89 protein-coding genes and 2 pseudogenes (1 of these 91 running past the window's edge) are annotated in these 115,343 nt (G+C 41.6%); 47 read left to right on the top strand and 44 right to left on the bottom strand.

Annotated elements, in window-relative coordinates:
* The 4 genes from G561_RS0104620 to G561_RS0104605 form a co-directional block, all read left to right on the top strand.
* Positions 1–478, top strand: the end of a protein-coding gene (locus G561_RS0104620) for an ABC transporter substrate-binding protein (protein WP_028858506.1). It extends 662 nt beyond the left edge of the window; the window shows 478 of its 1,140 coding nt (coding positions 663–1,140); its start codon lies off the left edge, out of view; the stop codon is at positions 476–478.
* Between the two features lie 149 nt (positions 479–627).
* Entirely contained in the window at positions 628–1,752 is a 1,125-nt protein-coding gene (locus tag G561_RS0104615; protein ID WP_028858505.1) for an extracellular solute-binding protein, read from the top strand.
* 149 nt (positions 1,753–1,901) lie between these two features.
* Positions 1,902–3,500: an ABC transporter permease gene (locus G561_RS0104610; RefSeq protein ID WP_028858504.1), complete on the top strand. Its 1,599-nt coding sequence runs from the start codon at positions 1,902–1,904 to the stop codon at positions 3,498–3,500.
* 93 nt (positions 3,501–3,593) lie between these two features.
* Positions 3,594–4,781 carry an ABC transporter ATP-binding protein gene (locus G561_RS0104605; RefSeq protein WP_051584364.1) on the top strand — a complete coding sequence of 396 codons (1,188 nt, stop codon included), beginning with the start codon at positions 3,594–3,596 and terminating at the stop codon, positions 4,779–4,781.
* Here G561_RS0104605 and G561_RS0104600 read toward each other — a convergent pair.
* Positions 4,752–5,570: a methyltransferase domain-containing protein gene (locus G561_RS0104600; protein WP_028858502.1), complete on the bottom strand. Its 819-nt coding sequence runs from the start codon at positions 5,568–5,570 to the stop codon at positions 4,752–4,754. The genes G561_RS0104605 and G561_RS0104600 overlap by 30 nt on opposite strands.
* A 328-nt stretch (positions 5,571–5,898) precedes the next feature.
* Between G561_RS0104600 and gyrA the strand changes: the two genes are divergently transcribed.
* The 6 genes from gyrA to G561_RS0104565 all read left to right on the top strand — a co-directional run bounded on the left by gyrA (position 5,899) and on the right by G561_RS0104565 (position 16,261).
* A complete protein-coding gene (gyrA, locus tag G561_RS13950; RefSeq protein WP_037031653.1) occupies positions 5,899–8,610 on the top strand; it encodes a DNA gyrase subunit A in 2,712 nt (903 codons plus the stop codon).
* A gap of 223 nt (positions 8,611–8,833) precedes the next feature.
* Positions 8,834–9,538, top strand: coding sequence for a glutathione S-transferase (locus tag G561_RS0104585; protein WP_028858500.1), 705 nt, complete (start codon positions 8,834–8,836; stop codon positions 9,536–9,538).
* Positions 9,528–9,749 (top strand): hypothetical protein, encoded by a 222-nt coding sequence (locus tag G561_RS13945; protein WP_037031651.1) that lies wholly within the window; start codon positions 9,528–9,530, stop codon positions 9,747–9,749. Before G561_RS0104585 ends, G561_RS13945 begins: the two co-directional genes overlap by 11 nt.
* 362 nt (positions 9,750–10,111) lie before the next feature.
* Entirely contained in the window at positions 10,112–12,700 is a 2,589-nt protein-coding gene (gene clpB / locus G561_RS0104575; protein ID WP_028858499.1) for an ATP-dependent chaperone ClpB, read from the top strand.
* Between the two features lie 382 nt (positions 12,701–13,082).
* The gene (locus G561_RS0104570) at positions 13,083–14,351 is read left to right on the top strand and encodes a hypothetical protein (RefSeq protein ID WP_028858498.1); all 1,269 of its coding nucleotides are present in this window, start codon (positions 13,083–13,085) and stop codon (positions 14,349–14,351) included.
* A gap of 281 nt (positions 14,352–14,632) precedes the next feature.
* On the top strand, positions 14,633–16,261 hold the full coding sequence (locus tag G561_RS0104565; RefSeq protein ID WP_028858497.1) for a BCCT family transporter: 1,629 nt from the start codon (positions 14,633–14,635) through the stop codon (positions 16,259–16,261).
* Positions 16,262–16,387: 126 nt separating this feature from the next.
* Here the strand turns inward: G561_RS0104565 and G561_RS0104560 are convergent, their stop codons facing one another.
* The 6 genes from G561_RS0104560 to dnaQ all read right to left on the bottom strand — a co-directional run bounded on the left by G561_RS0104560 (position 16,388) and on the right by dnaQ (position 22,260).
* A complete protein-coding gene (locus tag G561_RS0104560) occupies positions 16,388–16,777 on the bottom strand; it encodes a hypothetical protein (RefSeq protein WP_051584363.1) in 390 nt (129 codons plus the stop codon).
* Positions 16,778–16,912: 135 nt separating this feature from the next.
* On the bottom strand, positions 16,913–17,248 hold the full coding sequence (locus G561_RS0104555) for a DUF3144 domain-containing protein (protein ID WP_028858495.1): 336 nt from the start codon (positions 17,246–17,248) through the stop codon (positions 16,913–16,915).
* 83 nt (positions 17,249–17,331) lie between these two features.
* Positions 17,332–18,498, bottom strand: a complete 1,167-nt coding sequence (gene metK / locus G561_RS0104550; RefSeq protein ID WP_028858494.1) for a methionine adenosyltransferase — start codon at positions 18,496–18,498, stop codon at positions 17,332–17,334.
* Between the two features lie 232 nt (positions 18,499–18,730).
* The gene (gene nth, locus G561_RS0104545) at positions 18,731–19,426 is read right to left on the bottom strand and encodes an endonuclease III (protein ID WP_028858493.1); all 696 of its coding nucleotides are present in this window, start codon (positions 19,424–19,426) and stop codon (positions 18,731–18,733) included.
* An 80-nt stretch (positions 19,427–19,506) separates the two neighbouring features.
* Positions 19,507–20,334 (bottom strand): RnfABCDGE type electron transport complex subunit B, encoded by an 828-nt coding sequence (locus G561_RS0104540; protein ID WP_028858492.1) that lies wholly within the window; start codon positions 20,332–20,334, stop codon positions 19,507–19,509.
* 177 nt (positions 20,335–20,511) lie between these two features.
* Complete coding sequence (dnaQ, locus tag G561_RS13940; protein WP_037031649.1) at positions 20,512–22,260, bottom strand: DNA polymerase III subunit epsilon; 1,749 nt, start codon at positions 22,258–22,260, stop codon at positions 20,512–20,514.
* 166 nt (positions 22,261–22,426) lie between these two features.
* Here dnaQ and G561_RS0104530 point away from each other — a divergent pair, with 166 nt between their 5' ends.
* Both G561_RS0104530 and G561_RS0104525 read left to right on the top strand, forming a co-directional pair.
* On the top strand, positions 22,427–23,023 hold the full coding sequence (locus G561_RS0104530; RefSeq protein ID WP_028858491.1) for a hypothetical protein: 597 nt from the start codon (positions 22,427–22,429) through the stop codon (positions 23,021–23,023).
* Positions 23,024–23,154: 131 nt separating this feature from the next.
* On the top strand, positions 23,155–23,460 hold the full coding sequence (locus tag G561_RS0104525; RefSeq protein WP_028858490.1) for a hypothetical protein: 306 nt from the start codon (positions 23,155–23,157) through the stop codon (positions 23,458–23,460).
* 106 nt (positions 23,461–23,566) lie between these two features.
* Here the strand turns inward: G561_RS0104525 and G561_RS13935 are convergent, their stop codons facing one another.
* From G561_RS13935 to G561_RS0104505, 4 genes are all read right to left on the bottom strand, one after another.
* Positions 23,567–25,294, bottom strand: a complete 1,728-nt coding sequence (locus G561_RS13935; RefSeq protein WP_227674027.1) for an efflux transporter outer membrane subunit — start codon at positions 25,292–25,294, stop codon at positions 23,567–23,569.
* Between the two features lie 56 nt (positions 25,295–25,350).
* Entirely contained in the window at positions 25,351–28,575 is a 3,225-nt protein-coding gene (locus tag G561_RS0104515; protein WP_028858488.1) for an efflux RND transporter permease subunit, read from the bottom strand.
* Between the two features lie 29 nt (positions 28,576–28,604).
* Complete coding sequence (locus tag G561_RS0104510; protein ID WP_028858487.1) at positions 28,605–29,999, bottom strand: efflux RND transporter periplasmic adaptor subunit; 1,395 nt, start codon at positions 29,997–29,999, stop codon at positions 28,605–28,607.
* A 550-nt stretch (positions 30,000–30,549) separates the two neighbouring features.
* A complete protein-coding gene (locus tag G561_RS0104505; protein ID WP_028858486.1) occupies positions 30,550–31,596 on the bottom strand; it encodes a polyprenyl synthetase family protein in 1,047 nt (348 codons plus the stop codon).
* Positions 31,597–32,218: 622 nt separating this feature from the next.
* Between G561_RS0104505 and rplU the strand changes: the two genes are divergently transcribed.
* The 4 genes from rplU (at position 32,219) to G561_RS0104485 (ending at position 35,074) form a co-directional block, all read left to right on the top strand.
* Complete coding sequence (gene rplU / locus G561_RS0104500; RefSeq protein ID WP_028858485.1) at positions 32,219–32,530, top strand: 50S ribosomal protein L21; 312 nt, start codon at positions 32,219–32,221, stop codon at positions 32,528–32,530.
* Between the two features lie 139 nt (positions 32,531–32,669).
* On the top strand, positions 32,670–32,927 hold the full coding sequence (gene rpmA / locus G561_RS0104495) for a 50S ribosomal protein L27 (protein ID WP_007393804.1): 258 nt from the start codon (positions 32,670–32,672) through the stop codon (positions 32,925–32,927).
* A gap of 488 nt (positions 32,928–33,415) precedes the next feature.
* Entirely contained in the window at positions 33,416–34,132 is a 717-nt protein-coding gene (gene lolA, locus G561_RS0104490) for an outer membrane lipoprotein periplasmic chaperone LolA (protein ID WP_028858484.1), read from the top strand.
* A gap of 288 nt (positions 34,133–34,420) precedes the next feature.
* A complete protein-coding gene (locus G561_RS0104485; protein ID WP_028858483.1) occupies positions 34,421–35,074 on the top strand; it encodes a TetR/AcrR family transcriptional regulator in 654 nt (217 codons plus the stop codon).
* 7 nt (positions 35,075–35,081) lie between these two features.
* Here G561_RS0104485 and G561_RS0104480 read toward each other — a convergent pair whose 3' ends face one another.
* The 7 genes from G561_RS0104480 to G561_RS0104450 all read right to left on the bottom strand — a co-directional run bounded on the left by G561_RS0104480 (position 35,082) and on the right by G561_RS0104450 (position 41,351).
* Entirely contained in the window at positions 35,082–36,248 is a 1,167-nt protein-coding gene (locus tag G561_RS0104480; RefSeq protein WP_028858482.1) for a multidrug resistance efflux transporter family protein, read from the bottom strand.
* Between the two features lie 42 nt (positions 36,249–36,290).
* Positions 36,291–37,019, bottom strand: a complete 729-nt coding sequence (queE, locus tag G561_RS0104475) for a 7-carboxy-7-deazaguanine synthase QueE (RefSeq protein ID WP_028858481.1) — start codon at positions 37,017–37,019, stop codon at positions 36,291–36,293.
* A 217-nt stretch (positions 37,020–37,236) separates the two neighbouring features.
* Positions 37,237–37,557, bottom strand: coding sequence for a hypothetical protein (locus tag G561_RS0104470; protein WP_028858480.1), 321 nt, complete (start codon positions 37,555–37,557; stop codon positions 37,237–37,239).
* Between the two features lie 42 nt (positions 37,558–37,599).
* Positions 37,600–38,421 carry a 2,3,4,5-tetrahydropyridine-2,6-dicarboxylate N-succinyltransferase gene (gene dapD, locus G561_RS0104465; protein WP_028858479.1) on the bottom strand — a complete coding sequence of 274 codons (822 nt, stop codon included), beginning with the start codon at positions 38,419–38,421 and terminating at the stop codon, positions 37,600–37,602.
* A gap of 135 nt (positions 38,422–38,556) precedes the next feature.
* Positions 38,557–39,477 carry an alpha/beta fold hydrolase gene (locus G561_RS0104460; RefSeq protein WP_028858478.1) on the bottom strand — a complete coding sequence of 307 codons (921 nt, stop codon included), beginning with the start codon at positions 39,475–39,477 and terminating at the stop codon, positions 38,557–38,559.
* Between the two features lie 264 nt (positions 39,478–39,741).
* Positions 39,742–40,794, bottom strand: a complete 1,053-nt coding sequence (lipA, locus tag G561_RS0104455; protein WP_037031647.1) for a lipoyl synthase — start codon at positions 40,792–40,794, stop codon at positions 39,742–39,744.
* Between the two features lie 146 nt (positions 40,795–40,940).
* The gene (locus G561_RS0104450) at positions 40,941–41,351 is read right to left on the bottom strand and encodes a carboxymuconolactone decarboxylase family protein (protein ID WP_028858476.1); all 411 of its coding nucleotides are present in this window, start codon (positions 41,349–41,351) and stop codon (positions 40,941–40,943) included.
* A gap of 444 nt (positions 41,352–41,795) precedes the next feature.
* Here G561_RS0104450 and acnB point away from each other — a divergent pair, with 444 nt between their 5' ends.
* From acnB to G561_RS0104435, 3 genes are all read left to right on the top strand, one after another.
* Positions 41,796–44,399 (top strand): bifunctional aconitate hydratase 2/2-methylisocitrate dehydratase, encoded by a 2,604-nt coding sequence (acnB, locus tag G561_RS0104445; protein ID WP_028858475.1) that lies wholly within the window; start codon positions 41,796–41,798, stop codon positions 44,397–44,399.
* 214 nt (positions 44,400–44,613) lie between these two features.
* Positions 44,614–45,813 (top strand): aminotransferase-like domain-containing protein, encoded by a 1,200-nt coding sequence (locus G561_RS0104440; protein WP_028858474.1) that lies wholly within the window; start codon positions 44,614–44,616, stop codon positions 45,811–45,813.
* Between the two features lie 227 nt (positions 45,814–46,040).
* Positions 46,041–46,478: a PACE efflux transporter gene (locus tag G561_RS0104435; RefSeq protein ID WP_081794370.1), complete on the top strand. Its 438-nt coding sequence runs from the start codon at positions 46,041–46,043 to the stop codon at positions 46,476–46,478.
* 100 nt (positions 46,479–46,578) lie between these two features.
* Here the strand turns inward: G561_RS0104435 and G561_RS0104430 are convergent, their stop codons facing one another.
* The 3 genes from G561_RS0104430 to dnaB form a co-directional block, all read right to left on the bottom strand.
* Positions 46,579–47,379, bottom strand: a complete 801-nt coding sequence (locus G561_RS0104430; RefSeq protein WP_028858472.1) for an enoyl-CoA hydratase/isomerase family protein — start codon at positions 47,377–47,379, stop codon at positions 46,579–46,581.
* A 117-nt stretch (positions 47,380–47,496) separates the two neighbouring features.
* Entirely contained in the window at positions 47,497–48,564 is a 1,068-nt protein-coding gene (locus G561_RS0104425) for a threonine aldolase family protein (RefSeq protein WP_028858471.1), read from the bottom strand.
* A 214-nt stretch (positions 48,565–48,778) separates the two neighbouring features.
* Entirely contained in the window at positions 48,779–50,218 is a 1,440-nt protein-coding gene (dnaB, locus tag G561_RS0104420) for a replicative DNA helicase (protein ID WP_028858470.1), read from the bottom strand.
* A 620-nt stretch (positions 50,219–50,838) separates the two neighbouring features.
* Here dnaB and pdxA point away from each other — a divergent pair.
* The 3 genes from pdxA (at position 50,839) to G561_RS0104405 (ending at position 53,968) form a co-directional block, all read left to right on the top strand.
* Complete coding sequence (gene pdxA, locus G561_RS0104415; protein ID WP_081794369.1) at positions 50,839–52,056, top strand: 4-hydroxythreonine-4-phosphate dehydrogenase PdxA; 1,218 nt, start codon at positions 50,839–50,841, stop codon at positions 52,054–52,056.
* Between the two features lie 83 nt (positions 52,057–52,139).
* The gene (rsmA, locus tag G561_RS0104410; RefSeq protein ID WP_028858468.1) at positions 52,140–53,045 is read left to right on the top strand and encodes a 16S rRNA (adenine(1518)-N(6)/adenine(1519)-N(6))-dimethyltransferase RsmA; all 906 of its coding nucleotides are present in this window, start codon (positions 52,140–52,142) and stop codon (positions 53,043–53,045) included.
* A gap of 86 nt (positions 53,046–53,131) precedes the next feature.
* Positions 53,132–53,968 (top strand): symmetrical bis(5'-nucleosyl)-tetraphosphatase, encoded by an 837-nt coding sequence (locus tag G561_RS0104405; protein WP_028858467.1) that lies wholly within the window; start codon positions 53,132–53,134, stop codon positions 53,966–53,968.
* 229 nt (positions 53,969–54,197) lie between these two features.
* On the opposite strand, the gene G561_RS0104400 is transcribed toward G561_RS0104405, so the two are convergent.
* The 7 genes from G561_RS0104400 to ahcY form a co-directional block, all read right to left on the bottom strand.
* The gene (locus tag G561_RS0104400) at positions 54,198–54,932 is read right to left on the bottom strand and encodes a glucose 1-dehydrogenase (RefSeq protein WP_028858466.1); all 735 of its coding nucleotides are present in this window, start codon (positions 54,930–54,932) and stop codon (positions 54,198–54,200) included.
* 140 nt (positions 54,933–55,072) lie between these two features.
* Positions 55,073–57,475 carry a site-specific recombinase gene (locus G561_RS0104395; RefSeq protein WP_028858465.1) on the bottom strand — a complete coding sequence of 801 codons (2,403 nt, stop codon included), beginning with the start codon at positions 57,473–57,475 and terminating at the stop codon, positions 55,073–55,075.
* A gap of 217 nt (positions 57,476–57,692) precedes the next feature.
* Entirely contained in the window at positions 57,693–59,477 is a 1,785-nt protein-coding gene (locus G561_RS0104390; RefSeq protein ID WP_028858464.1) for an acyl-CoA dehydrogenase C-terminal domain-containing protein, read from the bottom strand.
* A gap of 117 nt (positions 59,478–59,594) precedes the next feature.
* Positions 59,595–61,388: an acyl-CoA dehydrogenase C-terminal domain-containing protein gene (locus tag G561_RS0104385; protein ID WP_028858463.1), complete on the bottom strand. Its 1,794-nt coding sequence runs from the start codon at positions 61,386–61,388 to the stop codon at positions 59,595–59,597.
* A 591-nt stretch (positions 61,389–61,979) separates the two neighbouring features.
* Positions 61,980–62,873 carry a 16S rRNA (uracil(1498)-N(3))-methyltransferase gene (locus G561_RS0104380; RefSeq protein ID WP_028858462.1) on the bottom strand — a complete coding sequence of 298 codons (894 nt, stop codon included), beginning with the start codon at positions 62,871–62,873 and terminating at the stop codon, positions 61,980–61,982.
* Positions 62,874–62,877: 4 nt separating this feature from the next.
* On the bottom strand, positions 62,878–63,741 hold the full coding sequence (gene metF / locus G561_RS0104375; protein ID WP_028858461.1) for a methylenetetrahydrofolate reductase [NAD(P)H]: 864 nt from the start codon (positions 63,739–63,741) through the stop codon (positions 62,878–62,880).
* A 136-nt stretch (positions 63,742–63,877) separates the two neighbouring features.
* Positions 63,878–65,299 (bottom strand): adenosylhomocysteinase, encoded by a 1,422-nt coding sequence (gene ahcY / locus G561_RS0104370; RefSeq protein WP_028858460.1) that lies wholly within the window; start codon positions 65,297–65,299, stop codon positions 63,878–63,880.
* 762 nt (positions 65,300–66,061) lie between these two features.
* Between ahcY and G561_RS0104365 the strand changes: the two genes are divergently transcribed.
* From G561_RS0104365 to G561_RS0104355, 3 genes are all read left to right on the top strand, one after another.
* Positions 66,062–66,967: a hypothetical protein gene (locus G561_RS0104365; protein ID WP_028858459.1), complete on the top strand. Its 906-nt coding sequence runs from the start codon at positions 66,062–66,064 to the stop codon at positions 66,965–66,967.
* A gap of 83 nt (positions 66,968–67,050) precedes the next feature.
* Entirely contained in the window at positions 67,051–67,575 is a 525-nt protein-coding gene (locus G561_RS0104360; RefSeq protein WP_028858458.1) for a helix-turn-helix domain-containing protein, read from the top strand.
* A complete protein-coding gene (locus G561_RS0104355; RefSeq protein ID WP_115342969.1) occupies positions 67,473–68,402 on the top strand; it encodes an IS3 family transposase in 930 nt (309 codons plus the stop codon). Before G561_RS0104360 ends, G561_RS0104355 begins: the two co-directional genes overlap by 103 nt.
* 122 nt (positions 68,403–68,524) lie before the next feature.
* Here G561_RS0104355 and G561_RS0104350 read toward each other — a convergent pair whose 3' ends face one another.
* From G561_RS0104350 to G561_RS14945, 3 genes are all read right to left on the bottom strand, one after another.
* Entirely contained in the window at positions 68,525–69,331 is an 807-nt protein-coding gene (locus tag G561_RS0104350) for a 4'-phosphopantetheinyl transferase family protein (RefSeq protein WP_028858456.1), read from the bottom strand.
* Positions 69,332–69,417: 86 nt separating this feature from the next.
* Positions 69,418–69,930, bottom strand: a complete 513-nt coding sequence (gene pal, locus G561_RS0104345; protein WP_028858455.1) for a peptidoglycan-associated lipoprotein Pal — start codon at positions 69,928–69,930, stop codon at positions 69,418–69,420.
* A gap of 277 nt (positions 69,931–70,207) precedes the next feature.
* Complete coding sequence (locus G561_RS14945) at positions 70,208–70,801, bottom strand: DUF6231 family protein (protein ID WP_051584361.1); 594 nt, start codon at positions 70,799–70,801, stop codon at positions 70,208–70,210.
* Positions 70,802–70,970: 169 nt separating this feature from the next.
* Here G561_RS14945 and pepN point away from each other — a divergent pair, with 169 nt between their 5' ends.
* On the top strand, positions 70,971–73,661 hold the full coding sequence (gene pepN / locus G561_RS0104335; RefSeq protein WP_037031642.1) for an aminopeptidase N: 2,691 nt from the start codon (positions 70,971–70,973) through the stop codon (positions 73,659–73,661).
* Positions 73,662–73,834: 173 nt separating this feature from the next.
* On the opposite strand, the gene G561_RS0104330 is transcribed toward pepN, so the two are convergent.
* Positions 73,835–74,920 (bottom strand): 3-deoxy-7-phosphoheptulonate synthase, encoded by a 1,086-nt coding sequence (locus tag G561_RS0104330; protein WP_037031638.1) that lies wholly within the window; start codon positions 74,918–74,920, stop codon positions 73,835–73,837.
* A gap of 364 nt (positions 74,921–75,284) precedes the next feature.
* Here G561_RS0104330 and lpxB point away from each other — a divergent pair, with 364 nt between their 5' ends.
* Complete coding sequence (gene lpxB / locus G561_RS0104325) at positions 75,285–76,562, top strand: lipid-A-disaccharide synthase (protein WP_028858452.1); 1,278 nt, start codon at positions 75,285–75,287, stop codon at positions 76,560–76,562.
* Between the two features lie 74 nt (positions 76,563–76,636).
* Positions 76,637–77,548 (top strand): ribonuclease HII, encoded by a 912-nt coding sequence (locus G561_RS0104320; protein WP_028858451.1) that lies wholly within the window; start codon positions 76,637–76,639, stop codon positions 77,546–77,548.
* A 56-nt stretch (positions 77,549–77,604) separates the two neighbouring features.
* On the opposite strand, the gene G561_RS0104315 is transcribed toward G561_RS0104320, so the two are convergent.
* The 4 genes from G561_RS0104315 to G561_RS0104300 all read right to left on the bottom strand — a co-directional run bounded on the left by G561_RS0104315 (position 77,605) and on the right by G561_RS0104300 (position 83,849).
* Positions 77,605–80,154: an esterase/lipase family protein gene (locus G561_RS0104315; RefSeq protein ID WP_227674028.1), complete on the bottom strand. Its 2,550-nt coding sequence runs from the start codon at positions 80,152–80,154 to the stop codon at positions 77,605–77,607.
* 382 nt (positions 80,155–80,536) lie between these two features.
* Entirely contained in the window at positions 80,537–81,445 is a 909-nt protein-coding gene (locus G561_RS0104310; protein WP_037031633.1) for a tetratricopeptide repeat protein, read from the bottom strand.
* A 280-nt stretch (positions 81,446–81,725) separates the two neighbouring features.
* Positions 81,726–82,367, bottom strand: a complete 642-nt coding sequence (gene coq7, locus G561_RS0104305; protein WP_028858448.1) for a 2-polyprenyl-3-methyl-6-methoxy-1,4-benzoquinone monooxygenase — start codon at positions 82,365–82,367, stop codon at positions 81,726–81,728.
* Between the two features lie 165 nt (positions 82,368–82,532).
* Positions 82,533–83,849 carry a L,D-transpeptidase family protein gene (locus G561_RS0104300; RefSeq protein ID WP_172462156.1) on the bottom strand — a complete coding sequence of 439 codons (1,317 nt, stop codon included), beginning with the start codon at positions 83,847–83,849 and terminating at the stop codon, positions 82,533–82,535.
* Between the two features lie 443 nt (positions 83,850–84,292).
* Here G561_RS0104300 and prmB point away from each other — a divergent pair, with 443 nt between their 5' ends.
* From prmB to G561_RS0104250, 10 genes are all read left to right on the top strand, one after another.
* The gene (prmB, locus tag G561_RS13925; protein WP_037031631.1) at positions 84,293–85,483 is read left to right on the top strand and encodes a 50S ribosomal protein L3 N(5)-glutamine methyltransferase; all 1,191 of its coding nucleotides are present in this window, start codon (positions 84,293–84,295) and stop codon (positions 85,481–85,483) included.
* Positions 85,484–85,586: 103 nt separating this feature from the next.
* Complete coding sequence (gene aroC, locus G561_RS0104290; protein WP_028858446.1) at positions 85,587–86,690, top strand: chorismate synthase; 1,104 nt, start codon at positions 85,587–85,589, stop codon at positions 86,688–86,690.
* 412 nt (positions 86,691–87,102) lie between these two features.
* On the top strand, positions 87,103–87,771 hold the full coding sequence (locus G561_RS0104285; RefSeq protein WP_081794367.1) for a nitroreductase family protein: 669 nt from the start codon (positions 87,103–87,105) through the stop codon (positions 87,769–87,771).
* Between the two features lie 84 nt (positions 87,772–87,855).
* Positions 87,856–89,190, top strand: a complete 1,335-nt coding sequence (locus G561_RS0104280; RefSeq protein ID WP_172462155.1) for an NAD(P)H-dependent glycerol-3-phosphate dehydrogenase — start codon at positions 87,856–87,858, stop codon at positions 89,188–89,190.
* Positions 89,191–89,203: 13 nt separating this feature from the next.
* Entirely contained in the window at positions 89,204–89,662 is a 459-nt protein-coding gene (gene sixA, locus G561_RS0104275; protein ID WP_028858443.1) for a phosphohistidine phosphatase SixA, read from the top strand.
* A 154-nt stretch (positions 89,663–89,816) separates the two neighbouring features.
* Positions 89,817–90,356 (top strand): DUF4870 family protein, encoded by a 540-nt coding sequence (locus G561_RS0104270; protein WP_227674030.1) that lies wholly within the window; start codon positions 89,817–89,819, stop codon positions 90,354–90,356.
* A 184-nt stretch (positions 90,357–90,540) separates the two neighbouring features.
* Positions 90,541–91,569: a quinone-dependent dihydroorotate dehydrogenase gene (locus tag G561_RS0104265; protein WP_028858441.1), complete on the top strand. Its 1,029-nt coding sequence runs from the start codon at positions 90,541–90,543 to the stop codon at positions 91,567–91,569.
* 31 nt (positions 91,570–91,600) lie between these two features.
* On the top strand, positions 91,601–92,134 hold the full coding sequence (locus G561_RS0104260; RefSeq protein ID WP_028858440.1) for a CvpA family protein: 534 nt from the start codon (positions 91,601–91,603) through the stop codon (positions 92,132–92,134).
* Between the two features lie 121 nt (positions 92,135–92,255).
* A complete protein-coding gene (gene purF / locus G561_RS0104255; RefSeq protein WP_028858439.1) occupies positions 92,256–93,788 on the top strand; it encodes an amidophosphoribosyltransferase in 1,533 nt (510 codons plus the stop codon).
* Positions 93,789–93,944: 156 nt separating this feature from the next.
* Complete coding sequence (locus tag G561_RS0104250) at positions 93,945–94,451, top strand: RidA family protein (RefSeq protein WP_028858438.1); 507 nt, start codon at positions 93,945–93,947, stop codon at positions 94,449–94,451.
* Positions 94,452–94,643: 192 nt separating this feature from the next.
* Here G561_RS0104250 and G561_RS0104245 read toward each other — a convergent pair whose 3' ends face one another.
* The 5 genes from G561_RS0104245 to yajC all read right to left on the bottom strand — a co-directional run bounded on the left by G561_RS0104245 (position 94,644) and on the right by yajC (position 101,528).
* Entirely contained in the window at positions 94,644–96,122 is a 1,479-nt protein-coding gene (locus tag G561_RS0104245; RefSeq protein ID WP_028858437.1) for an anion permease, read from the bottom strand.
* Between the two features lie 88 nt (positions 96,123–96,210).
* On the bottom strand, positions 96,211–97,611 hold the full coding sequence (locus G561_RS0104240; protein WP_028858436.1) for an MATE family efflux transporter: 1,401 nt from the start codon (positions 97,609–97,611) through the stop codon (positions 96,211–96,213).
* Between the two features lie 136 nt (positions 97,612–97,747).
* Entirely contained in the window at positions 97,748–98,941 is a 1,194-nt protein-coding gene (gene secF, locus G561_RS0104235; RefSeq protein ID WP_227674031.1) for a protein translocase subunit SecF, read from the bottom strand.
* Positions 98,942–98,950: 9 nt separating this feature from the next.
* The gene (gene secD, locus G561_RS0104230) at positions 98,951–100,828 is read right to left on the bottom strand and encodes a protein translocase subunit SecD (protein WP_028858434.1); all 1,878 of its coding nucleotides are present in this window, start codon (positions 100,826–100,828) and stop codon (positions 98,951–98,953) included.
* A gap of 367 nt (positions 100,829–101,195) precedes the next feature.
* Positions 101,196–101,528: a preprotein translocase subunit YajC gene (yajC, locus tag G561_RS0104225; protein WP_028858433.1), complete on the bottom strand. Its 333-nt coding sequence runs from the start codon at positions 101,526–101,528 to the stop codon at positions 101,196–101,198.
* Between the two features lie 387 nt (positions 101,529–101,915).
* Between yajC and G561_RS0104220 the strand changes: the two genes are divergently transcribed.
* The 4 genes from G561_RS0104220 (at position 101,916) to G561_RS0104205 (ending at position 105,008) form a co-directional block, all read left to right on the top strand.
* Positions 101,916–102,290 carry a lipopolysaccharide assembly protein LapA domain-containing protein gene (locus G561_RS0104220; RefSeq protein ID WP_028858432.1) on the top strand — a complete coding sequence of 125 codons (375 nt, stop codon included), beginning with the start codon at positions 101,916–101,918 and terminating at the stop codon, positions 102,288–102,290.
* A gap of 228 nt (positions 102,291–102,518) precedes the next feature.
* Positions 102,519–103,241, top strand: a complete 723-nt coding sequence (pyrF, locus tag G561_RS0104215) for an orotidine-5'-phosphate decarboxylase (RefSeq protein WP_051584365.1) — start codon at positions 102,519–102,521, stop codon at positions 103,239–103,241.
* Positions 103,242–103,283: 42 nt separating this feature from the next.
* Complete coding sequence (locus tag G561_RS0104210) at positions 103,284–104,078, top strand: metallophosphoesterase (protein ID WP_028858430.1); 795 nt, start codon at positions 103,284–103,286, stop codon at positions 104,076–104,078.
* 249 nt (positions 104,079–104,327) lie between these two features.
* Positions 104,328–105,008: a histidine phosphatase family protein gene (locus G561_RS0104205; RefSeq protein ID WP_037031662.1), complete on the top strand. Its 681-nt coding sequence runs from the start codon at positions 104,328–104,330 to the stop codon at positions 105,006–105,008.
* Between the two features lie 112 nt (positions 105,009–105,120).
* Here G561_RS0104205 and rpsT read toward each other — a convergent pair whose 3' ends face one another.
* The 3 genes from rpsT to ppsA form a co-directional block, all read right to left on the bottom strand.
* Entirely contained in the window at positions 105,121–105,387 is a 267-nt protein-coding gene (gene rpsT / locus G561_RS0104200) for a 30S ribosomal protein S20 (RefSeq protein WP_028858428.1), read from the bottom strand.
* A gap of 507 nt (positions 105,388–105,894) precedes the next feature.
* Positions 105,895–106,752: an RDD family protein gene (locus tag G561_RS0104195; protein WP_028858427.1), complete on the bottom strand. Its 858-nt coding sequence runs from the start codon at positions 106,750–106,752 to the stop codon at positions 105,895–105,897.
* 185 nt (positions 106,753–106,937) lie between these two features.
* Positions 106,938–109,334, bottom strand: coding sequence for a phosphoenolpyruvate synthase (gene ppsA / locus G561_RS0104190; RefSeq protein WP_028858426.1), 2,397 nt, complete (start codon positions 109,332–109,334; stop codon positions 106,938–106,940).
* Between the two features lie 765 nt (positions 109,335–110,099).
* Between ppsA and ppsR the strand changes: the two genes are divergently transcribed.
* From ppsR to G561_RS15140, 5 genes and pseudogenes are all read left to right on the top strand, one after another.
* On the top strand, positions 110,100–110,984 hold the full coding sequence (gene ppsR / locus G561_RS0104185; protein ID WP_373277673.1) for a posphoenolpyruvate synthetase regulatory kinase/phosphorylase PpsR: 885 nt from the start codon (positions 110,100–110,102) through the stop codon (positions 110,982–110,984).
* 107 nt (positions 110,985–111,091) lie between these two features.
* Positions 111,092–112,729 carry a Si-specific NAD(P)(+) transhydrogenase gene (gene sthA, locus G561_RS0104180; protein ID WP_227674032.1) on the top strand — a complete coding sequence of 546 codons (1,638 nt, stop codon included), beginning with the start codon at positions 111,092–111,094 and terminating at the stop codon, positions 112,727–112,729.
* A gap of 267 nt (positions 112,730–112,996) precedes the next feature.
* Complete coding sequence (locus tag G561_RS0104175; protein WP_028858423.1) at positions 112,997–113,428, top strand: HIT family protein; 432 nt, start codon at positions 112,997–112,999, stop codon at positions 113,426–113,428.
* 303 nt (positions 113,429–113,731) lie between these two features.
* A pseudogene (locus tag G561_RS13920) lies at positions 113,732–115,063 on the top strand (BCCT family transporter); the annotation flags it as partial.
* Positions 115,023–115,343 (top strand): annotated as a pseudogene (locus tag G561_RS15140) (hypothetical protein); the annotation flags it as partial. The pseudogenes G561_RS13920 and G561_RS15140, both read left to right, overlap by 41 nt.

Raw genomic sequence — 115,343 nt, 5'->3', positions numbered from 1 at the left:
GACCAATATGGGCAGCCCCTTAGCCAATAATGCTGAGATCCTTAATCGAATGGAGCAGGGTGGCTGTGATGTGGGAATAGTAGACAGCGATGCTTTTTGGGGTTATGCCAAAACTCAGCCCAATACTCAGCTGCGGCTAATGTGGCCCAATCAAATTAATCGAGGGGCGATCACCAACGCTATTAGCATAGGCATGGCCGACAGTGGAGAAGAGGTGGGTCAAGCTTTAAGGTTTATGGAGTGGTTGGTTAGCGACCGCGGGCAGGCCTTACTCGCTTTTTATACCAGTACTTTCCCGGTGATAGAAATTAAAGATGAGACAGTAAATATGGAGGCCATTCGACCTGAGTGGACCCAGTTTGAGCCTGATGCAACGCCCTTGATCGATATTATCAAAGATCATCGCAAGATTGAGCCATTAAAAAAAGAACCCGAGGTGCCAGAAGAAGAGACAAATAAGGCCGAAACTATAGAGTAAAGTATTGGATTGATAATCAGTCGCTGATTGTTATTGATAATTATTACCATTTGAATTAAAATACTTCCGATGCTTTAACTAGATAGTAACTTTATCTAAATAAATATCACTATAAAATCAACGCTTAATTCTTTATAAAAGAGGCAAAAATGGGAACATCACTAGAAGCAACATCCGTAGTCAAAGCCAGCACCAAGTACACTATATTAAGTGCTGCCGTTCTTGGAGCATTGGCATTGGCAGGCTGTAATCAGTCTACTGAAGAGGCTACAAAGACTGCAGATACTGAACAAAATACTGAAGTGCAAGCTACCGATAAAGCTTCAGGTGATACAGTTACTATTTATTCATCACGTAACGAGCAATTGATTCAGCCTTTATTGGATGAATTCACAAAAGAGACAGGGGTTCCTGTTGAACTGGTTACCGATGACAGTGGTCCTCTAATTGCGCGTCTACAAGCTGAAAGTACCAATACTCCTGCGGATGTTTTACTTACCGTAGATGCTGGTAACTTATGGCAAGCAGGTCAACAAGGCCTATTACAGCCTATTAACTCTGAAGTGGTTAATAGTAATGTTCCTGAAAAATACCGTTCAGTAGATGATTTATGGACTGGTCTGTCTTTGCGTGCTCGTACTATCTTCTATGATCCTGCGAAAGTACAGCCTACTGATTTATCAACCTATGCTGACCTTGCTGATCCTAAGTGGAAAGGTAAGCTTTGTTTACGTACTTCCAAAAAAGTATATAATCAGTCGTTAGTTGCTAGTATGATTGAGCACTATGGTCCTGAAAAAACAGAAGAAATTGTGAAAGGTTGGGTAGCCAACTTAGCAGCGCCAGTATTTAGTAATGACACTAAGCTACTAGAAGCAATCGCCTCAGGTCAGTGTGAAGTAGGTATTGCTAATAGTTACTACTATGGTCGCATCTTAGAAGAAAACCCAGACTTCCCAGTGAAAATCTTCTGGGCCAACCAAGGTGAAGGCGCTGAAGCAACAGGCACTCACGTAAACGTATCAGGCGCCGGTATCATCAAGAACTCTGATAACGTAGAAGGTGCTCGTAAGCTAATTGAATGGTTGTCTTCAGACACTGCTCAAGGTAAGTATGCTAGTGGCGATAAAGAGTTCCCAGTAAAAGAAGGGGTGGATGAGTCTGATATGCTTCGCTCATGGGGCAGCTTCAACCAAGATAATATTAATGTTAGTATCTTCGGTCAGCGCCAAGCTGAAGCAGTCCAACTGATGGACCGCGCCGGTTACGAATAAGTAACTGCTTACTGAACTGTAATAAATGAACAGTAATAAAAAGTTATATATATCAAGGTAATTTAATGCTATATAACAAAACCATAAATAACTGCTGAAAGTAGAGGGCTCCTATAATAGGTAGCCCTTATACTTTGCAATAGGGTTTTATGAAAGCGAATATTTCAAAAGGGTCAGTATTAGCGAAATCAGTGTTGGCACTGGTTTCGCTATTTATGTTAATCCCAGTGATCATTGTCATGCGTTCGTGGTTTGAGCCTATGGCAGATGTTTGGTCACATTTGGCTGAGTTTGTACTACCTCAGGTCATAAAAAACACAATCCTAATCTTAGCACTGGTAACACTATTAGCGGGCAGTCTGGGCACTTATTTGGCTTGGCTGACCAGTATGTATCGCTTCACAGGGCAGAAGTTTTTTGTCTGGGCGCTGATGCTACCTTTTGCCATTCCAGCTTATGTATTGGCATTTGTCAGCGTAGGAATTCTGGATTACAGTGGCTTTATTCAGACCTCACTTAGAGACATGGGGCTTAGCTGGTCGATACCGAACATTCGCAGTGTTTGGGGTGCCGGCATTATTCTCTCCTTAGTCTTCTATCCTTACGTTTATCTTTTAGCCAGACAAGCCTTTCTATCACAAGGTCAACGCGCTCTAGAAGCCGGTCAAATGCTGGGTCTAACTCGTAATCAATCTTTTTTTAAAGTGGCTTTACCTCAAGCCATGCCTTGGGTTGTGGGCGGTCTATTATTAACATGGATGGAAACTTTAGCTGATTTTGGGGCAGTATCCGTCTTTAATTTAGACACCTTTACTACGGCCATTTATAAATCTTGGTTTGGCTTCTTTAGTTTAACCACAGCAGCACAATTGGCGGCTTTGCTGATCATAACTGTGTTTATCATCTTGCTTTTAGAGCGTTATTGGCAAAAGAGACGCAGTTATCTCCCCAGTGCAGGTAATCGGCAACGTGAGAAGCTGACTGGTCTTCGTAATCTCTGGGCAATGCTATTCTGTGGTTTTATTTTTATCATGGCCTTTGGGCTACCCATGACACAGTTGTTAATTTGGGTAGTAAAAAACTATCACATTGATTTAGACGCTCGTTATTGGGACTTTGTCAAAAATACCGTATTAATTGCTGGGACCACTGCCACCCTCATAGCCTCAGTGGCTTTATTGGTTGCGTGGTTATTGCGCCAGTATCCTAGTCGCAGCAATCAACTGCTGGTTTCTATGTCCAACTTAGGATATGCAGTGCCTGGTACCGTGCTGGCAGTTGGGGTGTTTATCCCTATTGCTTGGCTAGATAATTTATTCATTGCCCAAAACATTACCAGTGCTCAGGTACTTAGTGGTAGTGTGATTGTGATGTTATTGGCATTAACCACTCGGTTTATGACTGTGGGCTTTCAACCTATTGATAGACAATTAAATAGATTAACCCCAAGCCAAGAACAGGCGGCACAGCTGCTGACCACAAACCGCTGGCAACGTTGGCGTAAAGTTTATCTACCGGTAATTAGTCCTGGGGTGTTTACCGCTTTAATCATGGTGTTCGTTGAAGTGACCAAAGAGATGCCTATTACCTTAATGACACGTCGTCAAGGCTGGGATACTTTAGCAGTACGGGTGTTTGAGATGACCTCTGAGGGGATGTATGAACGGGCAGCATTGCCCAGCTTAACCATTGTTTTGGTAGGTTTGATCCCTGTTATTTTATTAATTACTCAATCAGATAAAAGCTAGGCTTAGCTAAGTTTAGTTTTATAGTTTTGTGCCTCAAAGCGGTGTTAATACTTCTTATTTTATAATAGCCTAAGCAAAAAAACGGTGAATTCGATGCAGTCAACCTCAGCTCAACAGTCTCAGTTAAATTCACATTATTTGACGTTAGATAACCTTATTGTCAGCTTCGGTGAAACTGAAGTGGTAAAGTCATTATCTATGCAGCTTGAGCAGGGAGAGATTGGCTGTTTGCTTGGGTTTAGTGGCTGCGGTAAGACCACTGCGCTGCGGGCTATTGCCGGTCTTGAAACTCCTCAAAATGGTAAGGTTATCCTCAACGGTAAGACTTTGACTGACATCAATCAAGGCAAAATTAAAGTTCAAGTGGTGCCTGCTAAGCGCGATATGGGCATGGTGTTTCAGGACTATGCTTTGTTTAGTCATTTGACGGTCAGCGAAAATATTGGCTTTGGCTTACACCGCTGGAACAAAGCAGATAAGGTTGCCCGTATTAAAGAGATGTTGGAGCTGGTTGAGCTTACCGGACATGCCGATAAGCGTATTAATCAGTTGTCGGGGGGACAGCAGCAGCGTATTGCTTTGGCGCGGGCTTTAGCGCCTAAACCGGATTTGTTATTGCTTGATGAGCCATTTTCAAACTTAGATATGATGCTAAGGGAGTCATTGGCTGCCAAGGTGCGTGATATTCTAAAGCGGACCAATACTACGGCTATTTTGGTCACCCACGATCAGCATGAAGCCTTTGCCATAGCCGATAAAGTAGGGGTTATGCATAAAGGTAAGCTGGCTCAATGGGCAACCCCAGATGAATTGTATCACGAGCCTAATAGTCCATTTATTGCTGAGTTCATCGGGGAGGGGGCGATGATTGATGGCGTTATTGAGCAGGGCGTTATTAAGACTGCTTTGGGCGACATTAAGCGTTATCCTGAGCCCATTCACTCTCATTATTATGAAATGGATTATGAAACTTACTTCGCGCAAGGGGAAGTGTGTGAATATGATTACCCTAATGGCACCAAGATTAAGGTATTAATTCGCCCCGATGACATTGTTCATGATGATCACAGTCCACAACTGGCGATGGTGGTTGAGCGGGTATTTCGTGGGGCAAACTTCTTGTACCGTTTACGCTTAGAGAACGGAGAAGAGGTGTTATCGCTTATTTCAAGTCACCATGATCACCCTGTCGGCTCTATGATAGGTTTTCGTCCCTTAATGGCTCATGTGGTGCTATTTCAAGGCAGCGATTTAGATGTCACCACTTGGCAGCGTATTTAACGCAAGCACATGGATATAACGACCGAGCCATTTATAAGGGGCTTGGTCTGAATAACGCAGCTCCATTTCAATGACCGCTTCTGGATTGCTGTGTCCTCCTCGTTTTAGAGGGGCATAATCATGAAACACTCTTAAGCCACTGACTTTATCGATATAAAAGTCTTGCTCTGTAAGCCAGCTCTCTACTTCTTCGTAGCTGACTGGGTTATTTGGAGTAAGGCTTTTTTTATTGTCTGATTTAAAGTTGGGGTTATTTAATAAATTAAAATTGCCCATGATTAAATTGCGATACACGAAGCTGGCTGGGTTGTAAAAACATAAGGACAACACCCCGTTAGGAGCCAACCACCTCTTAAAAAAGGGCATAATCTGCTTAGGATCACCAAGCCATTCCAGCAAGGCGTGACACAATATCAAATCAAAGCCTGCGATAGACTCAGCTGAGAGCTTAGCTTCTAGATCTTGGTACGGGCACACCAGCCATTGAATATCATCAATGATCCCTAACTGCTTGGCATGAGCTTTGGCTTCAGTAAGCATGTTATCTGAGATGTCATTGATAGTTACATTGTGGCCTTGTGTCGCCAACTCAATGGACAGCTGTGCTAATCCGGCTCCCACATCCAATACTTTTAAGGGGCGATTGAGTTGACGTGATAAATCACTGACAACAGCGCTAAGATCACGTTTTAATACCGCAAGTCTGATGTCGCCCTTTAAGCCTCCATATACTTTTTTGACAAAATGCTCAGTAATGGGGTCAAAGTTACGATCTTCTGCTGTGCTCATGTAAGGTTACCTAAGGGAGTCAATTAAGATAATTAGGGGCTAAAAAAAGCTTTGATTGTAACCAACCTATTTGATTTTACCAAGTAATATTCTGCTAACTGAGAAAATGGAAATTTGGTTGGGATTTTAATCAATAACAAAACGCTAATATCATTGCCGAATTGCGAGTTAATGTCAGTAAAACCGCCCGTTCGAGCGTAATTTATGCTAAAATACGGCTGGTTATTATTGGTATAAAAAATTAAAAAATAGTTTGCAGTTTCTTTTCCTTGAGGGGCCATTAAAAACCTTCACCAAAAAAGTCAGCTGCCAACATGGAGAGGTATGTATGAGTGATTCGGTCAGTCCTATTGCTATCGTAGATGAGATGAAACAATCTTATCTCGATTATGCAATGAGTGTTATTGTGTCTAGAGCTTTACCTGATGTACGAGATGGTCTAAAACCTGTGCATCGCCGTATCATGTATGCCATGCATCAGCTCTCTAATGATTACAATAAACCTTACAAAAAATCTGCCCGTGTGGTCGGTGACGTAATCGGTAAATACCACCCTCATGGTGATACTGCTGTCTATGATGCCATTGTGCGTATGGCGCAGGACTTTAGTTTGCGTTATCCCATGGTCGATGGTCAAGGTAACTTTGGTTCAATTGATGATGACCCTGCCGCTGCGATGCGTTATACCGAAGTGCGTATGACCAAGCTGACCCACCAGATGCTTGCTGACCTCGAAAAGGACACAGTTGACTGGGAAGATAACTACGATGGATCTGAGCGTATGCCCAGTGTCCTGCCTGCTCGTATCCCCAACTTATTGGTAAACGGCGCAACAGGTATTGCGGTAGGTATGGCGACCAATATGGCACCGCACAACCTAACCGAAGTACTAAATGCTTGCTTGGCTTATGCTGATAACCCCAATATTTCAAGTGAAGAGTTAACTAATTACATCTCAGGTCCCGATTTCCCTACCGGCGGTATTATCTATGGCCGTGCAGGGATTGTAGATGCGTATCGTACCGGTAAAGGCCGGTTGCATATCCGTGGTCGCTATCATATTGAGCCGATGAGTGACACTGGGGTTAACCGTGATCGTGAACGTATCGTCTTCACCGAAATTCCTTATCAGTCCAATAAAGCCAAGCTAATTGAGCGTATTGCAGAGCTTGTGCGCGACAAAAAGATTGAAGGTATTTCAGAGATTCGTGATGAATCTGACAAAGACGGTATGCGTATCGCCATTGATCTGCGCCGAGGAGAGGTGGCTGAAGTTATTGTCAATAACTTGTTCTTGCAGACCCCACTAGAATCAAGCTTTAGTATCAACATGGTTGCGCTTGATAATGGCCAACCAAAGCTGATGACTTTGCGTCAGTTAATTGCCGCTTTCGTACGTCACCGTCAAGAAGTGGTGACCCGCCGTACAATTTTTGAATTAAATAAAGCCAAAGCTCGTGGTCACTTATTAGAAGGGTTGACAGTTGCCCTAGCCAACATCGATGATATTATTGCCACCATTAAAGAGTCAGCCAACCGTGGTGAAGCCCGTGAGAAGCTGTTAGCGCAAATTTGGGACTCAGGCACTGTGGTAGCGATGCTACAAGCAGCCGGCCGTGGTACGTTAGAAGCGGGCGACTTACGCTCGGTTCGTCCTGAATACATCGAAGGCGAAGATTTAAAAAATCCATTTGGCTTAATTGATAACGGCAATAATTACCGCTTATCACTAGAGCAAGTTAACGCCATCTTAGAGATGCAGCTACATCGCCTTACTGGTCTGGAGCACGAGAAGTTAACTGAAGAATATCAAGATTTATTGCGTCAAATCGCCGAGTTTGAGTCTATTTTGGCGGACTTTGATAAGCTGATGATGGTTATCAAAAATGAGATGCATGAGATTTTAGAGAACTTTGGTGATGAGCGTCGCACAGATATCGTTGACTCTCGTACTGACTTTAGCCGTGAAGATCTAATCCCTGAGCAAACGGTTGTGTTAACTGTGTCGCGTACCGGTTATGCAAAAACTCAGCCAATAAGTGATTATGTTGCCCAAAAACGTGGTGGTAGAGGTAAGTCTGCCACAGCGATGAAAGAAGATGATGTGATTGATCATCTGGTAGTGACTTCAACCCATGCCACAGTATTGTGCTTTACTGACAACGGCCGTGTGTTTAGCCTACGAGGCTTTGAAGTCCCTATTGCCAGCCGTGGTTCTCGAGGCCGTCCGCTAGTGAATATCATAGGACTTGAGCCAGATGAAGCTGTAACGACCATCTTGCCTATCCCTAATTTGTCAGAAGAGATTGACAGTCGTTTTGTATTCTTCGCAACCGCCAATGGTACGGTTAAGCGTGTTGAGTTATCACAGTTTGCCAATATCCGTTCAAATGGTTTAATTGCCATTGGCCTAGAAGAAGGTGACAAGCTAGTTTCTGCTCGTATCACTAATGGTGAACAGGAAGTGATGTTATTTGCTTCAAGTGGTAAAGCGATTCGTTTTGATGAAAATGATGCCCGTGTGATGGGACGTACCGCCAAAGGTGTCCGTGGTATGCGTATCGCCAAAGATGAGTCAATTAAATCATTAGTTGTCATTGAAGAAGATGTTAAAGAGATCTTAATTGCCTGTGAGAACGGGTATGGTAAACGTACACCAGTAGAAGAATTTAATGCTCAAAACCGTGGTGGTGGTGGTGTAATCGCCATTAAGACCAGTGAGCGTAATGGGGCGTTAGTACGTGCCACAAAAGTTCACCCTGAAGACGATATTATCTTAATTTCAAACAAAGGTACTTTGGTTCGTACGCCAGTTGCTCAAGTAGCCACTTCAGGTCGTAATACCCAAGGGGTAACCTTAATTCGCTTGGCTAAAGATGAAGCTTTAGTGGCGATGGCCCGAGTCGAAGACAGTGGAGAAGAAGATGAGATCGTTGAAGCCATGAAGGATGAAGGTTTGTTGACTGACGAAGCTACGGAAGGCTCGGAGGATCAACCAGATCTAGATGAGGCGGAAGATAGCTTAGAGGATGATCAGTAGTTTAATAACTATTGATTTGATAAGCACTAACTGGATAAGGGCCCAATTGATAGGAGCTAAGTGCTAATTAAATAAGTACTAAGTAAATAAGTGCTAAGCCTCTTATCTAAGCTGCCACCCAGTATGGTTTAACAAATAAACCCTATTAGCTGTCGTTGATAATCTATAAAATGCCAACATAGTATGTTGGCGTTTTTTTTGCGCACAAAAATAAGGAAACTTTATGTCTGACTTGCATTTGCATCATTTAGAAAACTCGCGCTCATTTCGTATTCTTTGGTTATTAGAAGAGCTGGGGGTGGAGTATCAATTAACTAGATATGAGCGCACCCAGTCTTATTTGGCCCCAAAAATTTTGGAGCGAGTCCATCCTTCTGGTAAGTCTCCAGTGTTAGAGGTTACCGGTCTTAATCCAAAAGACCCAGAACAAAAGACCAGCTTAATAGAGTCTGGCCATATTATTGATTATTTAATGGCCAAGTACGATACAGAGTATAAGCTACACCCTAAGGTGGATGCCGAGAGTCAGGTCTGGCGTGATTATGACTTTTGGATGCATTATGCAGAAGCTTCAGCTATGCCGGCTTTGGTGATGCGTCTGGTATTTAATAAGGTGGTTGAGCGTTCTCCAACCTTAATTAAGCCAATTGCCAAAGGCATTCGGAAGCAAGTCGAAGCTTCAATGATCAGTAAGAATATTACAACAGCGCTGGATCTGATCGAAGAGAAGCTGTCAAATGATAAGTGGTTTGCAGGCAGTGAATTTAGTGCAGCAGATGTGCAAATGGGCTTTTTTATTGAAGCTGCCAATTCAGGTCCTGGGCTTGATGAAGTTCGCTATAATAGTACATTAAACTGGTTAAAGCGCTGCCAGGGCAGAGAGGCCTACAAGACTGCTGTGGAAAAAGGAGGTAAGCTTGAGTTCTAGTCCTTTTACTGAGGAGAATCAAAAAGTGGAAGCGCAGAAACCTGAGATTCTAAAAAACTGGAAAACAAAGTTATTTATATTATTACTTTGTGTGGTAAGTTTTTATGCAGGTTGGCAGGCCAGCCGCTCGCACTTGGTGAAAGAGTGTCAGTTAGCAGGGGCTCAAGTTACGGTAGAGGACGGTTTGGTTATTTGCCAAATGCCACAATAAATCCATTTTAGTGTTTTTATGCTCTTTTTTGCTTAAGTGGTTATAGCTCGATTGCTTAAGTTTTTTTTAAAGACAGTCTGCAATAAAGCCCGTATTGACGAATTCACGTTGGTACGGGTTTTTTATTTATAGATTATCGATGTAAGTTTATCCATATAGAATTACTTATCAGTCATGCAATCCTATTGACAGTAAAAAATATTATGAATTATTACTTGAATTAAATCGCTTAGGTAGCATATAGATATCAGAAACAAGCAAAACAAGAGTGCCAGGCTAGGGTGGTTTTTTAGCTAACAGTACTTGAAAGTTGCTTCAGAGAAACAGATATAAAAAGTATAAATTATTATAAGGATAACTCAATGAGATTCGAAAAATTCACCCAAAAGTTACAGGCTGCTTTACAGCAAGCCCAAAGTCTGGCTATTGGTCGAGACCATACCAGTATTAGTCCTATTCATATCATGGCTGCACTGTTAGAAGATGAGTCTAATATTTCAGTGTGCCAACAGGCAGGGGCTAGCGTTCCGGCTCTTAAGAATGGGGTTGCTAAAGCCTTAGATAACGAAGCAGTCATCGCCAACCCAACTGGAGAGGTTAATTTAAATACAGACTCGGTTCGTATTTTAAACTTAGCGGATCGTCAAGCTCAAAAAGCAGGAGATGAGTACATTGCCACTGAGTGGGTAATGCTGATTTTGGCAGAACAGGGCAATACTAAGAAGATTTTTAAAGAAGCTGGGGTTACTGCAGAGAAATTAAAAGCCGTTATTGAACAACTTCGGGGAGAACAAACCGTGGACAGTCAAAACGCTGAAGACCAACGTGATGCATTAAACAAATATACTGTAAACCTTACAGAACAGGCTGAGATGGGTAAACTCGACCCAGTGATTGGCCGTGATGAAGAGATCCGTAGAACCATTCAGGTATTATCACGCCGCACCAAAAATAACCCAGTATTAATTGGTGAGCCAGGTGTGGGTAAAACTGCCATTGTTGAAGGTTTAGCACAGAAGATTGTTAATGGCGATGTGCCAGAAGGCTTACGTCACAAAGAAGTATTGTCACTAGATCTAGGAGCGTTGATTGCCGGCGCTAAATATCGTGGTGAATTTGAAGAGCGTTTAAAAAACGTTCTAAATGACTTAGCGAAGCAAGAAGGTAATGTCATCTTATTCATCGACGAGCTACACACTATGGTCGGAGCGGGTAAAACCGACGGAGCTATGGATGCCGGTAACATGTTAAAGCCAGCTCTAGCTCGTGGTGAACTGCACTGTGTGGGGGCAACCACCCTTGATGAGTACCGTCAGTATATTGAAAAAGACGCTGCTCTTGAACGCCGTTTCCAAAAAGTAATGGTGGATGAGCCAACCGTTGAAGATACTATTGCAATCTTACGTGGTCTAAAAGAGCGCTATGAGTTACACCACGGTGTCGACATTCAAGACAGTGCCATTATTGCCGCTGCCCGCATGAGTCATCGTTATATCACCGATCGTAAGCTGCCAGATAAAGCCATCGACTTAGTTGATGAGGCAGCAAGCCGTCTGCGTATGGAGATGGACAGTAAGCCTGAAGCTTTAGGTAAGCTTGATAGCCGTCTGATTCAATTAAAAATGCAACGTGAAGTGCTAAAAAATGAAGAAGATGCTGGGGCGCAAGCAGAACGCAGAGTGCTTGATGAGCAAATCGAAGAGCTTGAAAAAGAATACGCCGATCTTAACGAAATCTGGCAAGCTGAAAAGGCTTTGGTTAAAGGCAGTCAACAGTTAAAAGACGAGCTGGACAAAGCACGTATTGCTTATGACAAAGCTAGCCGTGAAGGCGATTATGAAACCATGAGTAAGCTGCAGTATGAGACCATTCCGCAGTTAGAAAAACGCATCACAGAGTCTGATTTGGCTGAACGCAAGCAGCAGTCTGGTGAAGGTGATGAGATTAAGCTGTTACGTAATAAAGTAACAGATAACGAGATCGCTGAAGTTGTGGCTGCGGCGACAGGTATTCCGGTCAATAGAATGCTACAAGGTGAGCGTGAAAAAATGTTGACCATGGAGGAGCGTCTACATGAGCGCGTGGTAGGTCAAGATGAAGCGGTGCAGTCAGTAGCTAACGCGGTTCGTCGTAGCCGTGCCGGTCTATCTGATCCAAACCGTCCTTCAGGCTCATTCTTATTCCTAGGTCCAACAGGGGTAGGTAAGACTGAGTTGACTAAATCTTTGGCCAACTTCTTGTTTGATAGCGAAGATGCCATGGTGCGTATTGACATGAGTGAGTACATGGAGAAGCACAGTGTGAGTCGTTTGGTAGGTGCACCTCCAGGTTATGTTGGCTATGAAGAAGGTGGGGTATTAACAGAAGCGGTTCGCCGTAAGCCGTATAGCGTCATCTTGTTTGATGAAGTTGAAAAAGCACACCCAGATGTCTTCAACATTCTATTACAAGTATTGGATGATGGCCGCTTAACCGACTCACAAGGTCGTGTGGTTGACTTCAAAAACACAGTTATCATCATGACCAGTAACTTAGGATCACACAAGATCCAAGAGATGGCTGGAGATGACTATGAAGAGATTAAATCAGCGGTGATGGAATCTGTGGGTCAGCATTTCCGCCCTGAGTTCGTCAACCGTATTGACGAGATTGTGGTATTCCACCCACTGGGTATGTCACAGATGGCCGGTATTGCTGAAATTCAGTTAGACCGTCTGCGTGATCGCCTCAAAGAGCGTGAAATGGATATCAAGTTGTCACCAGATGCTATGCACATGCTAGTAGCGGTGGGCTATGATCCGGTATATGGGGCACGTCCTCTTAAACGTGCTATCCAGCAGCAGATTGAGAACCCATTGTCACTGAAACTTCTATCAGGAGACTTCGTGGCAGGTGATACCATTGTTGTTGATGTGGATGAAGAAGATAACTTAGTTTTTTCTAAAGAGTAAAAGCGTAGATAAGTGACAGCGAAGTAGCTGAAATTATCCTTGTTACTGGACTACTTATCTTTATCTACCAACCAAACCTTTATCTAAAAATTAAACCCTTATCTACAGCAGTAGGTAAGGGTTTTTTGTTTTGCAGCATATGTTATGGAATTGTGTTTTATGAAGCCATATTTTGTGGGGTTATATTTTATAGAATTTTGTTTTATAGAATAAAACAAAATGCCCTTGTATTATTAGGGATATTGCTTAGACAGTGCGCTTTGTTTATCATGTCATGTTACAATTTATGATTGTAAGTAAAAAGAGATTCACTAGCCTATCTATAGGCTTTCTAACTATAGGCTTTCTAAAAAACCACTGCCCAATCTGTAAGGAATATATAATGACTTTAGGCATCCCCTTTAACAAGACCAAACTGAGTATGGTATTACTAGCTACTGTCTTTGCTGCATCCGCTTGTAGCACCCTTCCTGCAGAAACCTCCAATATAAATAGTAAACCTGCTATTGAGACGGAGACTAACAAAGCGCAGGCGACAACAGCAGCCAGTCGCTTAGATACAACGAATTGGGCAGAAAGTATTCAGGCTTGTAGCAATGATTATAAAAAACTAATCGAACCTGAAATCAACAAGTTCTCTAGCCAAGCGTTAGCTTATGAGCAGTTGTTTAATAAAAACACTGGCCGCATAGATTTGGCCAATCAGCTTCCACAAACTGAATCAGTGCAATGCAAGCAACAAGCTTTATCAATAGTTGAGCAAATGAATCAGGCAAAAGTTGAAGCAGCTCAAAATGAATTAAATAAGACTAACTTGTCTGAAGCTGATAAAAGAGAGGCATTATCTAATTTACTTTATGCCCAGCAAGCCTTGTTCTTTAGTTACGTTCGTCATGGTTTGATTAGCAATGATGGGCAAGATGTGCAGCTGTGGCTACAAGCTAATGATATTTGGACTAAGTGGTTAAATGAGCCTATCGCATTTTCTGATGGGGATGCGATGGTGAATACCTTAATGATTAATAGAGCCTTAATCTCGACTGTGGGTCAATTAACTGATTATTTACAGAATTATTCTACTGAATTAAAGCAGCAACCAAAGAAAAAAGAACTGTTATTAAATCAAACCCTAATTTTCTTAGCGCAAGCTGAAGCTAATAATAGAAAAGTTAGCCAGTCACTTGATAAAGCAGTGGAATCTCTACCGTGGTTAAAAGCAGTGACTACGCAGTTGAGCGATGAAACTAAAACTAATAAGAACTCTGCACAAAAGCTTAGCGTGAATGAAACCGAGGAAGCCTTGCTTAAGGTGCTGCAGCGAGATGAAAGCGAGTATTTTACTAAGTTATTAAAGTTGACTGCACTTAGATATCAAGACATTAATGAAGAAAAGTTGCTTGAAAGTGCTAAAACTTTCTTAACTGAGGAAGTAGAGGATTTAGCTTTAAGTGAGCTGTTAACGGCTATGGACTATGCCAAAATAGGCGATCAAGAGTCTAGTAAACGTTGGTTAGACAAAGCATTTACTCATAATGATATTGTTAATGACATTTGTCAGTTGCCTGACCTAAACCCTGCTAGCTTAAACCCATTCTTTAATGAGAAAAATGGTAAATGGTTATTGGCTGAGATTAATAAGCAATGCAGCTAATTGACTAACCTAGTTTAATAAAAAGAAAAGGCTCAGTATTTATAACTGGGCCTTTTTTTATTACTGAATTTTGTACATTGCATATAGATTCATGTTAATTAACAAAACATATTTTAGCTTTATTTAATAATTTATAAAATTTAGAGGAAGATGCTTTTTTCATAAAAAAACCAATTATGCAATTAACATTTGTTAACTTATTGATGTAAAGCTGTGACTTAAATTGCTATAACCGCTTAGCATTGTTACAGTGACCTCTTTTTTAATAGGTAAAAACACAAATGAGTGATTTAAAAACTGGGCGTCTAGGACCTTTTCCAAAGGTTAATAAGCCTGTATTTATAGCCTCAGTTGTATTGATTGTTGGTTTTATTATATTTGGGGCCTTGTTTCAGCAAATGGCGAATACGTTATTTACTGAGATGCAAAGCTTTATTACCCACAGATTTGGGTGGTTCTTTATCCTGGTGATGAATGCTGCTGTAGTGATCTGTCTGTATTTAATATTTAGTAAATATGGAGATATTAGGCTTGGACATCAGACTGAAGCACCACAGTATAGCTTACCCTCATGGATAGGCATGTTATTCTCCGCAGGTATTGGTATCGGTATTATGTACTGGGGTACCGCCGAGCCTGTTTATCACTTCATGGCACCGCCTTTAGGAGAAAAAGAGACGGTTGAAGCGGCTAAGCAAGCTATGAATATCTCTTTTTTACATTACGGGATACATGCTTGGGCAATTTATGCTTTTGTAGCCCTGTCTTTGGCTTATTTCCATTTCCGTCGTGGTTTGCCTTTGGCAATACGTTCCGCTTTATATCCTATTTTGGGTAAAAGAATTAATGGCGGTTGGGGACATACCGTAGATACCTTAGCAGTATTCGGTACTATGTTTGGGGTAGTTACCACTTTGGGCTTGGGAGTACTACAGATCAACTCAGGTCTGGAGGGTCTTTTTGCGCTACCCAATAATATTACAGTACAAATCATCCTAATCGCTATGATTACCTTACTGGCCTGTGGCTCATTGATGCTGGGTCTGGATAAAGGGATTAAGCGCTTAAGTGATATTAATATCTTACTCACCTTGGTGTTATTAACTTTTGCTTTTGTATTGGGGCCTACTCAATATATTATCGATAGCTTTGTAGAAAATATTGGTAACTATATCCAAAATATTGTACAGCTGGCATTTTGGAATGAAGCTTATTCTAAGACAGATTGGCAGTCAGCTTGGACTATTTTCTACTGGGCATGGTGGGTTAGTTGGTCGCCATTTGTAGGGGTGTTTATCGCTCGTATTAGCCGTGGTCGTACTATCCGTGAGTTCTTACTTGGGGTACTATTTGTGCCCATGGCTATCTTGTTTTTCTGGTTCACAACCTTCGGTGGTGTGGCGGTTAATATGGAGCTGATGGGCAATCCAGGCTTTATCGAAGTGGTACAAAACGATTATGGTAATGCCATTTTTAAACTAATGGAGTTTTACCCATTCACCCAAGCGACCACTATGCTGATTATCATTATGATTGTACTGTGGTTCGTTACGTCATCGGACTCAGCAAGCTTCGTTATTGATATGTTAACTTCAGGTGGGGAGACGAATCCACCTAAGATACAGCGTTTATTTTGGGCAGGGACTCAAGGTTTGGTAGCCGCTATATTGTTGGCCGCTGGTGGGCTAGGGGCGCTACAAGCTGCAGCTATTGTTGCAGGTTTCCCATTTGCGGTGGTAATAGTGGTGATGATGTATTCCTTAATGCGTGGCTTGAGCCGTGATAGACTTATCTTATATCGTGCCCAGCAAAGATTTATTACAGAGGAATCAGCTGAGCATAATACGGCCGATGAATTCGTTGATGAAGAGTTATTAAAAGGACCACCGAAGATTGTGTCTGGCGATTAACTCCAAATCATAGAATTAGTATCCGTTAATTTATATATATTACAAAAGGCCAATTCCATCGAATTGGCCTTTTTTAGTACTGATAAAGTAAATTAGCTTTGCAGTTTGACAAGCCATTTAGTCAGTCTATCTGGTTGGCAGTCCTGTACCACATTCGCCTGGAGTATAACTAATAGCGGTTGCAGTAGTACAGGCCATACAGGCGTTGCCAGCAGTCTTATAGCTGATTTGACCATTAGCCGCTTTGTGTTTGACACATACTGGGTCATATTGCATGGTACACATGGTTTGTTCTTTATCAGGAGTAAAAGGGCCACACTGTGATGCTTTAGTGCTGTTGTCGGAGTGATGAGAATCAGGAGCACTAATGGAGGCAGGCGTCTGGCTATGAGGGGCTGAGTTAGAATCTTCTGCAGTCACACAGCCTGTAACTAGTAAACCTGTGGTAATAGATAAAGCCATAATTTTCGAAAAATCGAATAGCTTATGGCGTCTTTTTTGAGTGAATGCCGTCATAGTGATACCTCATCCTAATTGAGTCTCGAGTTATTTTAAGCTTCTATCTTAGCAAAAAAAATAGCCTACCTAAGGTAAGCTATTTATATATCTTGTATTCAAAATATTGCTTTTATTTAAATTAGATAAAAGCGTCTATTTTTGTTCTGCACCAGTTTGCACATACTTATCAAAGTTATCTGCATAATCGTCTAAGTTATCACTCAACATTTGACGATACTGCTTGGTATAAAACTCAATGATTTCATTTTTTTCTGCTGCCAAATCACTGCCTTTGACGAAGCCAATAGAAGCCACTGAGGCACTATAACGAGCGGCAGCATACAATAATGAAGCACCCACTTGGCCTGAGTGCGCTTCTGGGCCCAACTGACTGTTGGCAAGCCCAATAATGGCATCAGCACGTTTGTAGAAAGCTTCAATATCTTTTGATAGCTTAGGAGCTTCGTTGTTGTTAGGGGTATCGGTCATAATGATCAACTTTAACTTTATTAATTAAATGGATTAAATACAGCACCCAAGCTTGCGACTATGGGTGCTTTATTTATATATCTTTAGATATTAGCGTCTGCTCTTAATAAATCTGCTTTGTCTGTTTTTTCCCAAGTGAAGGCCGTTTCGCTACCTTCGCGACCAAAGTGGCCATAAGTAGCGGTTTGCTGATACATAGGCTGTAGCAGATTTAGCATATGAGTAATGCCATAAGGACGTAGGTCAAAATGAGTGCGGATTAGCTCAATAATAACTTCGCGGCTCACTTTAGCAGTACCAAAAGTGTTCACTGCAATGGAGGTCGGTTCAGCAACCCCAATGGCGTAACTGATCTGAACTTCACAGCGCTCAGCAAGACCGGCTGCAACGATATTCTTTGCCACATAACGACCTGCATAAGCGGCACTGCGGTCAACTTTTGAGGGGTCTTTACCACTGAATGCGCCGCCACCATGACGGGCCATACCACCGTAAGTATCGACAATAATTTTACGGCCAGTTAAGCCGGCATCACCCACAGGACCACCGATAACAAATTTACCGGTTGGGTTGATGTGATAGCGAGTATCTTTGTGCAGTAGCTCAGCTGGGATAACTTGCTTGATAATGCTCTCCATCACCGCTTCATGCAAATCAGCTTGAGATACATCTGGATCATGTTGGGTAGATAGCACTACCGCATCAATGGCTGAAGGGATGCCATTGGCATATTTTAGAGTAACTTGAGCTTTGGCATCAGGGCGTAACCAAGGTAGCTCCCCAGAACGACGTAACATAGACTGACGTTCCATTAAGCGGTGCGCATATTCAATAGGTGCGGGCATCAATACTTCGGTTTCATTGCTAGCATAACCAAACATTAGACCTTGGTCGCCAGCACCTTGGTCTTCTGGGTTTTGACGGTCAACCCCTTGAGCGATTTCGGGAGATTGTTTACCAATCATATTGATAACCGCACAGGTATTGCCATCGAAACCTAAATCTGAATGGTTATACCCAATTTCATTAACTGTCTCACGAACAATGCGTTCGATGTCGATATTGGCAGTGGTTGAGATTTCACCAGCTAAAACTACTGCCCCTGTTTTAACTAAGGTTTCACAGGCCACCCGGGCGTGTAAGTCTTCACGCATAATTGCATCAAGCAAAGCATCTGAAATTTGATCTGCCATTTTATCAGGATGGCCTTCACTTACAGATTCTGAGGTAAAAAGTTGATAGTCATGCATAGTAGGAGAGTCACTTATATTCAGGATTCAGGAGCTTGGATTCAGGAATTGAGATTTTAGCACGGCAATGACGTTTTAAAAGTCATTACGGTATGATGGTAAAATCAAACAAGATAATCATAAAAATTTAAATAGCCTATTTTACCCTTAACTCACTGAAAACTCTAGTGACTTGACGCCATTGTAAGGGTAATCTGCTATATAACAGCTATTTAAGGGAAGGTGATGCTTATTATAATTCGGCGAAAGCCTGTTTGTCTTTAAACATGCACTCTTCATAGACCGGACAGGCCCCACATTTTGGAGTGCGCGCTTGACAGGTATAGCGCCCATGCAAAATAAGATAGTGGTGGGCATCGAGAAGATAATCTTCAGGAACCCGCTCCAATAATTTTTGTTCTACAGCAAGCACAGTTTTGCCAGTGGCCAAGCCAGTACGGTTGCTAACACGAAATATATGGGTGTCTACGGCCATGGTCGGATGACCAAAAGCTGTATTTAGGACTACATTCGCTGTTTTTCGGCCCACACCTGCCAGCGCCTCTAAGTCTTTACGGTTATCTGGCACTTGGCTGTCATGCTTCTCAATTAAGTCTTTACAAGCTTTAATGACGTTTTTGGCTTTTGAATTAAACAGACCTATGGTCTTGATATACTCTTTTAATCCCTCTTCTCCTAAGGCATAAATAGCTTCAGGGGTATTGGCTACTGCATAAAGCTTACGGGTAGCTAGGTTGACGCTGACGTCTGTGGCTTGGGCCGATAAGATAACCGCTATGAGCAGCTCAAAGTTGCTGCTATATTCAAGCTCAGTTACCGGCTCATCAATGGCTGCCGCTAACTTCTCAAAAAAGGGGCGTACGTTACGGTTAGGCAGACGTCTTGAGGGAGGGGTATGGGCTGTTTTATGTTTAACAACTTTACTCATATTGATTTAATGTCTCGTCAAATTAACCTATCTATTCTATCTATTGAAAATAGAAAAAAGCACAATTGATTGCTTAACCCTTATTTACTAAGCTCGGCCAACTGCTGCTTTAAGTCGTCCAATTCTGCTTGTTTGCTTGGATTAGGACGTACGTTTAGCTGCTTCTCTAGTTTTTTGATTTTGGTGCGTAGCTTGGCTCCAGCAATGGTGGCTTTGGCTTTAGAGGCATCGATATTTAAGCTTTGGTGTGAAGCATTGCCTATCATGGTCTCAATGACACTGGTCACTGGCTTAGCATGGGTTTTATCTGCCATTTGCTCTGCTACGCGATTGAGATGATTGTGATAGCGATATCTTAGGTGAGCCTGTTCTTTTTGTCTAAATTCAGCCGTTTCAGTAGCAGGGTCACGAGGCACTTCAACAAGGTCAATACAGTCTACAGGGCAGGGGGGTAGACACAGCTCACAGCCAGTGCATAAGTCACTGATGATGGTGTGCATGTGTTTGCCAGTGCCAATAATGGCATCAACCGGGCAGGCAGGGATGCACTTCGTACAACCAATGCAATCATCCTCTCGTATCACTGCCCGCACTTCAGTAGGACGACTGGTATTAGGATCTACCGGCCAAGCAGACTCACGAACCTGTAAAGTCTCTCTGTCTAGTATTTCAGCAATAGTGTCACTAACCGGCTGACCGCCAGGCACACATTTATTGTGCGGCTCATTATCTACCACCATAGCAATGGCATAGGGTAAGCAGCCCTCAGGGTGGTCGCATAGCCCACATTGGGTTTGAGGCAAAGTCGCATCAACCGTGGCAATTTTTTGACGTTGAGTCTGTGTCAGGCGCTCAAGCCCAAAGCGATTAAATAGGATAGGTAGGGCGTCTAATCGGTCAGTGCTCACGAGTACCTCATAATAAATAGCAATTGAATAACTTCAAAGTCAGTCCGAGTGGCACTGACTAAATAAGTATTGTAATACCTTACCAGCCATTAGTTAATGGTCGACTGCTTATGCTCAGCTGGGAGTGGGCGGTATAAATGATTTATTTAATGCTTTAACGCTTAGATATCCCGCAAACTAGGATCCAATAAATAAATTATTGGCCAAGATAGGGTCTACGTTTAGGCGACTGGCTTGTAGCTGTTGGTCTATTATGGATTTTTGAAACAGCAGGTTTTTCGCTTTTGTGGCGTCATCGAGGCTATAAAAGCAGCCCACACCTTGGGTTTCAGCAAGCTTTGGGTGCTTCTTAAGTAGTTTGGCAACCCAGCTTACATGATCGCTGATCTGGGTTTTTGCCGTTAATATCTGTGCAGCTAGGTGGCTAAAGTCAGCGTGTGAACCTTCACCTTCAGCCTGGGTATCTTCATCGATAGCTAGGGCTACCTGACCCCCTGTCATTGCCAGATAAACTTCAGCCAGAATTTCCGAGTCTAGTAAAGCCCCGTGGAAGGTACGGTCCATTTTACCCACGTTAAGACGACGTACTAAAGCGTCTAGAGTGTTCTTTTGCCCCGGATACTGCTGTTTGGCCATTACCAAGGAGTCAGTAACGGTAATCTTCTCAGCAAAGTCTGTTAGTCCAACTTTGTCAAACTCCATTGATAAGAAACTGATATCAAATGGTGCGTTATGAGCAATAACTTCCGCCCCAAGCATAAATTCATAAAGAGGCTTGGCCACTTCTTTAAATTTAGGTTTGTCTGCTAAGAAGGCCTCTGAGATACCGTGAACTCTTATAACCTCTTCATCCATACCACGCTCAGGGTTGATATAGACGTGCAGCTTCTCACCAGTAAATTTGCGGTTTACCAGCTCGATGATACCCACCTCAATGATTCTGTCGCCTTTTAGAGCGTCTAGACCTGTGGTCTCGGTATCCATAATCAACTGACGGCCACTTTGTCCTCTATTAACAGGCTCAGGCAATAGCGGCTTGAAGTGAGGGTTGGCACGACTGGTGTCGCCATCAAACTCAACTTCTTGTGCCTCACTTGGCTGTTCATGAGAGGCTTGTGCTGTCTCACCAATATTCTGTAAGTCTGCTGCTGAGTCATGCGGCAAAGACTCTGCTGCAGGCGAGTGGGCTTGAGGATTACCAAACTGCGCTGCTAGAGCCGCCTCTTCTTCAGGAGACATTTCATCAAAACCTAGGGGATCATCTTTAATCCAGTCATTGTTGTTTTGAAAGTCGTTATTTTCTGAGTTAATCATATTACTTGGGGATCTCGTGGTGATATTTGGATGATCATTTTGCTCATCAAAAAGGGGAGAGGTTGGTGTTTGCGCCTCAGGAGCAACTAAGCTTTGTGAATTATTCAGTTTTTTTTTAAGCTCATCGCTGTCATTAGGATTAGAGGTAATGGAATTAGAGGAAGATAAAATGCCACGGTTGGCCAATTCATCTGCCTTTTCGTTGCCTTCATGACCGGCATGGCCTTTCACCCAGTGCCAGCTAACATCACGGCTGGCTTGTAGAGCATCTAGACGTTGCCACAGCTCTTGGTTTTTTACTGGTTTATTACCAGAGGTCTTCCAGCCCTTATTTTTCCAACCTTGAATCCAAGAGGTAATGCCATTTTTTACGTAGCTTGAGTCGGTCCAAATCTCTAGGTGCTGATCATGAGGGCTATTTTCTAAAGCCATAATCGCTCCCATCAACTCCATTTGGTTGTTGGTGGTATGAGCTTCACCGCCAAAATATTCAATTTGACGGCCATCACTAAGCACTAATAGCGCCCCCCAACCTCCAGGACCAGGGTTTCCTTTACAGGCACCATCAGTGAAAGCAATAGTGGTATTGGGCTTCGGATTAAGAACGGACATAGCGACTCGCATTGGCTAAAACAGGACATAAATAGTTAGCCCCTAGTATAGCAAATATGACCTACTTATTTGAGTTTGCCTCTTTAATATATTTGCCAATAGTCACAACAGTGACAGCAAGTTTGCTAAAATACCGATAATTATATTGAGCTACCGGAACTTTGCTTTGAAACCATTAAATCTATCAAAAATTTATTCGACCATACTCCTATCAGGGGTAGCCTTATTAGTAACGGCTTGTGATAAGTCTGAGACAGCCGACTCTGAAGTGAGTGCTGAAACCTCCGCTGAGACTTTAAACTCTGAACTAAGCATTAAGCACCATGCTGACATGTTTTCAGGCTGCTATACCGTAAGTAAAGATGAGCCACCACAGATTAAAGTCAGTCAGCAGGCACAAGGCTTAGTGATGCAGATGAAAGAGCCAAAATCTGCCAATAGAGTGTGGGATGACCCAGAGCCTTTAGAGCCTATCGCTATTGATAAAGTATCAAAATACTTTTCAATTGATAAAAAAAATGTTGAAGGGGTAATCGGTCGACCAGATCGAGTATTCGTTGTTGCTCAAGTTAAGCAAGCTTATGTCAACATTGATCCTACGTTAGACAGCCCATATCTTGGCTATATCTTACAAGGGTCCAATACCATTTATAAAGTTGAATGCGATGACACCCCAGCCGATGTGCTATTAGACAATCCGCATCAAAGTCAGGACGGTGTGGGTAATATCGTGATTAAGCCTGCAGGCAAGGTTAACAGTTAAACTGCTTTTGCTTTAGGGCAAAGTAGAGACCTTTATAGCAAAGTAGAGATTTGCTTAAAGTACAAGCAACATTAAACCATTACCAGCATAGAAATTTAGTCTTTAGGTACTAGGCAATTAGGAATAAAAAAATGGGTTTTTTGAATTATTTATTAATGGGGGCCTTAGCTTATGCAGCAGGCTGGGCAGTTCGTCTGTATGTGTTAGAAAAAGGACCAAAGCCTGAGCAGCCTTATAGCCTGTCACATCCTAAAATTAAAATTTATTTGGCAATATTTTTTGGGATTATGCTGGTGATATCTGCTTTATTAGGTAAGTTTGTGCTAGGGCATGAAGGGTTAGATGTGGCTTTCGTTATTGTTAACAGCTTGGTAGCTACCTTTGTGTTCTCTTTTGGTTTAAGTCCAGATCATATCCGGCACGACTTACCTGATTGATCACTTTAGCTAAGTTAACTAGCGCTACCTAACTTCAGTGTCATAAAATAAACCCCATAAGGTAACTTATGGGGTTTATTTAATTGTGAACAGATAACTCTTAAACTTAAGGCTGAACCACCTTAGCGCCGTCTTTGGTGTCTACAACTTTAGAGCCAGCAGGGTGGGTCGAGGTCTCAACAACAGAGATGTAAGCATCTGCGTTGTTGTTATTATTGATATCAACTGGAGTCAGCTCTTTTTGTTTCACTACTTTAACAGGCTTAGTAGCCTCAATCGCATAAGCTTGTTCAGGAGTTACGATAGCGGGTCCGCGGCTAGACTCAATAGCTTGTACTGCTTTTTGCTTATCGGATTGATTGTCAAAGACGTTCACTAAGTTGCGATACTTTGAGGTAGGAACAGCAACAGGACCTAAATTCGCCCCGCCGCCCAACACTTGGTACAGCTCAATTTGGTTATTGAGACGCTCTTGTTCTAGATTCAGGATAGACTGCTGAGTTGAGAACAGTGAGCGCTGGGCATCAAGCACTGCAAGATAATCATCAACCTGAGCTTTAAAGCGCGCTTCAGAGATATCAAATAGACCTTGATAGTTCTCTTGTAGGCGGTATTCAGCCTGAGTTCTTTGATCTAGTGTTGCTCGATCAGCCAGCACATCATTCACCTCTTTAAAGGCAGCTTCAACGGTGCTTTCGTAATTAGCGACAGCTTGATCACGCTCAATTTGAGCCACTTCATAGTTGGCATCACGTTGACCGGCATCAAATAAAGGTAAATTGATAGAGGGTCCAAATGACCAACTAGCAGCACCGCTCTTGAACAAATCAGATAGGTCATTACTTCTATAACCTAGATTACCCGTCAAGCTAATTGATGGGTAATAAGCCGCACGAGCTACTTCAATGTTGGCACCTGCTGCTTTTAAGTTGTATTCAGCTTGAAGTACATCAGGACGGTAGCGTAATAGATCACTAGGCAAGCCGGCACTTAATACTTGATTTGAAGCGATATTAGGTACCGCAGGATCTGGCAACATATCATCTGTGATGGGAGCACCAACCAGATATTTAAGAGCGTTTTTAGCTCTCAACACCCCACTTTGAGCATTTAGTGCAGCAATGCGAGCGGTTTCAGCAGAAGCCGCTGCTTGTAGGGAAGGTGCTTTGGAGTCAATACCTGCTTCTAAGCGAGCTTTGGTAATACGTAGCGACTCTTCACGAGTTTGTAGCGTACTTATCGCAAGCTCTAGCTGCTTTTGCTGATAGCTTAGGTTGACATAACTCTTAGCAATATTAGCAATCAAGCTGACTTGAGCGGTATCTCGAGCTGCTGTGGTGCTTAGATAGTTTTGTAGCGCTTGCTCTTTTAAGTTAGCAATCTTGCCCCAGAAATCAAGCTCATAGGCAGCCATACCAAGACCAACACTATAGTTGTCACTAGGGTTACGGTCGACAGCATTATTTGCACCACGAGAGTACTCACCGTTTAGACCAACGTTAGGCGCATTATTACTATCAGTAATGCGGTATTGAGCTTGAGCTTTTTGGATGGCTAAAACCGCTTGCTTAACGTCTTTATTGTTATCCAGACCCATTTGAATAAGCGCTTTTAGCTTAGGATCGGTATAAAAACTTTGCCAACGTACGGCGGCAAGACTTGACGGTACTTGGTTATTTCCATAAAGCTCGTAATTCTCTCCTGGTAAAAGAGGAATATTAGGACGAGCAACCACCGGACTTGTATCGGCAGTTGGCACTGTCTGACAGGCGCTAATAGCGACTGTCAAAGCAGATAAACCAAATAACCGTGTCCACTTATTAGATGTATTCATAGCAAATGCACTCACAGCTCGACTTTTAAGAATTATATTTGATTTTACAGATGTCGTCATTGAGTGTTGTCTCCAAAATTGGCTGGGGTAGAGGTAGTGCTGGTGTCAGTAGTCGCTAATGCAGGATTAGACTGAGTTTGAACACCATTACCAGAACCATTATTGGTACCATCCCCTTTGTACTTAAATATAGTACGTACCCATACATAGAACATAGGGATAAAGAAAATACCTAAGAAAGTTGCGGTAACCACACCACCTACAACACTGGTACCAATGGCGTTCTGACTTCCTGCGCCTGGACCAGTTGCTAGGTACAGTGGTAATACCCCTAAACCAAATGCCAATGAAGTCATGATAATTGGACGCAGACGCTGACGAGCAGCAATCATAACCGAATCCTTCAAGGACATTCCAGATTCTTGGTGTTCTTTAGCGAACTCAATAATCAAAATAGCGTTCTTAGCTGACAGACCTACGATGGTTAATAGACCCACTTGCAAATAAATATCGTTTGCAAAGTCTCGTAACCAGGTAAATAAGACAGCCCCTAACACTCCTAATGGTATCACTAAAATAACCGAAAAGGGCACAGACCAGCTTTCATATAACGCAGCTAGACATAAGAAGACTACTAAGATGGATAGGGCATATAACATTGGCGCTTGTGCCCCTGATTTTTTCTCTTCTAGAGACATACCTGTCCACTCATAGCCAACACCTTCTGGAAGCTGCTCTATCATTTGTTCCATAGCGGTCATAGCTTCACCGGTACTTAGTCCGGGAGCAGCGTTACCCTGAATGTTCATCGAGGGGAAACTGTTATAACGAGTTAAACGAGGTGAACCGTGTTGCCATTCGCTATCTGAGAAAGCATCGAATGAAATCATGTCACCCTGATCGTTACGAACATACCATTTATTGATGTCTTCAGGGTTGGTGCGGCTATCAGCCTCACCTTGTACGAACACACGCTTAATACGACCTCTGTCCACGAAGTCATTTACGTAAGCTGAACCCCAAGCAGTAGAGATTACACTGTTGATGGAAGACAAAGGTAGGCCATAAGCCGCTGCTTGTTCTTGATTGATATTAACTTTCAATTGAGGAGCATCTTCTTGGCCGTTAGGACGAACCCCAGTAACTTGGTCGCTTTGGCTAGCCATACCCAATAATTGGTTACGAGCGGCGGTTAGCCCGTCATGTCCGATATTGCCTACATCCTGCAGCATTAGGTCGAAACCACTGGCGTTACCTAGCTCAGTAATAGCAGGCGGAACGATGGCATAAACTTGTGCTTCATTGATCTGGGTAGCGAAATAGCCCATGGCTCGTGCAGCTACTGCTTGCGCTGTATTCTCTTCACCTACCCGGCCATCCCAGTCAGACAAGCGAATGAATGCCAGACCCATGTTCTGTCCAGGACCTGCGAAACTGAAGCCAGCAATAGTAAATACCGACTCTATGTTATCTGTTTCTTCAGAATCATAATAATTGGATACTTTATCTAGTACAGCCTGAGTATCATCTAAAGATGCCCCTGAAGGCAATTGAACTAGAGTCACCATAATACCCTGGTCTTCTTCTGGTAAGAAAGATCCTGGGATACGCATAAATATTACCGCCATAAGGCCGACAATTGCTGCATAGCCTAAAGCATATAACAATTTATGGTTAACACTCTTACCAATGATACCTTCATAAGAACGGCTAACTTTTTCAAAAGTACGGTTAAACCAACCGAAGAAGCCTTTTTTCTCTTCACCATGATTCTTTTGGCGTTTAAGTAAGGTCACACATAGTGCTGGTGTAAAAATCAAAGCAACTATCGCAGACAGTACCATACTGGTAATTAGGGTGATCGAGAACTGACGGTAAATAACCCCTGTTGATCCACCAAAGAAGGCCATAGGTACGAATACCGCTGATAAAATCAAGGCAATACCAATAACCACCTTACTAATTTCGCCCATTGACTGAATGGTAGCGTCTTTAATAGAGATGTGCGGATCTTCTTCTAAGATACGCTCGACGTTTTCGACAACAACAATGGCGTCGTCCACCAGTAGACCAATGGACAGTACCATGGCGAACATCGTCAGTACGTTAACACTAAAGCCAGCGACATATAGCACCGCAAAGGTTCCTAACAGAACTACTGGTACGGCTAGTGTTGGAATAACCGTTGCACGCCAATTCTGCAAGAATAAGAACATCACCAAGAATACTAAGATAATGGCTTCGACTAGAGTCTTAACAACTTGCTTAATAGATAGCTTAACGAATGGAGTAGTATCGTAAGGAACTACAGAGACTAGCCCTGGAGGGAAGTTAGCTTCAAGCTCAGCCATACGCTCTTCAACCAACTGTCTGGTTTCTAGCGCGTTTGAACCTGGTGCTAATGAAATACCAATACCTGATGACGGCTTGCCATTATAAAGAGCTCTAATACTGTAGTTTTCACGACCAATTTCAACGTCAGCCACATCTTCTATACGAACTTGAGCCCCAGTGCTATCGGTTTTTAACAGAATATTTCTGAATTCTTCAGGCGTTTGTAAATAAGATTGTACGGTTACTGTAGCATTGATGACCTGTCTGTCTTCAGCAGCAGGAGCTTGTCCTAATTGTCCTGCTGAGACTTGTGCGTTTTGGGCACGAATAGCATTGACAACATCGCCTGGAACTAAGTTAAAGCTGCGTAAACGGGCAGGGTCTAACCACACTCGCATCGCATAAGATGAACCGAATAACTGTACTTCACCAACCCCTTCGACACGGCTAATCTGGTCAACAATATTAGAAGCCACATAGTCCGAAATATCTATACTGTCCATAGAGTTGTCTTCTGAGATGAAGCCTTGAACCATCAAGAAGCTACTTGAAGACTTAGTAACGTCAACCCCTTGACGCTGTACAGGCTCAGGTAACGAACTCATTGCTGACTGCAATTTGTTTTGAACTTGAACTTGTGCAGTATCAGGATCAGTACCGTTTTCAAAAGTTAGTTTTACCGAACCGCTACCAGTTGAGGAGCTTGTTGATGACATGTACATTAAGCCATCAAGACCTTTCATGCGCTGTTCAATAACCTGAACAACAGTGTCCTCAACAGTTTGCGCGTTAGCACCTGGATAAGAAGCACTAACACTAACTGTTGGGGGTGCAATACGAGGGTACTGCTCAATTGGTAAGTTAATGACCGCGATTATGCCCAGTAGCATGATTAAAATTGATATTACCCATGCAAAAATAGGGCGGTTAATAAAAAATCTCGACATGATATTTTCCTAGTCTGCCTATTTTTGAATTATTTTGCAGCGTTTGTCTCAGCCGTTTGTTGCTTCTGAGGCGCTACTGGGCCTTTTGGAGCCCCAGATTTATTGGCTACAGGACCTTGTGTTTGGGCTGCACCTTGTTTTGGAGTAGTGCCTTCTGCTTGATAAGGCTTACTAACCACCTCTTGCTCTGGGCTCACTTTAGAGCCACCTACCACAACGATGTTCTCACCTGCTTGCAGGCCGTCAGTGACAACCCAGTTGCCGTTATAAGTACCGTTTACGGTCACATCACGAACCTGGATTTTGTTGTTTTGGTCAACGATATAAACTTGAGTTTCACCTTTAGGCGTACGAATTAATGCACTTTGAGGCAATAAAACAGCATTATTAATTAAGCCTTGAACCAGACGCGCTTTAACATACATGCCTGGCAGTAACATATAGTTATCATTTTTGAAAATAGCTCGTAGAGTCACCGCGCCAGTATCTTGATCAACTTTAGCCTCTGCTAAAGACATCTGACCTTTGACAGGGTAGGTGCTACCATCTTCTAATACCAACTCAACAGTATTGTTGCCTGCTTGAAGCGCACCACTGGCTTGTTGCTGTTTTAATTTTAATAACTCAGAAGAAGATTGGCTGATATCTACATAAATAGGGTTAATTCTAGAGATAGTAACCATTGGATTGGCTTGGTTAGCATTGACTAATGCACCGGCAGTTACGTTAGAGCGCTCTGAAATACCAGAGATTGGGGCTCTTACGATGGTACGATTAAGATCTAACTGAGTACCTGATAGTTGAGCTTTGGCAGTATTTACAGCGGCTTGTGAACTGGCAATATTTGCTTGGGCTTGCTGCGCTGCTGCCTGAGCACTGTTAAGACCTGCTTGAGCAGTCTTTAGTTGGGTAACTGCTTGTTCGTATTGCTGTGCAGAGATAGCTTGCTGAGCCACTAACGGCTTAAGACGCTGTACATCTGCTTGAGCTTGTTCAAGTAGCGCTTTTTGTGATTCTATATTAGCAACAGCATTGTTGTAGCTTGCTTTAGCGGTTTGAACATTTGCTTCTGCTTGCTGTACTGCAGCTACGTTTGCGCCTTGGCTAGATTGATAGTTTTCAGGGCTGATTCTATAAAGAGGCTGACCTTTTTGAACCATGCGACCTTGTGGATAAAGGATTTCGTCCACAACGCCTGTCACCTGAGGTCTGATATCAGCTACCTCATAGGCGGCTGTGCGACCAGAAAACTCGTGAACCAAAGGCACAGTTTGGAATTGGACGGGCATAACATTCACAACTGCAGGTGGCATCTGTTGCTGAGCAGCTGCAGCGTTTGCTTCGTCGTCTTTTTTATCACAGCCTGCAATAAACAGCCCGGATACAGCTAAACTAATAGCGAGGAAAAGGTGCGAGTGTTTCATGTAAAAAACCTTAGATAGTGGGTAATCACAAGCAAATTTTTGCTAGCTTGCACGCAAGAGAATGGTGTTTGTTTACAAATTACACGTACTTTAGCAATGAAAAGCTAGATGCTTGTTTTAAATTTGTAAATATCGTAGTGACTATGCTTTCGTCTATCTAGTTTATTAATCAATAGGGTGCTAATAAAGCTATTTAAGCAATAATAGCAACTATAATAACGATGACTGCCCATCAAAAATAACAAACTATTTATTTACCCTAAAGTTAGTTAGTGATTGATGGGGCAGCACTTTGCGAGCATGTCACTACTTTTTTGTGATTAAAAACAACGTTATTTTTATAAATAAAAACAACATTATATATTACAAGTGTAATGTATAACAAATATTAAACTACAAATATTATTATTTATTTGACTGTTTACAGCCACAAATAATGCCTAGAGCTAAAAAAATAAGCTCAGAAGATTGATGCATCTTCTGAGCCTATGGTGCTTTTATTATGTCCTTAGACAATACAAGTCATAATGTAGCAAAGAGTAGAGATTTGTTAGGCCAAACGAGAGCTCGCAAGTTCGGTTAATTGCCATAGACCGTTACGATATTGATTGTCAGGAAGCTGACTTAAAGCTTGTTGCGCCAAACGGGTTTCTTCCAAAGCACGATCACGACAGTAATCTAGTGCACCTGACTCTTGAACCAATTTAATTAGGCCTTGAGCATCGTCGACTTTACCTGTTTGGACCGCAATACGTAATTTATTGTATTTAGCTTCATCGCTTTGCTTTAATATACGCAGAGCAATTATAGTCGGTAGGGTAGGCTTGCCTTCGGCTAAATCATCCCCTAAGTTTTTACCCATCAATTCACTATCGCCACTATAATCAAGCACATCATCAATAATTTGGAAAGCATTACCAAAGTGCTGACCAAAGTCACTAAAGGGCTGCATAAACTCAGGCTTATCTTGTAGTATGGCTACTCCAGTGGTCGCCATCATAAACAAACGTGAGGTCTTACCATCAATGATACGCATATAATCATCTTCAGTGGCCTCAGGATTGTGTTGGTGTTGTAACTGCAAAACCTCACCTTCTGCAATATCACAAGTCCCATCTGAGAAAAGCTTTAATAAAGGTAGGCTTTGAAAGCCAACCAGCAGGTTAAAAGCGCGCGCAATAAGGTAGTCTCCTACTAATACGGCCGTAGGATTGTCCCAAGTGGCATTAGCAGTAGGACGACCACGGCGCATTCCAGACTCATCAATGACATCATCATGAACTAAAGTGGCGGTGTGCAGCATCTCGGTAATGGCGGCTAAATGCATGGCATCTTCCGACTGCTCATCTTTGCATAGTCTTGAGCACAATAAAGTGATAAGAGGGCGCATACGTTTGCCACCCGCATTGATCACATGTTGGGAGACGTTCATTACCAGTTGAACTTTAGAGTTTAAGTTTCCAAAGACTTGCTTATCCATGATAGCAAAATCATCAGCAATAATTTGTTGGATGTCAGCATAATCCACAATTGGGCTTTCATTAATTAAAGGAGCTGAGGTTGTAGCAGCTGATGATGCGGTATTTGATGTGGTCATATTTACGGTCAACTAAAATTAGAATAATGAAAAGTTATTATATAGTGATTCAAATCTACAACGGGGCAACTGATATAGCAGTTAACTGACAGAAGATTAGTTCAGACACCCAAAGTTTGATAAATTAACCACTAAGCGTCTATATAAGTATCTATTATAGTCTATAGCATTACTTATCATATAAAAAATGATTAGAAGGTAACTATTAACTTTTTTTAAGTAACTTGTTTTTAGCCATTAAGTTTTAAGCTTATAAGTTGCCATTTTAATATAGTTTTCTTTACTTAAGAGCGATATATCGTTTTAGCATTGTTAACAAAGTTGAGTTACTCAACAGCTATTAATGGCGCAATGCATAATAACATAGGCCTAATTTGCATTCATCTATTGCAATTTGGCCCATAAGTGCGTAAAATTCCGTCTTCATATTCAAAGCTTATGGCAATAACGCAGCACTAACAAAAAGGTTAACCTTATTTGTTGGCTGGCCGGAATTGTTTTAAAGCTATTTTTCTGTAACTTTCCCTGTCGTGTACGTAGATCAGGCAAAAGCTGAAGCGTTATTTTGAATACTTCAAAGTATTTGAGTAACCACGGCACACGGGTTAAACGGAGTCATAAGATGTACGCAGTTATCAAAAGTGGTGGTAAACAGCATCGTGTAAGCGTTGATGAACTACTAAAAGTTGAGCTACTAAAAGCTGAAAAAGGCGAAACCATTAAAATTGAAGACGTATTAATGGTTGTTGATGGCGATGATTATAAAATTGGTCAGCCAGTTGTTGAAGGCGCAAGCGTTGAAGCTGAAGTAGTAGAACACGGTCGCGGTAAAAAAATCCGTATCGTTAAGCACAAGCGTCGTAAGCATTATCATAAAGAGCAAGGCCACCGTCAGTGGTACACGCTTCTTAAAATCAAAGCGATTAATGCTTAATAACTGGTTATTTCCCTTTACAAGTATGTAGATAGCTGACGTTACATTAAATAATTTACAGTATTGATTTGATGTCCTAATATTAGTTATCTATATAGTATAAAGTTTTTATAAATTAGTCTCAGTAAGGAGATTTCTCATGGCACATAAAAAAGCCGCAGGTTCAACTCGTAACGGTCGTGACTCTAACCCAAAAATGCTTGGCGTAAAAGTATTTGGTGGTCAAGATGTTGTGGCTGGTAACATCATCGTACGTCAACGTGGTACTGAATTCCACGCAGGCGAAGGCGTAGGCATGGGTCGTGACCATACTCTATTTGCTCTAACTGATGGTGTTGTTAAGTTCGATACTAAAGGTAAATTCAACCGTCGTTACGTTTCTGTTCAAGAAGCTTAATTTACGGTCAATTAGCTTCTTACAATTTAGTGAGAAGTTAATTGCATGAATTCTGGTAGGATTACCATCCAACCTAAAGAGGCCCTGATATAATATCAGGGCTTTTTTTATGGTTGCTAATCAATATTTATCACCATAGTAATAAACACCTAGTGTTAAAAGTTATTACAGAAATAGAGCATATGTCACAATTAGGCGTTTAAAGCTATTCAAGTCATAACTGCGTAACAAGCCAGAAGTTATTTTTGCAATTATCTTCTAGTCAGGTAATAAAAGAAATGGCACACTACCCAACAAGCTATAAGTAAGACGGTTAATATAATATTAATTGCTACCAACTGCTTATATTTTTGATCGACTTAATTTAGTACGATTTGTGCTATTGCTTACCAATAAGAAGTTAAAATAAAAGAAATTGTATTTTACTTTTAAATTTACTTTTTAAGTTGTGGCAGTATTGCACTTAACCATTGAAGGAAAATGAAATTATGAATATTGAAATAAACGATAATAACAAGACAAAAACTATGATGAAAAAAGTAATGGGCACAGCACTATCAGGGGCTTTAGTCTTTGGCATGCCAGTTATGGCAGTATCACAAGCGGCGCAAGCAGCAACAGCTGCGGATAATTTAACAGCAGCTAAGCGTTTAAATACTCTATTAAGTAATACCAAAAGTATGACCGCTAATTTCACTCAAACCACCAAAGGGGCAAATGGTAGTAAAAGTGGTCTAAGCGCTAAAAATGGTACTTTTTCAGGTAATGTCAGCTTACAGCGTCCTAATAACTTCCGCTGGAATATCACTTCGCCCTCCGAACAGCTTATTGTTACTGATGGTAGCGCGCTTTGGGTATATGATAAGGATTTAGAGCAAGTTACTCGTCAAAATGCTGACCAACAGCTAGGTAATACTCCAGCTTTATTACTATCTGGCGATCCCAATAAAATCTCCCAAAACTTCAAGATTACTCAGCCAAATGCTAAGAAAAACTATTATGTGTTATACCCGAAAGCTAGTGGCAGTAACTTTAATAGCTTAGCAGTAAGCTTTAATGGCGGTAAGCCAGTAATGATGGTACTAAACGACTCACTGGGTCAGGTAACGTCAATTAAATTTAGTAATGTGAAATTAAATACCAGTATTCCAAGCAGCCAATTTAAATTTACGCCACCAAAAGGTGTGGATGTTATTAATCAATAGTCTATTTATTAGTAAAACCTATTAATTAGCTTCAATTTCTATGAGTTTTATAATTAAAGGCTTATAATAATAAACGAGCTGATTAATATAGAAAATCAAAAGGACTCAAGCTTACGCTTGAGTCCTTTTCAGTTATAAAGCTGTGTTAAAACTTTGCTCTTCAAAAGATATGTTAAACTCATTAAATGCTACACAGGTTTAAGCTCTTTTTATTACTAGTCTATAGTAGCGATAGAGGATGAATTATCAAGAGTTTGAATCTAATAATAAATGATACTTGAGGATGAAATGAAGCCTACAACAGTAAAGTCACACCCCAAACGTTCAGAACAAAAACGCGCGCGTGAGACGAAGTGTAAGATACTTAATGCTGCTTTGAAGGAATTCTCTGCTGCAGGCTTTGAGGGCGTGTCAACACGTGCTATTGCCAGCACAGCCGGGGTAAACCATACCCTTATCACTCATCATTTTGGCACCAAAGAAGATCTGTGGAAGGCGGCAGCTGAGGCCATATTTGATACTTATACCGAGCAATCAGAAAAATATATTGCAAGCCTTGGCGACTTAGAACAACCGCAAAGAGTACGAGAATTGTTAAAGCACTATATTAATTTTAGTGCAGAGTTTCCAGACTTTCATCGCTTTATGATTCAGGCCAATCGTGGAGATTCAGAGCTACTCAATTGGTTTACTGATCAGTATATTAAGCCGTATTCAGACTCTGAGCTAGATCTGTTAAAACAGGCACAGAAGCTAGGGTTAATGCCTAGGGGCGATAGCTTACATGTGCGCTATTTATTTATGGGCGCCGTTACTTCGATATTTACCTTTGCTCCACAGTTTAAACGCTTATCAGGCACAGATCCTTTTTCAAAAGACATTGTTGAAAAGCATATAGACTATATTTTTACAATTTTTGCTGAAAAAGATCATCAAGCTTAAAATAGAGTTAGCCATTTTTTGCAAATAAAATTAAGCCAATCATAATAATAGCAATACCTGCTATTCCTAAGGCTGAGGGCATGGGGTTATTCAAAAACACCATGCCACCCACTAAGGCAAATATCACTTCACTAGCTTGTGTAGCATCGACACCGGCTACCTCACTTGAAGTCTCGGCTCGTTCTCGAGCAAATAAAAAGATGCTAGTAGCAATAACGCCAGATAAAAAAGCCACCAATAGAGTATTGGTTACTTGGCTAAAGTCGGGTAGGTTGGGCTGAATAAAAAGCCCTAAAATCAACCAAAATGGCAAGCTGCCCATGGTCATTAGCCATACTTTATTGAATGAATTACTAAGTAGATTAGTAGGTATAGTTGGTATTTTGGCCACTAAAGTTTCTAATTTCGATTTAGGCAGTGGTTCTACTTTCGGAGTTGGGCTATCAGTATCAATGTAGTCATCCATTTCAAGCGATATAATTCTAGGAGAAATGGTAGTCAAAGCTTCAAAGGCATCAAAGCCTTCATTGTCCCAGTAGATTTGGTCTTTAGAGCGTCTGGCGCTTTTTTCCTTTGTAATTTCTGTGATATTTAATTGTCGTGAATTATAAGATGCCTGCCAGACTAGCTGACTGCCGATAGGATAACTGAATGAGGCTATGATACAGGGTAGAGCGCCATAAATTAGAACCGTTGTTAATGGGATATCCATTATTGCACTGGTGGGCATGGACAAGGCTTCACTAACGTTGACCAGAATAACTCCTATTAATACCAATAAGGCATATAGGATGAGCTTTTTTTCAAACTTATGACCAAAAGCCATTAACACAAATAAGCTGGCTACTACAGTAAACATGAAGGTAGCCGCTACCACCCAACCACTGACATGATCAGCGGCATAACAAAGACCCGCATAAAAAATACCGAAACCAATACTACCGGTAAGGGTCCAAAAGACCCAGTGATCTTTGAAAATTACCCACAACTGCCTCACACGTGAAAGTCCATGTTGCAGACCAATCATCACCGTTAATATGATTAACATGAATAAGTAGCGCAGGCTTGATGACCAAAACCAGTGTCCACCGGAGTTACTCATCAATTCGTTTAAGATATAGGTTGAACTAAAAAAAGCACTGGCGATTAAGGTAATCAATATCAGCCTGACCATAAGTGGCTCCTTGTAGTTCGGCTGTTGTGGATTTAGGGGTTTTTATTTACCTTTAGCATCTGCCCATATTATTTTATGAAGCTGTAGCTGCAGTCTCACGGGAATGGCGTCCTCTAAAATCCATTCTGCCAACTCTCGAGCTAAGTTAGGCACATCTACTGCTGCCACATCGCCTTCAGCGTCCTGGTGGACATTGAACATGGGAGAGAACCACACTGTGCCCACCTTCTTATCAAGCTGATACTCTTCTACTTTTTGTTTTGACCACTCATAATCATCACGGTTCATAATGACAAACTTTAGTTGATCATTCTGGGTGAGATACTGTAGATTTGACCACAAGTTCTTATCTGATTCGCCGCTACTTGGGGTTTTTATATCCATCACCTTACTTACCGCATTGGGCACTTCGGCTACTGATAGAGCCCCCGCGGTTTCTAACGAAACCTCATAGCCCTCATCGAGTAGTCTTTTAATTAGAGCAATACAGTTGGGTTGGGCTAAGGGTTCACCGCCCGTCACACACACCCTTTTACAAGGATATTGGCCGATATCTGCCATAATTTCATCTAAGGAGAAGCGCTCACCGCCGCTAAAAGAGTAGGTGGTATCACAATACACGCAGCGTAGAGGGCAGCCAGTCAGACGAACAAACACTGTAGGTAGGCCTGACGTGAGTGCCTCACCTTGCAAAGAGTAAAAAATCTCGGTCAGACGTAACCCAGCTTCAGGGTCAGTAACAGGAATGGTGGTGGTTCTTAAATTTGACATAAAGTTGACTATTGATACTTTAAAGATAGAAGTTGTGATTATTTCAAATAGAGACGCGGCCTAGATAGAGCAATAAAAAAGTGAAGGTAAGGATTAGTTTAACCCTTACCTTCTAATATTCAGTGATGTTTGGTGACCGTAAAATGCTAACAGCTAAATTACCTATACGTAAACCCTCTAACTTGCCAGAAAAAATAAATGAGACTATAAATCTGATTTATTTCATTGTAGTCAGTGCGCACATAGCTGGCGCATTGCCATAGCAGTTATGAGCATTATAAGGTTTTGTACTAATGGTATAGCCTTTATTCTTCATACACTGAGTTTGTTTTTCAAATTTAGTTTTGTTGATTTGGCTGACATTATCAATATAATTGCACGATTGAAGGTCTGCACGTAGGGTTTCAAGCGTAGCCCCTGATTTTTTCCAAGCTTGATCTGCACTTGGTGGTGGCTGATGATAAGAGGGAGCCATCACGACACACCCTGATAGTATTAAGCTAGTAATAGCTGTAAGACTAACCAATACTTTTTTCACGGAGTGTGTCCTTCAACAATTAAATGAAATAGTGTCGCTAGATTAAGCTAAGCGTAATAGCTCATTGATGCTAGTCTTTGAACGAGTTTTTGCATCGACCTTTTTGACGATAACTGCACAGTATAAGCTATGTGAACCATCTTTTGAAGGCAGACTGCCAGAAACTACCACAGAGCCTGCCGGTACACGGCCATAGTGGATTTCACCTGTTTCGCGGTCATAAATCTTAGTAGATTGACCGATATAAACGCCCATAGAAATAACAGAGCCTTCCTCAACGATGACGCCTTCAACAATCTCTGAGCGTGCACCGATAAAGCAGTTGTCCTCAATGATTGTTGGATTGGCTTGTAGTGGCTCTAACACACCGCCGATACCAACACCACCGGATAAGTGGACATTTTTACCAATTTGGGCACATGAGCCTACGGTTGCCCAAGTATCAATCATAGCTCCTTCATCAACATAGGCACCAATGTTGGTGTAGCTTGGCATTAATACCACGCCTTTAGCGATAAATGAGCCACGACGTGCAACGGCAGGCGGAACAACTCGCACACCAGCTTCAGCGAACTGGGCTTCTGTCCAGTTGGCAAACTTAGTAGGAACTTTGTCATAAAACTGGAGATGTTCACCCGTTTGCATCGGGTAATTATCGTTCAAGCGAAAAGATAAGAGTACTGCTTTTTTTACCCACTGGTTAACTATCCATTCATCGTCCTTTTTTTCAGCAACACGCAAACTACCGTTGTCTAGCTGCTCAAGGACGTCGTTAACCGCCTCTTTTACGTCTTGTGGCATGGTGCTGGGGCTGTATTCAGCAAGATTCTCAAAAGCTTGTTCGATAATTTTCTCTAATGACATATATTTTCCAAATAGAAGGGTTTAAGTCCAAAGCGCCCTGCTATGCAGTAGGCGACGCTTTAGATATTGTCGCTAATTTTTTTCCGTTTAGCAAACTATAATACTTAAGAGTGAAGTATTGGATTTAAGATTATCTTATGTAGCATGCTGGTCTAGCCAGTTGTACAGGTCTTGATAAACTCGTTGGTTGTCCTCTTCATGCAGCGGTTCATGACGCATTAATGGATAAAGCTGTTGAGTTACATTAGTAAATCCTTGTTTTTTCATGCGCTTCGTCAGCTTGCGTATGCCTTTGCCCATATTGCCGACAGGATCGTTTTCACCACTAATAAATAGCATAGGGAAGTTAGAGTCGATGGTCTCGGCCCAATCCTTAGTAAGCCCAGTATCCATCAGATTAAATAAAGTCCAAAATCCATTGTTGGTAAAGTCAAAACCACAGAGAGGATCGCTTTCATATTCAGCGACTGCTTCTTGATTCAGTGATAACCAAGCAAAATCTGATTTAGAAGACTTATCTTTTAACTGAGCATTAAATAGTTTGCTCATTAAGTTAGCAAAGACAGGGTTAGGGCGTTTAGGTTGTACCTGATTGAGCACCTTGGTTATAGGTAAAGCTGCTTTAACTAAAGGGTTATAGTCACTGCTACCCATAATAATGGCACCGGCAAAATCATTGCTATGCACTTGTAGTACGTTACGCACCACAAATGAGCCCATAGAATGTCCCATAATAAAGTGGGGCACATCGGGATACTGGCGTTTTAGAGTATCAGCCATAATAATCGTATCTTTTAGTAGAGTTTGCACGGGGTATGATTTAGCAAAATAACCTAATTCATCTGCATTATTGATACTGCGACCATGTCCTAACTGATCATAGGTTAATACAGCAATACCCTGATCTGCCAAGTAATTCGCAAACTTCTCATAGCGGCCACTGTGCTCAGTCATACCATGAACAATTAATAAAGTGGCTTTTGCGGTATTCTTTGGGACATACAAAGTGTGATGTAGGGAATGAACTTGATCGGAGGACATTATTGTCTTGGCCATGGGGAAATCCTTTAAGTCATTAGAATAAAAAGGGAAGTCAGTAATAAAGCTTGATAGGAAAAGTATTTATATTATTTACATCTGTGCTTTTTATATCTATATCAAGCTTTGTTTATAGGTTAATCTAAAGCTTAGTATCAGAAAGTCGAGGATTAAAAGGGTGTTAAAATAATGATTTTAACACCCTAAATATTTTTTAAAATATAAGGCATGCTGTTTAGTAAAAACTGTAGATTGACAAATGTTTAACCGAAAGCTCGTCGATTAACAGCCCAGCTTCTTACCTTCCGCTTCAGCAGCTAAAGCTTTTTTGCTGCGAACTGGGGCAGGACAATCTTCACCATAGTATTGACGATCAGCAAAGTAGCTTGAGCGAACCATAGGGCCGGCCCAAATACTAAAGAAGCCAATCTTCTTACCATAATCCATATAACGCTGGAATTCATCTGGATGGACATAGCGATCTACAGGTGCATGGTTTTTACTAGGCTGCAAGTACTGACCAATAGTAATCATGTCCACGTCATGGGCTTTTAGATCATCAAGTAAGGCATAAACCTCTTCTTCAGTCTCACCCAAGCCGACCATAAAGCCACATTTGGTGGCGATGTCTGGACGGCGTGCTTTGTATTGCTTAAGCAAATCTAGCGAGTGTTGGTAGTCAGAGCCTGGACGGAAGGCTTTATACAGACGGGGCACAGTTTCAATATTGTGGTTAAACACATCTGGAGCTGTTTCCGTCAATAGGTCTAATGCTACCTCCATACGACCCCGGAAGTCAGGCACTAGAATTTCAATTAAGCAATTTGGGCTTAGTGCTTTGGATTCGTTAATCACGTCCACAAAGTGCTGAGCGCCACCATCTTTTAGATCATCACGGTCAACTGAGGTAATAACCGCATACTTAAGACCCAAACCTTGAATGGTTTCTGCCGTATGACGAGGTTCATCTTTGTCTAGCTCATTGGGGCGGCCATGAGCTACATCACAAAATGGGCAGCGGCGGGTACAAATGTCACCCATAATCATAAAGGTGGCGGTACCATCACCGAAGCACTGTGGCAGGTTAGGGCAGGCCGCTTCTTCACAAACTGTATAAAGCTTTTGTTTACGCAAGGTTTTTTTGATGCGATCCACCTCAGCGGGTGAAGACATCTTAACCCGAATCCAATCAGGCTTCTTTGGTGCTTCTACCGTAGGAATTACTTTAATTGGAATACGAGCTACCTTATCATAGCCACGAAGTTTTTCCCCTTTAACCGCTTTTTTTGGTTTCGGTGCGGCTGCGGGCACGAAAGTTTGTACTGTAGTTGTCATAATCAGCTTCGGTCCTAACCCTTGATAGTATTAGGGTTTATTAGTAATTCAAAATAAAAAATCAGTGGTCTTATTATATCAGATATTAGGCTAAGCGCGGGGAATTCAAGCCGATGACAGTAGCAAAGTGAGCTGAACTAGACTGATTATAGCGAGTCATCATTCAAGTCAATGCCCAGTTCGGTTAAGGCTTCTATGGCAGCTCGAAATGCTTCTTGAGCCGCTGGAGCGCCGCAATAAGGCAGGCTGTGCATTAACACTTCACGGATTTCAGCGACAGTTGCCCCATTATTAATAGCACCTCGAACGTGGCCTTTTAATTCATTAGGGCTTTTTTGAGCAATTAAGAAAGCCATGGTAATTAATGAGCGGTATTTATGAGGTAATACTGCCTCTTCTTGCCAGGTGCTGCCCCAAGCGTGCTCGATAATCCAGTCTTGAAGAGGCTGAGTAAAAGCAGTTGCTGAATTTAAAGAGCGCTGCACATGCGACTCTCCCATAACTTTAGTACGTACTTTAAGTCCATTTTGATAATTATCACTTTTATTGTCTGTCATAACAGTATTCCTTTTTATAAACGAAAGGTAAGTTAATGATGGGTAGGGGGGAATAACAGGCCAATAAGACCCAATAACGTTTAAGAAAGTAGGTCAATGATGGTCTTAATTATTTTAATTAGCTTATAAAATTAAACCATAGATATTTTTTAAAAGTGCTTCTCATTGTTACTAATTAGCATAACAAATTAATGCTATGGGGCGTTGAATTATAGTAGGTATTTATAAAATAAATGTTCGATATGGCCTTAAAATGCATAGGGTTTACAGTTTGGTGATTAACTTTTTGGGCGTTTTAGGCTATATTAGTGCCGAGAGATAAACCCACCTGCAAGGTACTGGCAGCCCCCCACAAAATTCTACTGTTAATATTGACTGATGACAGTAACCCAATCCAGTGGCAGCTACCTAACCTGCGTAAAATAATGAAAGAGGACGCTTATTGTGTTAGACGCATATCGTAAACATGTCGAAGAACGTGCCCAACTTGGTACAGTGCCATTACCACTAACTGAGCACCAGACTGCCGATTTAGTTGAACTATTAAAAAATCCACCAGCGGGTGAAGAAGAGTTCTTGATGGACTTACTGGTTAACCGTGTACCAGCAGGTGTTGACCAAGCAGCTTACGTTAAAGCGGCTTTCTTGGCAGCTATCGTAAAAGGTGAGGCAACTTCACCTCTAATCGATAAGAAAAAAGCGGTTGATATCTTAGGCACTATGCAAGGTGGTTATAACGTATTACCTTTAGTAGAAGCATTAGATGATGCTGAAGTAGCTGAAAACGCAGCTACAGCGCTGAAGAGAACCCTATTGGTATTCGACGCATTCAATGACGTTACCGAAAAAGCAGAAGCAGGTAACGAGAAGGCTAAAGAAGTTATTCAGTCTTGGGCAGATGCTGAATGGTTCTTAAACCGTCCAGAAGTACCTCAAAAAACAACTTATACTGCGTTCAAAGTAACCGGTGAAACCAACACAGACGATCTATCTCCAGCGCAAGACGCATGGAGCCGTCCAGACATCCCACTACACGCACTAGCTATGCACAAAAACTCTCGTGACGGCATTCAAGCTGACGAAGAGGGTGTACGTGGTCCAATGAAGCTTATTGATGAGCTAAAAGAAAAAGGCCATCCATTAGCTTATGTTGGTGACGTAGTAGGTACCGGTTCTAGCCGTAAATCAGCTACTAACTCGGTACTTTGGTTAATGGGCGATGATATCCCTAACGTACCAAACAAACGTGCTGGTGGCCTAGTATTAGGTGGCAAAATTGCTCCTATCTTCTTTAACACTATGGAAGACTCAGGCGCTCTACCTATTGAAAACGTTCAAGTTGATAACATCAACATGGGTGATGTATTTGACATCTATCCACACGAAGGCAAAATCACTAAGCATGATTCTGACGAAGTATTATCTACTTTTGAATTAAACTCAAACACGCTTCTTGATGAAGTTCGTGCCGGTGGTCGTATTCCATTAATCGTAGGTCGTGCTTTAACTAACCGTGCCCGTGATTACTTAGGTCTAGAGCATTCAGACGTATTTGCTAAGCCAGAGCAACCAGAAGCTTCAGACAAAGGTTACACTTTAGCTCAGAAGATGGTTGGTAAAGCTTGTGGTATGGAAGGCGTACGTCCAGGTATGTACTGTGAGCCTAAGATGACTACTGTTGGTTCGCAAGATACTACTGGTCCTATGACTCGTGACGAACTAAAAGACTTAGCTTGTTTAGGTTTCCAAGCAGACTTAGTAATGCAGTCTTTCTGTCACACAGCTGCTTATCCAAAGCCAGTTGACGTTGAAACTCAGCACACACTACCTGACTTCATCATGAACCGTGGCGGTGTAAGCTTACGTCCAGGTGACGGTATTATTCACTCATGGTTAAACCGTATGCTTCTTCCAGATACAGTAGGTACTGGTGGTGACTCGCATACTCGTTTCCCAATGGGTATCTCATTCCCAGCAGGTTCTGGTCTAGTAGCTTTCGCAGCAGCGACTGGTGTTATGCCACTAGATATGCCTGAGTCTGTTCGTGTTCGTTTCGTTGGTGAGCGCCAGCCTGGTATCACACTACGTGACCTAGTACACGCTATCCCATTACAAGCGATCAAAGAAGGTTACTTAACCGTTGATAAGAAAGGTAAAATCAACGAATTTAACGGCCGTATCTTAGAGATTGAAGGTCTAGAAGACTTAACTGTAGAGCAAGCTTTCGAACTATCAGACGCCTCAGCTGAGCGTAGTGCTGCTGGTTGTACTATCACCTTATCTGAAGAGTCGGTAACTGAGTACTTAAACTCAAACATCACTCTACTTAAGTGGATGATCGCTGAAGGTTATGGTGATGCTCGTACCCTAAGCCGTCGTATCGAAGCTATGCAAGAGTGGTTGAAGAACCCAAGCTTAATGCGTGCTGACGAAGACGCTGAATACGCCATCGATATGACCATCGATATGAGCCAAATCAAAGAGCCAGTACTGTGCTGCCCGAACGATCCAGATGATGCAAAAACTCTATCTGATGTAGCGGGTGATAAGATTGATGAAGTATTCATCGGTTCTTGTATGACTAACATCGGTCACTTCCGTGCCGCAGGTAAACTACTACAAGAAGTACCTGCAGGTAGCTTGAAGACCCGTCTATGGATTGCACCACCCACTAAGGTGGATGCTCGCCAGTTGATGGAAGAGGGTTACTACAACGTATACGCACAAGCAGGCGCACGTACTGAAATGCCAGGTTGTTCACTATGTATGGGTAACCAAGCACGTATTGCTCCAAACTCTACAGCAGTATCAACCTCGACTCGTAACTTCCCTAACCGTCTAGGTCAAGGTGCTAACGTATACCTAGCTTCAGCAGAGCTAGCAGCAGTTGCAGCCGTACTTGGTAAGCTACCAACTAACGAAGAATATCAGCAATACGCTGGCATGCTAAACAGCATGGGTGACGAAGTATATCGTTACATGAACTTCGATCAAATGGAATCTTACTCAGAAGAAGCTGATAAAATTAACGTGGCTCAACTGTCATAAGTTGATGTGTTAATTGATTAGTTTTAGCTAAAAAAAGACCCCGTATCCTAAGATACGGGGTCTTTGTTTTAAAGGCTTTAGAGCCGTAGTTACAATTGGTGCTAGACGTATTAATAGCCGGTTCTATATACTGGTAACTATAATAATTATATTAAATGCTGGCTGGCATTATAAAAATACTAACCCACCCAATAATGTTATGAAAGAGAGCGATATGCAGTATCAATTTTCAGAGGTGATCAACGAACTAAAACCCTCATTTATCCGTGAAATATTAAAACTAACCGTTAAGCCAGAAATTATTTCATTTGCTGGTGGTTTACCAGATCCTAGCCTATTTCCGCACCAAAGCATTAAAGAGGCCAGCAATGCCATGTTTGATCGTAATGATCGCAGTATCTTTCAGTATACAACGACTGAAGGTCATGCTGGTCTACGAGAATGGATTGCGAAGCGCTTCTCAGACACTCACAATGTCGAGGTGTCCTCAGACCAAGTAATGATTGTTTCTGGATCGCAGCAAGCTTTAGATCTATTTGGCAAAATATATATTGACCCGCAAGATGCTGTGGTTATGGAAGCGCCTACTTATCTGGGGGCAATTCAAGCTTTTCGTATGTATCAACCTAAGTTTAAAGAGGTTGAGCTGCAAGAAGATGGTTTAGATACTGATCAGTTCCTTGCTACCATGCAAGAAGAGGATAGTAAGTTCTTCTATGGTATTCCCAACTTCCAAAACCCAACTGGCCTAACTTACTCTACCCAAAAACGTCAGCAAGTTGCAGATATCTTACAACAGACCGGTAAGATTATGTTGGAAGATGACCCTTACGGTGCTTTGTTATTTGAAGAGGAAGGCCAATCCTCGCCAGACACTCGGCCTATTTATGCCTTAGCGCCTGACAATGTGGTTTATATGGGCTCATTCTCTAAAGTATTCGTTCCAGGCTTCCGTTTGGGCTGGGTAATTGCGCCTAAGCCTGCCTTAGCTAAGATGATTATTGCCAAGCAAGCAGCAGATTTACACACCAACTCATTTGTTCAAGAGCTACTATACGAATATGTGACCACTCACGATCTAGATGCCCATATTGATTTGATTCGCCAAACTTATGCTACCAAAAAGGCGTGTATGGTACAGGCGATCAACACTTATCTAGGTGACGAAGTTGAGTTGTTCCCAACGTCAGGGGGGATGTTCATTTGGGTGCGTGTGCCTGGTGTGGCGATTATGGATTTGCTTACAGTTGCTATTGAGAAAAATGTGGCCTTTGTACCAGGTGAAGCTTTTTCCTTAACCGGGGGTTATACCGATCACATGCGCTTAAATTTCACCAGTTTAGAAGAAGATCAAATTGTGGAAGGGGTTAAGCGTTTGAAAGCTGCATTAGACGCTTATCGCGCAAATCAGTAAGTTAAAGCTTACCTTGTTGAGAGGTTAGGGTTAAGCAGGTAGCCAGATTGACTAAAGTTAACAGCCCTTGTTATTTTATAGCAAGGGTTTTTATATAAAATTAGGTTAGCGATCATTGTGCTAGGGAAGATACGGGCGGAAACCGTGGCTCTGTATTTGAATTGTTTTTTGTTGTGTCGGGGCGGGCCGATTCTTTCAAGGTGCAGTATTTTTGTACTTAGGAGTGGATGTTGATTACCTTGTCGCCTCTAAAGCGCCGCATAGTGTATGTGACTGTTTTTGAGATTATTGCCATCATCTCTTCTACTTATGTGTTGATGTGGTTAAGTGATAGTGATGCCTCAGAGTCGTTACCTGTCGCTGTTATGGTGTCGTTGGTAGCCGTTGTCTGGAACTTTATATTTAATACGCTATTTGAAGCTTGGGAGCGCCGGAACAAAGTCCAAGAGCGAACTGTGCTAATCCGCAGTGTCCATGCTATAGGCTTTGAGGGTGGGCTAGTGTTAATTTGCTTGCCATTATATATGCTTTGGTATGACGTAGGGGTTTATAAAGCATTTACTATGGAATTGGCTTTATTACTATTCTTCTTGGTATATACCTTTATATTTACCTTAATTTTTGACAAGATTTTTACTTTGCCTCAGCATTATAAATCCAAATAACAAAAGGACTACCATCAGGTAGCCCTTGTAAATTTTCTCAAAATAATTTTTGTCTAATTTCTGTCTAAAAGAAAAAACCGTCGTTTTATTAACGGTAGAATTACTGATTATAAACCGGTTTGCGTTTTTCAATAAAAGCGGTAATACCTTCGATAAAGTCATCAGTTTTGGCCAGTCTTGCCTGCTGATGTACTTCCATATCTAAAGCTTCATTTAATCCCATATAAGCATGAGTGTTAATTAGATGCTTCATAGTAGTAAGAGCTGTAGCAGGAAGCTGGGTTAAACGATTGGCCAGCTTTAACACAGCTGCATCAAGCTCATCGCTGCTCACTACTTGATTCACTAAGTTTAAATCTGCCATGTCTTGAGCACTAATTTTATCGCCTAGCATTACCAGCTCAGTAGTCTTAGCGGGACCAATAAGCTCATTTAATAAGTAGATACCTCCAGCATCAGGTACCAGACCGATATGAACAAAAGCTTGCACAAACTTAGCATTATCGGCAGTAATGCGGAAGTCACAAGTCAAGGCTAAGTTCATGCCAGCCCCAGCGACTGCGCCTTCAAGTTTGGCAATAATAGGCTTATGAATTTTACGCAGTAGTAAGCTGACTTCGCCAGCTCCAGTGACCATGGTTTTTAGCTTTTCTGAAAGTGCTTCTTTTTCTAGGCCATCTGACAACATCTCTTTGATATCGCCGCCACTTGAGAAGTTACCACCTGCCCCTTGCAAAATAATGACACGCACGTCGGCATCGGCTTCAGCTTTTTGTAAGGCCGACACTACCGCAGATTTCATCGGGGTGCTAAAAGCATTTAAGCTTTTTGGATCATTAAGAGTAATTGTCGCGATATGGTTTTCGACACTATAAATTACAACATCTTGAGACTGGGTCATAATAGATATCCTAATGCATTGAAGCAAAAATATTGAGAGGGTAGAAGTATCACCTGTTAGTTATACACTTTTATTGCTAGCGATACAAAAAACAATTCTCTTGGTATCAAAAAAGCTTTAGTTATTAGAGGTATTAGCCTCTAACGTATTGGTTTCTAGCATAGCAATAAAACGCTCTACCTGATTTTCAGGTGTAGCCCAAGAGGTGACAAAACGGCAGATGGTACAGCCATTATCCAGTTGCTCCCACTCATAAAAATCAAACTCAGTTTTTAAGATAGCAATAAGATCAGAAGGCAATAGCGCAAAAACCTGATTACTTTGAGTAGGTACGAACAGTTCAATACCACAGTGCTGTAATCCATCAGAAAGCTTTTTAGCCATAGCATTGGCATGAAGGCAAAGCTGTAAATACTTATCGTCTTGTAATAAAACCTCAAACTGTAAGCCTAGCAAATATCCCTTAGCCATTAAACCACCGTGGCGCTTTAGATAGATATTAAAGTCAGTGGCAATATCTTTATTTGGAATGATTAATATTTCACCGAACATGGCGCCCATTTTCGTACCACCAAACCAAAATATATCGGTTAACTCAGCCAGATCTGCTAAGGTCAAGGTACGCTCATTAGGATTGCTATGGGTATAAGCAATAGCAGCGCCTAATCTTGCCCCATCCATAAACAAATACATGTTATTGCTACGGCAATAATCTGATAAAGCTTTTAGCTCTTCATAGGTATAGACGGTACCAAGCTCAGTAGTGTTAGAGATATACACCGCTTTGGCTCTAACAACGTGTGGCGTAAAGCTATGCCGGACTCGCACCTTTTCCAAAGCTTCAATGGTCAGCTTACCTTGCTTTGATTCTGCCAAAATAACCTTGTGACCTGTGGCCTCAATAGCGCCTGCTTCATTCACAGCGATATGGCCAGTGTCACAGGCCACGATACCATCGATAGGCGATAGCATAGCGTCGATACAAACCAAGTTTGCTTGAGTGCCAGTAATCCCAAAGTGGACAGCAATGTCTTTATTATCTAATTGCGACTTTATTAGATCTCGTACTCGATCTGAGTACTCATCGAAGCCGTAGCCTTTATGTTGTTGTAGGTGGGCGTCTTGCATGGCTTTAATGATGTCAGGGTGGGCACTTTCGCTGTAGTCGTTTAAAAAATGAAACATAACTTGGTTTTAAACTCTCTTTTATGGATAACGAAGGTTAGGCCGAAGCCGGTTGGGTAGAATAAAAGGAAACAAAAGGAGCCACTAAACCTTTTAACTATGAGGTAAGTAGCTCAGGTAATATAATTTAATAATTTAATAGTTTAATAGTTTAATAGTTTAATAGTTTACGGCTGATATAAAGTGTCAATATGTAGGAATTTACTTAAGAAAATTATTCATCGTTCTCAAAACTAGCGTCCGCCATATAATGATCAGGCGTTAAGTTAATGAAGCGGGTGTATTGACCTTCGAATGCCAAACGCACGGTTCCAATAGGTCCGTTACGCTGCTTACCAATGATGATTTCAGCCACGCCTTTTAGGTCAGAGTTTTCGTTATAAACTTCATCACGATAAATAAAGGTAATTAAGTCGGCATCCTGCTCAATGGCTCCTGATTCACGTAAGTCGGACATGATAGGGCGCTTATTCGGACGGTTCTCAAGGCTTCGGTTAAGCTGAGATAGGGCAATAACAGGGCAGTTTAACTCACGTGCCAAGGCTTTTAAGCTGCGTGAAATCTCCGAAATCTCTTCCACACGGTTACCACTTAAGCTAGGTACTTTCATCAGCTGTAGGTAATCGACTATCACCATGCCTACTTTACCGTCGTGGTTTTTGGCAATACGGCGACAGCGTGATCGTACCTCTGAGGGAGGAAGGGCAGTACTGTCATCAATGTACAGGTGTTTGTCTTGCAAATGCGAGATGGCATTCATCATACGCGCCCATTCATCCTCATTCATCTGAGCAGAACGTAGGCTAGTTTGGTTAATCTGCCCCCAAGAGGACAGCAGACGCATAACGATAGATTCTGCTGGCATCTCCATAGAAAACACGATTACTGGCAAGTTTTCGTGAAATAATACCCCCTCAGCTAAGTTCATGGCGAAGGTGGTCTTACCCATAGAAGGACGAGCGGCAACAATGATTAAATCACCAGGTTGCAGTCCCTGCGTTTTATTATTGAGCTCAGTAAAGGGAGTCTTTAAGCCAATCATGCCATCTGGATTGTTCTTCAGCTCATCCATTTGCTCAATAACGTTCACTAGCACTGAGCTTACATCGACAGGCCCTCTTTGCTGAGCACGTTTGTTATGTTGCTCATTAATCGCAAATATTTTGGACTCAACTGTGTCTAAAATGTCACTGACACCGCGCTCTCTGGGATCATAAGCGAGTGCAAGCATTTCATTGCCAGCTGTAATAAGTTGGCGTAAAGTCGACAGCTCACGCACCCGCTCTGCATAGGAGACGATGTTAAACATGGTGCTGGGGCTTTGGGTCACAATATCGGCCAAGTAGCTTTCGCCACCAGCCTGTTTCAGTAGTTTTTGTGAATTAAGCCAGTCATGCACCATAACCGTATCATACGGTTCACCTACCATAGCAAGATGAGAGATTGCGGCAAAAATATGTTGATGACGACCTGCATAGAAGTCATCTTTTGTAACGATATCAGATATCTTGTCAAAAGATTCGTCAATACTCATCAAAGTAGCCAATAAAGCTTTTTCGATGTCTACGTTATGGGGAGGCTGCTGACTCAATAAATCGGTTAAACCAACGTCATTGTTGTCACTTTTTTCACTTCTTTTTTTACTTTCGGCCATAGTTCTATTGTCATTATCAAGATACAGTGGTGATATAGGCTCAGCGAAACTAACTTGCTGAAAAATAAGGGTATTGCTGTTTATTAGTGTATTACTTGCTTTGGGTGTTACTTGCTTTAGGTATTACTAATTATGATGTTGCTTACTTAAGATGCTACTAAATAGCAGGGTAACTAAACTGTTACGGCAAGTTTTTTATAGATTTAGTTAAATTGTTTTGTCAATTTAGCGCAATTGTTTTATGAGTTTAGATAGTTACAGAAGGTTTATTCCCCAAATATTGAAACCAATGGTATTTAGGGTTAAGGTTAGGTATTGCCAATACAGCTTTTCGTTAAATGTGTCTGAAGAACTGCTCATAAAGCGATAAATAAAGTCGTATAGCGATAAATCAAGTTTGTGATTTGAGCGATAAAGTTTAACACATTGCCACTGCTTATAGATTAAAAAACCCATGACTTTATGTTTGCAGCTTGCGTTTTATCATGAAAAATCTGTCATTCACTATTTGCATAATTGGGACTAAATGATGGCTAATCAAGGGCTAGGTAACTGATAAATCCAATAAGGCTTAACCCCAACTAATTATTCACAAGCTAATTATTAACAAGGTGAAATTAATGACCATACACTCAACTGATTTAGACCGCACTGATCGAAATATAAAGGACGCTCAGCAGTCATCTAGCCTACCTCCTTTAATCTTAACCACAGGTGAGCCTGCTGGTATTGGAATGGATATCGTGTTGCAGTTAGCACTAGCAGGGGACTTTACCAGCCTAGACTACCCAGTGGTGGTATTGGCTGATGAGCAGGCGTTACAGCAGAGATTTGAGCAAGTCTATGGCAGACAAATTCAAAGCTTAGATACTCCGCTGTGGCAGCGTATCGCTGAGGCCAGTGAAGTGACAAATACCGTAGAGAGCTCACAGCACTTTCTCACTGAGAAAATTTTGCAAGCTAAGTCTACCGGCTTTGAAGCTGAGAGCTCTCCCAAGTTTTATTTGATCCATGTTGGCTGTAACCAACCGGTTATTGCGGGGCAATTAAATGTAGACAATGCAGTCATGGTGATCACCCAGTTACAGATAGCTCATAAGCTTGCTCAATCTGGAGCGGCCAGTGCCATTGTGACCGGGCCTTTACAAAAGTCAGTGCTGATTGAGGCGGGTATCACATTGGAAGATGGGTCGATGTTTACTGGTCACACTGAGTTTTTTATGCAAAAAAGCGGCTGTGATAAAGTAGTAATGATGTTGGCAAATAATGCCATGAAAGTGGCGCTGGTCACTATACATATGCCACTCAAAGAGGTAGCAGCAGCGATTACTCCAGATAATGTGCGTCAAACGGTACAGATTTTATTAAATGATTTACAACAAAAATTTGGACTCAAAGATCCGAGGGTATTGGTTTGTGGTTTAAATCCTCATGCAGGAGAGGATGGTCATCTAGGCACGGAGGAGATTGAAGTTATTAACCCAGTGTTAAAACAATTTCAGGACCAAGGGGTAAATATATCTTCCGCTATGCCCGCAGATACTTTATTTACCCAAAGACACCTCAAGCATTGTGATGCAGTCATTGCTATGTATCATGATCAAGGCTTGCCGGTACTGAAGTCGCATGGCTTTGGCGATACGGTGAATTTAACGTTGGGCTTGCCTTATATTCGTACTTCAGTGGATCATGGTACCGCATTAGATTTGGCTGGTAAGCGCAAACATGAGGGCGCTGAAGCCAGCGATGCTGAAAGCGGGCAGGCTAGTAGTAGCAGTCTATGGCAAGCCTTGACCATGGCCAATGATATGGTCAAATCAACCCTGGGCCTGAGGTGAGTGAATTTTCAAGATCGGATAGGTAAGTAATCCTTTGAAATATGCTAAACTAAACCCCTTTACTAACTGATATCTATCAACTTATGACACATTCAGACGCATCAAAACATCCCTTACATGGCACCTTACAAAGGGCTGCTAAACATCAGCCTAGAAAAAGATTTGGTCAAAACTTTTTGCATGATGAAAGTATTATCAGCCAAATTGTGGATTCTATTGGTCTAAACCGAGACGATAATCTGGTTGAGATCGGGCCAGGTATGGGCGCATTAACAGAGCCTTTACTAGAGCAAGTTGATGCCATGACGGTGATTGAACTGGACCGTGATTTGGCCAGCAGCCTGCGTATTCGTATTGGCGCTAATAGCCATCCTAACTTCCACATCGTCAATACTAATGCCATGCAGTTCGATTACTCAACTCTGTATGATAAAGAGGCTGAGGGAGTCAAATCGAACAAGCTTCGTGTCGTGGGTAACTTGCCCTATAATATTTCTACTCCACTTTTATTTACCTTACTGGAGTACTCAGATATTATTGAAGACATGCATTTTATGCTACAAAAAGAGGTCGTAGAGCGTATTACTGCTGATGTGGGCAGTAAAATATACGGTCGTTTATCAGTTATTATGCAGTACTATTGTGAAACTGAATATCTGCTCACGGTACCTAGAGGGGCTTTTAACCCTCCTCCAAAAGTAACCAGTGCTGTATTCCGTTTGCGTCCACATCTCACCAAGCCGGTGCAAGCAGAAGATGAAAAACTCTTTGCTTTAGTGGTGCGTGAGACCTTTAACCATCGCCGTAAAACCTTGCGTGCCATATTTAAGCAGTCTTCATTAATGGCGACATTGAGCGATGAAGATTTTGCTTCTATTGGTATCGAAGGCAATGCACGTCCTGAAACCTTGGATGTCAAAGACTTCGTGGCACTAAGTAACCTAGTAAATAGTAAGCAACAAAGTCAGCTTGAAAATAGCGATGATTGAGCGGTAAGGCTGGGACTCTTGGGCAAGAATGGTCTAAATTAAATTCAATAAAAGAGTAAATACCACCAATAAAACTGAGTGACTATATGAAATATCGTTCCGAGTATGTTATCGGAGATTTACAAGGATGTTATGCTGCCTATCTAGATCTTCTAAAAAAAATAAACTTTGATCCTGCACAAGATAAGTTATGGTTTGTGGGGGATTTAGTAGCTAGAGGTGAAGATTCTTTATCTACTTTACGACATGTCAAGGACCTGTGTGAGCAGGGCGCTGCCGCTACTGTATTGGGCAATCATGATATTAATTTAATCGCGGTATGGCGCGGCTTTGCACCTTTAAAGAATAAAGATCAAACCGAAGCCATCCTCAAGGCACCCGATTGCAATGAGCTACTTAATTGGCTTCGCCGCCAACCGTTAATTGCTTTTCCTAACGAGCAAACGGTATTGGTCCATGCTGGTATTCCCCCGCACTGGAGAATAAGCGAGGCAGAGCGTTATGCGCGTGAAGTACAAGTGCAGCTTTCGAGTAGTTTTTTTCAACTTGATAGGGTGCTGCCACATTTGTATAGCGGGGAAGCAGATGTTTGGTCGGAGCAGCTCAATGGCTTTACGCGAATCAGAGCCATTACCAACTATCTCACTAGGATGCGGCTGTGTAAACAAGATGGCTCTCTTGAGTTTAGCTTTAAATCAAGCCTGAGCGATGAAATGCCAGAATCATTCCGTCCTTGGTTTGAGTGGGAAGTGCCCCGTGATCGCAAGATTCTATTCGGGCACTGGGCTGCCTTAAAGGCTGAGATTGACTTGCCTACCGCTAGAGCCTTAGATGGGGGCTGTGTGTGGGGCAACTGCCTGGTGGCATATCGTTTGGAAGATGGCAAGATTTTTACCTCTTCAGATAAATGCCCAAAATCCTAAGGCTTAATCAATTGCCACAGATAAAAGGTATTAGTTGGTAAGTAGGATTAGTTGGTAAGTAAAATCAGTTAGTAAGTAAGATCAGTTAGTAAGTAGAACTAATTGGGCTGATAGAAGTCATATTTCAACAAAAAAAGCACAAGTCAACAATGACTTGTGCTTTTTGTATTTTATCCACTAAATTATAGGACAAAGGAGCTACAAGTAAGGCTAGTGTAGCCCTGAGAGCCTATTGAGCGGTCATGCCGCCATCGACCACAAACTCTGAGCCTGTTGAGTAGCTAGAGTCATCTGACGCCAAAAATAGAATCAGATTGCTCACTTCCTCAGGTTGTGCCACCCGTTGTAGAGGAATGCTTTTAGCAATTTTCTCGACTGCGTCTTTGGTATCACCCTGCATAATCATAGGAGTTGCAATAACGCCAGGATGTACAGAGTTAACTCGGATACCAGAGCCTGCCAGCTCTAAAGCTGCGGCTTTAGTCATACCGCGTACCGCAAATTTAGAGTCTGTATAGCCAATAGCACCACCGACTAAACCATTAATAGAGGAGATATTGATGATTGAGCCATTGTCGGCTTTTTTCATTGAAGGAACAACCGACTTCATGCCTAAGAATACAGAAACTTGGTTGATATCAAGGATACGACGATAATCTTCCAACGACATATCCAATAAAGATTTTGCCATAGTAATGCCGGCATTATTTACCAGAACGTTAATTGGACCAAATTTATCTTCAGTGGTTTTGACAACGTTTAACCAATCTTCTTCGCTGGTAACATCATGTTTGATAAATAGTGCATTTTCTCCCAGAGAGGCTGCTAACGCTTGTCCTTTTTCTTCATTGATATCGGTTAACACAACCTTTGCACCCTGCTCGAAGCATTTGCGAGCATGAGTCTCACCCATACCTTGTGCTGCTCCAGTAACAATAACGACCTTATCTTGTAAACGTCCCATAATATTCTCCTTATTATTTTATAATGATAGGTATTAATAATGATAAGTTCAGCTGGTTAATATAAGGCTATAACCAGCTGCGTACCTCAATTATTATACCTAATAATATATAATTGAATATTGTCTATCCGTTACAACGTCTATTCGGGCAGCTTGGGTGGATTCTTGGGTTTGGGTAAAGGAGTTTTGGCATTTTTCGTTTTATCATTGCTAGAGGCAGCTTCTGAGTTTGTGTCGACCATGCCTGTTTCGAGTAGCTCAGGATTCACCAGCTCAAACTCTTGATCATCCAAGTTAACTATTTTTTTCTCAGTAGTAACCGGTGGCTGATCACTCGTGAGCTTATCTTGGAATTCTTTTTTCTCAATCATCTCATCAATACGTTTGCTATCGATAGCGACCCCTTCAGGCACCACCCGTACGCTTGAGAGTCTACGCACAGCAAAGTGTTTTGGAAACAGTTTATGCTTTTGCGCTTTACCCGCTTCTTCATAAATCATATAACCTTGGCTATCAATCTTGGCATAAGTCATCGGCTCTGGACGGGGTAAGAAGAAGTCTCTAGGCTGAGTCATTAGGTGAGTGTACATTAATCTACCGATGGTCTTCCATTCAACCACCTCAACCCCTTTAGAGCGTAGTGCTACAATTATGGCTAACGAGAAGCTTACCAATAGGTTGACCATACCGATAAGGGCCACACCGAGTAGAGAGATCAAAACAATACCAAGACTAAAGTCATCTGCTGCCATATTAAATATGCCGTGCGAGAAGTTAGCAGAAGCAAAAGCAATATGGCGAATATCTAATGGCATGCCGAATATAAAGCCCACAGTGGCGGTACTACCTAGGAACACACCAAATAGGAAGTTACCCATAATGGCGCCTAAGTTGTTTTCCACAAAAGTTCCTAGTCGCTGTAGCCAAGACTCTGAGACAAAGCGCAATAACAGCTTGTGACGAGCAATACGCTCACCAATATTATTAAATAAGGCCAAGTTATCGTAATAACCGGCAATCAAACCAGATAAGAATAAGAACACACCGGCAATGGCCGCATGGAATATCGCTAAAGAGTGGAAGGGATCTAAGTCATGCAATAGGTGTTCAGCTTGATCGATGCCAATCATCGGGGTGCCTTTCACCTGTAACCACACTATAGATATGATGAGTGCTAAAGGCATAGCAATCAGCACGTTACCCATGATAGCGACGAACTGGGTACGGATGATATCTACCATCAGCTCTGAAAGCTTGGCAAGCTGATGCGACTTTTTGCCTGAGCTATCAGAAATGGTAGAAGCAATAGCCGCTGCAGTCATAGCCGGCTGTTTAGTAGCCACGGTTCCGTGGATAATATGGATAAATACGAAGCCTAAGCCATAAATCATACTGTTAACAAAAGCCCGACTCATTGGCGCCAAATCTAAGTCGTAAGATAAAATTTTGATAGTGGCCATAAAGGCAATCATAAAACCACCGACCGCCGCCATTTTAAACATTTTCTTATAGCCGGCCTTATCGGTACTAATGTAATGCTCACCAACACGCCCTGAGTTTTCGGTAATTTTTCGAGACAATAGCTTGGTATTGTTATCAATTAAGTAGCTGATACTATAGCGGCGTTTTACACTGACAATAATGGCTTGTGTTAGCTCAATAATGGCTCTATCACGTTTCTTATCATCATTAGTTAGTAGCTCACTCAAGATCTGCATACGCTTTAAGCTTTGCTCAAGGCGCAGTAACATATTGGTGGAACGAATTGAAATACCCGTCTTGTAGATACGCTTACGTACCGTGTTGACAATATTGTCACACTGCTCAATCATTACCAATAAAGGACCTGGGTCAATTTCACGACCAGGAACGGCATCTTCATAGTTATCTAATTGGTGTATCTCTCGATATTCGTTAGCAAAAAGGACGGCTTCTTGGTTCTGAGCCACAAAAGCCGCTGAGTAATCGAGCATTTGCGGATAAGCTTTCATCAAATCAGGATGCAAGCCGATACCACTAACGCGGTAAGACAAAATAACTAACGCATTAAGAATGTTATTTTTAGCAGTCGCCACAAGGTTAGAGTGGGCATCATCCACCATGATGAGATCTACCATCTCATCCCATAGCTCATCATTAATAGACGCCAACCAGCGCTCATCATCTTTGCCATCAAATAAATAAGCAACCAGTTCTACAATAGAATCATCTTCAGGTAATAGAGGTACAAAGCGATGCCCAATTAAGCGCATTAAGCTATTGGAGAAGGTTTGGTCTGATAAGATGCCTGTGTCGGTGTATAACGACATTCTATGGTAATTATTGAGTAAAGTAAGAACAAAGACGGCCAGACCATTGGCATACTCAGGGTACTTTCTTAATAGTGCATTTAGCTCCTTAATTCTTTCATTAGGAAGCTCGGGATTATTCTTATATTCAGCTTCTGATACCCGTAAAGTATCAATTAATCTTTTGAGCACATAAGGCTCAGGGCTATCGCACAGTGCATTTATTTTATGCAAAATATCTTTTAATTCTGCCACTTAATTACCCTTATTCGATCAGATATTGAGAAGGTATCGCAAAGTTCTATTAATTTCAATTAGTTTAATAGCATATTTAATTAAAACGAAGATAGATTCCTATAATTAGCGGAAGGTTAGACAGTAATATAACGACAAAAAAGACAGCCACGAGAGCTGTCTTCTTGTAAAGTTATGAGGAATTATAAACTATTCCGAGATTTAAATCGGCTTTTAATTAGCTAATATTTTGTTCAAAATATTGTAAATCAAAGTCCATAATTGGATCGCTACCGGTCTTAACCATTTCAGCGTGGGCTTTGATGCGAGGTAGGATACGACCTACGAAATAAGTAGCCAGCTTTAACTTATTGGCGTAGAACTCACCTTCCTTGTCATGGGCAGCTTCTACCATCATGGCGAACATAAATGCGTAGCATAGGTAGCCCATCGCATGTAGATAATCTACCGCACAGCCATTGATTTCGCTCTTACGATTGCTGATGTTAGTCAATACAGTCGTCGTTAATTCTTCAATGGTGCTTGCTGCATCTAAAGTGGCTTGTTTGATTTCATGATCGGCTTTCATGTTAGCGACGAAATCACGGATTTCAGCTAAGAAGCTCTCTAAGTATTTGCCATTGTTACGAGAAATCTTACGGCCTAGTAAGTCTAAGGCTTGAATGCCGTTAGCACCTTCATAAATCTGAGCAATACGCGTATCGCGAACGATTTGCTCCATACCCCATTCACGGATATAGCCATGACCACCGAATACTTGCTGACAATCTATAGTTGCCTCTAACGCTTTATCGGTTAAGAAAGCTTTAGCGATAGGGGTTAATAGGGCAACACGAGCGGCAGCTGCTTTGGCGTTATCAGGGTCAACACTGAACTTAGACTCATCTAATTGCTTGGCCACATACATAGCGAAGCAACGAGAAGCTTCAGCGTTAGCGCGAGCGTTTAATAGCATACGGCGCACGTCAGCGTGGTGAATGATTTGGTCAGCAGGCTTCTCTGGGCTTTGGATTTGAGTATCGCTACGACCTTGTGCACGGTCTAGGGCATAAGCCGCTGCATTTTGATAAGCAAGCTCAGTACCACCTAGGCCTTGTAAGCCCATAGTCACACGCTCATAGTTCATCATAACGAACATAGACGCTAGACCGGTGTTTTCTTCACCAACCATCCAGCCTTTAGCGCCATCAAAGTTCATAACACAGGTTGCTGAACCTTTGATACCCATTTTGTGTTCGATAGAACCGGCTGCTAATGAGTTACGCTCACCTAAGCTACCATCTTCATTCACTATGAATTTAGGCACTACGAATAAAGAAATACCTTTCGAACCTTCTGGAGCATTTGGTGTTTTGGCCAATACTAAATGGATAATGTTTTCAGTAAGGTCGTGCTCACCACCGGTGATGAAGATTTTAGTACCAGAAATGCTGTAGCTGCCATCATCGTTAGGGGTAGCTTTGGTTTTGATGATACCTAAGTCAGTACCGGCATGAGGCTCAGTTAAGCACATAGTGCCTGACCATTGGCCTGTATACATTTTTTCAAGGTAAAGCTGTTTTTGTTCTTCAGAAGCAGAAGCCAATAAACAAAGCGTCGCACCAACAGATAAGTTAGGGTATAGGGCGAAAGCTTGGTTCGTAGTGAAAACCATTTCTTCACTAAGCATGGTCACCATTTTAGGGAAACCTTGTCCGCCGTACTCAGGATCACCGCCTAGGCCGATCCAACCTGCTTCAGCATACTGTTTGAAAGCATCTTTAAAGCCAGCTGGTGTGGTTACAACGCCGTCACCTTGATAAGTCGCGCCTTCTTCATCACCTGTGCGGTTAAGAGGAAGCAGTACGTTTTTTGACAGCTTAGCCATCTCTTCAAGCACCATGTTGACGGTATCCATATCAACGTGAGCTAGCTTTTCGTTGGCTTGCCAAAATTTTTCAACGTCAAAAACGTCGTTTAGCATGAAGCGCATTTCATCTAAAGGTGGATTATAAATAGCCATAAAAAGTCCTTTAATATATTTAGAATTGATTTATTGATTTGTTAGTTTAAATGGATTAGTGCCACCTATAAATGATAGCACTAATCCAAATCACTAAGTAGTAGTAAACCGTAGTACTTAGAATGCAAATTGGTCAACATCCATGCTCATGTAAGGCTCTGCACCGGTATCAATGCGAGCAACATAAGTGCGCGTACGAGGTAGCAACTTGCTGAAGTAGAACTGAGCAGTTTTGATCTTCGCATCATAGAAGCCCGTTTCAGTTGTACCGTTTGCAAGGGTTTGTTTAGCAACAGCAACCATTCGTGCCCATAGGTAGGCTAGAGTTACATAACCACTGAAGTACATGTAATCTACGGCAGCTGCCCCTACTGAATCTGGGTTTTCAGCGGCTTGTTTGGCAATACGACCTGTCAAATCAGTCCACTCAGCATTCAAGTCAGCCAGAGGACGGATAAATTCAGCCATGCCTTCATCAGCTTCATGCTCTTTACAGAAGTCAGCGATTACTTTGGTGAAGTTCGCTAGCATCTTGCCTTTTGAGCCTAGTACTTTACGGCCTAGAAGGTCTAATGATTGGATTTCAGTAGTGCCCTCATATAAGCAGGCAATGCGGGTGTCACGTACGTTCTGTTCCATGCCCCACTCGGAGATAAAGCCATGACCACCGTATACTTGAACGCCGTGGTTGGCTGCTTCATAGCCAGTCTCTGTTAAGAATGCTTTAGCGATTGGAGTCAATAGTGACAACATTTGGTCAGCGTATTCTTGTTCTTCGCCAGTGCCTTTTACCACAATATCGGCGAAGAATGATAGGTAATAGGCTAGGGCGCGGCCACCTTCAGCGAATGCTTTTTCTGTTAATAGCATGTTGCGAACCGCTGGGTGAACGATGATTGGGTCTGCCACTTTATCTGGCGCTTTTACCCCTGACATTGAACGCATCGCTAGACGGTCTTTGGCATACTCAAGTGAGCCTTGGAAAGCAATTTCAGAGGCAGTTAAACCTTGAACTGCAGTCAGGATGCGTGCAATGTTCATAAAGGTAAACATACAGTTTAGACCACGGTTCTCTGGGCCAACTAAGAAGCCTTTAGCACCATCGAAGTTCATTACACAGGTAGCAGAGGCTTTGATACCCATTTTGTGCTCGATAGAACCACAAGTAACTTGGTTAGGTTCTGCTAGGCTACCATCTGCGTTGACGTTTATTTTAGGTACGATAAATAGTGAAATACCTTTGGTACCAGCTGGAGCACCTGGTAGGCGGGCTAGAACGATATGAACGATGTTTTCCGTCATATCGTGTTCACCGGCTGAGATGAAGATTTTTTGGCCAGTGATGCTGTAAGAGCCGTCGTCATTAGGCTCAGCTTTAGTGCGAATGATACCTAAGTCAGAACCGGCATGTGCCTCTGTCAAGCACATAGTGCCTGACCATTCGCCAGTGACCATTTTTTCTAAATAAATTGCTTTTTGCTCATCTGTGCCATGATGCTCAAGAGTTTGAATCGCACCATGAGATAGGCCGGGATACATTGAGAATGACCAGTTGGCCGAGCCCATAATTTCATTAACTACGGTACTTAATGAAAAAGGCATGTTTTGGCCACCGAACTCTTCGTCAGCCGCAAGCGCTGAAAACCCTAGTTCGCAGTATTGTTTATAAGCTTCTTTAAAGCCTTTTGGTGTGGTCACTTTACCATTTTCGAAGGTACAACCTTCTTCGTCACCACTACGATTTAGAGGGGCAATTTCATTTTCAGCAAAGCTAGCAGCAGCTTCAATGTAGCTGTCAATGATGTCTTTTTCAACTTCTTGGTATTCAGGAATACTTTTATAATGAGAGGTACTGTCTAAAAGCTCATGTAGAACAAATTGCATATCACGAAGAGGCGCTTTGTATTGCATGTTGTTATCCTTTTTATAAGAATGGTTTGGTTGACAACTTTGGGTTTTAGACTGCACAAATTATTTTATTAGTTACAAGGCTCCCTGTTGTAAGGTCTTGTATTAATGCTGATAAATAATTTGACAGTAAATTGAATAAAGAAAATTAGGGAAAATTGATAGTTATCTATTTTTATAAGGCGATGAGAAGTTTTGATAGTAAATAAAGCCATAGTTAATAATGACTTGCATTAAATATAGCTATCGCAAATAAAAATTTATAGATGAAAAGATAGAGGCTAAACCGTTACTTTACAAGCACTTGCAAAGACTTACGGGTCACAAAAAATAATTTTAATTGTGAAAATTTCGTTTTTTATAGTTTTTTTATCGTTTTTAAAAAGCCAAATAAAAGCTAAGACTATGGTTTTATAAAATAAAAAATAGGTTTCTCTAAAAGTAAAAAACCGGCACCAACGGATTGGTTGCCGGCTAATTATGAGTAAACGAAAGTTAAATAAAAAATAATAAAAAATAAGAAAAATCAGAGTTAGTACCGATAATTTAAGACCATATCATTGCTTAATAAATTACCGCTTAATAAATCACTACTTAGACAGTGTCGCCAATATGCATCAAAGTGGCTAAGGCAACTACCGGCGCCGTCTCTGTCCGCAATACTCGATTGCCCAATTGCCAAGGCAGATAATTGCTGTCACGCGCCTGCAGATATTCAGACTCTGATAGTCCGCCTTCTGCACCGATTAAAATGTCAAACCTGGGCTTAGATTGGGTCTGTACTGCTTGAGTGAAGTGCTGCTTAATCGAAGCATTGATATCTAATTGCTGTTTTTCTTGTTGATTGGGTACAGCCAAAACTAAGGGTAGGGTAGGCTGATTAAAATATTGTTGATAATAAGCGTCATTTACCAAATAGCTAACGTCATTATGCGGTTCACCACCTTGTTGTTGTAGCCATTGTTCAATAGACACCGGTGACATTACTAAAGGCGGACGATTAAGCCCACATTGTTCGCATGCAGATAGGGCCACCTGTTGCCAATGATTGAGCTTTTTGTCGACTTGATTGGCTTTTAATCTTACCTCACCGTGCTGACTGGTAAGTAACTGAATAGTAGTAGCGCCCAATTCGGTAGATTTTTGGATTGCATAATCCATCCTATCACCGCGACTCATGACGATGGCAATGGTGCTATGAAAGTTACTTCTATTATCAATAGTATCGTGCGAAATGATACGGGCTTGAGCCGACTTTTTGTCAATAGACTCAAGCTCTATGATGCTTTGGCCGCCCAAGCCATCGAAGACTAGACTTTGTTCACCAACTTTGGCCCGTAACACACGGCACCAATGATGATAAATATCATCTGTTAAATTAAGCAAACTGCCAATAGCAAGTTGGCTTAAACGGGTTAAAGTAGGGTTGGAATTAGAGGAGTCCGAACTTAGCTGTGCTAAATTCGGATTAAAGAAAAAACGGCGCATGCGATTAAGCCTGTGTGCTTGATGGGGTCAAGCCTAATGATTGTACTAGGCGTTTGTTGGGTTCAACACGGTTCATGGTATAGAAGTGAAGGGCAGGTACGCCTTCAGCTATGAGCACTTCACATAAGCGGTGTACCACTTCAAAACCAAATTCACGAATGGCTTTGCGGTCATCACCGTAGTCAGCCAACTGCTTACGAATGAAGCGAGGAATGTCTGCGCCGCAGCTGTCCGCAAAGCGAATTAAATTACTTGAATTGATGATGGGCATAATGCCGGCAACCAGTTTATGCTTATCAGTATCAATACCGCGCTTTTCTAAAGCGTCACGTAGATATAAATAACTTTCAGCATTATAGAAGAACTGGGTAATAGCAGAGTTAGCACCTGCTTCAAACTTATTGATTAAGTTTTGAATGTCTTGCTCAAAGCTTATGGCTTGGGGGTGCATTTCAGGATAAGCAGCGACTTCAATTTGGAAGTGATCACCTGAATGTTCACGGATGAAACGAACCAAATCCACAGCGAAGGGCAATTCACCCATACCTACTTGACCTGAAGGTAAATCACCGCGTAAAGCTACCATGCGGCTAATACCAATGGATTTGTAGAAATCTAAAAGTTCTGCAATTTGGCTTTTGTCATCACCAATACAGGAGATATGGGGAGCAATAGGGGTGCTAGCACGATTTTTTAGCGCTTCGACAATCCCTAATGTACGTTCGCGAGTGGTACCACCGGCACCATAGGTTACTGAAAAATAGCTTGGCGCCAACTCATTTAAAGTATCAAAAGTCTGATATAGCTTGGTGATGCCTTCATCTGTTTTGGTTGGAAAAAACTCAAAAGAAAATTGTGGCTTGCTCATGTCCTGTCCTTGATGAAAAATATATACCGCCCTAATAATAGGCTGAGAAATTAATCTAATTTCTCAGCCTTTAAAATAAACAACTGTTAATGTAATAAGTTTAACTGCAAATGTTAAATACTAAAAAGTATTAACATTAGTACTTATAGTCATCAGGCTTGAATGGACCTTCAACAGGAACCCCTAAATAATCTGCTTGTTCAGGTGTCAACTGGGTCATGACACCGTTGAAGCCTGCGACCATAGCTGCGGCAACTTCTTCATCCAGTTTCTTCGGTAATACTTTGACATATAAGCCGTTGGCACGTTCATCTGCTGGTAATTCAGAGAATTTCTCTTCGTGTAAGTACATTTGAGCCAGTACTTGGTTTGCAAATGAGCCGTCCATGACGCGTGATGGGTGACCAGTAGCATTACCTAGGTTTACTAAGCGACCTTCTGCTAACAAGATTAGATAATCGTTTTTGTCTTCTGAGCGATAAACTTGGTGAACTTGAGGCTTGATTTCTACCCAGTTCCAAGTATCACGCATAAATTGAGTATCGATTTCAGTGTCGAAGTGACCAATGTTACAAACTACAGCGCCTGGCTTTAACGCAGCCAGCATGTGTTTATCACATACGTGGTAGTTACCAGTAGTAGTAACAATTAAGTCCGTATCTTGTAATAGACGAGTATTGATGCCTTCTGCTGAATTGGTATTTTTACCATCGATGTAAGGAGATACTAGCTCATAGCCATCCATACAGGCTTGCATGGCACAAATAGGGTCAACTTCTGAAACACGAACGATCATACCTTCTTGGCGTAAGCTCTGTGCTGAGCCTTTACCCACATCACCATAGCCGATAACCAAAGCGCGGCGGCCGGCAAGTAACATGTCTGTGGCACGTTTGATAGCATCGTTTAAGCTGTGACGGCAGCCATACTTGTTATCGTTTTTAGACTTGGTAACCGCATCGTTTACGTTGATAGCTGGTACTTTTAGCGTCCCTTTATTAAGCATATCAATTAGACGGTGTACCCCAGTGGTGGTCTCTTCAGAGATACCATTGATGGTGTCTAGCATTTGTGGATAGTCATTATGGATTAAAGCAGTTAAATCACCGCCGTCATCTAGGATAAGGTTAGCATCCCAAAGCTGACCATTCTCTTCACCGCCCACAAATAACTGTTGACGTAAGCACCACTCGTATTCTTCTTCCGTTTCGCCTTTCCAAGCAAAGACAGGAATACCACTTGCAGCAATTGCCGCAGCCGCATGATCTTGGGTTGAGAAGATATTACATGAAGTCCAACGTACTTCAGCACCTAGCTCAACTAGGGTCTCAATAAGTACTGCGGTTTGGATGGTCATATGGATACAACCTAGAATTTTGGCACCGGCTAAAGGCTGGGCTTCTTTATAGCGTTTACGTAAGCCCATTAACGCTGGCATTTCAGCTTCTGCTAATGAAATCTCACGACGGCCATAATCTGCTAGGCTGATATCAGCTACTTTATAGTCGCTGAAGTTTTCTAAATTGGTTTTTGAATCGATGTTAGACACTGCGTCCATCTCGAGCTCCTTGGTATTGATAAAAATTAAGGTGAAAGAAACGCAGGTGTCGTTGTTTGCCCATTAGCTACCCATCAGTATAAATACAGTTAATTCAACTTATTAGATTGTTTGAGCAACAAATTAATGTTACAGCTAACAACCCGTAAATTAGACCAATTTAAATGAAATTTCAGAAGTAAAACTCTGAAAAATTGATGTAGCTATAAGTAAGCTATATAAGAATATAGCTATATAAAGGCGAACCGAGCCTGACAGTGACCTTTATCTAATTTAACTAAACATTAGCTAATTTAACTAAAAGAGTTTCAAATGCTATAATAGCGACTCTAGTGGTTAGTAAATTTCACTGGCGCAACACCTCTCGGCAGCTGCATATTGTAATAGATGTGCCAGCTAATGTCATCTGATGTGTTTTGGTTTTTTATCCTTAAATGACTTAGGGGTTCATAAATAAAGTATTAGGCTTCTGTGCAATCACAGGGTATAATGCAACCCAACTTACAAATTGTAAGCAAAAATTACAGAATCCCTATTAAAAGGTAACTTTTAGGGGATGACTTTAATTGTAAAAAAGTGTTTAATACAAACATGGATACGGGAAACCTCTATGGTGTCTCATGGATGAGCAATTCGAGTGGCCTTTATATAGCTGTGTACTATTATTACTAAGTACATGATAACTATAATACCCTTGAATTGCTTTTTTGTTATTAGGCACTTATTAACGGTTCAATTAAGTTATATATCTTTGGAGATATTATGAAACTATTTAAATTAACAGCAGTTGCAGCAGCAGTATTAGGCTCATCAGTTGCAATGGCTCAAGATGTAGTGGTAGTTGATGCACAACCAGCTAACGAAGTAGTTGTAGTTGACGCACAACCTGTTGCTTATCAAGCACAACCAGTTGCTTATCAATATGACCAAAACGCTGGTGTTATTGCTAACACTACTGGCGCGGTAGTTGGTACTGGCAAAACTCTTTTCAACACAGTAACTCATCCAGCTGCAGTAAGCGCTGAGATCGGTACTTTAGGTTATGGTGCTAACATCGCTTGGGGTGTTAACGAAACTACCGAACTAACTGCAGGTTGGAACGGTTTCAGCGACGACGGTACTAAAGACTTAGACGCTAGCGATTCTTGGATCAACTGGGGTAAAGCTCTAGGTGACGGTTGGGGTAACTTCCAAGGCGATATGAAATATGATGCTGATTTCAGCAACCCATACCTTGGTGTTAACTTACGTCCATGGGCTAACAACTTCACTATTGGTACTGGTGTTCTAGTTCCAAATAATGAGTTGGAGGCTACTTTAACACCTAAATCTCCAGATGCTAATGTTAGAATCAATGGTACAAGATATTACATTACTGAAGGAACTACTGTTAAAGCAAATGTAGAAAACAGAAACAAACTGGCTCCTTATTTAACTATAGGCTACCGCCCAAACATCAACCAAAACTGGGGTGTATTCGGTGAAATCGGTGCAGCTTATATGGGTAAAATGGATGCCGACGTTAAAGTAACAGAAGGTAATGTAAAAGCAGAAGGTAGCATCAACGTTAACGATAACAAACAATTCGAAGATGCCGCTAGAAATGACATTCAAAAAGACGACGTTTGGTATCCAATGGTTAAAGCTGGTTTAACTTACCGCTTCTAATTATTGGCTAAGCTAAAGTTATAAAAAAGCATCCCTTCGTGAACTGAACCCCATAAGTTGGACACAACTTGTGGGGTATTTTTATGCGTTATAATCTAGACTTCAAGATGAAGGTCATAGCATACTATGAGCAAGGACATACCAAAAATGCCACAGCAGAGACATTTAATGTAAATCGAAACTTTGTACTTAAATGGGTAGAGCAATATCAAAGCGGTGGTATCGATGCTATAAAGCCAAGGACAACTAAAGCCAAATACAGTAGTGAGTTTAAACTTAAGGTGTTAACTACTATGCTTGAACAAGGTTTAAGTCAATCTGAGGTAGCACTGAAATTCAATATCAGCTCACCGGCATTAATCAGTCACTGGCATAAAGTGTATCGAGAGCATGGTCTGTCTGGACTAATATCCAAACCTAAAGGTAGAGCTACTATGAGCAAACCATTTATCACAGACAAACCAGATGATGAAAAGACACCAGCAGAGCTTAGACGAGAGCTGGAATATCTACGTGCGGAGAATGCCTACCTAAAAAAGCTAGATGCCTTGCTCAGGGAAAAGGAAAAGAAACAAGCTTCGAGAAAGCAAGGCTCATCGAAAGGCTAAGGCAAGATCATCCTTTACCTGCTTTGCTAGACATAGCCAAGATGCCTAAAAGCGTCTTTTACTACCATAGAGCAAAGCTTGAGAGTGGCGACAAGTACACTGAATTAAAACAGCGTATTGCTAAACTATATCACCAGCATAAAGGTAGGTATGGCTATCGCAGAATAACGGCAGCACTAAAGCAGTTAGGTGTACATCACAATCATAAGCTCATAGCTAAGCTTATGCGTCACCTTAACTTAACTGCACGGATCAGAAGACAAAAGTACCGCTCTTATAAAGGGGTACAAGGTAAGATTGCAAAGAATTACCTAAAGCGCCAGTTTGATGCAGATAGACCAAACAAGCGCTGGCTAACTGATACCACTGAGTTTAAGGTGGGTAATCATAAGCTATATTTATCGCCCATACTCGATTGTTTTAACAATGAAATCATCAGTTATACCCTCTCAAAGAGACCAACTTATGATTTAGTTAGCAAGATGCTAGATAAAGCTTTAGCAAAGACGAAAATATGCCGTGATAACAGGTTAATGCTACATTCAGATCAAGGGTGGCATTATCAAATGAAACACTTTAACAGGATACTTAAACAGCACGGTATTAAGCAAAGTATGAGCAGAAAAGGAAATTGCTTGGATAATGCGCTTATGGAAGGGTTCTTCGGTACATTGAAGTGCGAGACAATTTATATTGAGAAACCGAAAACTATTGAGCAGTTAAAACAACAGATTCACGAGTATATTCATTATTACAATAATGAGCGCATTCAACTTAAACTAAAAGGACTGAGTCCTGTGCAATACAGAACTCAGTCCTTGGGTTAAACTAAACCGTCCAACATTTGGGGTTCAGTTCATCGGGGGTGCTTTTTTTTGGCTAAAATATTTTAACAGGTAGGTTAATTGATACAGATAATAGGGCGGCCACTACACAGATAATAAGGCCACTACCAGATTGCGACTAAGTTTTCCGTTGTGATATAGACATAAGTAGTGATATTGGTAAGATCCGTTGAATCTTGATAACAGTAGCTCTGAGAAGCAGTGTTCTTATTGATATTGGTTGCATCATGGTGGCTTTTAGCAATCATAGGCATAAACTTCTGGGCAGCATGCAGCTTATTTTCTTTTAGTCCCGACAGTAAATTTGCATTGCTGGTTTTGTTTTTTTTGATAGAAGCTTCTTTTAACAACCATAAGAGTTTTACAGCTTGGGGTAAGTGGTTAGTATCTAATTGCGACAGCCAGTTTTTTTCCTCAAGTGTATAGTAGCGCTGGGCTACTTTAATTGACACTGGATTGACTTCTAAGTCTATACCTATTACTTGCTCGGTATGAATAGCGCAAGCAATCTTATTGCCAGAGTGGGTAAAGCAAACATAATAATTAAACGGTAATAGTCTATAAGGGTAGCTGCTTTCTGATAGACTGAGCCCTTTTATTTGGAGCAAGTTTACTCGTCTGCTTTTAGTATAAGTAAATGAACAACCTTTCATTTTCTCAAAGAAGAGATGATATAGTAGCTTTCTAACCGCAATTTTTTGAGCTTTAGACACAACGGGTTTGTTATCTGTCTTGCTATCTACTTTAGCACTTGCACTAATTTTGCTAGCGCTGTGATAGAGGAAGCTTGAGACGGCTAGGGTAACCGAAGTTTCTGGGGATAAAAAAGGTGAGGCATGACCTTGGGTATCAAAGCCAAAATAATGAGTATTAATTAAACAGATATCTTTGCTTGTGAGGTCAGAAGTCATGACAGTGGTTACTCTAGATACCAAAAACCCAGCCTAAGCTGGGTTTTTTTTGGTCGTTTGAAATTATCAAGTTAACAGCTAATAAATTAGTATGATAATTCAGCGCGACGGTTTTCAGCATGAGAAGCTTCATCAGTACCTGTGGCTACAGGGCGATCTTCACCATAACTAATGGTTTCAACGCGAGCATCAGCGATACCTTGAGAGGCTAAGTAGTTTTTTACTGCTTGAGCACGACGCTCACCTAAAGCATGGTTGTATTCACGGCTACCACGCTCGTCAGTATGACCAGCTACTAGGACAGCTGCATCAGGATGTTCCTTTAAGAAGGTAACTTGTTCATTTAAGACACTAGCAGCTTCAGCATCAATTTCACTGCTGTCAAAAGCAAAATGAACAATGCCACGTATATTTTGGGCCGCTGCTTGTACTTCTGCTGAGTTACTCACTAAAGGACCGGTTTGATAAGCTGCGTTACCAGGCACTGCCATAGGCGCTACTACAAACTCAGAAGTTTGTGGTTTGCTAGCACAGCCCACTGTGGTTAGAAGAGCCGCTGAAAGTAGACTAATTGCCGAAATTTTTAATGATGAATACATATTAGATCCTCAGATTCCTAAAAAGTGTTGTGAGCTTATGTTTTTACTTATGTTGTTGTAAATAGCTCGTTAACCAACACCACATGAATGGCCAAATACAGTTATTGTAAATATAGCACATTTAAAAGCAGATGTTACTTTATGTAAGTAGTTTTACTGTAAATTCATATCAGGATAATGACAAAGTTTTCAAAATTAAACAAGCATTTTATCTGACCGATAGAGGGTAAATTTATCCTATCGTTGCACCCTATTATCAAAACCCTATAACTTCAGACTACCATCGGTATTTATCAAAGTTTTCGGGGTTGGCCCAGTATTTGGCGTTGAGCCAATCCGGCCGCTGTTTATAGTCATATAGGTTAAATTGCCAACTAATAAAGTTCGGAAGCTCTTCGGCAGTTTCAATAGTCAGCGGAATATAGCCTAAGCTACTAAAGTTAAGTTCACTAGACGGCATATAGGTTAGCAATAAGCTTTGTTCGGCAAATAAATCACGCAGTCTAATAGCAATAGGGTTATAACTTGCTAAAGTGGGCTGTGTTTGAGTCTCATGGCTAGCCAAAGCTATATCTGGGTCAAAGGGCTGTATCAAGCAGCCTAGGGTATAGCGTCTATTGAAGGGTGCGTCCGTGAATTCAGCTAGGCTTAAACTATGAATTACCAGCTTAGGATTATTTTTCGACAGTAATTGACTGAGCTGCTCATTAATCTTGTTGTCACTGACCAACAAGATAGAGAGGGATGTTTGGTTGTCCTCATTATTATCTGCCTCAGAGTCTACGGTTATAGATAACTGATGAATGACTTGTAGAATATGAGAGGCAATAACATTTAGTTTTGAGCTAGATTTCGGGTTGGTTAATGACATAATTTGCACTTAGTAGGGTTGAGGTCTAGCGAGAGTAAAATAAAGATTATGATAGGAGATAAGTAACATATTTTACCGATCATGGGTTTAAAAATAGGCAGAATGTTACAATATATAGGCTATCACTACTGCTAAATAAAGACCATTTAATAAATATAAAGAGATCCCTATGACAGATTTAATCAATACCGATGCTAAAGATAACGTCATGATCGTGGACAGCATGACACCAGATGCGCCTGAACCTCACCCTGAAGCGCAACAGACAACGGTTGATGATGGCATAAAAAAAATATATCTAAAAGATTATACCCCGCCAAGCTATTCGGTCGAAAAAGTAGAGCTGGATATCAAGCTTTTTGAAGATCATGCCACAGTTGACAGTGTGTTGACCATGAAAAGACAGCACCCGGGAGATTTGGTGTTACTGGGTCAAAATATGGATCTGACAGCCATTAGTATAAATGATAAGGCGTTGGCAGAGGGTGATTATCAGCTTGATGAAAGTCAGTTGACTATCGCTGATGCCCCAGATGATGCTGTGGTAAAAATCAGTGTGCGTCATCAACCACAAAAAAACACTGAACTTGAGGGGCTGTATATCGCTGGAGAAGGCGATGAGGCTATGTTTGTGACCCAGTGTGAGCCAGAAGGCTTTCGTAAGATAACTTATTATCCAGATCGTCCCGACGTTTTATCGGTATTTACCACGCGCTTAGAGGCTGATAAGAAGTTTCCTACCTTGTTAGCCAATGGGGATCTTATTGACTCAGGGGAAGTGGAGGGAGATAGCAATCGTCACTATGCAATATGGCACGATGTGAGCAAGAAGCCAAGCTATCTTTTTGCTTGTGTCTTTGCAGATTTAGCAGTGTTAGAGGACAGCTATACCACCATCGAAGGCCGTGAGGTTAAGCTACAGATTTATGCAAAAGCTTATGATATTGATAAATGTCATGTTGCGATGCAAGCGTTAAAAGACTCTATGCACTGGGATGAAGTCAATTATGGTAGAGCCTATGATCTCGACCGTTATATGATTGTGGCGGTTAGTCAGTTCAATATGGGAGCGATGGAAAATAAAGGTCTAAATATTTTTAACACCTCTTGTGTGTTATCAAGTCCTGAGACCACGACCGATGCGCGCAGCTTTAGCGTGAAATCCATTATTGCCCATGAATATTTTCATAACTGGACCGGAAACCGTGTGACTTGTCGCGATTGGTTTCAGTTGTGCTTAAAAGAGGGGCTAACCGTCTATCGTGATCAGTCGTTCTCAGCCGATCATCAGTCGCCTGCAGTGCAGCGTATCGATGATGTGTCAATGCTACGCGCTCATCAGTTTACAGAAGATGCCGGTCCATTGGCGCATCCGCCGCGTCCCAGTAGCTTTGTTGAGATAAACAACTTCTATACTACCACTGTCTATGAAAAAGGGGCAGAAGTAGTGCGTATGCTAGCCAATACTTTAGGAGAAGAATATCGTCAAGGAACCGACACCTACTTTGAGCGGTATGATGGTCAGGCAGTAACTGTAGAAGATTGGCTATCGGCTTTAAGTGCCCACGGTAAATCTGTTGAGCACTTTATTGATTGGTATACTCAGCCAGGTACGCCGGAAGTATCAGGTCATCAAAGCTTTGAGCTGGATGAGAATAATGTTGGCAAGCTGACAGTGACTTTATCGCAAAAGACCCGCCAAGTGGATGGCTATGCTGCGCCAAAAGCATTGCCTATTCCTGTGGCTACAGCTTTATTTGATAGAAGCAGTGGTGAGCTAATCGAAGAGCGCTTGTTAATGCTAGAACAAGAGACACAAGACTTTGTCTTTGATAATGTGAGCACAGTAGATGGTATAGAGCCGATAGTATCTGTCCTGCGTGATTTTAGTGCTCCAGTACAAATGAAGTATCAATATAGCGAGACAGATTTGGCTTTCTTATTGGCTCATGAAACCAATGGCTTTAACCAGTGGCAAAGCGCTCAAGCCTTAGTAAATAAAATATTATTGCAAAATAACGAGCCAGACGTGTATCTCCAAGTCGTTAAAAAAGCGTTCTTAAGCTTGGTAGAAGAAGATGCAATGTTGGCAGCTAGAATTCTAGATATTCCTGCTGAGCGTGAGCTTGCTTCAGCGGTTAACAGTGACTATCAGCCAAGCGTTATGAAGCAAAAGCGTGACTTGTTAAAAACCAATCTTACCCAGTATATGGCCAATGACTGGCAACGGGTCTACCAGCAGCTACCAATAGAGGAATATGAGGACACGCCGCAAGCCAGAGGCAAGCGGGCACTACGTAATGTAGTACTAGATATGGCGCTTACTGCCGGTATCGAAGAAGCACATGACTGGGCTTACGAGCAGTATCAAAGTGCCAGCTGTATGACTGAGCGTTTGGGAGCCCTGAGTGCTATGGTCAACCATGAACATCCTAAAAAGCAAGAAGTGCTGGATGACTTTTATCAACGCTTTAATAAAGAAGCCTTGGTAATGGACCTGTGGTTTAGTGTCCAAGCAGGTGATGAGACGGCTTCAGTTGCTGATATTGCAGCCCTTATTGAGCGTAAAGACTTCGATTGGGGAACGCCCAATAGAATCCGCGCTGTGGTGGGTAGCTTTGCTGCACAGCCCACTAAGCTTTGGACTAAAGAAGGATTACAGACCTATATCGCTGTGGTGCAAAAGCTTGATGAAACCAACCCAGTATTGGCCTCACGTTTATTGCAGACACTATCACGCTGGTATACGTTAGCAGAGCCGGTACGGGCAGAAGCCAAGCAGCAGTTGCAGCAATTAAGTAAACACGTTAAGTCGAAAAACGTTACTGAAAGTCTGCATACTATGTTGAAGGCGGGCTAGTCTGAAGGCTTTTTTGTCAGAGTGCAGTTTAGTCTGTATCAGCAGCAAGCCTGTTATTTGTTCTTATTTATAGGTTGTTTTTCTTTATTTATATAAACAAAAAACGCCCGACATTAATGTCGGGCGTTTTTTTGGAATTTGGATGTCTAAGATTTGGAAGTCTAAACGCTAAATTAGCGGTTAGGCAACACATCCTTAATGGTGTTACGTAAGTTGCGAAGAGAGGCAACGGTGCTGTCCCAATCTAAGCAGCCATCTGTAATAGATTTGCCGTATTCAAGCTGACTTGGGTCGCCAGTTAGCTTTTGATTGCCACCCTTTAGGTGACTTTCAATCATAAGACCCATGATAGACTTGTTGCCATTTTTGATTTGCTCAGCCACGTTTTGGATGACCATAGGCTGTAAATAAGGGTCTTTACCTGAGTTGGCATGGCTTGAATCAATCATAATTTTCACCATGGCATTGCCTTTTTCAAGCTCGTTTTCAGCTTGTTCAACTGAAGACTGGTCATAGTTTGGCTTACCGTTACCGCCACGCAGTACTACGTGAGCGTATGGGTTGCCTTTTGATTTGATGATACAGACCTGACCATCGTTAGATAAGCCTAAGAAGTTATGACCTGATTTCACAGCATTCATAGCATTTACCGCGACAGTCATGCCACCATCAGTACCGTTCTTGAATCCAACAGGGCAAGATAAACCGGAGCTCATTTCGCGGTGAGTTTGGCTTTCAGTAGTACGTGCGCCAATGGCTGACCAGCTGATTAAGTCTTGTATGTACTGCGGCGTATTAGGGTCAAGTGCTTCTGTGGCACAGGGCAGACCTTTTTCATTCAAATCTAATAATAGCTTACGGGCGGTACGCAGACCTTTTTCTATATCGAAGCTATCATTCATATCAGGGTCGTTAATTAGACCTTTCCAGCCCACAGTGGTACGCGGTTTCTCGAAGTAGACGCGCATCACGATGTAAATACTGTCTTTCAGCTCTTCTGCAAGCTTAACCAATTTATCGGCATATTCATGAGCGGCTTTGACATCATGGATAGAGCAGGGACCAACCACTACTAGCAAGCGCTTATCAGTACCATCCAAAATATTCTGGATAGTAGTGCGACCGGTTAACACAGTGTTATAGGCAGCTTCAGATAAGGGATACTCAGCTTTTAGACTAGCAGGAGTAATTAAAGGGATAAATTTTTCAATATTCACGTCATCAATATCTGCTGTATGGGTGGTCGAATTTATAGTCATATTCATATTGCCTAGTTTAAAATATTGTTAAAAATATTGGGAAGTTAATTTTTGGTATAACGTTATAAGGTAAGTTGTGATAATTATAGGAGTAACTTATGAGCTTAAATATCATAGGTTTAAAATTCCCTTTAGCGCAAATATCTTTTAGCTAAATAAGTCATAACTTTTATTTAGGAATAACTTTATTATGGAGGCTTATTCTGATATTGACAAGTGTTAAGCTGTCCTTATTGCTTCATATAGGGAATGACCCTTACAAATTTTTGTTATACTGTTGGCTTGATTTGACGATTTGTATCATGCCTGTCATACCTAGAGTCTAAGTTCCTTCTAATCCTTTGATAATAAAGTAGAGTTAGCTATGTTAGCAAGTGCTTCAGGCCAGACCAAACCAATATATACTCAAGATCCCACCAAGCCGCTAGTGATTGGTATAGTTGCAGGAGAGGCTTCAGGGGACAGCTTGGGTGCAGATTTTATGGCTCAGGTAAATGATCTGATTGAAGAGGTCGTCTGGATAGGGGTTGGTGGGCCTAAGATGGAAGCGCAAGGACTAAAGTCCTTATTTCCCTTAGAGCGCTTGGCTGTAATGGGATTGGTTGAGGTAATGTCTCAGTTGCCTGACCTATTAAAAGCCCGATCAGAGTTGGTATCTGCTTTTACTAAGGCACAAATAGATTGGTTTATTGGAATTGATGCGCCAGATTTTAACTTGCGGGTAGCCAAAAAGCTAAAACCCAAAGGTATCTTTTGTGTGCAGTATGTGAGTCCCTCAATCTGGGCTTGGCGTGAATCTCGTATTGAGTCTATAAAGAAAGCCACTCACCTTGTCTTGTGTCTGTTCCCATTCGAGCTGGAAGTATATCAGCGTCACAACCACCCTGCGGTCTGTGTGGGTCATCCTTTACTACATAATCTACCAAAAGACTTGATAGAAATAGAAACCCATGAACAGCGACGTGAACTGATTTGGAATAACTCAGAGCTGCATAACTTTTTTGCCAATCGCAAAGAGGACATTAGCCAGATGATCTGCTTGATGCCAGGCTCTAGACGTTCAGAGATTAACGCTATTTTGCCTCTAATGCTAAATGCGGTGAGTCGACTGTTATTGGTCGATGAGAAGCTTTGCTTCGTTATCCCAACGATAGATAAAAATCATCAGTACATCGTAAAAGATTTAATAGAGCGTCAAGATGAATCTTTGAGGAAGGCTGTAGCGGTAGCTTATGATGAAACGCAGCAGCAACAAGACTTTAGCCATTCCATTATGGCGATGTCTGACCTGATAGTTTTGGCATCAGGAACAGCAACCTTAGAGGCGATGTTACTCAACCGTCCGATGGTCGTGGTGTATCAGATGAAGAAGCTGAGCTATGCTATAGCCAAGCGCTTGGTAAAAGTGCCTTATGTGTCATTGCCAAACATCTTAGCAGGGGAAGAGATTGTGCCTGAGCTTCTTCAGGAACAAGCTAATGGGGACAATATCTGCCGTACAGTAACACGGTTGATGACACCGCAGGCTTATCAAGAGCAGTTAACCCGTTTAGATGAAACCGCTACTTGGTTGAAGCAGCAAAGCAGTCAGAGTGCTGTGTCAGCTGTGGTGAATGCTTGGCATGATCATCTCAACCACTAGGCTTATGGATAAGTTATAGCACTAATACCGCCACTCATCCTCAATTTTTTATTAATCACTAAGCAGCTTTTTTAATGACTCCTTTTTATCATACCCTGACTGAATTAACCTTATCTCCTTCTACAGTCCAAAATAGCTTGCCTATGCCTTTGGCTGCTCCTATCAAAATTGAGGGCAGTATCGCGTCACAGCTATTAAAAGATGAGCTACAAAATCTTGAGCAGCCACTAACTAATACGGCTACTGATGCAGTTTCTCAAGATATTGACTTACTAACATTTGATATAGGTATTGATGAAGTAGGGCGGGGTCCTTTGTATGGCAGTGTGGTGGTCTCAGGAGCTGTATTACCTAAGAAGTGGTCTGCTGAAATTGAGCAAAATCCTTTGCAGGACACAGTATTATCGACACTCACTGACTCCAAAAAATTAACCGAGTCAAAGCGAGAGCGTCTTTTTGACCCCATAAAGCAGCACGCTCTGGCTTATATAATCGTTGAGATTCCTGCAGCGATTATCGATGAAGTCAATATTCTACAAGCCACTATGCTTGGTATGAGAGTGGCCGGCGAGCAGCTCATGATTGCTATTGTAGAAGCCTTGCGTTCAACTGTAACAGAGACAATGGAGCCTAGTGTTCGCTTTAATCTATTGGTAGATGGCAATAAATTACCAGATTTAGACTGGTCGTTATTACAACACTATGGTGTAGGCAGATTCCAAGGGTCAAGATGCTCAGTTTATGGTGAAGCGTGGGTAAAAGGTGATGCCCGTCACAGTGCTATCGCTGCAGCGAGTGTGTTGGCTAAAGTTAGCCGAGATAGGCAGCTTATCGTCGATGGAGCCAAATATCCAGGTTATGGTCTAGAGGGGCATAAAGGATATCCTACCAAAGCTCATATTGAAGCCATACAGCAGTTGGGTGTATTACCACAACACAGACGTAGCTTTAAGCCGATACAGCAAGCCCTACAACAACACAGATAAAATACAGACGCTTGATGCGTCTGTTTTTTTGGCCATTAATTTAATCCCCTAACAGGCTATTTATTTTCCTTATCAATGGGGTGCGCTTTTAGGTGCTGATGTAGGATTTTGCGTAGAGTTAATACTGCCTCTGGGGTATCTTGAATGCTATGACCCCCTTTAATAATTGTTTCTGAAGCGGCTCCTGCAAGATGAGAGCTGGAATAAGGAACAATCCCATCAGACACAGCAGGGGTGACTGTCTGGGCAATATTAGAGGTAATATCTTCGATTTCGACGTTATTTGCAGTATCCTTGCCACTATATTCACTGTTATTTTCTGAATTCGCGGAATTCTCATCAGCATTCTTAGCTGTACTCTCTTCATCTTCCTCTGCGAAGGTTGGTAGCGAGCTGACACCAGCAGTAAGTACCTCAGGAGTTGTCTCATCCGATAGGCTGGTACTAGGCGCTGTTGCTAGCTTCAGTCGCATAAAGCCATTGTAAATATCAGAGTCTCTATTAGCAATAATAGAGTGATAGGTCACGTCATCAGCAATTTGTAAATCTGAGGTTAGCTTCATAAAAGACGACTTATCACTTAATTGACTGGCCCCGTTTTGGAAATAAAGCGCCCCAAGAGGGTTACTAGCAAGCTCGCCTTCACTGGCGATACTGGCTAGGTTTCCGGTAATGGTTTGGATAAAGCCAAGTGGCAAATGCACCACGCGTCTTAACAGCTGAGTAAACCATCTATCAGCGAAATCTGTCCCTCTAAATGGAGCAGAAATAAAGACTGCGGTATCGACACTTTTAAGCTGCTTTAATTGTAGTCTATTCAGCACATTCTCTTTATCTAACTCATTGCTAACCAGTTTACTGAGACGTAAGGTGCTTTGTTCTTGGCTCAAGCGGTGGAAGTTATCTTGAAGGTTTTCATTAGAAACTAACATGCGTCCAATAACTGCGCCCATGCTGTGACCAATTAACACCGAGTTTTGACTGGCTATATGCTGTGAATTAGGGTCATTAATTTTGTAGGCACTCTCAATAAGCTCCTGAATTCTATAGCGGTTTTCTAAAATTGGGATATTTGTGGGATAAAAGATTTGCCAAACTTGATAGTTTTCGCGTAGCTCGTTATCACTGGAGATATCGTTGGTAACACTAATCCAAGTGGCTGGGCTTGAGGCCAATCCGTGTAGCATAATAATAATACGCTTATTAGGATCATAAGGCTCAAGCATGAATAGCTGAGGCAATACTAAGCTTTGCTGCTTAGATAATAGGTTGAAGTAGCCCACATTATCTAGTCTGTTTTCGGCCAACCACATGCCATAACTTGCCGAGAAGTTAGCGGCTAAATAGTAAGGTTCACCAAGAATATTGATACTTTCGGTATGATGTGGGTTATAAAAGTTAATGTCGTAACTATTACTGTCCAATACCTCATTTAGGGTAGTTCCATGCGGCAAAACTACGCCGGTCAATAGCAAGTTGCCAGTTAGGTGAATCCTATCAAGTGGGTTTTCTGAATTCAGTTTCTTATTATCTGAAGTAATTAAGCCTTTCACTGAAGTATCAAGACGCTCGTCAAATAGGGTGACGTAGCTGATACCAACGCCTTCTCGTTCACTGATACTATTTAGGCCGGAGAAGCTTAGATCATGGCTGGCATAAAGCTCATCTATACTCTTATTATGAGTTTCAGTATTTTGTAGGTACTCAGGCTCATTGGGTAAATAAAGATCAATAGAGGTGGTTACCCCTTGATTTATTGAAGAGTCAAGATCAGTAACGGTTTCATCATCATCATTATCATTACCCGATGATGCTGACCGCTCTACCTCTTTTTTCTTCATCAAAATATTAGTTAGATATTTATCTTCTTCAATAGGAGGGAAGGTGAAGTTAAGAACTTTTATTTGTTGCCCATATTTAATCCCATTGGCATAGTCTAACTCATTAATTTTAGATTGTTTGCTATCAGTGACAAGCTCTGGACTGATAAAAGAGGTTATTTTATCAGATTGCTGGGTATGATCTTTATTAGAGTAAAGCTGCTTAATTAGGGCATCAGAGGCTGCTTCATAAACATCCTGAGTTTGAATGTCTAAATTAGTCGATAATTTATTAGGTTTGGTCTTTATCTTATGATCTATTGTGCCCCTAGGATTTAATTGAGCATAGAACAGATAGGCATAACTGTACTTAATAGCATTTAATAAGTTATCTCGATAAGCAGTATTACACTCTCGTAAATACAGAAGCATATCAGCATACTGTTCATCCGACATAGGGGCATTAGCGTAGTAAGGATCAATAGGCGGGCGGGTGATTCTCTGCACACATCTCTCAGATTCCGCAATGGCTTTAGCTTTGGCTAAGTGCAGCTCGGCTAATAATGCCAAATGCTCCTTATTGTTTTTGTTTAAGATGCCTTTATTCACCCTACTCAAACATTTATTAAAATCCTCTAAGCACTGATCTTCAGGCATACCTACTGAAAGTAGTTGAGAGGTGCTTTTATTGCTTAAGGTAGCCCGAGTGACAATATTACCTCGATTGTTAGCAATAGTCCTACTTGAGCTTTGTTCGCTAACAGAAACGGTGCTACAAGAAGCCATGACTAAAATGCTTGAGGCTAAAGCAAGGCAAGTAGTCAGTTTAGATTTTTTGAAATTACTATGCATAAATATGGCCATAATCAATGACTTAGACAATAAAACTGTACGTTTTATTCATTTAAATAAATAGAGAGAAAGGGCAGGTTATCAAAATTAATAATACCTCATTTTTGAGGAATTAGTATGACAATAGAACAGAAAATATTAGGGGAGTTCAGGCTGTAGATTTGTGATAATAGAAAGTTTAAGAAATAATAGAGGAAGTGCCAAAACAATAAAGCCACAATTAAGTGGCTTTATCTTTAAGCAATATTAGTTCGGCTACTATTAATAAAAAGAATAAATTGCAAGCTGCTATCTTTTTATTGGCTTTTTATTAGCCTTATTTAGCCACAGGTAAGTCCCAAATATAGTATTCACCTGCTTCTACAATTTCAATTTGCTTAGCAATAGTGGCATCATCAGGATGTTTTTGCTGTAAAGCTTTCAAACGAGACAGCGCTGCAGGGCGGTTGTCATTAAGTAAGTCGGCTTGTGCTAAGCTTTGCTCAGCTTCTTTATAGCTTTGAGAGGCCGCTTTCATTAGGTATTTTTTACCTTCTTTGAAGCCACCGCCTTCAGACAACATCATGCCATAGATAAAGTTTGCCTCAGCACTCTCAGGCTGTCTATCGATCGCTTTAGCGATAAAAGTACTGCCACGTACTGCGAAGTCAGAGCCTAAGTCTAAGTTACGACCCATACCATTTAATTTAGCAGCTCTTAGTAAAACTTCGTAGGAAGCATTTTCATCTTCAGCAAAAGGACGTAGCCACTGTTCTAACTCTTTAAGCTTCTCTTTGGCATAATAAAGATCAGATTTGCTATTGAAGTTAGGTGGATAGTGACGAGCATTCGGGCTGATTTCATCAATAAAATCATCTAATAAGCTCACATCCAACTGATCATTTGGGTTGATGCGAGTTTTGGGGATTAATACTGTGGCAATGTAGTTGACATCAGATACCGAAACGGTTGGGGTTGGGATACCAGGTAACTGAGTGGCTGTGATGTCTACTGAATTAATTAAAGGATCATTTTTTAATTCATTGGCATCATACTTAACCTTAAAAACTTTACCCCCAGTAGTGTCTGCCTCGATGGCAGCGGCCGTATCAGTAGTATCATCTACCACCACTGCGCTGCCTGGAGCTGTGCTAGTACCAGAGGTGGGTAGAGACTCACAACCTGTAGCAACCAAGCTTACTAAAAAAGCGCTTGAAATAAGTTTAGCAGATACCGATTTATTCATTATTAGGTCCTTATAATCAATATTAATTAATGATGCGGGTTATATATCCAAAATTAGACAACTAGAACAGCGATTCAATCTATCCGACTATTTGATAATCATTGACTCAACAATTGAACTCGCCAGCTAGAATTATTCAGTATAATAAGTGCTATAAGATAGCAACTTTATAGAAGGCATTAAAGGGGTCAGTTGTAAACTTTGATTATCATTTGCTAGTAAAAAGGTTGTTTTATTTGGTTTGATAAAACGTTTAATAACAACCACTCCGAGTTAATAATTACAAATGATAAGCCAAGCCCTTCATGCGATTTGCCATCCAGCGCATTGACACTCTAACAGGGGCTGATAGCGCTTTACCGCCATGATTAAGGGCGGCCTCACGATGCTCAAGTTCTTCAATATTCATTTGAGCCAAAATCTCTTTACTGCGAATATCTTGTTCTGGCAATAAAGCAATGTGCTCTTGGAGGTGCTCACTAACTTGAGCTTCTGTCTCAGCTACGAAACCTAAACTAAATTCATCAGAAATAAGTCCAGCAATAGCGCCTAGACCAAATGACAGTCCATACCAAACTGGGGTAAACACGCTGGGGTGGCTGCCTAATTCATCCAGACGAGTTTCACACCATACCAAATGATCAATTTCTTCATCAGCAGAGTGTTGCATCGCCTGTTTAACTTGGTTGTCTTTTGCGGTAAAGGCTTGACCATGATATAGGCCTTGAGCACAGACTTCACCGGTGTGATTAATACGCATAAGCCCCGCCACATGGCGAGACTCATTGATAGAAAGCTCAGGCATTTTATCAGAGCTGACAGGTAAGGGGCGCGCAGTCTGATTTGAATGGGGGATTATGGAGCGCAAACTGCTATCAAAGCCAACAATAGCACGATCTATAATACTCAATTTTTTTGACATAACGAGCCCTTATCTACTTGTTATTGATTTATCTTCGTCAATATTTATTATCAGCAGCGTTTAGCCAGTTACTGACACAAACTCAGTTATTAACAATACTAATTAATATAGGTACTAATTAATATAGGTACTGGCTAAGGGTGCGACAACAATTAAATGGACATCTTATTTAAGTTCTACTGTAGCCCCATTTTCAATATTTGCATAGACCTCAAGTACATCCCAGTTGGTCAGACGTACACAGCCTGCAGAAGCTTGACGGCTAATACCTTCTGGAACTGGCGAACCATGGATACCATAAGAAGGTTTAGATAAGCCCATCCACACGACACCTACAGGGTTATTGGGTCCTGGAGGAAGCATGAACACATCTTTTTTATCGCCGTTTTTCACAGTAGATTTATACCAAGGCATTTTTACCTTGTTAACAATCTTAAAGGTACCAGTCGGTGATGGAGTTGCGGTACTACCAACAGTCGTTGGATAAGTGGCTACCAACTTATCTCCGTTATAGGCATATAAAGTTTTGGTTGCTTTGTCAGCCACCACGCGATTAATTTTAGCCTTTAATGGAGTGCCTACGTTAATAACGGTAATGGTTTCACCTTCGGTAAAGCTCTTGCCTTTGTTTAGCTTCTCAAGATAGCGAACATCCATGTGAAAGCGTTCGCCTAACATCTCTTTGATGTTTTGATAATATAGGCCTTTCATCTTAGATTTGGCTTCTGAACCAGAAGGAGTCTGCGCAAAGTTGGTATTGACATCGTCTTTGGTTAAAGTGTATTCGACCAATACTGGCTGATTTGGGTCGATATTCTTGGTTAAGGCATCCCAAGTGGCTGCGTTCATTTTACCAGTGCTAGGTAAGCCTTTCATAGTCTGGAAGTTAGCTAGAGCTTTGGTACTATTCATACCCCAGCCACCATCAATAGGACCTGGTGAAGCATGGTTCCAGTCTAGTAGGGCTTGCATTTTCACAGTCATAGCTGTGTTTCTGCGCATATTTGGAGTCCAGACAGCACTGTTTACTGCACGGGCATAGTTTGAAAGGTTAGTGGTTTTGTAGACTTTACCGTCTTTGTTTTCGATACTCTTAATAGAGTCATCATCAATAGTAGGGCTAGCGATTGCTACAGCCTGACCAGAGTCTTCATCATCTTTACTTTGTTCGGCGATTTCATTTTTGACCTGATTTTGAATGGCAATATCGTCAGCGTCATCATTGGCCAACTCAGCACTTTCATCTGCCAACTCAGCATTTTTATCTGCTTGCTTCGCTTGCTCAGCGGCAGCACGTTGGTTTGCAGTTTCAGTGTCATTAATTAACTTCTGAAGGCTATCAACTGGCTTAGCCTTAGGAGTTGTCTCAGCAATTGCGGAGCCACTAAAAGCAAATAAGGTAGCTGCAACAGCAGTTGCTAGTAGCTTAGGAGCGAATTTAGTTGGCAGGTTGGTAAGGGTAAGTTTAGCGTTCATAGTCATACAGTTATTCACAATAAAAAAGGTGCTGCTATTATGCGACGAAAAGCAGCTAGTGGCAAATGTTTACCACAAAATAGAAAGTAACCGTAACAATTGTGCTATTTAAAGCTTACGTTAATATAGAAAGAAGGGTTTTGCGGTATTAAAAGACGCTTTATTCTTGTTTTATATAGGCAGCGTTTTGACAAAGCGACCTTTAAAGCTGAGTCTTGGGACTAAAGTGTTAAGTGAGAATTATAATAGCTTGTGAAATAAAGCACCTGACAAAAAAACAATACCTGACAAAAAATAGTGTGTTGCAAACAATGTTGGTTATAATGGATAAGCCTGTAAAGCTTATTCGAACTTTTTATTAATATCGGATTTTATGATTATCAGATAGAATGAGTCACAAGAAGCTTTACTTTATAAATTAACTCAGTAATGGGAATAGCAGATTAACTATGTCAACAGATAATTCAAATCTAGACAATACCCCTAATGCAAATGCCTCTTTATCTTCATTGGATGCCCAAGCCTTACTGGCCCAAATCCAAGGCTCTGAAGAAGCAGACTTGCAACAAGATACGTTCGATAACTCGTTAAATGGTGAATTTGATGAATTATTAGCCGCTAGTCATGAAGCTGCCGAGTCACTTTATACCATTCGTGACTTTATCCGCTTTTGTGTGACTCAGCTGCGCACTTATGATGTGGTGGTAGCGCAAGGGACCAATGATGTCTTTGCAGAAGCAGCCGCTATTGTATTGCATACTTTATCGCTTGATTGGTCTGCTGATGAGCAAATCCTTGACTGCCGTCTAACCTCTTCAGAAAAATCAGAGGTCTTGTCCTTATTGCAGTCGCGTATTGTATATCGTCAACCTTTAAGCTATCTGGTTAATTTGGCTTACTTTTGTGATCTGCCTTTTTATGTGGATGAGCGTGTGCTTATTCCAAGATCACCAATCGCTGAGTTAATCCGTCAGCAGTTCTACCCCTACTTTGAGATCAATGAGCTTGCTCAGCCATTAGGGGCCGACTCAACCCCTGATATGCCGTCTTTTTACTTACATGGACTAGAGGATAAGCAGCTTTATCAGCCAGAGCGTATTTTAGATCTTTGTACCGGTTCAGCATGTATAGCAGTGGCACTTGCCAGCAGGTTTAGAGATGCCTTAGTTGATGCAGCAGACATTGATAATTCAGCGTTAGAAGTGGCAGCAGTCAACGTAGAGCATCATGGTATGGAACATCAACTAAATCTAATTCAGTCTGATTTATTTGAGAAGATTCCTGCTGAAAACCAGTACGAACTGATTGTTACCAACCCTCCGTATGTAGATGCAGCAGCGATGGCAGAGCTTCCTCCAGAATTTATCCATGAGCCAGAGCATGCATTGGCTGCTGGTCAAGATGGCTTAGACTTAGTTCATAAGATTTTAAATGAAGCCGCGGACTATTTGTCTCCAGAAGGTTTGCTAGTATGTGAAGTAGGGGATAGTGATTGGGCATTACGTCAAGCTTATCCTGAAATTCAATTTAACTGGTTGAGCTTTGCCCGTGGCGGTAGCGGCGTTTTTGCTATCGATCGTGATGAGTTATTAAATAATCGTCATTTATTTGCAGCCCAAGTAGCACAGCTAGATTCGTAAGAATTAAAGTAACGCACTGCCCATCCATAGATAGGACTTGTGAAAGTGACACAGCTTGATAAAGTGGATGGGTAAAATTAATTAGAAAAAATGAGCATAAGTTATGGCAGGGAACAGTATTGGACAGGTGTTTAGGGTAACCACTTGTGGGGAATCACATGGCGAGGGATTGTTGGCGATAGTGGATGGGGTACCGCCAGGTATGGAGTTAAGCAGCGCTGATCTACAAGTTGATTTAGATCGCCGTAAGCCTGGTACTTCTAAATTTGCTACCCAGCGCCGTGAGCCTGATGAGGTGGAAATTATTTCTGGGGTGTTTGAAGGCAAAACCACAGGCACCTCGATTGGTTTATTGATTCGTAATACTAACCAGAAGTCAAAAGACTATAGCGATATCAAAGATACCTTTCGACCGGGTCATGCCGACTATACTTATAGCATGAAGTATGGCTTTCGTGACTATCGAGGCGGAGGTCGTTCTTCAGCCCGAGAAACAGCCATGAGAGTAGCGGCTGGCGCGATTGCTAAAAAGTACTTGCAACAGCGTCTTGGTGTTGTGATTCAAGGTCATGTGGTACAGATAGGCAATGAAACCACGGCGGTACAAGACCCGGCTAATATTGATTGGCAGTTTGTAAATAGCAATCCTTTTTTCTGCGCCGATGCCGAAGCCATTCCAAGATTTGAGGCATTAATTGAACGTCTAAGAAGAGAAGGCACTAGCTGTGGAGCAAAACTTGAGGTTATCGCCTCCGGTGTTCCTGTAGGTCTAGGGGAGCCTGTCTTTGACCGCCTAGATGCCGATATTGCACATGCCATGATGAGTATCAACGCGGTAAAAGGGGTAGAAATTGGTGATGGTATGAGCGTGGCGGAACAGTTTGGACACAGCTCTCGTGATGAGTTGACGCCAGAAGGCTTCACTGCCAACCATGCAGGGGGTATCTTGGGTGGTATCTCGTCAGGTCAAGACATTAAAGTGAGCATCGCGCTTAAGCCCACCTCCAGTATCACTACTCCAGGCAAGAGCATCGATGTAGAGGGAAATGCCATTGAGATGTTGACCAAAGGTCGTCATGATCCTTGTGTCGGTGTTAGAGCAACCCCTATTGCTGAAGCTATGCTAGCCATCGTATTGCTAGATCATTATCTACGTCATCGTGGTCAGAATGCTGATGTATCACCGCCAATCTCTGCCATTACTTAATAATACCGCTACAAGCTAAGGTCTGCTTATTTACAGTCTACTGCTGCTTAAGACGCAGTGGACTGTCATTTGTAGCACTGACAGCCTGCATATCTTTTGGGCTTGAAAAAACAGACCCAGTCTATTGAATTAATTCTATATTATGTCAGTTTTTTGCATATGTACTACCTTGTCTTTTTTTAAAGGGTTAGATAAGTAGCAGTTTGGTAAAAAATACTGTAAAAAATAAGATAAGTACCAATATATATAGATAAGTAGCAAATATATAAACGACAAAAAATTTAATTAGATAGTTAATATTGATATAACAATATTTAAATGAGGGACAGGGTAAAATAACCCGATAATAAGCTGTTATTAATACAGTTTATAGTTACCCTAGATAAAGGAATAATTATAAATAGAGGCTATTATGACCGATCAGAACGTTGATAATGATTTGATGACCAATAAAAACAGTAAGATAAAAAATACAGAAACCAATGCTCAGTCGGCACAGGTCACAGACGAGCAAGTTATTAACTGGATAAAGTCACGTCGTAGTATTGGCAATTTGACTATACCTGCTCCCAAAGAAAACCAAGTTGAGGCAGCCATTGCGTGTGCGATGACGGCCCCTGATCACAAGAAGCTACAGCCCTGGCGCTTTATCATCACAGAAGGCCAAAGAAGACATGCTCTTGGTCGGGCGCTATTAGCAGCAGCCGAAGCAAAAGCGCTGCGTGAAGGGATAGAGCTGGATGAACGTACCATTGAAAAAACGTTAAAGATGCCATTAAGAGCGCCCATGATTATCACTGTGGTTACCCGTATGCAATACCACGAGAAGGTGCCAGCTTTCGAGCAGCTATTGAGTACAGGGGCGGCAGTACAAAATCTATTATTGGCCCTAAAAGCACAAGGATTTAATACGGTTTGGCGTACAGGAACTTTAGCCAACGAGCCTGCGGTTAAGAGCTATTTTAATGTGGGTTCGGAGGACTATGTCGCAGCTTTTGTGTATGTGGGAAGCACTCATTGCCAGATGCCAAGTCGAGGTGAAATTGATACGGTAGATTTTATCACTTATGACGCAGAATAAATGAGAGATTAATTCGCAGCGTCCACCACTTTTTATAAAACATTTAAAAAACTTAAATCTGTTACAACTATAGAGAGCAAGCTTATGTCAGCTGACAAAAAAAATAGTGAAGTCGAAGATAAAGACATGGATCACGATGAGTCTATGAGCAATACAGACACAGACGCTACCGAGGCAGAGGATGCAAAGTCGGCTGAAGAGAAGTCTGTATTTAACTCTGGTATTTTGGCCAGTCTTTTTGAAAGAGCTACCAAAGGGGCTAGAACTAAGCGTGAGCAATCCGCCATTGACCCAGAAGAGATTGAAAAAAAAGTGCGCAGTAATATGAGCAAACCGAAAGGGGGTACTCCTCCCCATCAACTGCGTTTGGCTTTTTTGGGAGGGGGTAGCTTTGGTACTGCTATGTCGAATTTAGCAGCCCGTAATGGCTGTGATTCAACCCTATGGGTTCGTAATAAGCGTACCGTGAAGTCTTTGCAAAGAAGCCGGGTAAATAAAAAGTACTTGCCAGGCTATACTTTAGATGAGCGCTTGAAGTACGAGCATGATTTAAAAGCTGCTGTGCAAGATAAAGACATTATTTTTGTGGCAGTGCCCAGCTCTGCATTTAGAGAGACTCTAAAAAATATTCGCCCTTATTTAACTGGGCAGTCTATTGTGTCTTTAACCAAAGGTATGGAGAAGGATACGTTTAGTTTGATGAGTGATATCATCGAGCAAGAGCTGCCAGAAGTGAACTTCGGGGTAATGTCTGGTCCTAACTTGGCGGTTGAAATTATGCAGAATATGCCTTCTGCATCGGTCATTGCCAGTGACTCAGAATTACTGCGTCATGCAGTTCAATCTGCGCTGCACAGTGCCTTCTTTAGAATATTTGCCTCCGATGACGTCAAAGGTGTCGAGCTTGGTGGTGCATTAAAGAATATTTACGCCATCGCTATGGGTATGGCGGCCTCTTATAATGTGGGTGAAAACACCAAAGCCATGCTATTGACCCGTGCTCTGGCTGAGATGAGCCGCTTTGGTGTTGCTTCTGGAGCCAATCCTTTAACCTTCTTAGGCTTGTCAGGGGTTGGTGACTTATACGCAACCTGTAGCTCAGAGCTAAGCCGTAACTACCGCATTGGTAATATGTTGGGTAAAGGCATGAGCTTGGAGGCAGCAATCAAAAAGCTTGGTCAAACCGCTGAGGGGGTCAATACCATTCAGCAAGTGCATGAAAAAGCGATGAAGCTTGGGATATATATGCCCATCACTCACGCGTTACATGCGGTTATATATGATGACCAAGCTGCGCTAGGCGTGGCTTTACACTTAATGGAGTCGGGCTTTAGAAGTGATGTTGAGTTCGTTATGCCTCATGAATATACCAATGAGGCATTAAATGCTCGAATGACAGCAAGTTTGCCGGATAAATAGGACGGATAAAATTATGAAGATTGTTTTAATGCGTCATGGTGAGGCTGAATATCAAACTCAGCCAGACTCACAGCGCAATCTAACTGAATTAGGACAGAAGCAGGCTGCCGAGACAGCGCAGTATATTGTAGATAACTATGACCCTGATGTTTTTGTAGTTAGTCCCTACGTTAGAGCGCAGCAAACACTACAGGCTTTAATTGCGCTTAAGCCTGATGTGCCCGTGAAGGTGCACCCAGACATTACTCCAGATGATGACGCTATGCAGGCTTTGTACGGCTTAATGGATGTGGAGGGGCAATGCGTGGTCGTGGTGTGTCATATGCCGATTGTTGCAGAAATAGCAGCGCTTCTGACTGCAGATGCAGCAGAGCCTTATCACTTGGCAGAGGCGCGTGTTTTTGAGGCCGAAATTATAGCAGCAGATATGGGTGATGAAGTTGAGCGTTATGTACCCAAGCAGCATGATTAACAGTTAGACAGAGGTGGCTTACTATGCAATTAATTTACCAAGCTTATTTGTTGAATTAATTTGCTGAATTAATTTTCTGGGTGAGCTAATTTACTGAGTAAGTTAATGCTAGACAGCTAAATAGTCAGCTTATTCTTAATAAAAGGGGAGGATTATGGATAATAATCAAGATGAACGCCAAACTACAAAGCTGCAACAGCCAGACTTAAAGATACCTGTGTCTGGTACGCAAGATGCTTATCAGCAGCATTCCCAGCTTATTAAGACTGAACTGAATTATCCTCAACCTATTATTAGTAAATCACAAGAAGAGTCTTTGATTCGCTATAACCATGTCACTTATTTGCTATATGTCCTAAGCTACTTTACAGCAGGCTTGTTATGGATAGTGCCCATTATTATGAACTATGCACGTCGAGATCGGGCTGAACATACTTGGTTGGCTACTCATTTTGATTGGCAGATCAAGACTTTTTGGTACAGTATCATCTTTGGTTTGATTGGTATTGTAATGGCTGTGATTGGTTTAGGCGGTCTAGGTCTAGGCGTATTTGCCGATAGCTCCAATGTGGCAATAGGCTCAACTGGATTGGCAGCACTGGGTGGACTTGTTTTTTTATTTGCATTTATTTGGCATATTTATCGTATTGTCAAAGGCTGGATAGCCCTAACAGACAAAAGACCGGTGCCGTGATAAATTCGGGGCTTATTACGGTGGTCTTTTAGTTGATACTAATCGATGATTTGCTACGATTATACTGGTATAATCAACAGCTTCGAGTAGAGTACAACCTTGAATAAAAAAACTTCTTTATCTAAGAGTGCGGCTAATAGCAATTCTCTCAACTTACTTACTTCATAACAGGTTATCTAGCGTTATGTCCTACGCCTTATTACGTCCTTTCTTATTTAATTTAGACCCTGAGCATGCTCACGATTTAACCTTACAGCTTTTAGAAAAAGCGCATAAAACACATACCTTAGGTTTTATTTACTCTCAGCAGTCTTTGCCGACTGAATGTATGGGTTTGCAATTTTCAAATCCAGTAGGTTTGGCAGCAGGTCTAGACAAAAATGGTCGTTATATTGATGCTCTCGCTGAGCTTGGTTTTGGCTTTATTGAAGTGGGTACTGTCACGCCGCGTCCGCAGCAAGGTAATGACAAGCCTAGATTGTTTAGACTTAAAGAGGCAGATGCCATTATTAACCGTATGGGCTTCAATAACCTTGGCGTAGACAACCTAGTTAGAAACGTTAAAAACTGTAAATACCAAGGCAATATTGGAATTAATATCGGAAAAAATGCAGTAACCCCTGTTGAAAATGCCGCTGATGACTACATATATTGCTTGGACCGAGTTTACCCTCATGCCTCTTATATTACGGTGAATATCTCCTCGCCCAATACTAAGAATTTACGTGATTTGCAAAGCGGGGATGCGTTAACTGAGTTATTAGACAGTATAAAAAATCGTCACAACCAGTTGGCCACAGACTATGGTTTCTATGTGCCAATGGTATTAAAAGTTGCTCCTGATTTAACTGAAGATCAAGTAGATTACCTATCAACGCAGCTAATCGAGTTTGAAATTGATGGTCTTATTGCTACCAACACAACTTTAAGCAGAACTGGGGTAGAAGACTTACCGCATGGCGATGAAGCTGGCGGGTTATCAGGTCGACCTGTGGGCCATTTAAGCACTCAGATTATTAAACAGTTTCACGAGCGTTTAGAAGACAAACTGCCCATTATAGGCGTCGGCGGTATCGACAGTGGTGAAAAAGCGGTACAAAAACTACAGGCAGGTGCCAGTATGGTTCAGCTCTATAGTGGCATGATTTATAAAGGACCAAGATTGGTGCAACAGTGTGTGGAAGCAATCACCAGCTATCGCGATATTTATTAACTTTATGACGAATAAAGACTAGGGTTATTGCATGGGGTTTTTAGACATCGTTATTGCTGTCATAGTACTAGCAGGATTGTGGCGAGGATTTAACTCAGGTTTTATCCGCAGCTCAATCTCGTTGGTAGGGTGGTTTATTGCCCTTTTGGCTGCCACACGATTAGCAGATGACGTTGCTCCTTATATGGCAAGCTTCGTTAGTTCTCCTGTGTTGCAGGTGGGCGCGGGCTTTTTGGCCATTGTGCTGGTGGTATTAATTGTTATTCAAATATTGACGTTACTGGTATCTGGTGTGGTAAAAGGGCTTAAGTTAGGCTTTGTTGATCAGTTAGCTGGTGGCGTATTGGGAGCAGCAAAAAACGTACTGGTGGTATTGGTGATGTTGAGTGTGTCGGCACCGGTTATTATCAATACTGCTTTATGGCAATCCTCTGTCATAGCTCCAGAATTACTTCCTTATGCCCCGTTCGCTAAGGAATTTGCAACAACAGTATTAGGGGAGGCATGGCAACAAATTGACGTGCCTAGCTCGCAACAGACCAACCAAGAGGCTATCGCTCAATAAGTATTGAGTTCACGGTCAACAGGTTAGTAAGTAAAAAGCTGAGTAATCAGTGATTAAGTGTAATTTAGCCACTACTAAATGAATCTTTTAACCAGTAAAGACTATTTTAAAAGGATAGAGTATGTGTGGAGTTGTAGGTGTTGCAGCACATGAACCAGTCAACCAAGTGTTGTATGACGCATTAACTGTGCTTCAACACCGTGGTCAAGATGCCGCCGGTATCGTGACCATGAAAGATGGACGCTTCTATTTGCGTAAAGACAATGGTATGGTTCGTGATGTGTTTATGACACGTCATATGATGCGACTAATTGGTGAGTTTGGGGTAGGGCATGTGAGATACCCGACCGCTGGAACGTCAAGTAGTGCAGAGGCGCAACCGTTTTATGTGAACTCTCCTTATGGTATCACACTAGCCCATAATGGTAATTTAACCAACGCTGAAAAATTAGCAAAAGAGCTTTATCAAGATGACCTACGTCACTTAAATACCAACTCAGATTCAGAGGTTTTACTAAACGTATTGGCCCATGAAATTCAGGCATTAGGCAAAACTCAGCCTACTCCTGATGACATCTTTACCGCCATTAGCTCAATGTATAAGCGTCTTGAAGGCGCTTACGCGGTTGTAGCATTAATTACCGGTCAAGGCTTGATTGCTTTTAGAGACCCTAATGGTATTCGTCCTCTAGTTTATGGTGAGCGTGTTTCTGCTGAAGGTCAGATTGAATATATGGTAGCTTCAGAGTCTGTGGCTCTAACTGGCTCTGGCTTTAAAGTGGTGCGTGATGTTAAGCCAGGTGAGGCAATCTTCATTGACTTAAATCATAAGCTGCATACTCATCAATGTATTGAGCCAAAAGAATACACCCCCTGTATGTTTGAGTACGTATATTTTGCCCGTCCAGACTCAATTATAGACAACATCTCAGTTTATAAAGCCCGCTTGCGTATGGGCGAGAAGTTGGCACAAAAAATTCGTGATGAGTGGGGTGAAGATCATGATATCGATGTGGTTATTCCTATCCCTGATACTTCACGTACTTCAGCGATGGAGCTGGCGCTTAACTTGAATGTTAAGTACCGTGAAGGCTTTATGAAAAACCGCTATATTGGCCGCACCTTTATTATGCCTGGTCAGCAGCAACGAAAAAAATCTGTTCGCCAGAAGCTAAATGCCGTTCCTTTAGAGTTTAAGAACAAAAACGTGTTGTTGGTAGATGACTCAATTGTACGCGGTACAACTTGCCATGAAATCATTCAAATGGCTCGTGATGCAGGTGCCAATAAGGTATTTTTTGCCAGTGCTGCGCCACCAGTTAAGTATCCTAATGTCTATGGTATTGACATGCCTGTCCGTTCGGAACTAATTGCTGCGGGTCATACGGTAGAAGAAGTGCGTCAAATCATCGGTGCAGATCGTCTGATATTCCAAGACTTAGATGACTTAATTGAAGCGGTACAAGATACCAAGCATAGCAAAGTAGAAGGTTTTGATTGTGCCGTGTTTGATGGTAAATATATCACTGGCAATATTACCGAAGAGTACCTAAATTATTTGCAAGAGCAGCGTAATGACAAAGCTAAAGGCATAGAGGTAATCAAGAATACTCCGGATACTCCAGTTGATATGACAGGGGTAACAGAAAATTAAGAGCTTATTTTGGTCAGCTTAAAGTATCTTATACATATTTCAGGTCAGCCCAAAGAGTATTCTTGATAGTATAAAAGCAGGTTATAAGCATTTATGGCTTATAGCCTGCTTTTTTTTGAGGATTTAAACTCTCAATAGATATAATAAGGAAATATTATGAAGTTACCAGTAATTGCTAGTTCACTTATCTTAGGCGTTGGCTTGATGGGCGCTGCAGTAGCGCAAGCTGAACAGAGTATGGATCAAAAGCAGCAACTAACAGAACAAGCCTCTACTTCTGTTGTTGCCACTCAGTCGAAAACCACTCCTATCTTTTATGGCACAGACGGAGCACTGCCTTTTTCAAAAGCGGTAAGAGCAGGCAACACCTTATATCTATCTGGTGAGCTGGGCATGAAAGATGGTAAAGTTGTTGAAGGTGGTGTTAGACAAGAGACGGAACAAGCGTTAGATAATATTAATAAAACACTATTGAGCTATGGTTACCAGTCTTCAGACTTGGTTAAATGTATGGTTATGCTGACCGATATGGAAGACTTTGCAGAGTTTAACGAAGGTTATAAAGCTAAGTTAGCTAAACCATATCCTGTACGTTCTGCTTTTGCTGTGGCAGATTTAGCGCTAGGGGCGAAGGTTGAGATTGAATGTATGGCAGTCAAATAGAACAGTATTTAAGGCTTAACTTTTAAACCAATCAGTTCAGCCTTTAAATCAAAGAGCCGATAATCTTAAAATTATCGGCTCTTTTTGCATTCATTGTTCGAGTTTTTTGTCTTTTTTTAAACATTGTCGCCTTTCAAACATTTTCGCTTAAAATGCGCCATCGTTTAAAGATGAAGGATTGCACAGAAAGGGTTAATAGTAACCTAACACCTTCCACCAGATCAGTCCTGAGCCAATCCAAATCACTAGGTTAGCCACACTCATTATAAAGCCGATAGTCCACCATTCACGCAAAGTGGTATAGCCTGAGTTGAAGATAACCGGAGCGGTACCGGTAGCATAGTGGGTTAACGTCATCATAATATTACCAGCGGCTGCTAAGATTAGTGCATATAGCATAGGGGGCGCGCCTAGAGTAAGACCTACCGCGTAGAATGCGGCAAACATCGCCGTAATGTGCGCTGTAGTACTGGCAAAAAAGTAGTGCATATATAAATAAACCAAGGTCAAAACTACCACTGCACCTACCCAGCCAAATCCGGTTAAGGCGATGGCCGACTCGATGCTAGAGGAAAACCAACCAATCAGACCTAATTTATTTAGAAAGTCGGCCATCATCACCAAGGCGCCGAACCAGACTATAGTGTCCCAAGCAGACTTCTCTTTAAGCACATCCTCCCAAGTTAATACCCCTGCAATTAACAATACTGATAACCCTAAAAAAGCGGTTGCGGTAGCATCAATAGTGAACTGCTCACCAAAGATTAGAGCGGGAATGTTAGCCCAAAGTAATAACATCAAGGTAAAGACTGCTAACATGATTTTTTCGTGGCGAGTGATGGCGCCAAGTTTTGCTAAATTTTCAGTGGCATACTTTTTCGCATCAGGCGTCTCTTTAATCTCCGGTGGATAAATCAGGTAAATAATCAAAGGCATAACTAAGATACACAGCATTCCAGGGACGAACATAGCTAACGCCCAAGTGGTCCAAGAAAGGTGTATTTCACTGCCGGTTGCCTTATTCACCAAATCTACAACTAACGGGTTTGGAGCAGTGGCAGTAATAAACATGCCTGAGGTAATGGGGTTGGCATGGAAGTTAACCATTGCCAAATAGCGACCTATTTTATTCTGGGTACCCTCTTGAGGGGTTGAATGGAAACTTGCGGCAATAGAGCGCATGATGGGATGGATAATCCCGCCACCACGGGCAGTGTTAGAGGGAGTAATAGGCGCAATCAATAATTCTGCAGCCGTTAGAGAGTAGGCAATACCGATGGTCTTCCTACCAACGATAGAGATAAAGTAATAGGCAATCCTAGATCCTAGACCTGTTTTTATCAGACCGCGCGAGATCATAACCGCAATACCGATTAACCAAATCAAAGGACTTGAGAAGCTTGATAAGGCATCCTGCATTGCTTGTTTTGGCGTTTCTGCTGTAACTCCCGTCAACGCCACTAAGGTAATGGCTATAATTGCCAATGCCCCGATAGGAAGTGCTTTACCAATAATGGCTATAATAGTCGCCACAAATAGGGCCAACAAATGCCAAGCATTATCAGTCACGCCATCTGGAGTAGGTATCACAAACCAAATGATAAGACCGATGGCTATGGCAAGTATTGTAGGTATGGGCTTGAAGGGAAGTTTTTCTGAAGATTCCGACATAATAAAGCCTTTTTAGTTGAAAGGTAAAATAAATATTTTTGGGAGTTTATTTAACAAATCTTGGCGTTATAAATCTATTAACTGGTTACTAATTATTATAAATAAGGCTGTGCTGACTACGCCATAATATAATTGTAGCAATAGCAAAGCGGGACAGCAGCAACCAATACACCGCAAACCATACAACGGGCATAGCATAATGTTGGCCAAATAACTGATACACCGTATAGGTTAATGGGAAGAATATGACAGAGACAATAACTGCCACTTGACGGATTTTGGCTCCTGCAGTGAGACCAAACATGATGCCATCAAGCCAATAGGCACCAGCACCGATCAAAGGCAGTAAGGTAGCAACATAGCGATAATCTAGCGCCAGCTTAGTCACTGCTGGTAGATCTGTCATGACACTTAAGAAGCTTGGCAGAGCAAATGCCCATATAATGGTTAAGCTTAGGGCCAATATAAAAGTGATAATACCTGTGCGTTTTACTGCCGTGATAAATTGTTGCCTTGATTGTCTAGCAGCCGCTTGACCCGATAAGCTTTCAGCCGCCACGGCCACGCCATCTAAAGCAAAGGCTGAAATACTAAGCACTTGAAGCAGTACCGCATTGGTGGCCATCACCAAGTCACCTTGTTGGGCAGAGAGTCGAGTGATCCACGCAAAGCTAAGGGTTAGTAGGATAGTTCTAATAAAAATATCTTTATTAAGAGAGAATAAGCTCAGCATTTTATCGAAAGCAAATATCTCATTGAGTCTTTTTTTAGTAAAGCTAGGAGCCTGAGATTGCAGTTTTAATTTAGATGAATTAGCACGTAAAGTCACTTTTGCCAAAATAATGGCAGTAATACAGCCAATGGCATAGCCAATTACTGTGCCTAAGGCGACACCTGTTAACCCCATATCAAACACATATACGAAGGTTAAAGTCATGATAATATTAATCATTGAGATTAAAAGTTGCACCATCATCATTTGTTTTGTTTTGCCTTGTCCGGCAAACCAGCCAATAAATGCATAGTTCATAAGCTCAAAGACAATGCCATAATAGCGTACGCTAAGATACGTATAAGCGGCTTGGCTACTTTCCGGCTGCGCCCCTAACAGCTGTAAACCTAACTTTAAGATAAAGGGCTTAAACAACCAAAGCAACAGGGCCAATATTAAAGCGAGGCCCAATGAACGAATTAGAATATCTGACAGCTCTGAGGCATCAGAGGCACCTGTGGCTTGCCTTCCTAGGGCTTGAGCGGCTAATCCTGAAGAGGCGTATTGCAAAAAGTTGAAGCTAACCAGTATTAGTAGCCAAAGCTGGGAGGCAATCCCGAGCCCTGCCAAATGGGCAGACTTAGGGAAATGTCCAACGACCCCCACATCTATAGCCCCTTGTAAAGGCATGGCTAAGTTGGCTATCAGTACAGGCGCAGCAATCGCAATAATGTAGCGATAGCTTAAATTCATTGGGGCAGGCTTAGTATGACTCATAGACTTAATACTTTTATTAAATTAAAAGACCAAAATAATAAAAAGCACCCTAAGGTGCTTTTTATTGTTACATATCCAACGATTTGTAGATAGAAGGATTTTGTTTATCCAAAACAATTACCGGCTAATTAACGACCTAATCCTCAAAAGATTTTGGGTCGTTAAAGGTAACAACTTCTTCTTGGAATTCAGGCTTAATCTTCACCACAAAGTCATCACGAGACAAGCCCATTGCTAAAGGAATAGAGCTTGAAATGTAAGTTGATGAATAGGTACCTGCAACTAGACCAATAAAGAAGGCCACTGAGAACCAGAATAAACCATCACCGCCTAAGAATAACATCGCTAGAACCACAACCAATACAGTAGAGACGGTCATGATAGTACGGCGTAATGTCTCAGTTAGTGATAAGTCAACGATTTGTCTTGGAGTGGCATCACGCACCCTTCTGAAGTTCTCACGGATACGGTCAAAGACCACAATGGTATCGTTCAATGAATAACCAATCAGCGCTAGAATAGCTGCCAAAACGGTCAAATCAAATGGGAACTGGAATAAGGCAAAAAAGCCTAAGGTTACAATAGCATCATGCACCAAAGCCAGTAGCGCACCAACCGCTAACTTAAATTGGAAACGTACGGCCACGTAGAGCATCATCATACCCAGCGCGGTCAAAATGGCAATCATTGAGCTTAGGTAGACTTCACCGCCTACCTGACTACCAATGATGTTAACGTTACTGATCTCAGCGCTGTTATTTGGTAACTCTAAAGCAGAGCCTAGACTTTCATTCAAGCCTTCTACGTTGTCAGACTGTGGGGGAAGGCGCACTAACAGCTCTGTTGTGCCTCCTAGATACTGAACCACAGCATCATCGAAACCCGCTTTTTCTAATGACTGAATAACTTCTGTCTGTTCTACCGGCTTTTCATACTTCACGTCAGCAGACACACCACCAGTGAAGTCTAAGCCAAGGTTAAGGCCATTGACAAATAAGGCACCTAAACTGATTAAAATCATTAGGATTGAAAAAATTGCCATAGGTTTCTCAAGCTTCATAAAAGGGATTATGCGCTTCGAACCCACTGCTTTAATACCACCTTCAGCTAAAGCAGCCTCATCTTCGTAGATATCAGAAGTGGCTAATTCAGTATTTTCAATATCAGTTTGGTCGATATTGTCGCTAGGTGACAAGGTAGTATTGTTGCCTCTCCCATCACGACGAGGGCCACGTCTTTTACGACGACCTCCTTCAATGTAGGCAGGAGTTGAGCTATCTGGCGTTCCTGAGTTGGTATTTTTATTATCTTGCTGATTGTTAGTAGACATTATTCTCTCCTAGCCTATGCTCAATTTATCGACAGATTTACGATTACCATAAACCAAGTGAACCAAAGCACGGGTTACAATAATAGCTGTAAACAACGAGCTTAAAATACCAATGGCCAGGGTAATAGCGAACCCTTTAATTGGGCCAGAGCCAATAGAGAATAAGATGATAGCGACCAATAAGGTGGTGATGTTACCATCAAAGATACTACTAAAGGCACGATCAAAGCCAGCCACAATAGCTGATTTAGGTCTTACCCCTTCGGCAATCTCTTCTCGGATACGCTCAAAAATCAGGACGTTAGCATCTACTGCCATACCGATGGTCAATACAATACCTGCAATACCAGGCAACGTTAATGAAGCCCCTAGTATAGAGAGTACGGCCACCATAATCACTAAGTTAAAGGCTAGAGCAATGTTGGCAATCACTCCAAATAGACGGTAGAAAACAATCATAAATAAGAAGACCAGTAAGTAGCCTACTTTGGTAGAAAACAGACCGTCATCAATATTTTTCTGACCCAGTGAAGGACCAATGGTACGTTCTTCTACGAAGTACATGGGCGCAGCAAGAGCACCTGAGCGCAGTAATAGGGCTAATTCGCCAGCTTCAGCATTGCTATCTAGACCGGTAATACGGAAAGAAGAGCCTAGCACTGCTTGAATGTTCGCCTGGCTAATAATCTTAGTTTCAGAATAAGGGGTACGAGTTTCAATGGTCTCCCCAGTTTCTGGATCTGTGTCATAGCTGATTTTTTGTTTATTCTCAATAAACAATACTGCCATCTGCTTGCCTACCGCATTTTTGGTAGCATTCTGCATCAGCTTACCACCAGCAGTATCAAGGGTAATGTTTACTTCAGGAGAGCCATTTTCGTCTAGTCCAGAGGTTGCTCCTTGGACTTTTTCACCCGTTAAGATAGGCTGACGATTCAATAGCGACGGTGGACCATCTAGGCTCATATATGGGAAGGCTTCAGTGCCAGCAGGGGGTATGCCACCGGTATAAGTGGCATTTTCATCGGCTACCAAGCGGAACTCAAGGTTAGCGGTACGACCTAGGACACGCTTCGCTTCAGCAGTATCTTGAACCCCTGGTAATTCAACCACAATACGATTACTGCCTTGAGATTGAACCAAAGCTTCAGATACGCCTAACTCTGCAATACGGTTACGCAGGGTAGTTAAGTTTTGTCCTACTGCGTACTCATTAATCTCTTTTAGAGTCGCTTCATTATATTGTAAACGTAACGCTGGGCCTTGATCGTCCATCAGCGCTTGCATTTCAAATTGGTTACCTTGATCACGCTGGATAATGCGCTGTGCTTTATCTCGTAAATCAGTAGCTTTAAAATGCAGCAATAGACCTTGATCGACAACGTTGATGCCTTTCACAGGTACGCGCTCACCACGTAAGCTGCTACGCACATCATTGCTGGCAGTTTTTAAGCGCTGTTCAAGAGCCTTATCCATATCCACTTCAAGAACAAAGCGCACACCACCACGTAAGTCTAGACCAAGTTTTAAAGGCTTAGCACCGATGCTACGAAGCCAATCAGGTGTCGTTTGCGCTAGGTTTAAAGCCACAACATAGTCATTACCAAGTTGTTGGCGTAGAACTTCTTGTGCCTTGCGCTGTGTTGCGCCATTTTCTACTCGTAATAAGGCACTGTTCTCTGAGAAAGTAGGATCGTGATAAGCGATACCAGCTTCATCAAGAAGTTTTTTTGATTGATTCAGCACCTCATCAGTCAGCTCGGTACCTGCTGAGGCACTAGTGATTTGTACCGCAGGCTCATCCGGATATAGATTAGGCAGAGCATAAAGCCCAGCTATGACGAGCACGGTAACGATTAAGAAATATTTCCAGGCAGGGTAATGCATAGTAGCTTCTTCACTTGAGGGAAGGTAACAGTAGAGCGCTACGCTATAGCCAATCTTCGATAGATAGGAACATATAAAACGAGGTGTTAGGCCAGATTGAACTATAAATCGATTGATTCAGCAAAAGGTCTAACACAGTTGAATACAGTTACGCGAGAATAATAACAATCGCGATTTAGATATCTGAAAATGGCCCTATCGTGTCATAAAGCAGGTCGATTTTGTGACAGACTTTATGGGGGTAGCGCACTCTAATTAATTTCATTAAAACATATAATCCAAAAACTGAACACTAGAAGATGCAGGCTTGCCTTTAACTCTTGATAGGTTCAATTTTTGGATTAGCAAACAGTGGTAATAGTACTATTTATTGCAAACCATCAATAGTGCCATTAGGCAACACAGAGATTACAGAAGCACGTTGGATCATCACATCATTTTTGTCATTTAGAGCCACAACTGCGTAATCTCCATCGATTGATTTGATTTTGCCCATCAAACCACCAGCGAAGATAACTTCATTGCCCACGGTTAATGAGTCAACCATATTGCGGTGCTCTTTTGCGCGCTTAGATTGAGGTCTAATTACTAAAAAGTAAAAAATGGCAAAAATAGCCAGCGGGAAAATCCACTGCATAATCATTGCAGAGCCACTAGCGGCTTCTGGAGCAGCATGAGCCGCTTGAATGAATAAATTCATATTAAATCCTTAAAAATTACTATATAACAGTGAAAAATAGGGTTTGACAGCGGCAATAAGGTTGCTGTAATCACACATAATATTAGCTCAATCAGTAACCGCTGAAATAAGGATAATTACCCGTGTATTAATAGATAGGGGTATAGTTATCATAAATTAACACGCATAGTATCAAAAAAATGACCCATTGATAACTATTACTTGCAATACCAGTGGTTAATAAGGCCTATAAAGGCTTTTAATAGTTAAAAAATTGTATTTAACCAAAATGAAGGCTAGCGACAGTGACTAATATAACGGTATAATCTTATTCATTAGTATGTTTAATAAGTCTACATATAAAAAACATACGTACATAAATTCGACTTTGATGATTTAGAGGTAGTTATGCGTTTTGTCCTTATTATATTATTATTTTTAGTTTTTGGTTACTCTTTAGGCTTGGTTTTAACCAATAGTAGTGAGATTGGGGTGAATTTATTATTCACTGAAGCTCCAGCAATGAACCTTGGGTTATTATTAATTTTATGTCTATTCCTAGGGGTGCTTATTGGCATGCTGTTGTCTTTATTGCTATTTAAGGTATTCCAAAATAAATGGGAAATCAGTCGTTTAAATAAAGAGAACAAACGCTTGCAGGATAAGTTGACCCAGGCTCAAGTCGAAATTGAACAACTATCACACACCCCTGTTGTAGATCCTGCAGTGCACCCTGACTCAGAGGTGTATGTTGAACCTATTGATACCACCACAATTAGATAGTTTGCATCAAATAAAATGTAACTATTTAACAATGACTAAAAATAAGAGACACAATTAATAAAAAACGACCTAAGGGTCGTTTTTTTTGTCAAGGCTGCTATATACTATTTGGTATTGTAGCCAGTTAGTATTGTAATCAGCAGATTCGTATTCTACCCCATAAAATGATAATTCATGGTCATAACCAAAACTTATATTTCAGGAGACAATGTGACTCAACTTCAGCAGATGAATCAACAGGTTGCCCCAAACTTAATCCGTCCTAATTCGCCTATTATTGTGGCCATTGATAAAGCTTCGTTAAAGGAGGCATTGCAGCTGGCCGATCAGCTAGACCCAAGCTTGTGCCGAGTTAAAGTAGGTAAGGAGCTGTTCACCCGCTGTGGGCCTCAAATAATCAATGAGTTACATAGTCGCGGCTTTGAGGTTTTTTTGGATCTGAAATTCCATGATATTCCTAATACAACAGCACAAGCGGTATTGGCAGCTGCGGATATGGGAGTATGGATGGTTAACGTTCATGCCAGTGCTGGACTCGAAGCGATGCAAGAGTCTAAAAAGCGCTTAGTAGATGCCGGTCACGATACCTTATTAATAGCAGTTACCGTGTTGACCTCTATGACAGAGCAGGGCTTAAAGGGCATAGGTATTGATGTGGCGGTGACTGAGCAGGTGGAGCGCTTGGCATTATTGACCAAAGAAGCAGGACTGGATGGGGTAGTGTGTTCGGCTCAAGAAGCGAGTCGGTTAAAACAACTTTGTGGTCAGCAGTTTCAACTGATAACACCAGGTATCCGTATGGCGCAAGATTCAGCGGATGACCAAAAGCGGATTTGTACCCCGAGTGAGGCGATGCAAAATGGCTCTGATTACTTAGTTATTGGGCGCTCAATTACCCAAGCTGCTGATCCTATCAACAAGATGACTCTAATCTTAGATAGCTTAAAGTAATTACTGAAATTTTCTATTAATCAGCCTTTGTTATTAGACTCTATGAAACTTCAAGTGTTAAGTGACCTACATATTGACAGCTATGCTAAGCGCCAAAAGCCTTTAGGGGCTATCGCACAGACTGATGCTGACCTTATATTGGTGGCTGGAGATACTGCCAATAGCGACTTAGGTATGCAGTGGTTACAACAACAAGCTGAGATCAATGACAAGCCTGTGGTTACTATTGCAGGCAATCATGAATACTTTTCTGAAGATGTGCTAACGTTCGATGATAAGCTGAGTCAGTGGGATACTTTTGATAAAGATTCTCTTAAGGGCTTGAAGTTTCTACAGTGTCAACAGCTTGATTTTGGAGACCTACGCCTCTTAGGCTGTACGCTGTGGACTGATTATCAATTTGAGGCCACCTCAGAAACCCGAGAGTCGGTGATGTCTTTTATGCGGGATTACCGCCAGATAATGGCAGGCTCTCAGCTGTTCTCGCCAGAAGTGTCAGTTCAGATCCATCAGCGACACAGAGCTTGGTTAAAGCAGGCATTGATCACAGCACATAGCGAAGGTAAGCGGGTAGTGGTCATGACCCACCATAGTGTGACGCCAAGATCCGTCTCTGAGCAATACGCTGGCAGACCGAGTAATGCCGCCTTTGTAACAGATTTAAGTTCATGGATGCATCAAGATTGGGCGCCTAAGCTATGGCTACATGGTCATACTCATGAAGCTTTTGACTATGTTGAAGGCAAAACACGAGTTATTGTTAATCCTCGCGCTTATCCGGGGGAGATTAGCAGTACTCAATTGGAATTTAGCTGGTCAAAGGTGGTAGAAGTTTGATACGGTTGAGCTATGACTAAAAAAAATAACAATTCAGTAGGGCAAGCTAAGCCGCAGCTCGATGAGAAGTGGACAGTTTCGGCAAAAGACCACGCCCCTTTAGATAACCCCACAGTAGGCAGGTCGAAAAACAATACGACCTATCAGCCTGAATTTGGAGAGTCTCCTTTTATAGCAGGAGGGGTGTCTAATGTGGATAGCAGAGAGCCGCTCGTACGAATACCAGCTCCTGCGCATCTACCGCCCAGTATGCTGCATTCCGTAAAGCAGTTACCCAATAACGATGAGCGGTTAATTTTATTTACCAGACACTCTTTAAGAGAGCGCTCTAACGGCCAAGGTTTTGCCAGTTATGACTTGCCGCTGACTCCTCAAGGCAGAGTGTTGGCTAAATCTTGGGGACGCTGGCTGGCGGAGTATTTGCCTTACTCAATGGATACGCATAGTATTGCTAGCCCTATATGGCGCTGTGTTGATACTGCTAAGCTTATGCAAGAGGGAGCAGGGGTAAGACAGCCCATTGCTCATGAACCTTTACTAGTAGAGCCTGGTAGTTTGGTGACAGATGCTAAGCAAGCCAATGAAGAATTTAAGAAGTTTGGGGCATTAAACTTTATCAATACATTTTTGCAAGACGCTTCTAGCAGTACCAAGCCGGCTAAGCAAGGCGCATTAGATTTGCTGTCCTTGTTGTATCAGTCGCAGCCTGAGCCTGGCCATTTATCTCTAGCGGTAAGTCACGATACATTGTTAGCGGCCTTGTTAGGCGTTATGCGCCAGCATAAAGAAATCAGTTGGGATGATTGGCCAAAGATGATGGAGGGGATGTTTTTGTGGTTCGATGACAAGCCTTTTGAAGAGTCGACTGCTAATTTTATCTGGCGGGGCGAGAAGTTTGAAGTACCGACTCAAAGCTTGATATTGCCGTAAAGCTTCGTCTTATTTTACGAATAATAAATGTCTTTCAAAATAAAAATGACCTAAAAAATAAGCCCCTAACTCAAATTGAGCTAGGGGCTTATTTTTATTTATAGCAAATCAATTAAGCTTTAAGCGCTTTAATTGCTTTGTTATAGCGGCTCTTATGACGAGCAGCTTTGTTCTTATGGATAACACCTTTGTCAGCCATACGATCGATTACAGGTACTGCTTTGTTGTAAGCGGCAGTAGCTGCATCGTAGTCACCAGCTAAGATAGCGGCATCTACTTTTTTGATGTAAGTACGGATCATTGAACGCTGAGATGCAGCGTGCTGACGACGAGTGTTGTTTTGACGAGCGCGTTTACGAGCTTGTGCTGAGTTAGCCACGGATGTCTCCTTGGTAGAGTTTAATTACTAAATTAGGACTCAGTAATAAATACTGATGAATATAAAAATCAATAGTTTATAGTAAAAACCAATTGACTCAAAATTATATTTATAAATTTACACAAAACTTATCAATCCATCTAACGCTAGAAGATTATAAGTGTGCCTACTTTAGCCATTATGGATCTGAGACTATCCATTGGCTAGCTTAAGTTAGCTATAGTAACGTTATTCATGCCCTGTTAAAGCAGCCAGTTTAACGAGAGGAGCATGGCGATTAAACTTATGATAATAACAGTTTAAATTTATACTCTGGCATTAAATAACGTCATCAACACAAATTTGGAATATTATATTTGTGTGTAAATTAAAGCGGATAATTCTAACAAACTAATGCTGCAATTACAATACAAACCGCTTAAATGATGCTGTTTTAGCGTTATAAACTGGCCTATTGCATACAATACAGCCGTTATTGAGACTCAATATAGAGCCTCGCTGAATTAATTATTTTTTTAGTTGATTTTGATCGGCTTTAACCACCATGGTTTTGGCAAGCTTATCATGAATACTCAGACGCTGCTTGTTAATGACCATAACCACAAAGTCAGCGATTAAGAATAGCGTACCGATGGCTGGTAAAGCGTACAAAGCTGAAGTCACTAGACTACGTAACAAAATTACATTGGTGATTGAGGCCAGTTTTTGGGTTTTAGCATCAACAATTCGAATGCCCATCACTATTTTACCAATAGTTTGGCCTCTTTTTATCAGCAGCATAAGCTGCATTATAAATAATACCAAAAACAACACTGAAGTCAGGGAGCTTAAATGTTCAGGTACGGATTGAACCAACTGGGTCATTTTCTCCATATCGCCAGCAGTTGCTGATATTGCTGTGAAGTCGTAATTTAGTCCAGACAGAAAAGGTAAGTAGCACGCCATCAGTAATAGAACATCAATAAAAACTGCAATGACACGATTACCAATAGTAGCCAACTCAGTAGTCGAATTAGAGGAGGCTGACTGTAAATTATGATTTTTATGAATAGGGCTTTTATTATGGGTTGGAGTGTTTGCAAAGGGGGAGTGCCCATTTACTGGACTTTGAGTAGATTCTGGCTGTTTATTGCCATAAAGGTCCGCCACAGTTACCCTTCTAGGGGGTGTATTAGTTGACGTGGAAGCATTGGGATCATAGTAAAACTGACCATTGGTCATTTCACCCACTTGTTTCCATTGCTCCATGCCAACATGCCACATGAGATCATTTAGTTCTACTTGCCTATTAGCAAGCATCTTATTCAGCTCTTCTAAGGTATAAGGACCTGCTTGAACCTGATTTCTAGCTAGATAAATCTGCATTAATATTACAACCTTTTTATAAAATTAAAGTCCGCAGTGGGAGCATTAATATTATTAATTTTAATATTTATTTAGAATATTAAATGAAAACGACCACAATAATCAATAAGGGTTGATTTTTGTGGTCGCTATGAGGGCTATTAATAAACAATAACCCACAGTTTATGACAGTATTAATTTACAGATTAATTAGCTGTAACATTAGCGTTAGCATTGTCATCATTAGCTAAGAACATCCAAGTATCTAATACTGAGTCTGGGTTTAATGAGACAGAACTAATGCCTTGTTCCATTAACCAATAAGCTAGGTCTGGATGATCTGATGGGCCTTGACCACAAATACCTACATATTTACCTTGCTTACGGCACTCAGCGATAGCCATTGATAATAGCTTTTTAACCGCTTCGTCACGCTCATCAAATAAGTGAGATACGATACCTGAGTCACGGTCTAGACCTAATGTTAACTGAGTTAAGTCGTTAGAACCAATTGAGAAACCATCGAAGTGCTGTAGGAACTCTTCAGCCAACAATGCGTTGGTTGGAAGCTCACACATCATGATTAACTCAAGACCGTTTTCGCCACGCTTCAAGCCGTTTTTGGCTAGAATTTCAACCACTTCAGCAGCTTCTTTGGTAGTACGTACGAATGGGATCATAATCTTAACGTTGGTTAAGCCCATCTCGTCACGAACACGTTTTAGAGCACGACACTCTAATTCGAAGCAGTCGCGGAAGTTGTCTGAAACATAGCGGCTAGCACCACGGAAGCCTAGCATTGGGTTTTCTTCTGAAGGCTCGTATAGCTTACCACCAATTAAGTTGGCGTATTCGTTCGATTTAAAGTCAGACATACGAACGATAACTGGCTGTTCTCTGAACGCTACAGCTAGGGTAGCGATACCCTCAACTAGTTTATCAACGTAGAAATCTACAGGAGAAGCATAACCGGCGATACGCTCTTTAATAGCTTGTGAAATTTCACGAGGTAAGCTGTTCATGTTAAGTAGCGCTTTTGGATGCACACCAATCATACGGTTGATGATGAATTCTAGACGGGCTAGACCAACACCAGCGTTTGGAATTTGAGCAAACGAGAAAGCACGGTCAGGGTTACCTACGTTCATCATAACTTTGAAAGGAAGCTCTGGCATAGCATCAATAGAGTTGCTTTGAACTTCAAAATCTAATAGACCTTCGTAGATGAAGCCGGTATCACCTTCAGCACAAGAAGCGGTTACTTCTTGGCCATCAGTCAATACTTCAGTGGCGTTACCACAACCAACGATAGCTGGTACGCCTAATTCACGAGCAATAATAGCGGCGTGACAAGTACGACCACCACGGTTGGTGATAATCGCTGAAGCACGCTTCATGACTGGTTCCCAATCAGGGTCAGTCATATCTGATACTAGAACATCGCCCACTTGAACTTTGTCCATTTCATTCAAGTCGTTTACGATACGTACTTTACCTGAACCTACACGCTGACCGATTGAACGACCTTCACAAAGTACTTTAGCGTCTTTGCTTTGGATAATGTAGCGTTCCATAACGTTGCGGTCTTGGCGGCTCTTAACGGTTTCTGGACGAGCTTGAACAATGAATAATTTACCTGAATCACCATCTTTAGCCCACTCGATATCCATTGGTTGGCCGTAGTGTTTTTCGATAGTGATGGCTTGTGTTGCTAGTTCAGTCAACTCTTCATTGGTTAAAGAGAACTGATTGCGCTCTTCCTTATCTACCTCTACAGTCTTCACTGAACGGGTAGTGCTACCTTCATCACCATAAATCATTTTCTGGTGTTTGCTACCTAAGTTACGACGAATAACCGCAGGTTTGTTTTCTGCTAATAAAGCTTTTGATAAATAGAATTCATCTGGGTTAACGGCACCCTGTACTACCATTTCACCAAGACCGTAGCTTGAGGTGATGAATACCACTTCATCAAAACCACTTTCTGTGTCTAGGGTGAACATTACCCCTGCTGCGCCTGTTTCTGAACGAACCATACGCTGAATACCCGCTGATAGGGCAACACCCGCATGCTCGAATCCTTGGTGAACACGGTAAGCGATAGCACGGTCATTATATAGAGACGAGAAAACTTCTTTAATAGCGATAAGAACGTTTTCGATACCACGGATGTTTAGATAAGTTTCTTGCTGACCTGCGAAAGAGGCGTCTGGTAAGTCTTCGGCAGTCGCAGAAGAGCGAACAGCAACGGCAATATCTTCACCATCACTCATCACTTCAAATGCATCACGGATTTCTTGCTCCAGTGATTTTGGTAGCTCTTGCTCGATGATCCAGTTACGAATCTTTTCACCAGTTTCAGTTAGCTTTTTGACATCATCAACATCTAACTCTTTTAGCTCGTTGTTGATTTTGTCTAAAAGACCAGTCTCAGTCAGGAAGTTATTGAATGCTGCAGCTGTGGTCGCGAAACCGCCAGGAACACTCACCCCTAGATCTGATAGGTGGCTAATCATTTCGCCTAATGAAGCGTTTTTACCGCCTACGATTTCGACGTCGTTTTTGCCTAACTTGTCAAGGGTAATAACTTGCGGTGCTGTCATGATAACTCCAGGAAATAAGGTTATTTTTTTAAATTATACCGCTATTTATCTAAATTGTGTACCGATTAGCACTCTTTTAATAGCTGATTGAGTCAACCATGATCTACTGTTTTTGGCAGTGAGTTTAAAAGGGTTGATTCAGTCAAATATTATTCAATAAAGGTGAAATCTTAACGCTTTACATCCACGGTAATGTGATGTGAGCGAACTATAACATTTATAGTTATTAGCAGTCCACGAAGGAAAATACGGAGGGGGTGTTTTACAGGGGTCAAAGTGTTGCAGTCAATGGATTAATTATTTGCTAAATATATCGTATTTCTTAAATTTATAATGGTTTGTGTTTGATATTTTATAACGTATTAGCAATATATATAGATATTATAAATCTATTGATTATCAGAACATGGGGTTTAATTATCACGCAATTTTATTTAATTTTGAAGAAGTAATCTTTAGGCGGTACTGACTAGCGGGTGCTGACGCTGATTGTAGCAATAACTATTTCACTAAGTAAAGCGGTGATTAGATAAAGTAAAGTCAGTTAGGGGAGGTTATTTTGCTAATAGATACAAGTTTGTTACAAGAGAGGAGATTGCTCACAATAATAAGTGTAAAGGGATATGTTTGCATAAATGCTAAGCTTCTCAAATACTTTATTGGCTTAATATTTGTTAAGATATGACGAAATATTTTTAATAAGGCACTTTGTCTATATTTTTGTAGAAAGATGCACTTCTGCTAAGGAATTTTATGGAAAACCTAATGAGCTCATTATCTGCAAAAGCTACCATTCAAAACCGTAGTGCTTTGGCAGTAGACAAGCCACAAGTCATTCGTGTGGCTTTTTTTATATCAGATGGTACGGCTATTACTGCAGAAACCTTGGGGCGTTCAATCTTAAGCCAGTTCGCTAGTGTGCCTTTTGAGACTAGAGTCATTCCTTATGTGGATACTATAGAGATGGCGCAAGTAGCGGTTGAGCATATCAATCAAGCTTACCAAACAACAGGCATACTACCTCTAGTATTTGACACCATTGTTGATCCTGAGATCAGAGAAATTATCAATTCAGCCCAGGCCTGTAATCTGGATATGTATGAAGGATTGATCGGACGTATTACTGATGAAATCGGAGTAGAGCCTGATGCTCATTCAGGTCACGCTCATGATGATGTGGACTCAGAGACCTACAAGTCTCGAATCGATGCAGTTCATTTTGCCTTAGATAATGATGATGGGGCGCGAACCCGTCACTATGACATGGCCGATATTATCTTAATCGGGGTGTCTCGCTCGGGTAAAACACCTACCTCTTTATACTTAGCTTTACAATTTGGTATTCGTGCAGCCAACTACCCACTGACTGAAGATGATTTATTTGATAATCAATTGCCAAAAGCACTCCAACCTCATCGTGATAAGTTGTTTGGATTGATTATTGATACAGATCGACTACAAAAAATTCGTCAAGAGCGAAGAGCGGGGAGTCGCTATGCCAGTTATAAGCAGTGTGAAGAAGAGCAACGTGCGATTCAGGCGATATATATAACCCAAAATATTCCTAGCCTGAATGTTTCAGAAATGTCTGTGGAAGAGATTGCCACTCGAATTCTACAAATAACAGGGTTGAAACGTCGTATTGGATAATGATTTCGCCATGAAGTTAATAGGCGAAGTTGCTATAATGTAGCCAATATTATGCTGTGCCTAAATTTAGGCCTAAAAATTGAAGAAGTACACAACAAGAGGATAATATGTCAAAAAAAAATAAAGGTGATGAAACGAACAATATCAGTGACGACAAAAAAGATATTGAGGTATCTAACCAAAACAGCGGTAGTGCTCCAAGCGTTGCGTCATCTGGGGTAAGTCGCGAGTCAGCAAGTCAAACAGACTCAGGAGAAGATCATCTTTTTCATCCTAATTTAATTAGCCCATTAGACAATGACCGTATCCGGATCAATTCGGGCTTTACTCCTGACTATGAGCGTATCAAGCGCGATAAGCACGATTTTGAATATGATGCTGTGGTTATCGGAGCTGGCCCTGCTGGTGAAGCAGCTTCAATGAAGTTGGCTAAATCTGGTAAAAAAGTGGTGGTGGTTGATCCTCGTAATCAAGTGGGGGGTAACTCAGCACACGTCGGAACTATCCCTAGTAAAGCCTTGCGTCAATCGGTCTTCAACCTGATTAACTATCGCCGTGATCCTTTATTCTCACAAGGCCTAGACTATTATCAAGTGCCTTTGAATAAGGTATTGACCAATGCGCGTAAAGTAATTCGCACTCAGGTAGAAACCCATACCCGCTTCTATGAGCGTAACCAAATTGAGGTTCGTCATGGTTGGGCAAGTTTCGAGGATAAGCATACCTTACATATTGAGTTGGGAGATGGTGCAGGCTATGAAACCATCACTTTCAATAAAGCTATTATTACTGTAGGTAGCCGCCCATACCGCCCAGACTTGTTAGACTTCGATCACCCTCGTGTGTTTGACTCTGACAAAATCTTGCAGATGGATTATGTGGTCAAAAAGATTATCATTTATGGGGCGGGGGTAATCGGTTGTGAGTATGCGTCAATCTTCACCGGTCTTGGCTATAAAGTCGACCTAATTAATAACCATGATGGGCTTTTAAGCTACTTGGATAAAGAAATTAGTGATGCTTTGGCTCATGACTTTAGACAATTTGGAGTATTGGTTCGCCACAATGAAGAGATTGAGAGGCTAGAAACTCATGATGATTATGTGGTGCTACATCTGAAGAGTGGTAAACGCATCAAGTCTGATGCCATTCTATGGTGTAACGGTCGCTCAGGTAATACTGAAAGCTTGAATCTTGAAGCGATTGGTTTAAAGGCCAACAACCGTGGTCAACTAAAAGTAGATGACACCTACCGTACTGAGGTTGATAACATCTATGCTGCAGGTGACGTAATTGGTTGGCCATCATTGGCATCAGCCGCCTATGACCAAGGCCGTTGTGCCGCTGCGTTTATGGTAGGTGATAAAGATGCTGAGCCAGTCTCAAGTGTTCCAACCGGTATTTATACCATTCCGGAGATTTCAAGTATTGGTAAGACTGAACAAGAGTTAACCGACGAGAAAGTACCTTATGAAGTGGGTCAAGCTTTCTTTAAACATCTAGCGCGTGCTCAAATCATAGGAGAGCGTTCTGGTGTCTTGAAGATTTTATTCCACCGTGAGACTTTAGAAATCTTAGGTATTCATTGTTATGGTAACCATGCTTCAGAGATTATTCACATTGGTCAGGCGGTGATGAAACTTAAAGGTACACTTGAGTACTTCGTCAATACTACTTTCAACTATCCAACGATGGCAGAAGCCTATCGTGTTGCGGCCTTGAATGGTTTGAACCGAGTGTTCTAGTCCTTTGAAGATCGAGAACAAAAAGAGACTGCAATGCGGTCTCTTTTTTTATTGGTATCGGTAAGCTAGGACAATATCGGCATTCTTGGACAATATCGGCAATCTTGGACAATATAGGTAAACTAGGGCAATGCGGTAACGTTTGAGCAAATAAGGTTGCAACTTGCCAGTAGTTAGTGTTGAATAAATGCAAACAAGTTAAGCTTAATAACTTACAAGCCTGCTTGTTGGATTAAACACAATCAAAACAATATAAGGACTTACAAAATGACCATAAAAGCTTATGAAGATGACAATATTTTTGCAAAAATTATAGCGGGTGATTTGCCTTGCCATAAAGTATATGAAGACGATAAGACTTTGGCATTTATGGATATTATGCCTCAGGCAAAAGGCCATGTGTTGATTATTCCAAAACAAAAAGCGGTTGAGCTATCGCAGTTAGAGCCTGAGTATGCCAGTGCGGTATTAATGACTGCTAAAAAGATTATGGCGGCACAGCGTAAAGTGTTTCAACGTGAAGGCATTATTCAGATGCAGCTAAATGGAGCTGAGGCGGGTCAAACTGTATTTCACTACCATGTACATCTAATCCCCTCAAATTTCCACGAACTGGGCAAGCATGCTACTACGCAGGCTGATATGGCTGAGTTAGCAGAACAAGCTAAGCAGCTGAAAGAGGCTATCGAAGCCGTTTAATAGCACTTAATTTAAGACCAATATCAATAGACACAGACAGGCGCTAAGTAGAAATGCAAGAGAAATGCAAGGTACTGGGTCTACTTCGCTGCGTGTAACGTTAAGTTTGATGAATAGGGAGATTGCGTTATCAAACTTAATTAAACTTGAGATTTGAACACGAATCTTTAGAATACGGGTTTGTCTTTAAAAAATAAGGGCAAGCCCTTTTTTATTCTTAAGCTAAGGTGAAAATAGCGCTTGTTGTATTTTTGAAATCTTACAACCCATCAGGATTAGTCTACTAAAAGGAAAATAAAGCTTATGCTGAAAAAGCCCTCTAGGTCCACAATTTTAATGCCTGTCTTTGCGCCAGCGGTGATAGTTCTGGTGCTATTAGTAATAGGCACTATCTCAAATCCTGATGCTGCTGGAGAGTTGTTTAACCAAGTTCTCAACTATACCACCACTACTTTTGGCTGGTTCTATATGTTAGCGGTGGCGCTATTTCTAATCTTTATTTTGGTATTGGCGTTTTCCTCCTACGGTAATATTAAACTTGGCCCTGATCACGCAGAGCCGGATTATAAGTTCAGTGAATGGTTCGCCATGCTTTTTTCAGCAGGATACGGTATTGCCTTGCTGTTTTATGGCGTTTCTGAGCCGGTAGTGCATTTTGCTGAACCCCCAAACTCGACCCCGCAGACCATTGCTGCTGCCAAAGAGGCAATGCAGATTGCTTATTTCCACTGGGGGCTTCATACCTGGGCGATTTATACCTTTACCGGGCTTGTTTTAGCTTACTTTGGTTTTAGGCATGGCTTGCCACTATCTATGCGCTCTACTTTATTCCCGTTGATTGGCGATAAGGTTTATGGCCCTATTGGTCATGGTGTTGATGTTATTGCTTTGTTGGCTACAATTTTTGGTGTGGCAACGACGCTGGGTTTATCAGTGTCACAAATCAACTCAGGTTTGAACTACCTACTGCCTGATTTGATTCCGATCGGTACCGGTGTCCAGATCATTACCATTGCAGTCATTACCATGGCGGCTCTCATCTCAGTGCTGTCAGGTATGGATAAGGGGATTAAGCGCTTATCCATGCTTAACGTGATCTTGGCAACGGCATTGATGCTGTTTGTGTTTATTGCCGGCCCTAGTGTATTTATCCTAAATGCGTTTATGGAGAATACGGGAAGCTACTTAAGCAATATTGTGGAGCGCACGTTTAGCTTACAAGCCTATGTGCATGGCGATTGGATTGCGAGCTGGACACTGTTTATTTTTGCATGGACCATTGCTTGGTCACCATTCGTAGGTACTTTTATTGCTAAAATTAGCCGGGGACGTACCATTCGTCAGTTCGTTTTGGGAGTGTTGTTTGTCCCGGTTATCTTCACCTTTTTCTGGTTTGCCGTCTTTGGAGATACTGCGCTGAACCTAATCATGGTAGAAGGACTAGATACATTGATTGGGGATGTGCAGGCGGATAAGTCAGTGGCTTTATTTAAACTGTTTGAAGCTTTACCGTTTACCCAAATTGCTTCGTATTTAACAGTATTATTAATCATGACTTTCTTTGTGACCTCGTCGGACTCAGGCTCTTTGGTCATTGACTCTATTGCCTCAGGGGGTCGTCCTACGCCTGCATGGCCATAGGTATCTACACAACTTAAAAAGAGCAAAAAAGAATGATAGAATCTTCCAGTATGGCATAGATAAAATGGAGCTAGATACGAGGCTCATCAAACGATATCAACAACTCGTACACAATCACACTCACCCAAACGGTTATCTACATGCTGGTATGAAAGCAACTATGGATACTAAAAGCAGTTTTGCTCAGACCCAAGCGTTATGGCGATTTGTGCATAATGACAACATCAGCTATCAAGAGCTTAGTAAGCCGTTACTTGAAAACAGCTTACAAGGA

Source organism: Psychrobacter phenylpyruvicus DSM 7000 = NBRC 102152, assembly GCF_000685805.1.
GTDB classification, from domain to species: domain Bacteria; phylum Pseudomonadota; class Gammaproteobacteria; order Pseudomonadales; family Moraxellaceae; genus Psychrobacter; species Psychrobacter phenylpyruvicus.
The sequence above is the reverse complement of the archived record's forward strand: the minus strand, read 5'-3'. Positions and strand labels throughout refer to the sequence as shown.

What these genes read in the sequence shown, in the direction of transcription:
- G561_RS13935 (WP_227674027.1), bottom strand. Translation starts at nt 25,294, where the DNA reads ATGAATACATCTAATAAGTGGACACGGTTATTTGGTTTATCTGCTTTG.
- rsmA (WP_028858468.1), top strand. Translation starts at nt 52,140, where the DNA reads ATGACACATTCAGACGCATCAAAACATCCCTTACATGGCACCTTACAA.
- G561_RS0104390 (WP_028858464.1), bottom strand. Translation starts at nt 59,477, where the DNA reads ATGGCTATTTATAATCCACCTTTAGATGAAATGCGCTTCATGCTAAAC.
- lipA (WP_037031647.1), bottom strand. Translation starts at nt 40,794, where the DNA reads ATGACAACTACAGTACAAACTTTCGTGCCCGCAGCCGCACCGAAACCA.
- aroC (WP_028858446.1), top strand. Translation starts at nt 85,587, where the DNA reads ATGGCAGGGAACAGTATTGGACAGGTGTTTAGGGTAACCACTTGTGGG.
- G561_RS0104460 (WP_028858478.1), bottom strand. Translation starts at nt 39,477, where the DNA reads ATGGCCAAGACAATAATGTCCTCCGATCAAGTTCATTCCCTACATCAC.
- G561_RS0104615 (WP_028858505.1), top strand. Translation starts at nt 628, where the DNA reads ATGGGAACATCACTAGAAGCAACATCCGTAGTCAAAGCCAGCACCAAG.
- G561_RS0104570 (WP_028858498.1), top strand. Translation starts at nt 13,083, where the DNA reads ATGACTTTAGGCATCCCCTTTAACAAGACCAAACTGAGTATGGTATTA.
- G561_RS0104315 (WP_227674028.1), bottom strand. Translation starts at nt 80,154, where the DNA reads ATGGCTTCTTGTAGCACCGTTTCTGTTAGCGAACAAAGCTCAAGTAGG.
- G561_RS0104360 (WP_028858458.1), top strand. Translation starts at nt 67,051, where the DNA reads ATGCGTTATAATCTAGACTTCAAGATGAAGGTCATAGCATACTATGAG.
- pdxA (WP_081794369.1), top strand. Translation starts at nt 50,839, where the DNA reads ATGACCATACACTCAACTGATTTAGACCGCACTGATCGAAATATAAAG.
- G561_RS0104485 (WP_028858483.1), top strand. Translation starts at nt 34,421, where the DNA reads ATGAAGCCTACAACAGTAAAGTCACACCCCAAACGTTCAGAACAAAAA.
- pyrF (WP_051584365.1), top strand. Translation starts at nt 102,519, where the DNA reads ATGAATCAACAGGTTGCCCCAAACTTAATCCGTCCTAATTCGCCTATT.
- G561_RS0104450 (WP_028858476.1), bottom strand. Translation starts at nt 41,351, where the DNA reads ATGACAGACAATAAAAGTGATAATTATCAAAATGGACTTAAAGTACGT.
- G561_RS0104210 (WP_028858430.1), top strand. Translation starts at nt 103,284, where the DNA reads ATGAAACTTCAAGTGTTAAGTGACCTACATATTGACAGCTATGCTAAG.
- G561_RS0104240 (WP_028858436.1), bottom strand. Translation starts at nt 97,611, where the DNA reads ATGAGTCATACTAAGCCTGCCCCAATGAATTTAAGCTATCGCTACATT.
- G561_RS0104560 (WP_051584363.1), bottom strand. Translation starts at nt 16,777, where the DNA reads ATGACGGCATTCACTCAAAAAAGACGCCATAAGCTATTCGATTTTTCG.
- dnaB (WP_028858470.1), bottom strand. Translation starts at nt 50,218, where the DNA reads ATGGCCGAAAGTAAAAAAAGAAGTGAAAAAAGTGACAACAATGACGTT.
- G561_RS0104270 (WP_227674030.1), top strand. Translation starts at nt 89,817, where the DNA reads ATGGATAATAATCAAGATGAACGCCAAACTACAAAGCTGCAACAGCCA.
- G561_RS0104350 (WP_028858456.1), bottom strand. Translation starts at nt 69,331, where the DNA reads ATGACTTCTGACCTCACAAGCAAAGATATCTGTTTAATTAATACTCAT.
- G561_RS0104610 (WP_028858504.1), top strand. Translation starts at nt 1,902, where the DNA reads ATGAAAGCGAATATTTCAAAAGGGTCAGTATTAGCGAAATCAGTGTTG.
- G561_RS0104220 (WP_028858432.1), top strand. Translation starts at nt 101,916, where the DNA reads ATGCGTTTTGTCCTTATTATATTATTATTTTTAGTTTTTGGTTACTCT.
- ppsR (WP_373277673.1), top strand. Translation starts at nt 110,100, where the DNA reads ATGAGCTCATTATCTGCAAAAGCTACCATTCAAAACCGTAGTGCTTTG.
- pepN (WP_037031642.1), top strand. Translation starts at nt 70,971, where the DNA reads ATGACAGATTTAATCAATACCGATGCTAAAGATAACGTCATGATCGTG.
- G561_RS0104320 (WP_028858451.1), top strand. Translation starts at nt 76,637, where the DNA reads ATGACTCCTTTTTATCATACCCTGACTGAATTAACCTTATCTCCTTCT.
- ppsA (WP_028858426.1), bottom strand. Translation starts at nt 109,334, where the DNA reads ATGACAGCACCGCAAGTTATTACCCTTGACAAGTTAGGCAAAAACGAC.
- G561_RS0104380 (WP_028858462.1), bottom strand. Translation starts at nt 62,873, where the DNA reads ATGCGCCGTTTTTTCTTTAATCCGAATTTAGCACAGCTAAGTTCGGAC.
- rpmA (WP_007393804.1), top strand. Translation starts at nt 32,670, where the DNA reads ATGGCACATAAAAAAGCCGCAGGTTCAACTCGTAACGGTCGTGACTCT.
- G561_RS0104245 (WP_028858437.1), bottom strand. Translation starts at nt 96,122, where the DNA reads ATGTCGGAATCTTCAGAAAAACTTCCCTTCAAGCCCATACCTACAATA.
- lpxB (WP_028858452.1), top strand. Translation starts at nt 75,285, where the DNA reads ATGTTAGCAAGTGCTTCAGGCCAGACCAAACCAATATATACTCAAGAT.
- G561_RS0104405 (WP_028858467.1), top strand. Translation starts at nt 53,132, where the DNA reads ATGAAATATCGTTCCGAGTATGTTATCGGAGATTTACAAGGATGTTAT.
- G561_RS0104525 (WP_028858490.1), top strand. Translation starts at nt 23,155, where the DNA reads ATGGGTTTTTTGAATTATTTATTAATGGGGGCCTTAGCTTATGCAGCA.
- G561_RS0104440 (WP_028858474.1), top strand. Translation starts at nt 44,614, where the DNA reads ATGCAGTATCAATTTTCAGAGGTGATCAACGAACTAAAACCCTCATTT.
- G561_RS0104600 (WP_028858502.1), bottom strand. Translation starts at nt 5,570, where the DNA reads ATGAGCACAGCAGAAGATCGTAACTTTGACCCCATTACTGAGCATTTT.
- G561_RS0104265 (WP_028858441.1), top strand. Translation starts at nt 90,541, where the DNA reads ATGTCCTACGCCTTATTACGTCCTTTCTTATTTAATTTAGACCCTGAG.
- yajC (WP_028858433.1), bottom strand. Translation starts at nt 101,528, where the DNA reads ATGAATTTATTCATTCAAGCGGCTCATGCTGCTCCAGAAGCCGCTAGT.
- metF (WP_028858461.1), bottom strand. Translation starts at nt 63,741, where the DNA reads ATGAGCAAGCCACAATTTTCTTTTGAGTTTTTTCCAACCAAAACAGAT.
- G561_RS0104515 (WP_028858488.1), bottom strand. Translation starts at nt 28,575, where the DNA reads ATGTCGAGATTTTTTATTAACCGCCCTATTTTTGCATGGGTAATATCA.
- G561_RS0104505 (WP_028858486.1), bottom strand. Translation starts at nt 31,596, where the DNA reads ATGACCACATCAAATACCGCATCATCAGCTGCTACAACCTCAGCTCCT.
- secD (WP_028858434.1), bottom strand. Translation starts at nt 100,828, where the DNA reads ATGCATTACCCTGCCTGGAAATATTTCTTAATCGTTACCGTGCTCGTC.
- G561_RS0104435 (WP_081794370.1), top strand. Translation starts at nt 46,041, where the DNA reads ATGTTGATTACCTTGTCGCCTCTAAAGCGCCGCATAGTGTATGTGACT.
- G561_RS0104205 (WP_037031662.1), top strand. Translation starts at nt 104,328, where the DNA reads ATGCTGCATTCCGTAAAGCAGTTACCCAATAACGATGAGCGGTTAATT.
- lolA (WP_028858484.1), top strand. Translation starts at nt 33,416, where the DNA reads ATGAATATTGAAATAAACGATAATAACAAGACAAAAACTATGATGAAA.
- G561_RS0104480 (WP_028858482.1), bottom strand. Translation starts at nt 36,248, where the DNA reads ATGGTCAGGCTGATATTGATTACCTTAATCGCCAGTGCTTTTTTTAGT.
- prmB (WP_037031631.1), top strand. Translation starts at nt 84,293, where the DNA reads ATGTCAACAGATAATTCAAATCTAGACAATACCCCTAATGCAAATGCC.
- G561_RS0104430 (WP_028858472.1), bottom strand. Translation starts at nt 47,379, where the DNA reads ATGACCCAGTCTCAAGATGTTGTAATTTATAGTGTCGAAAACCATATC.
- G561_RS0104400 (WP_028858466.1), bottom strand. Translation starts at nt 54,932, where the DNA reads ATGGGACGTTTACAAGATAAGGTCGTTATTGTTACTGGAGCAGCACAA.
- G561_RS0104605 (WP_051584364.1), top strand. Translation starts at nt 3,594, where the DNA reads ATGCAGTCAACCTCAGCTCAACAGTCTCAGTTAAATTCACATTATTTG.
- G561_RS0104250 (WP_028858438.1), top strand. Translation starts at nt 93,945, where the DNA reads ATGAAGTTACCAGTAATTGCTAGTTCACTTATCTTAGGCGTTGGCTTG.
- gyrA (WP_037031653.1), top strand. Translation starts at nt 5,899, where the DNA reads ATGAGTGATTCGGTCAGTCCTATTGCTATCGTAGATGAGATGAAACAA.
- G561_RS0104585 (WP_028858500.1), top strand. Translation starts at nt 8,834, where the DNA reads ATGTCTGACTTGCATTTGCATCATTTAGAAAACTCGCGCTCATTTCGT.
- coq7 (WP_028858448.1), bottom strand. Translation starts at nt 82,367, where the DNA reads ATGTCAAAAAAATTGAGTATTATAGATCGTGCTATTGTTGGCTTTGAT.
- dnaQ (WP_037031649.1), bottom strand. Translation starts at nt 22,260, where the DNA reads ATGTCCGTTCTTAATCCGAAGCCCAATACCACTATTGCTTTCACTGAT.
- G561_RS0104175 (WP_028858423.1), top strand. Translation starts at nt 112,997, where the DNA reads ATGACCATAAAAGCTTATGAAGATGACAATATTTTTGCAAAAATTATA.
- G561_RS0104555 (WP_028858495.1), bottom strand. Translation starts at nt 17,248, where the DNA reads ATGACCGATACCCCTAACAACAACGAAGCTCCTAAGCTATCAAAAGAT.
- G561_RS0104365 (WP_028858459.1), top strand. Translation starts at nt 66,062, where the DNA reads ATGAAACTATTTAAATTAACAGCAGTTGCAGCAGCAGTATTAGGCTCA.
- G561_RS0104310 (WP_037031633.1), bottom strand. Translation starts at nt 81,445, where the DNA reads ATGAATAAATCGGTATCTGCTAAACTTATTTCAAGCGCTTTTTTAGTA.
- queE (WP_028858481.1), bottom strand. Translation starts at nt 37,019, where the DNA reads ATGTCAAATTTAAGAACCACCACCATTCCTGTTACTGACCCTGAAGCT.
- G561_RS0104280 (WP_172462155.1), top strand. Translation starts at nt 87,856, where the DNA reads ATGTCAGCTGACAAAAAAAATAGTGAAGTCGAAGATAAAGACATGGAT.
- metK (WP_028858494.1), bottom strand. Translation starts at nt 18,498, where the DNA reads ATGCATGACTATCAACTTTTTACCTCAGAATCTGTAAGTGAAGGCCAT.
- ahcY (WP_028858460.1), bottom strand. Translation starts at nt 65,299, where the DNA reads ATGGACGCAGTGTCTAACATCGATTCAAAAACCAATTTAGAAAACTTC.
- G561_RS0104260 (WP_028858440.1), top strand. Translation starts at nt 91,601, where the DNA reads ATGGGGTTTTTAGACATCGTTATTGCTGTCATAGTACTAGCAGGATTG.
- G561_RS0104385 (WP_028858463.1), bottom strand. Translation starts at nt 61,388, where the DNA reads ATGCAATACAAAGCGCCTCTTCGTGATATGCAATTTGTTCTACATGAG.
- purF (WP_028858439.1), top strand. Translation starts at nt 92,256, where the DNA reads ATGTGTGGAGTTGTAGGTGTTGCAGCACATGAACCAGTCAACCAAGTG.
- G561_RS0104510 (WP_028858487.1), bottom strand. Translation starts at nt 29,999, where the DNA reads ATGAAACACTCGCACCTTTTCCTCGCTATTAGTTTAGCTGTATCCGGG.
- G561_RS0104300 (WP_172462156.1), bottom strand. Translation starts at nt 83,849, where the DNA reads ATGACTATGAACGCTAAACTTACCCTTACCAACCTGCCAACTAAATTC.
- nth (WP_028858493.1), bottom strand. Translation starts at nt 19,426, where the DNA reads ATGAGTAAAGTTGTTAAACATAAAACAGCCCATACCCCTCCCTCAAGA.
- G561_RS0104195 (WP_028858427.1), bottom strand. Translation starts at nt 106,752, where the DNA reads ATGCAGATTTATCTAGCTAGAAATCAGGTTCAAGCAGGTCCTTATACC.
- G561_RS0104425 (WP_028858471.1), bottom strand. Translation starts at nt 48,564, where the DNA reads ATGTTTCATTTTTTAAACGACTACAGCGAAAGTGCCCACCCTGACATC.
- G561_RS14945 (WP_051584361.1), bottom strand. Translation starts at nt 70,801, where the DNA reads ATGTCATTAACCAACCCGAAATCTAGCTCAAAACTAAATGTTATTGCC.
- secF (WP_227674031.1), bottom strand. Translation starts at nt 98,941, where the DNA reads ATGTCTACTAACAATCAGCAAGATAATAAAAATACCAACTCAGGAACG.
- G561_RS0104285 (WP_081794367.1), top strand. Translation starts at nt 87,103, where the DNA reads ATGACCGATCAGAACGTTGATAATGATTTGATGACCAATAAAAACAGT.
- G561_RS0104330 (WP_037031638.1), bottom strand. Translation starts at nt 74,920, where the DNA reads ATGACTATAAATTCGACCACCCATACAGCAGATATTGATGACGTGAAT.
- G561_RS0104565 (WP_028858497.1), top strand. Translation starts at nt 14,633, where the DNA reads ATGAGTGATTTAAAAACTGGGCGTCTAGGACCTTTTCCAAAGGTTAAT.
- dapD (WP_028858479.1), bottom strand. Translation starts at nt 38,421, where the DNA reads ATGTCATTAGAGAAAATTATCGAACAAGCTTTTGAGAATCTTGCTGAA.
- sixA (WP_028858443.1), top strand. Translation starts at nt 89,204, where the DNA reads ATGAAGATTGTTTTAATGCGTCATGGTGAGGCTGAATATCAAACTCAG.
- pal (WP_028858455.1), bottom strand. Translation starts at nt 69,930, where the DNA reads ATGTATTCATCATTAAAAATTTCGGCAATTAGTCTACTTTCAGCGGCT.
- clpB (WP_028858499.1), top strand. Translation starts at nt 10,112, where the DNA reads ATGAGATTCGAAAAATTCACCCAAAAGTTACAGGCTGCTTTACAGCAA.
- rplU (WP_028858485.1), top strand. Translation starts at nt 32,219, where the DNA reads ATGTACGCAGTTATCAAAAGTGGTGGTAAACAGCATCGTGTAAGCGTT.
- sthA (WP_227674032.1), top strand. Translation starts at nt 111,092, where the DNA reads ATGTCAAAAAAAAATAAAGGTGATGAAACGAACAATATCAGTGACGAC.